The organism is Citromicrobium sp. JLT1363 (assembly GCF_000186705.1).
Taxonomy (GTDB): domain Bacteria; phylum Pseudomonadota; class Alphaproteobacteria; order Sphingomonadales; family Sphingomonadaceae; genus Alteriqipengyuania.
In genome coordinates, this window is record NZ_AEUE01000001.1 from 167373 (window position 1) to 279458 (window position 112086).

Annotated in this window: 107 protein-coding genes and 1 tRNA gene (2 of these 108 running past the window's edge); 53 read left to right on the forward strand and 55 right to left on the reverse strand. The window is 65.9% G+C overall.

Going from position 1 to position 112086, the window contains the following annotated elements; all coding sequences use genetic code 11:
• The 3 genes from ADAD_RS0100835 to ADAD_RS0100845 form a co-directional block, all read right to left on the reverse strand.
• Window positions 1–502 carry the start of an acetyl-CoA C-acetyltransferase gene (locus tag ADAD_RS0100835; protein WP_010408180.1) on the reverse strand. 719 nt of this gene lie to the left of the window's left edge, so only the first 502 of its 1221 coding nucleotides appear in the window; it begins with the start codon at window positions 500–502; its stop codon lies off the left edge, out of view.
• Window positions 502–1668, reverse strand: coding sequence for an acyl-CoA dehydrogenase family protein (locus ADAD_RS0100840; RefSeq protein ID WP_010408182.1), 1167 nt, complete (start codon window positions 1666–1668; stop codon window positions 502–504). The genes ADAD_RS0100835 and ADAD_RS0100840 overlap by 1 nt, the downstream gene beginning before the upstream one ends.
• Before the next feature lie 90 nt (window positions 1669–1758).
• The gene (locus ADAD_RS0100845; RefSeq protein ID WP_033193104.1) at window positions 1759–2088 is read right to left on the reverse strand and encodes a hypothetical protein; all 330 of its coding nucleotides are present in this window, start codon (window positions 2086–2088) and stop codon (window positions 1759–1761) included.
• Window positions 2089–2255: 167 nt separating this feature from the next.
• Here ADAD_RS0100845 and ADAD_RS0100850 point away from each other — a divergent pair, with 167 nt between their 5' ends.
• The gene (locus ADAD_RS0100850; RefSeq protein WP_010408191.1) at window positions 2256–3266 is read left to right on the forward strand and encodes a hypothetical protein; all 1011 of its coding nucleotides are present in this window, start codon (window positions 2256–2258) and stop codon (window positions 3264–3266) included.
• Window positions 3267–3285: 19 nt separating this feature from the next.
• On the opposite strand, the gene ADAD_RS16250 is transcribed toward ADAD_RS0100850, so the two are convergent.
• The 4 genes from ADAD_RS16250 to xth all read right to left on the reverse strand — a co-directional run bounded on the left by ADAD_RS16250 (window position 3286) and on the right by xth (window position 6457).
• A complete protein-coding gene (locus ADAD_RS16250; RefSeq protein ID WP_010408193.1) occupies window positions 3286–4002 on the reverse strand; it encodes a tetratricopeptide repeat protein in 717 nt (238 codons plus the stop codon).
• A 57-nt stretch (window positions 4003–4059) separates the two neighbouring features.
• Entirely contained in the window at window positions 4060–4581 is a 522-nt protein-coding gene (locus ADAD_RS0100860) for a GNAT family N-acetyltransferase (RefSeq protein ID WP_010408195.1), read from the reverse strand.
• Window positions 4578–5570 (reverse strand): GTP cyclohydrolase II, encoded by a 993-nt coding sequence (gene ribA, locus ADAD_RS0100865; protein WP_010408199.1) that lies wholly within the window; start codon window positions 5568–5570, stop codon window positions 4578–4580. The genes ADAD_RS0100860 and ribA overlap by 4 nt, the downstream gene beginning before the upstream one ends.
• 89 nt (window positions 5571–5659) lie before the next feature.
• Window positions 5660–6457 (reverse strand): exodeoxyribonuclease III, encoded by a 798-nt coding sequence (gene xth, locus ADAD_RS0100870; protein ID WP_029139805.1) that lies wholly within the window; start codon window positions 6455–6457, stop codon window positions 5660–5662.
• 134 nt (window positions 6458–6591) lie between these two features.
• On the opposite strand from xth, the gene ADAD_RS0100875 reads away from it, so the two are divergent.
• Window positions 6592–8055, forward strand: coding sequence for an alkaline phosphatase (locus tag ADAD_RS0100875; RefSeq protein WP_010408206.1), 1464 nt, complete (start codon window positions 6592–6594; stop codon window positions 8053–8055).
• 332 nt (window positions 8056–8387) lie between these two features.
• On the opposite strand, the gene ADAD_RS0100880 is transcribed toward ADAD_RS0100875, so the two are convergent.
• From ADAD_RS0100880 to pabB, 5 genes are all read right to left on the reverse strand, one after another.
• Window positions 8388–9053, reverse strand: coding sequence for a LolA family protein (locus ADAD_RS0100880; protein WP_010408208.1), 666 nt, complete (start codon window positions 9051–9053; stop codon window positions 8388–8390).
• Between the two features lie 109 nt (window positions 9054–9162).
• Complete coding sequence (gene rpmG / locus ADAD_RS0100885; protein ID WP_010233410.1) at window positions 9163–9330, reverse strand: 50S ribosomal protein L33; 168 nt, start codon at window positions 9328–9330, stop codon at window positions 9163–9165.
• Window positions 9331–9479: 149 nt separating this feature from the next.
• Window positions 9480–9896: an alternative ribosome rescue aminoacyl-tRNA hydrolase ArfB gene (gene arfB / locus ADAD_RS0100890; RefSeq protein ID WP_010408210.1), complete on the reverse strand. Its 417-nt coding sequence runs from the start codon at window positions 9894–9896 to the stop codon at window positions 9480–9482.
• Window positions 9893–10546 carry an RluA family pseudouridine synthase gene (locus ADAD_RS0100895; protein ID WP_010408213.1) on the reverse strand — a complete coding sequence of 218 codons (654 nt, stop codon included), beginning with the start codon at window positions 10544–10546 and terminating at the stop codon, window positions 9893–9895. Before ADAD_RS0100895 ends, arfB begins: the two co-directional genes overlap by 4 nt.
• Window positions 10543–12363: an aminodeoxychorismate synthase component I gene (gene pabB, locus ADAD_RS0100900; protein WP_010408215.1), complete on the reverse strand. Its 1821-nt coding sequence runs from the start codon at window positions 12361–12363 to the stop codon at window positions 10543–10545. The genes ADAD_RS0100895 and pabB overlap by 4 nt, the downstream gene beginning before the upstream one ends.
• 103 nt (window positions 12364–12466) lie before the next feature.
• Between pabB and ADAD_RS0100905 the strand changes: the two genes are divergently transcribed.
• Window positions 12467–14041, forward strand: coding sequence for a helicase HerA-like domain-containing protein (locus tag ADAD_RS0100905; RefSeq protein ID WP_010408218.1), 1575 nt, complete (start codon window positions 12467–12469; stop codon window positions 14039–14041).
• A 25-nt stretch (window positions 14042–14066) separates the two neighbouring features.
• Here ADAD_RS0100905 and ADAD_RS0100910 read toward each other — a convergent pair whose 3' ends face one another.
• From ADAD_RS0100910 to ADAD_RS0100935, 6 genes are all read right to left on the reverse strand, one after another.
• Complete coding sequence (locus ADAD_RS0100910; RefSeq protein ID WP_010408220.1) at window positions 14067–15506, reverse strand: sensor histidine kinase; 1440 nt, start codon at window positions 15504–15506, stop codon at window positions 14067–14069.
• An 8-nt stretch (window positions 15507–15514) separates the two neighbouring features.
• Window positions 15515–16255, reverse strand: coding sequence for a response regulator (locus ADAD_RS0100915; RefSeq protein WP_010408223.1), 741 nt, complete (start codon window positions 16253–16255; stop codon window positions 15515–15517).
• A 10-nt stretch (window positions 16256–16265) separates the two neighbouring features.
• Entirely contained in the window at window positions 16266–16856 is a 591-nt protein-coding gene (locus tag ADAD_RS0100920; RefSeq protein WP_010408227.1) for a hypothetical protein, read from the reverse strand.
• 193 nt (window positions 16857–17049) lie between these two features.
• Window positions 17050–17448 (reverse strand): cupin domain-containing protein, encoded by a 399-nt coding sequence (locus tag ADAD_RS0100925; RefSeq protein ID WP_010408229.1) that lies wholly within the window; start codon window positions 17446–17448, stop codon window positions 17050–17052.
• A gap of 8 nt (window positions 17449–17456) precedes the next feature.
• Window positions 17457–17852, reverse strand: coding sequence for a VOC family protein (locus tag ADAD_RS0100930; RefSeq protein ID WP_010408231.1), 396 nt, complete (start codon window positions 17850–17852; stop codon window positions 17457–17459).
• An 88-nt stretch (window positions 17853–17940) separates the two neighbouring features.
• Window positions 17941–19785: an aminopeptidase P family protein gene (locus ADAD_RS0100935; RefSeq protein ID WP_010408233.1), complete on the reverse strand. Its 1845-nt coding sequence runs from the start codon at window positions 19783–19785 to the stop codon at window positions 17941–17943.
• 110 nt (window positions 19786–19895) lie between these two features.
• On the opposite strand from ADAD_RS0100935, the gene ADAD_RS0100940 reads away from it, so the two are divergent.
• From ADAD_RS0100940 to ADAD_RS0100955, 4 genes are all read left to right on the forward strand, one after another.
• Window positions 19896–22049 carry a S9 family peptidase gene (locus ADAD_RS0100940; RefSeq protein WP_010408235.1) on the forward strand — a complete coding sequence of 718 codons (2154 nt, stop codon included), beginning with the start codon at window positions 19896–19898 and terminating at the stop codon, window positions 22047–22049.
• Between the two features lies 1 nt (window position 22050).
• Window positions 22051–23448 carry a M1 family aminopeptidase gene (locus ADAD_RS0100945; RefSeq protein WP_010408236.1) on the forward strand — a complete coding sequence of 466 codons (1398 nt, stop codon included), beginning with the start codon at window positions 22051–22053 and terminating at the stop codon, window positions 23446–23448.
• A 72-nt stretch (window positions 23449–23520) separates the two neighbouring features.
• Window positions 23521–24165 (forward strand): HAD family hydrolase, encoded by a 645-nt coding sequence (locus ADAD_RS0100950; RefSeq protein WP_010408238.1) that lies wholly within the window; start codon window positions 23521–23523, stop codon window positions 24163–24165.
• Window positions 24162–24593 (forward strand): acyl-CoA thioesterase, encoded by a 432-nt coding sequence (locus tag ADAD_RS0100955; protein WP_010408241.1) that lies wholly within the window; start codon window positions 24162–24164, stop codon window positions 24591–24593. The genes ADAD_RS0100950 and ADAD_RS0100955 overlap by 4 nt, the downstream gene beginning before the upstream one ends.
• A 27-nt stretch (window positions 24594–24620) precedes the next feature.
• Here the strand turns inward: ADAD_RS0100955 and ADAD_RS0100960 are convergent, their stop codons facing one another.
• The 5 genes from ADAD_RS0100960 to ald form a co-directional block, all read right to left on the reverse strand.
• On the reverse strand, window positions 24621–24920 hold the full coding sequence (locus ADAD_RS0100960; RefSeq protein ID WP_010408243.1) for a GIY-YIG nuclease family protein: 300 nt from the start codon (window positions 24918–24920) through the stop codon (window positions 24621–24623).
• A gap of 31 nt (window positions 24921–24951) precedes the next feature.
• The gene (locus ADAD_RS0100965) at window positions 24952–25374 is read right to left on the reverse strand and encodes a hypothetical protein (RefSeq protein ID WP_010408245.1); all 423 of its coding nucleotides are present in this window, start codon (window positions 25372–25374) and stop codon (window positions 24952–24954) included.
• A gap of 30 nt (window positions 25375–25404) precedes the next feature.
• The gene (locus ADAD_RS0100970) at window positions 25405–26388 is read right to left on the reverse strand and encodes an oxidoreductase (RefSeq protein ID WP_010408247.1); all 984 of its coding nucleotides are present in this window, start codon (window positions 26386–26388) and stop codon (window positions 25405–25407) included.
• A 131-nt stretch (window positions 26389–26519) separates the two neighbouring features.
• Window positions 26520–28208 carry a sensor domain-containing diguanylate cyclase gene (locus tag ADAD_RS15310; RefSeq protein WP_010408251.1) on the reverse strand — a complete coding sequence of 563 codons (1689 nt, stop codon included), beginning with the start codon at window positions 28206–28208 and terminating at the stop codon, window positions 26520–26522.
• Window positions 28209–28275: 67 nt separating this feature from the next.
• A complete protein-coding gene (gene ald / locus ADAD_RS0100980; protein WP_010408253.1) occupies window positions 28276–29391 on the reverse strand; it encodes an alanine dehydrogenase in 1116 nt (371 codons plus the stop codon).
• 174 nt (window positions 29392–29565) lie between these two features.
• On the opposite strand from ald, the gene ADAD_RS15315 reads away from it, so the two are divergent.
• Window positions 29566–30675, forward strand: a complete 1110-nt coding sequence (locus tag ADAD_RS15315) for a substrate-binding domain-containing protein (protein ID WP_010408256.1) — start codon at window positions 29566–29568, stop codon at window positions 30673–30675.
• A gap of 101 nt (window positions 30676–30776) precedes the next feature.
• Here ADAD_RS15315 and ADAD_RS0100990 read toward each other — a convergent pair whose 3' ends face one another.
• Window positions 30777–31211 (reverse strand): DUF983 domain-containing protein, encoded by a 435-nt coding sequence (locus ADAD_RS0100990; RefSeq protein ID WP_010408257.1) that lies wholly within the window; start codon window positions 31209–31211, stop codon window positions 30777–30779.
• A 226-nt stretch (window positions 31212–31437) separates the two neighbouring features.
• Here ADAD_RS0100990 and ADAD_RS15320 point away from each other — a divergent pair, with 226 nt between their 5' ends.
• From ADAD_RS15320 to ADAD_RS0101005, 3 genes are all read left to right on the forward strand, one after another.
• Complete coding sequence (locus tag ADAD_RS15320) at window positions 31438–31740, forward strand: PadR family transcriptional regulator (protein ID WP_237700703.1); 303 nt, start codon at window positions 31438–31440, stop codon at window positions 31738–31740.
• Window positions 31737–32369: a hypothetical protein gene (locus ADAD_RS0101000; RefSeq protein ID WP_010408262.1), complete on the forward strand. Its 633-nt coding sequence runs from the start codon at window positions 31737–31739 to the stop codon at window positions 32367–32369. The genes ADAD_RS15320 and ADAD_RS0101000 overlap by 4 nt, the downstream gene beginning before the upstream one ends.
• A gap of 72 nt (window positions 32370–32441) precedes the next feature.
• A complete protein-coding gene (locus tag ADAD_RS0101005; protein WP_010408266.1) occupies window positions 32442–33719 on the forward strand; it encodes a DUF418 domain-containing protein in 1278 nt (425 codons plus the stop codon).
• Between the two features lie 230 nt (window positions 33720–33949).
• Here ADAD_RS0101005 and ADAD_RS0101010 read toward each other — a convergent pair whose 3' ends face one another.
• Window positions 33950–36313 (reverse strand): FtsK/SpoIIIE family DNA translocase, encoded by a 2364-nt coding sequence (locus ADAD_RS0101010; RefSeq protein WP_029139806.1) that lies wholly within the window; start codon window positions 36311–36313, stop codon window positions 33950–33952.
• 79 nt (window positions 36314–36392) lie between these two features.
• Window positions 36393–36923, reverse strand: a complete 531-nt coding sequence (locus ADAD_RS0101015) for a thiamine phosphate synthase (RefSeq protein ID WP_010408271.1) — start codon at window positions 36921–36923, stop codon at window positions 36393–36395.
• A gap of 25 nt (window positions 36924–36948) precedes the next feature.
• Between ADAD_RS0101015 and ADAD_RS0101020 the strand changes: the two genes are divergently transcribed.
• Window positions 36949–37620, forward strand: a complete 672-nt coding sequence (locus ADAD_RS0101020; RefSeq protein WP_010408274.1) for a YggS family pyridoxal phosphate-dependent enzyme — start codon at window positions 36949–36951, stop codon at window positions 37618–37620.
• A gap of 21 nt (window positions 37621–37641) precedes the next feature.
• Here ADAD_RS0101020 and ADAD_RS0101025 read toward each other — a convergent pair whose 3' ends face one another.
• Genes ADAD_RS0101025 through ADAD_RS0101035 form a run of 3 tightly spaced genes read right to left on the reverse strand, consistent with a single transcriptional unit; the run spans window position 37642 to window position 42709 of the window.
• A complete protein-coding gene (locus ADAD_RS0101025; protein ID WP_029139807.1) occupies window positions 37642–38205 on the reverse strand; it encodes a chorismate--pyruvate lyase family protein in 564 nt (187 codons plus the stop codon).
• Window positions 38206–38264: 59 nt separating this feature from the next.
• Window positions 38265–41021, reverse strand: coding sequence for a [protein-PII] uridylyltransferase (locus ADAD_RS0101030; RefSeq protein WP_010408280.1), 2757 nt, complete (start codon window positions 41019–41021; stop codon window positions 38265–38267).
• Window positions 41018–42709, reverse strand: coding sequence for a class I adenylate-forming enzyme family protein (locus ADAD_RS0101035; RefSeq protein WP_010408283.1), 1692 nt, complete (start codon window positions 42707–42709; stop codon window positions 41018–41020). Before ADAD_RS0101035 ends, ADAD_RS0101030 begins: the two co-directional genes overlap by 4 nt.
• A 141-nt stretch (window positions 42710–42850) precedes the next feature.
• Between ADAD_RS0101035 and lgt the strand changes: the two genes are divergently transcribed.
• The 3 genes from lgt to ADAD_RS0101050 all read left to right on the forward strand — a co-directional run bounded on the left by lgt (window position 42851) and on the right by ADAD_RS0101050 (window position 45314).
• Window positions 42851–43738 (forward strand): prolipoprotein diacylglyceryl transferase, encoded by an 888-nt coding sequence (lgt, locus tag ADAD_RS0101040; RefSeq protein ID WP_010408285.1) that lies wholly within the window; start codon window positions 42851–42853, stop codon window positions 43736–43738.
• 83 nt (window positions 43739–43821) lie between these two features.
• A complete protein-coding gene (locus tag ADAD_RS0101045) occupies window positions 43822–44841 on the forward strand; it encodes a class I SAM-dependent methyltransferase (RefSeq protein ID WP_010408288.1) in 1020 nt (339 codons plus the stop codon).
• Window positions 44842–44888: 47 nt separating this feature from the next.
• Window positions 44889–45314, forward strand: coding sequence for a DUF2147 domain-containing protein (locus ADAD_RS0101050; RefSeq protein ID WP_010408290.1), 426 nt, complete (start codon window positions 44889–44891; stop codon window positions 45312–45314).
• Between the two features lie 21 nt (window positions 45315–45335).
• Here the strand turns inward: ADAD_RS0101050 and ADAD_RS0101055 are convergent, their stop codons facing one another.
• Genes ADAD_RS0101055 through ADAD_RS0101065 form a run of 3 tightly spaced genes read right to left on the reverse strand, consistent with a single transcriptional unit; the run spans window position 45336 to window position 49159 of the window.
• Window positions 45336–46886, reverse strand: a complete 1551-nt coding sequence (locus ADAD_RS0101055; RefSeq protein ID WP_010408293.1) for a glycine betaine ABC transporter substrate-binding protein — start codon at window positions 46884–46886, stop codon at window positions 45336–45338.
• Complete coding sequence (locus ADAD_RS0101060; protein WP_010408297.1) at window positions 46883–47638, reverse strand: ATP-binding cassette domain-containing protein; 756 nt, start codon at window positions 47636–47638, stop codon at window positions 46883–46885. The genes ADAD_RS0101055 and ADAD_RS0101060 overlap by 4 nt, the downstream gene beginning before the upstream one ends.
• A gap of 9 nt (window positions 47639–47647) precedes the next feature.
• On the reverse strand, window positions 47648–49159 hold the full coding sequence (locus tag ADAD_RS0101065) for an HWE histidine kinase domain-containing protein (RefSeq protein ID WP_010408301.1): 1512 nt from the start codon (window positions 49157–49159) through the stop codon (window positions 47648–47650).
• A gap of 195 nt (window positions 49160–49354) precedes the next feature.
• Between ADAD_RS0101065 and ADAD_RS0101070 the strand changes: the two genes are divergently transcribed.
• Both ADAD_RS0101070 and ADAD_RS0101075 read left to right on the forward strand, forming a co-directional pair.
• Window positions 49355–50524: an acyl-CoA dehydrogenase family protein gene (locus ADAD_RS0101070; protein ID WP_029139810.1), complete on the forward strand. Its 1170-nt coding sequence runs from the start codon at window positions 49355–49357 to the stop codon at window positions 50522–50524.
• A 56-nt stretch (window positions 50525–50580) separates the two neighbouring features.
• Window positions 50581–50838: an alkylphosphonate utilization protein gene (locus ADAD_RS0101075; RefSeq protein ID WP_050803679.1), complete on the forward strand. Its 258-nt coding sequence runs from the start codon at window positions 50581–50583 to the stop codon at window positions 50836–50838.
• Between the two features lie 41 nt (window positions 50839–50879).
• Here the strand turns inward: ADAD_RS0101075 and ADAD_RS0101080 are convergent, their stop codons facing one another.
• Entirely contained in the window at window positions 50880–51629 is a 750-nt protein-coding gene (locus tag ADAD_RS0101080) for a hypothetical protein (RefSeq protein WP_139020288.1), read from the reverse strand.
• Window positions 51630–51692: 63 nt separating this feature from the next.
• Here ADAD_RS0101080 and ADAD_RS0101085 point away from each other — a divergent pair, with 63 nt between their 5' ends.
• Window positions 51693–53300: a carboxyl transferase domain-containing protein gene (locus ADAD_RS0101085; RefSeq protein ID WP_010408312.1), complete on the forward strand. Its 1608-nt coding sequence runs from the start codon at window positions 51693–51695 to the stop codon at window positions 53298–53300.
• Window positions 53301–53548: 248 nt separating this feature from the next.
• Here the strand turns inward: ADAD_RS0101085 and ADAD_RS0101090 are convergent, their stop codons facing one another.
• The 3 genes from ADAD_RS0101090 to ADAD_RS0101100 all read right to left on the reverse strand — a co-directional run bounded on the left by ADAD_RS0101090 (window position 53549) and on the right by ADAD_RS0101100 (window position 57258).
• Window positions 53549–55288, reverse strand: coding sequence for a bifunctional metallophosphatase/5'-nucleotidase (locus ADAD_RS0101090; RefSeq protein ID WP_010408315.1), 1740 nt, complete (start codon window positions 55286–55288; stop codon window positions 53549–53551).
• Between the two features lie 64 nt (window positions 55289–55352).
• Entirely contained in the window at window positions 55353–56015 is a 663-nt protein-coding gene (locus ADAD_RS16255) for a hypothetical protein (RefSeq protein ID WP_139020289.1), read from the reverse strand.
• Between the two features lie 61 nt (window positions 56016–56076).
• Window positions 56077–57258: an NAD(P)/FAD-dependent oxidoreductase gene (locus ADAD_RS0101100; protein ID WP_010408318.1), complete on the reverse strand. Its 1182-nt coding sequence runs from the start codon at window positions 57256–57258 to the stop codon at window positions 56077–56079.
• 133 nt (window positions 57259–57391) lie between these two features.
• Here ADAD_RS0101100 and ADAD_RS0101105 point away from each other — a divergent pair, with 133 nt between their 5' ends.
• A complete protein-coding gene (locus ADAD_RS0101105) occupies window positions 57392–58516 on the forward strand; it encodes an acyltransferase family protein (RefSeq protein ID WP_010408320.1) in 1125 nt (374 codons plus the stop codon).
• A gap of 53 nt (window positions 58517–58569) precedes the next feature.
• Here the strand turns inward: ADAD_RS0101105 and gyrB are convergent, their stop codons facing one another.
• Window positions 58570–61095 carry a DNA topoisomerase (ATP-hydrolyzing) subunit B gene (gene gyrB / locus ADAD_RS0101110; protein WP_010408323.1) on the reverse strand — a complete coding sequence of 842 codons (2526 nt, stop codon included), beginning with the start codon at window positions 61093–61095 and terminating at the stop codon, window positions 58570–58572.
• 121 nt (window positions 61096–61216) lie between these two features.
• Between gyrB and ADAD_RS0101115 the strand changes: the two genes are divergently transcribed.
• The gene (locus tag ADAD_RS0101115; RefSeq protein ID WP_010408329.1) at window positions 61217–61927 is read left to right on the forward strand and encodes a ZIP family metal transporter; all 711 of its coding nucleotides are present in this window, start codon (window positions 61217–61219) and stop codon (window positions 61925–61927) included.
• A gap of 74 nt (window positions 61928–62001) precedes the next feature.
• Window positions 62002–63387, forward strand: a complete 1386-nt coding sequence (locus ADAD_RS0101120; protein ID WP_010408330.1) for an L-serine ammonia-lyase — start codon at window positions 62002–62004, stop codon at window positions 63385–63387.
• 10 nt (window positions 63388–63397) lie between these two features.
• Here the strand turns inward: ADAD_RS0101120 and ADAD_RS16260 are convergent, their stop codons facing one another.
• Both ADAD_RS16260 and ADAD_RS15335 read right to left on the reverse strand, forming a co-directional pair.
• A complete protein-coding gene (locus ADAD_RS16260; protein ID WP_158005179.1) occupies window positions 63398–64183 on the reverse strand; it encodes a PIG-L deacetylase family protein in 786 nt (261 codons plus the stop codon).
• A gap of 411 nt (window positions 64184–64594) precedes the next feature.
• Window positions 64595–65044: a response regulator transcription factor gene (locus tag ADAD_RS15335; RefSeq protein WP_010408333.1), complete on the reverse strand. Its 450-nt coding sequence runs from the start codon at window positions 65042–65044 to the stop codon at window positions 64595–64597.
• 131 nt (window positions 65045–65175) lie between these two features.
• On the opposite strand from ADAD_RS15335, the gene guaA reads away from it, so the two are divergent.
• The 7 genes from guaA to ADAD_RS0101170 all read left to right on the forward strand — a co-directional run bounded on the left by guaA (window position 65176) and on the right by ADAD_RS0101170 (window position 72024).
• Window positions 65176–66750, forward strand: a complete 1575-nt coding sequence (gene guaA / locus ADAD_RS0101140; RefSeq protein WP_010408335.1) for a glutamine-hydrolyzing GMP synthase — start codon at window positions 65176–65178, stop codon at window positions 66748–66750.
• A 24-nt stretch (window positions 66751–66774) separates the two neighbouring features.
• Window positions 66775–68241 carry a M61 family metallopeptidase gene (locus ADAD_RS0101145; protein WP_010408337.1) on the forward strand — a complete coding sequence of 489 codons (1467 nt, stop codon included), beginning with the start codon at window positions 66775–66777 and terminating at the stop codon, window positions 68239–68241.
• Between the two features lie 186 nt (window positions 68242–68427).
• Window positions 68428–69534 (forward strand): hypothetical protein, encoded by a 1107-nt coding sequence (locus ADAD_RS0101150; RefSeq protein WP_010408339.1) that lies wholly within the window; start codon window positions 68428–68430, stop codon window positions 69532–69534.
• A 128-nt stretch (window positions 69535–69662) separates the two neighbouring features.
• Window positions 69663–70667 carry a zinc-dependent alcohol dehydrogenase family protein gene (locus tag ADAD_RS0101155; RefSeq protein ID WP_010408341.1) on the forward strand — a complete coding sequence of 335 codons (1005 nt, stop codon included), beginning with the start codon at window positions 69663–69665 and terminating at the stop codon, window positions 70665–70667.
• 98 nt (window positions 70668–70765) lie between these two features.
• Window positions 70766–70966 (forward strand): hypothetical protein, encoded by a 201-nt coding sequence (locus ADAD_RS0101160; RefSeq protein WP_010408344.1) that lies wholly within the window; start codon window positions 70766–70768, stop codon window positions 70964–70966.
• 55 nt (window positions 70967–71021) lie between these two features.
• Complete coding sequence (locus ADAD_RS0101165) at window positions 71022–71729, forward strand: endonuclease III domain-containing protein (protein ID WP_010408345.1); 708 nt, start codon at window positions 71022–71024, stop codon at window positions 71727–71729.
• Window positions 71730–71802: 73 nt separating this feature from the next.
• Window positions 71803–72024 carry a YrhK family protein gene (locus ADAD_RS0101170; protein ID WP_010408347.1) on the forward strand — a complete coding sequence of 74 codons (222 nt, stop codon included), beginning with the start codon at window positions 71803–71805 and terminating at the stop codon, window positions 72022–72024.
• 15 nt (window positions 72025–72039) lie between these two features.
• Here ADAD_RS0101170 and ADAD_RS0101175 read toward each other — a convergent pair whose 3' ends face one another.
• The 3 genes from ADAD_RS0101175 to ADAD_RS0101185 all read right to left on the reverse strand — a co-directional run bounded on the left by ADAD_RS0101175 (window position 72040) and on the right by ADAD_RS0101185 (window position 73357).
• Complete coding sequence (locus tag ADAD_RS0101175) at window positions 72040–72564, reverse strand: DUF924 family protein (protein ID WP_010408349.1); 525 nt, start codon at window positions 72562–72564, stop codon at window positions 72040–72042.
• A 28-nt stretch (window positions 72565–72592) separates the two neighbouring features.
• Entirely contained in the window at window positions 72593–73015 is a 423-nt protein-coding gene (locus tag ADAD_RS0101180) for a hypothetical protein (RefSeq protein ID WP_029139812.1), read from the reverse strand.
• An 87-nt stretch (window positions 73016–73102) separates the two neighbouring features.
• Window positions 73103–73357: a zinc-finger domain-containing protein gene (locus ADAD_RS0101185; protein ID WP_033193114.1), complete on the reverse strand. Its 255-nt coding sequence runs from the start codon at window positions 73355–73357 to the stop codon at window positions 73103–73105.
• A 124-nt stretch (window positions 73358–73481) separates the two neighbouring features.
• Between ADAD_RS0101185 and ADAD_RS0101190 the strand changes: the two genes are divergently transcribed.
• From ADAD_RS0101190 to ADAD_RS16940, 6 genes are all read left to right on the forward strand, one after another.
• Entirely contained in the window at window positions 73482–74414 is a 933-nt protein-coding gene (locus ADAD_RS0101190; protein ID WP_010408354.1) for an ABC transporter ATP-binding protein, read from the forward strand.
• Between the two features lie 202 nt (window positions 74415–74616).
• The gene (locus ADAD_RS0101195; protein ID WP_237700704.1) at window positions 74617–76500 is read left to right on the forward strand and encodes a GGDEF domain-containing protein; all 1884 of its coding nucleotides are present in this window, start codon (window positions 74617–74619) and stop codon (window positions 76498–76500) included.
• Window positions 76501–76569: 69 nt separating this feature from the next.
• On the forward strand, window positions 76570–78156 hold the full coding sequence (gene nadB / locus ADAD_RS0101200; protein ID WP_010408358.1) for an L-aspartate oxidase: 1587 nt from the start codon (window positions 76570–76572) through the stop codon (window positions 78154–78156).
• A 106-nt stretch (window positions 78157–78262) separates the two neighbouring features.
• Window positions 78263–78544: a hypothetical protein gene (locus ADAD_RS0101205; protein ID WP_010408359.1), complete on the forward strand. Its 282-nt coding sequence runs from the start codon at window positions 78263–78265 to the stop codon at window positions 78542–78544.
• Between the two features lie 485 nt (window positions 78545–79029).
• Window positions 79030–81072, forward strand: a complete 2043-nt coding sequence (locus ADAD_RS0101210; RefSeq protein WP_010408361.1) for a ribonucleoside-diphosphate reductase subunit alpha — start codon at window positions 79030–79032, stop codon at window positions 81070–81072.
• Window positions 81073–81120: 48 nt separating this feature from the next.
• Window positions 81121–81288: a hypothetical protein gene (locus ADAD_RS16940; RefSeq protein WP_010408363.1), complete on the forward strand. Its 168-nt coding sequence runs from the start codon at window positions 81121–81123 to the stop codon at window positions 81286–81288.
• Between the two features lie 87 nt (window positions 81289–81375).
• On the opposite strand, the gene ADAD_RS0101220 is transcribed toward ADAD_RS16940, so the two are convergent.
• Window positions 81376–81615, reverse strand: a complete 240-nt coding sequence (locus tag ADAD_RS0101220; RefSeq protein ID WP_010408364.1) for a DUF2171 domain-containing protein — start codon at window positions 81613–81615, stop codon at window positions 81376–81378.
• A 157-nt stretch (window positions 81616–81772) separates the two neighbouring features.
• Between ADAD_RS0101220 and ADAD_RS0101225 the strand changes: the two genes are divergently transcribed.
• The 4 genes from ADAD_RS0101225 to ADAD_RS0101235 all read left to right on the forward strand — a co-directional run bounded on the left by ADAD_RS0101225 (window position 81773) and on the right by ADAD_RS0101235 (window position 84872).
• Window positions 81773–82348, forward strand: a complete 576-nt coding sequence (locus tag ADAD_RS0101225; protein WP_010408366.1) for a hypothetical protein — start codon at window positions 81773–81775, stop codon at window positions 82346–82348.
• Window positions 82349–82503: 155 nt separating this feature from the next.
• Window positions 82504–83565, forward strand: coding sequence for a ribonucleotide-diphosphate reductase subunit beta (locus ADAD_RS0101230; protein WP_010408368.1), 1062 nt, complete (start codon window positions 82504–82506; stop codon window positions 83563–83565).
• A 6-nt stretch (window positions 83566–83571) separates the two neighbouring features.
• A complete protein-coding gene (locus ADAD_RS16480; RefSeq protein WP_083825528.1) occupies window positions 83572–84450 on the forward strand; it encodes a type II toxin-antitoxin system death-on-curing family toxin in 879 nt (292 codons plus the stop codon).
• Window positions 84451–84605: 155 nt separating this feature from the next.
• Window positions 84606–84872, forward strand: a complete 267-nt coding sequence (locus ADAD_RS0101235) for a hypothetical protein (protein ID WP_010408372.1) — start codon at window positions 84606–84608, stop codon at window positions 84870–84872.
• Window positions 84873–84876: 4 nt separating this feature from the next.
• Here the strand turns inward: ADAD_RS0101235 and ADAD_RS0101240 are convergent, their stop codons facing one another.
• Together ADAD_RS0101240 and ADAD_RS0101245 are read right to left on the reverse strand one after the other, a co-directional pair.
• Window positions 84877–85476 carry a thermonuclease family protein gene (locus tag ADAD_RS0101240; protein ID WP_010408374.1) on the reverse strand — a complete coding sequence of 200 codons (600 nt, stop codon included), beginning with the start codon at window positions 85474–85476 and terminating at the stop codon, window positions 84877–84879.
• An 84-nt stretch (window positions 85477–85560) separates the two neighbouring features.
• Window positions 85561–86046, reverse strand: coding sequence for a DUF4870 family protein (locus ADAD_RS0101245; protein WP_010408376.1), 486 nt, complete (start codon window positions 86044–86046; stop codon window positions 85561–85563).
• Between the two features lie 147 nt (window positions 86047–86193).
• On the opposite strand from ADAD_RS0101245, the gene ADAD_RS0101250 reads away from it, so the two are divergent.
• The 7 genes from ADAD_RS0101250 (at window position 86194) to ADAD_RS0101280 (ending at window position 90812) form a co-directional block, all read left to right on the forward strand.
• On the forward strand, window positions 86194–86442 hold the full coding sequence (locus tag ADAD_RS0101250) for a hypothetical protein (RefSeq protein WP_010408381.1): 249 nt from the start codon (window positions 86194–86196) through the stop codon (window positions 86440–86442).
• A 346-nt stretch (window positions 86443–86788) separates the two neighbouring features.
• Window positions 86789–87100, forward strand: coding sequence for a hypothetical protein (locus tag ADAD_RS0101255; RefSeq protein ID WP_010408384.1), 312 nt, complete (start codon window positions 86789–86791; stop codon window positions 87098–87100).
• A 65-nt stretch (window positions 87101–87165) separates the two neighbouring features.
• Complete coding sequence (argB, locus tag ADAD_RS0101260; RefSeq protein WP_010408388.1) at window positions 87166–88122, forward strand: acetylglutamate kinase; 957 nt, start codon at window positions 87166–87168, stop codon at window positions 88120–88122.
• Window positions 88123–88212: 90 nt separating this feature from the next.
• Window positions 88213–88509 carry a YggT family protein gene (locus ADAD_RS0101265; protein WP_010408392.1) on the forward strand — a complete coding sequence of 99 codons (297 nt, stop codon included), beginning with the start codon at window positions 88213–88215 and terminating at the stop codon, window positions 88507–88509.
• A complete protein-coding gene (gene folD, locus ADAD_RS0101270) occupies window positions 88506–89399 on the forward strand; it encodes a bifunctional methylenetetrahydrofolate dehydrogenase/methenyltetrahydrofolate cyclohydrolase FolD (RefSeq protein WP_010408395.1) in 894 nt (297 codons plus the stop codon). The genes ADAD_RS0101265 and folD overlap by 4 nt, the downstream gene beginning before the upstream one ends.
• Window positions 89396–90160 carry a hypothetical protein gene (locus ADAD_RS0101275; protein ID WP_139020290.1) on the forward strand — a complete coding sequence of 255 codons (765 nt, stop codon included), beginning with the start codon at window positions 89396–89398 and terminating at the stop codon, window positions 90158–90160. The genes folD and ADAD_RS0101275 overlap by 4 nt, the downstream gene beginning before the upstream one ends.
• Window positions 90161–90188: 28 nt before the next feature.
• Window positions 90189–90812, forward strand: coding sequence for a MarC family protein (locus ADAD_RS0101280; protein ID WP_010408399.1), 624 nt, complete (start codon window positions 90189–90191; stop codon window positions 90810–90812).
• 18 nt (window positions 90813–90830) lie between these two features.
• Here the strand turns inward: ADAD_RS0101280 and ADAD_RS0101285 are convergent, their stop codons facing one another.
• Window positions 90831–91436: an LON peptidase substrate-binding domain-containing protein gene (locus ADAD_RS0101285; RefSeq protein WP_010408400.1), complete on the reverse strand. Its 606-nt coding sequence runs from the start codon at window positions 91434–91436 to the stop codon at window positions 90831–90833.
• A 5-nt stretch (window positions 91437–91441) separates the two neighbouring features.
• Window positions 91442–92371, reverse strand: a complete 930-nt coding sequence (locus ADAD_RS0101290; protein WP_010408403.1) for a tetratricopeptide repeat protein — start codon at window positions 92369–92371, stop codon at window positions 91442–91444.
• Window positions 92372–92554: 183 nt separating this feature from the next.
• On the opposite strand from ADAD_RS0101290, the gene ADAD_RS0101295 reads away from it, so the two are divergent.
• Window positions 92555–92629, forward strand: a tRNA-Gly gene (locus ADAD_RS0101295).
• Window positions 92630–92752: 123 nt separating this feature from the next.
• Complete coding sequence (locus tag ADAD_RS0101300; protein ID WP_010408405.1) at window positions 92753–94951, forward strand: TonB-dependent receptor; 2199 nt, start codon at window positions 92753–92755, stop codon at window positions 94949–94951.
• A 1-nt stretch (window position 94952) separates the two neighbouring features.
• On the opposite strand, the gene ADAD_RS0101305 is transcribed toward ADAD_RS0101300, so the two are convergent.
• Together ADAD_RS0101305 and ADAD_RS0101310 are read right to left on the reverse strand one after the other, a co-directional pair.
• Window positions 94953–95432 carry a DoxX family protein gene (locus tag ADAD_RS0101305; protein WP_010408409.1) on the reverse strand — a complete coding sequence of 160 codons (480 nt, stop codon included), beginning with the start codon at window positions 95430–95432 and terminating at the stop codon, window positions 94953–94955.
• Between the two features lie 67 nt (window positions 95433–95499).
• Window positions 95500–96675, reverse strand: a complete 1176-nt coding sequence (locus ADAD_RS0101310) for a saccharopine dehydrogenase family protein (RefSeq protein ID WP_010408412.1) — start codon at window positions 96673–96675, stop codon at window positions 95500–95502.
• Between the two features lie 262 nt (window positions 96676–96937).
• Here ADAD_RS0101310 and ADAD_RS0101315 point away from each other — a divergent pair, with 262 nt between their 5' ends.
• Window positions 96938–97762, forward strand: coding sequence for a hypothetical protein (locus ADAD_RS0101315; RefSeq protein ID WP_010408415.1), 825 nt, complete (start codon window positions 96938–96940; stop codon window positions 97760–97762).
• Window positions 97763–97807: 45 nt separating this feature from the next.
• Here the strand turns inward: ADAD_RS0101315 and ADAD_RS0101320 are convergent, their stop codons facing one another.
• Together ADAD_RS0101320 and ADAD_RS0101325 are read right to left on the reverse strand one after the other, a co-directional pair.
• Window positions 97808–100132 (reverse strand): TonB-dependent receptor, encoded by a 2325-nt coding sequence (locus tag ADAD_RS0101320; protein WP_010408416.1) that lies wholly within the window; start codon window positions 100130–100132, stop codon window positions 97808–97810.
• Between the two features lie 31 nt (window positions 100133–100163).
• On the reverse strand, window positions 100164–101054 hold the full coding sequence (locus ADAD_RS0101325; RefSeq protein WP_337442404.1) for an alpha/beta fold hydrolase: 891 nt from the start codon (window positions 101052–101054) through the stop codon (window positions 100164–100166).
• Between the two features lie 228 nt (window positions 101055–101282).
• On the opposite strand from ADAD_RS0101325, the gene ADAD_RS0101330 reads away from it, so the two are divergent.
• Window positions 101283–101849 carry a TetR/AcrR family transcriptional regulator gene (locus tag ADAD_RS0101330; protein WP_237700705.1) on the forward strand — a complete coding sequence of 189 codons (567 nt, stop codon included), beginning with the start codon at window positions 101283–101285 and terminating at the stop codon, window positions 101847–101849.
• An 83-nt stretch (window positions 101850–101932) separates the two neighbouring features.
• Here ADAD_RS0101330 and ADAD_RS0101335 read toward each other — a convergent pair whose 3' ends face one another.
• Window positions 101933–103516: a carboxylesterase/lipase family protein gene (locus tag ADAD_RS0101335; RefSeq protein ID WP_010408422.1), complete on the reverse strand. Its 1584-nt coding sequence runs from the start codon at window positions 103514–103516 to the stop codon at window positions 101933–101935.
• Window positions 103517–103744: 228 nt separating this feature from the next.
• Here ADAD_RS0101335 and ADAD_RS0101340 point away from each other — a divergent pair, with 228 nt between their 5' ends.
• Genes ADAD_RS0101340 through ADAD_RS0101350 form a run of 3 tightly spaced genes read left to right on the forward strand, consistent with a single transcriptional unit; the run spans window position 103745 to window position 107957 of the window.
• Window positions 103745–104893: a dihydrodipicolinate synthase family protein gene (locus ADAD_RS0101340; RefSeq protein ID WP_237700706.1), complete on the forward strand. Its 1149-nt coding sequence runs from the start codon at window positions 103745–103747 to the stop codon at window positions 104891–104893.
• A gap of 20 nt (window positions 104894–104913) precedes the next feature.
• Complete coding sequence (locus tag ADAD_RS0101345; protein WP_010408427.1) at window positions 104914–106539, forward strand: carboxylesterase/lipase family protein; 1626 nt, start codon at window positions 104914–104916, stop codon at window positions 106537–106539.
• Window positions 106536–107957, forward strand: a complete 1422-nt coding sequence (locus tag ADAD_RS0101350) for a carboxylesterase/lipase family protein (protein ID WP_139020291.1) — start codon at window positions 106536–106538, stop codon at window positions 107955–107957. The genes ADAD_RS0101345 and ADAD_RS0101350 overlap by 4 nt, the downstream gene beginning before the upstream one ends.
• A gap of 12 nt (window positions 107958–107969) precedes the next feature.
• On the opposite strand, the gene ADAD_RS0101355 is transcribed toward ADAD_RS0101350, so the two are convergent.
• A complete protein-coding gene (locus tag ADAD_RS0101355; protein ID WP_010408433.1) occupies window positions 107970–108371 on the reverse strand; it encodes a VOC family protein in 402 nt (133 codons plus the stop codon).
• A gap of 52 nt (window positions 108372–108423) precedes the next feature.
• Complete coding sequence (locus ADAD_RS0101360) at window positions 108424–109272, reverse strand: acyl-CoA thioesterase (RefSeq protein WP_010408436.1); 849 nt, start codon at window positions 109270–109272, stop codon at window positions 108424–108426.
• 202 nt (window positions 109273–109474) lie between these two features.
• Between ADAD_RS0101360 and ADAD_RS0101365 the strand changes: the two genes are divergently transcribed.
• Entirely contained in the window at window positions 109475–110653 is a 1179-nt protein-coding gene (locus ADAD_RS0101365; protein ID WP_033193117.1) for an amidohydrolase family protein, read from the forward strand.
• A gap of 64 nt (window positions 110654–110717) precedes the next feature.
• On the opposite strand, the gene ADAD_RS0101370 is transcribed toward ADAD_RS0101365, so the two are convergent.
• Window positions 110718–112086 carry the 3' portion of an MmgE/PrpD family protein gene (locus ADAD_RS0101370; RefSeq protein ID WP_010408446.1) on the reverse strand. 125 nt of this gene lie beyond the right edge of the window, so the window shows 1369 of its 1494 coding nt (coding positions 126–1494); its start codon lies off the right edge, out of view — the gene reads right to left on this strand; the stop codon is at window positions 110718–110720.

Consider the following 112086-nt stretch of genomic DNA (forward strand, 5'->3'; position numbering starts at 1 on the left):
TCTCGATCATGCCCGAGATCACGCCGAAGCGTTCGATCGGCTGGCTCATCAGCCGTCCGCGCGTCAGCCGGTCCCACAGCGCGACATCGCCCATCTTGGTGCCGTGGCGTGCGCCGGTGGTGTAATGCTCCACGTTGGACATCGATTCGACGCCGCCCGCCAGCACGCAATCCGCCGCGCCGGTCTGCACCATCATCGCGGCCTCGATTACCGATTGCAGGCCGGAGCCGCAGCGCCGGTCCAGCTGGAAGCCCGGGACCTCGATCGGCATGCCCGCCGCTAGCCACGCCCAGCGCCCGATGGCCGGCGCCTCGCCGCTGCCATATCCTTGCGCGAACACGACATCGTCGACGCGCGCGGGATCGACGCCCGTTCGCTCGACCAGCGCCTTGATGATGTGTGCGGCCAGCGGGCCGGCCTCCAGCGGGGTCAGCGTGCCGAGGAAGCGGCCCACGGGCGTGCGGATGGGCGATACGATCGCAGCGCGGCGGAGCTCGGCCATCAGCTCTGCACCCCGGCGGCGAATTCGCGCAGCATGTGCTTGGCGACCTGCAATTGCAGGATCTGCGTGGTCCCTTCGTATATGCGGTAGAGCCGCGCATCGCGGAAGAATCGCTCCGCATCGTACTCGGTCAGGTATCCGGCACCACCGTAGATCTGCACCACCCGGTCGACCACGCGGCCGCACATTTCGGAGGCGAAGACCTTGAACGCGGCGGCATGCTTGATCGTGTTCTCGCCGCGATCGACCCGTGCCGTCACATCGGCCATCATCGCCTCGGCAGCGTAGATCTCGGTCCAGCTTTCGGCGAGCATCTGCTGGATCAGCTGGAAATTGGCGATGGGTTCGCCAAAGGCCTGGCGTTCGTTGGCGTAGCGCAGCGCGCTGTCGAGCGCGCGCTTGGCATAGCCGGTGCTGGCCGCGCCGACCGAGATTCGGCCATTGTCGAGGCTCTGCATGGCAAAGCGGAAACCCTGGCCGGTCTCGCCGCCGAGCAGCGCATCGGCAGGCACCTTCACATCTTCGAGGTAGACGTCGGACACCAGGCTGCCCGCCTGGCCCATCTTGTGATCGGGGCTTCCGGTCGACATGCCGGGCGTATCCATCGGCACGATGAAGGCGCTGACATGCGCGTTCTTGGGCAATGCCTCTTTTTCGGTCCGGGCCATGATCAGCGCGACGTCGGCATGCGGCGCGTTGGTGATGTAGCGCTTGGAGCCGTTGAGGATCCAGCCATCGCCATCGGGATCGGGCTTCGCGGTGGTCTGCATGGCCGCACTGTCCGATCCGCTGCCCGGCTCGGTCAGGCCGAAACAGGCGATTTCGCCGCCCGCGATCCGGGGCCACCATTCGGCCTTCTGCGCTTCGGTGCCGCCGTTCTTGATCGCCGAATTGAACATGCCGACATTGATCGAGAAGATGGAGCGGAAGGCGGGGGCCGCATAAGCCATTGTCTTCACCGTGCGCGCATATTGCGTGACGGAGAGGCCCGCGCCACCGTATTCCTCGGGCACGGTCAGGCCGAACAGGCCCATTTCCTTCATTTCATCGACGATGTCGGCGGGAATCGCGTCATTCGCGATCACGTCCTTTTCGGCCGGGATCAGCCGCTCGCGGACATAGCGCTCCAATTGTTCGTGAAACTGCTCGAAGGTGTCCGCGTCCATTCCCGACATAGTGCTACTCAACTCCGGTATTCACATAACATCATGGGCGGCCCGCCCTGCAGGCCGCCCACGCCCAACTTGCCGACAAACTCAGTTTTCGGCGCTCATCTTGTCGAGTTCGGCCTGGATTTCGGCTGCCGTCGCTTCGGCTGCCGCGGCTTCATCCTCGACCGAGCGGCGCACGGCTTCCTGGCGTTCCTCGTCGGTCTGCGTTTCGACCGGTTCGGGGGCAGGGGCGGGCTCGGGCGCGGCGACCTCGTCGTCCATCATCGGTTCGTCCGTCACGTCGCTCATCGCGTCGTCGGCCGGGATTTCGACATTGTCGGCAATCACTTCATCGCTGGCATCATCGGAATCGCCGCAGGCAACGAGGGCCAGTGCGCTCGCGCCGATCAGGCCCGCACGGATTGTGAATTTCATCTGCCCATCCTCCATCTGAAATAGGTGCACCAAATTGCGGGCTGCGCCCGAACGTGCCGGCACAAGCTAAGCAGACCGCATGCGTGGGATCAAAGGGAAATATGGGGCGTGAACACCGGGCCGCGCCTTAGCGGGTGGTTAACCATTATGCCTTAGCAATTCCCCGCATGACCGAGGCACGCGACCAGACCCAGCCCCCTTTTGCCCAGCGCACCACGCTGGCGCGTCCAACGATGATTGCTGCCGGCGTTGTCGCCGCCGTGGCGGTAGCGCTGATTCCGCTCGCCGCATTGATGGCGCAGCCTGCGCCCGCGCCTTTCACCGTGGTCGAGACCAATCGCGGATTCTCGACGCTGCAGGGCGCGGTCGATGCAATCGGATCGGGCGAGGGCAGCATTGCCATTGCGCCGGGCACCTATCGCCAGTGCGCGGTGCAGAGCGAAGGGCGCGTTGCCTTTCTCGCGACCGAGCCGGGCCAGGTCGAATTCACCGCCACCGCATGCGAAGGCAAGGCCGCGCTGGTGCTGCGCGGGGCCGAGGCGAGCGTTTCGGGCATTATCTTCAGCCGCATTGCGGTTGCCGACGGCAATGGCGCGGGCATTCGCCAGGAAGCGGGCAATCTGACCGTGGCGAACAGCTGGTTCCGCGACAGCCAGCAGGGCATCCTGACCGCGCATGACGAGATGATGCGGCTGGTGGTGGACCGTTCCACCTTCACCCGCCTCGGCACCTGCGAGAATTCGGGCGGGTGCGCCCATTCGATCTACACCGGCGATATCGGCCACCTGCGCGTGACCCGCAGCCGGTTCGAGGAAGGCACCGGCGGCCATTACCTGAAGGCGCGTGCCGCCGTGGTCGAAGTCGCGGCCTCCAGCTTCGACGATTCCAACGGGCGCGCGACCAATTACATGATCGACCTGCCGCAGGGCGCGCGCGGGCAGATCACGAACAACTGGTTCGTGCAGGGCCGCGACAAGGAAAACTATTCCGCCTTCATCGCGGTCGGCGCCGAAGAGCAGACGCACAGTTCCGAAGGGCTGACGATCGCGGGCAACGATGCGCGCTTCGTGCCCTCGCTGGCGCGCAAGTCGGCCTTCGTGGCAGACTGGACCGGCGCGAACCTGCGTATCGCCGACAACCGCCTGGGCAATGGGCTGACCCCGTTCGAGCGGCGCTGAGCGCGCGCTCTTCTGCGGCTCACGCCCCTGCGTCCGGGGTTTCTTCGAGTTCGACCAGAATATCGAGGCCGAGCGTATCGGCTATCTCCGAAGCGCGGCGCGCGATCGCCCGCTCGTCGGCGGCATCGCCCAATGCGCCCAGGGCTGCATCGAGCGCACCGCCACCTTCCCCATTGCCCATCGCAGCGGACAGGAGGAACCAGGCGGCAGCCTCTTCCCGGTCCGGTTCCACACCCTCGCCGTTCCAGATCATCACGCCCACGCCGCGTGCCGCGTGATCGCTCCCCAGAGCGGCCGCGGCCATGTAGTTCCGAAGAGCTGCGGCGTAATCCTGCGCGGTGCCACGGCCCGTCGCCTGCATCACCGCGAGGCTGACCACCGCCTGAAGATAGTTCTCCGCGGCTGCCTGCCGGAACAGCGCGACCGCCTCTTCCGGCTCTCCGGGGGTTTCGCCCTGGTCGATCATGACCCCAAGCCGCCAGCGCGCGTGGTTTTCGCCCTGCGCGGCAGCCGCCCGGTAATAGCGAGCGGCCATCGCCGGATCGCGTTCCACGCCATTGCCGAGTTCGTAGAACCAGCCCAGCCAGTCGAGCGCTTCGGGGTCGCCAGCCTCGGCGGCTTCGCGCGCGATCGAGAATGCGGCCGCGTATTCGCCCCTGTCCGCCAGGGCTTCGATTTCGTCGCCGGTATTGCCCAGGCAGGCCAGCGCAGCGATTGCCAGCAGGATCTTGCGCATGTCATTCCCCCATTGCGCGGGTTCTGAAGACAGCCTGCCGTAAAGTGCTGTCGCTGCCTAGTCTTTCGGACGGAGGCCGAAGGCGGGCGCGTAGATTACGGTGCCCTTGGGGCGCGGACCTTCGCCGAACATGCGGATCTGAAAATACTCGGGCGGGAAGCCGGGCAGGATGAGGTCGGGATCGGGGTGGAAGCCGTAGCGCGCGTAATACCCCGGATCGCCCAGCAGGACGACGCCCTGCGCCCCGAACGCGCGGATCCGCGCGATGCTCTCTTCCGCGAGCTGCGAACCGATCCCGGTGCGCTGGCGCATGGGCATCACCGAAATCGGCCCGGCTGCGTACCAGCCGGGGGTGCCGTCCGAGATTTCGACCGGGGAGAAGGCGATATGGCCGATGACCGCCTCGTCCATATTGGTCGCCACCAGAGAGAGCGTGAGGTCGCCATCGGCGCGCAGCGCATCGATGATATCCTGCTCGTTCCCGTCGGATTGCTTCGCCTTGGCAAAGGCGGCGCGGGTCAGGGCGTGGATGGATGCGATATCGCCGGGCTGTTCTTCCCGGATAGTCAGCTTCCTCATGGAAGGAGGTGGCCGGAACGATCGCGTTTGGTCGCCAGATAGCGGGTGTTGTGAGGATTGGTGCCCGTGTCCAAGGGAAGCCTTTCGACGATTTCGACGTTCTGTTCTTCCATCGCGGTAAGCTTCGCGGGGTTGTTCGTCAGCAGGCGGATACGTGAAATCCCCAGTAGTAAAAGCATCCGTCCCGCAATGGGAAAGTCTCGCGCCTCGTCGGGCAGGCCGAGCCGCTGGTTCGCCTCCACCGTGTCGTAGCCCTGCTCCTGAAGCTGGTACGCGCGCAGCTTGTTCACGAGGCCGATCCCGCGCCCTTCCTGCCGCAGGTACAGGACCACCCCGTAGCCGCCTTTTTCCGCCTCCTGCGCGAAGGCGTGCAGCGCGCTGTCGAGCTGCGGCCCGCAATCGCACTTCAGGCTGCCGAAGACATCGCCGGTCAGGCATTCGGAGTGAATCCGCACGAGCGGAACCTTGTCCGCGCTCTGGCGCCCGATGATGAGCGCGGCATGTTCGCGCAGATCGGCGGGGGAACGGAAGATCGCGATTTCCGCCTGCTCCGCCGCCGCGGTGGGCAGGCGGGTGCGCGCAGCGATGCGCAGGCTCTCGGGGGCGGCGAATGCGGCAAGGTCCGCCGTGGCCACGGCCACCGGCTGGTCCGCCGGTGCCGGATCGAGCATGAAGGCCGGCAGGATGCCCGCGTGGCGCGCGATTTCGAGCGCGGTCGCGGGCCACTCCGTCCCCGGCAGCGCGAGCGCGCGAAACGGACCTTTCATCGGGCTTGCCAGATCGAGCGCGGGATCGCCCACGCTTCGTGCCAGATCGAGCGTGAAGGGCTCGCCACCCTCGATCAGGACGGGTGCGTGGGGCACCGCGGCTTCCCGCTGGTTGGCCAGCTTAAGCGTCTGCGCACGCGCCGCGGAAATCAGCATCGTGTCTGAATGTATATCGGGGCTGGGCGCGGTTTCGACCGGCAGCAGCACCGGGCCATCGTCCACCGCGATCGGCCAGCCGTGGCGCAGCGCGTCTATCGCCTGCGCCAGCGCCCGCGCGTTGCCAGGCGCGGCGCCGCCCGTATCCCTCCCGCTCAGAGGTCGAACTCCGTGGTCAGCGGAACATGGTCGGACGGACGCTCCCAGTTGCGCGCCTCTTCCAGGATGGAATGCTTGGTGGCCTGCTTCGCGAGTTCGGGGCTGGCCCACATGTGGTCGAGTCGGCGGCCCTTGTCGTTGGTCTGCCAGTTGGGATTGCGATAGCTCCACCAGCTGTAATAGCGCTCCGGCGCGGGCACATGCTCGCGGCCGATATCCCTCCAGCCGTGCGCATCCATGAAGCGCTGCAGCGCCTCGACCTCTACCGGCGTATGGCTCACCACCTTCAGCAGCTGCTTGTGGCTCCACACGTCGCTTTCCAGCGGGGCGATGTTGAAATCGCCCACGATCAGCGTCGGCTGGTCGACCGTGTCGGCCCAGCGCGCCATCCGCTCCAGAAAATCGAGCTTCTGGCCGAACTTGGCGTTCACCTCGCGGTCGGGCACGTCGCCGCCTGCGGGCACGTACACGTTCTCAACCACCATGCCCTGGTGCGCGGGATCGGTCAGGCGCACGCCGACATGGCGGGCCTCGCCATTATCCTGCCAGTCGTGGCGGGAGATTTCCTCGAACGGGACGCGGCTGACCGTGGCCACCCCGTGGTATCCCTTCTGCCCGTGGATCGCGATATGATCGTAGCCCAGTTCGCGGAAGGCCTTGGCGGGGAACTGCTCCTCCACGCACTTGATCTCCTGCAGGCACAGGATGTCGGGCGCGTGGGCCGTGAGAAACTGCTCCACCAGCGGCATGCGCAGGCGGACCGAATTGATGTTCCAGGTAGTGACAGAAACCATGCGCGCGGACTTAGGGCGCGTATCGGCACGCGGCAAGCCGGAGCGGCAGGCGCGGCGCGTGCGACACGCAGTTGTCTCATTGATGCGCAATGGGCATAGGCGCTTAGCTAAATTGCCGCGCCAGGGAGCCTGCCATGATCCGCACCGATAGCCATCACGCCAAGCGCTGGGCGACCGCGCTGGCAGCACTCGTTTCGCTGCCGCTCGCGGCGTGTACCACCACGACCAACTATTACGGCGAGGAAGCACAGGCCCGGGCCGCCCCCGCACCGATTGCTGCGGAGCGCAAGGCGAAGAACGTGATCCTGTTCGTCGGCGACGGCATGGGCATTTCCACGATCACCGCCGCGCGCATCCTGGCCGGGCAGCAGCAGGGCCAGCCGGGCGAGGACTACCAGCTGAGCTTCGAGAAGTTCGACAATGTGGCGCTGGTGAAAACCTACAACACCGATGCGCAGGTGGCGGACAGCGCGGGCACGGCTTCCGCCCTCAATACCGGCACGAAGACGCGGATCGGCGTCATCAACACCGCCCCCGACGTTCCCCGTGGCGATTGTGCCGCTGCGCAGGGCCACCTGCTGCAGCCGATCGCGGTCGAGGCGCAGGAGCGGGGCAAGGCGGTCGGCATCGTCAGCACCGCAAGGCTTACCCATGCGACCCCGGCGGCGGTCTACGGCCATAACCCGGATCGCAACTGGGAAGCCGATTCGGACATTCCCGAAAGCCAGCGCGCGCTGGGCTGCACCGATTTCGCGCAGCAGCTGGTCGAATTTCCCTTCGACCTCGCCCTGGGGGGCGGTGCGCGCAAGTTCTACGGCAGCGCCAGGGGGGGCAGCCGCGCGGACGCGAATGCCGATCTCCCCGCGCAGTGGGCAGCCCGGACGGGCGGCACCGTCGCCACCAGTACCGCCTCGATGCGGCAGGCTCCGCTCGGTACGCCGGTGCTGGGCCTGTTCTCGGCCAGCCACATGACCTATCAGCTGGACCGGACCGCGCAGACCGAAGAACCGACACTGACGGAAATGACCGCCGAATCGATCCGGCGCCTCTCCGACGATCCCGACGGCTATTACCTGATGGTCGAAAGCGGACGGATCGACCACGGGCATCATGCCGGGCAGGCCGGCTACGCGCTGGAGGAAACGGTCGAGTTCGCCCGCGCGATCCAGTACGCGGTCGACAACACCGATCCCGAAGAGACGCTGATCCTGGTCACTGCGGACCACAGCCACGTCTTCACCATTGCGGGCTATCCCAAGCGGGGCAATCCGATCCTGGGCCTGGTCCATCCGCCCGAAAGCGGTGACGAGGACCATCCCGGCGCCGCGAACGACGAACCGATCCTTGCCGCCGACGGCAAGCCCTACACCACTCTGGGCTACGCCAACGGCCCCGGTGCGGTGCAGGGCGAGCGACCGGTGCCGGAGACGCGCCCCGATGCCCGCCAGCAGGCGCTGGTGCCGCTGGGCGCGGAAACCCACGGGGGCGAGGACGTCGCGCTGTTCGGCACCGGTCCGGGAGCGCAGCGCGTCCGCGGGGTGATCGAGCAGAACCGCGTCTACGACATCATGCGCGCCGCGTTCGGCTGGGACGAATAGGGCGAGGCTCTATCGCTGCCACTCCGGTCCGCATCCCGGACCGGCAAAAGCGCGCGAGCGCATGGATAGCCGGCACGCGAATGCGCGCACTGGCGCCTGAGGCACATCGAAAAGGAAAAACCCCCGCGCCGGGGGCTGTGGCACGGGGGTTCCCTACGAGCGTTCGTCACGCTTGCGACAAGGCCCTGGTATGAGGGAACTGCGGGGCAACAGGGGGGAAACCCGCAGATTCGTCAGGCCTTGTGATTTGGAAATTAGGCCGCCGTGCCTTGCCTACGCATGAACATGGCGGGCATTTTACCGCTCACACCGGGCATCGCTCGACGAACGGTTTAGCGCGGTCGACGGGATGCGCGGCGCGGGTCCTTGTAGGTGAACGTCGAGTTGCTCACCGACACGCCATAGCGCTGGTTGGCCAGCCGCACCGTGGTGCGGTTGTTCTGCGCATCCAGCGCCACCCAGTTGGTCAGCTCCCAGCCGCCCGGCGCCTTGCCGTTGCGCACGAAGATCAGCGTGATCATGCCGTATTCGGGCTTGTTCGGGTCGCGCACCTCGACCGAAAGCACGTCCGGATTGCCAGTGTTGCGCAGCTTGCCGTACTTCTTCACGTCACGATTGGGATCGAGCAGAGCGCCCAGCGGCGAATTGCTGATCGGCCAGCGCTGGACCTGATTGACCTCGTAATCGATCATGGTCAGCGACTTGCCGTTGGAGACGATCAGCAGCGGCACATCGTCGGCATATTCGAAGCGAATCTTGCCCGGACGCTTCAGCGTCATCTTGCCGCGCACGGTCTGCCCGCTGCGGTCGGTCTGGGTGAAGTCGGCGCGCATCGTCTCGATCCCGCGCAATGCGGCCACCGCATTATCGAGCGTGCCCGATGCGGCAAAAGCGGGAGCAGGCAGCGCGATGGCGCCCGCGACGGGCACGGCGCCGATCAGGGCGAGACTGGCAAGCCCGGCGAACGGGCGGCGAAGCGTGGATTTCATGGTCGTCATGGCGGACTCCGTAAAGGTCTCGGAGTGAACCGCGTGTGAGCGAGCCGGTTCCGCCCGAGCAAGGCGGGAAAACTCGCCAGCAGCGCGCGATGCACGCGCCACCGGGGGCTTACTTGATCTTGGCTTCCTTGAACTCGACGTGCTTGCGCACGACGGGATCGTATTTGCGGAAGGTCATCTTCTCGGTGATGTTCCGCGGGTTCTTCTTCGTCACGTAATAGAAGCCGGTGTCCGCGGTCGACACGAGCTTGATCTTGACGGTTGCGGGCTTCGCCATAACTCAATCCTGCCAGTTCAAGGGCCCGGCCATCGGTGACTTGCTCCGTCGGAGTTCCACGATGTGCAGCGGGTGAAAAAACAACAGGCGGCGCACACGGCACCGCCCGATCGCACGCGCTAATGTGCGCGAGGCGTGGAAAAGTCAAGCTACCAGTCGCTGCGCGTCGGCTTGGAGCGTTTGGCCTTCACATCGCCCCGGGCCTTCTTCGCTTTCAGCCGCTTGGTCTTACCCACCCGGTTGAGCCGCGTCTTCGCGCGCTTCTTGGGTCTGCGGTGCGCTTCGCGCAGCAGGTCTTCCAGTTTCTCCCGCGCAAGCCCCCGATTCGCTTCCTGCGTGCGGTGCTCGCGCGCGACGATCAGGATATCGCCCGAATCGGTCAGCCGGTTGCCCGCGACCTCACCCAGCCGGCGGAAGGCGAAGGGCGACAGGCGCAGCTTGTAGGCGTTGACGCGCAGCTGGACTTCGGTGGCCACCTTGTTGGCGTTCTGCCCGCCGGGGCCGGAGCCTGCGACGAAGCGCTCCTCCGCCAGCGAATGCGCGCGGGCGATGATCTCGTCGATCATCCGTCGGCAAAGCCCAGCGCTGCAAAATCGGCGGGCAATGGGCTGGTCGCGGCGATATCGGGCTTGCCTTCGCGCGCCACGGTGATCGCGCTGGCGTGCAGCATCGTACGCGCGGCACCGCTGCGCGAGCCGTAGACCGGGTCCCCCAGCAGCGCGATGCCGATCCCGCTGGCGGCATGCACGCGGATCTGGTGCGTGCGCCCGGTCGCGGGGCGAAACTCCACCAGCGTGCGGCCCTCATGCTCGGCGACGACGCGCCACTCGGTGAGCGAGGGCTTGCCCTTCCTGGCCGGAATCATCCGCCAGCCCTTTTCCGCGCTGCTGATCTTCGCCAGCGCCAGCTCGATGCGCCCTTCGCTATCCTGTGGCACGCCCGCGAGTACGCCATGATAGACTTTGGTGACCGCCTGCGCCTCGAACGCGGCGGCGAAGCGCTTGTGCGCCTTGGGATTGCGGGCGAGCAGCAGGCAGCCGCTGGTATCCGTGTCCAGCCGGTGGACCGGCGTGGGCGCGCGCTGGAAGCCCAGCTTCAGCGAATCGAGATGGTCTTCCAGGCACTCGCCACCCTTGCGCGGGCGGTCGATCGGCAGGCCGGCGGGCTTGTCGATCACCAGCGCCTCGCCGTCTTCGTAGAGAATGGGAATGTTCATATGAGTCTCGCGCGCATCAGCCCGCGCACGGCATTGCCGATCAGGAAACCTCCCGAGAGGTCGTCCAGCGTCACCTCGCCTTCCACCGCGCGACCTTCGGCGATCAGCGATTCGCGGAAGACTCCCGGCAGCAACCCGTGCGCGAGCGGCGGGGTGACGAGCGTGCCGTCACGCTCCACGAACACGCTGGTCCAGCTGCCTTCGGTCACGCAGCCATCATCGCGCACCAGCAAGGCCTCGTGTGCGTCCATTTCGTGCGCTGCGGCGAGCGCGTCTGCATAGAAGCCGCGATCCGTCGTCTTGTGGCGCAGCCGCCAGTCGCCCCGATCGACGGGCAGGGGCAGGGCGATACAGTCGAGCGGCTCGGTCGGCGTCGCGGGCAGTGGGCCGACCTGAATCGCGCTCGTCCCCGAACGCGCGCAGGTGAGGCGCACGCGCGCCGCATGGTCGAGATCGAAGCACAGCGTCTGGATCTGGTTGCGCGCCGCGTGCCGGTCGAACGCGAAGCCCAGTTCGTTCGCGCTGGCGGAAATCCGCGCGAGGTGCCCTTCGAGCAGCGGAATGCCTTCCTCCGGATCGAAGCGCATGGTCTCGATCAGGTCGAAGGCGGGGGCGCGATTTTCCGGCCCGCTCTTGCGGATGAAGCCCGCCTTGATCTGCGCCTCGCGCCATTCGGCATGCGCGTCGCTGTCCGCCACGATTCCCGCGCCCACGCCCAGCACCGCGCTGCCGTGGCCGTTCTCAATCGGGGTCAGCCGCAGCGTGCGGATCGCCACGTTGAAGCTGGCCCGGCGATCAGCGCCATAGGCGCCGATCGCGCCGCAGTAGGGGCCGCGCGCATCGCGTTCCAGCCGGTCGATCAGCTCCATCGCACGGATCTTGGGCGCCCCGGTGATCGATCCGCAGGGGAACAGCGCCTGCACGATGTCGGCCAATCCCGCGTCCGGCTTCAGATCGCCCCGCACCGTGCTGACCATCTGGTGCACGGTGGGGAAGCTCTCCACCGCGAAGGGCTCTTCCACACGCACCGACCCTGCTTCGGCCACGCGCGACAGATCGTTGCGCATCAGATCGACGATCATCAGGTTTTCGGCGCGGTCCTTTTCGGACGCCGCGAGTTCTTCCGCCGCCGCCTGATCCGCCGCTGCGTCCGCGTGGCGTGGCCGCGTGCCCTTCATGGGCCGCGCGCTCAGCGTTCCGCCATCGGTTTCGAAAAACAGTTCGGGCGACAGGCTGACCAGCGCATGGCTGCCATCCCATACCACGCCGCCGTGGCCTGCGTGCGACGCCCCGCGCAGCGCGGCGTAGAGCGCCAGCGGATCGCCGCGATAGGAACCCGTCAGCCGCAGGGTCAGGTTGGCCTGGTAGATATCTCCCGCAGCGATGTGCCGCTGCAGCTCGGCGAAGCGTTCCTGCCATTGCGCGAGAGAGATGGCCGGTTCGAGGGGGCCAAGGCTGGCCGCGCCCGTCGCGTGCTGCGCCAGCCACGCATCGACCTCGTCCGCTGAAATCGTCTGCTCACGCTCGAACAGGCCCAGCCATACCAGCGGGCCCGCCGCGCCGGTGCGCGCGTCGGCCAGCGGGCGCAGCTTCGGCTCCAGCGCAAGCCCTGCCTCGTAGCCGATGAAGCCCGCCAGCGTTCCGCCCCGCTCGGCCTGCGCGGCCTCGGCTGCGGCGAGCGTCTCCACCACTTCCTCGGGCCGAAGCGCGCGGAACACCTCCAGCGGCGATTCGAACAGGCGCGCGCCGGTCGAGCCGCCGCCGGACGCGGAAGCGCGCGCATCGTCGAGCAGGATGAAAGGGTCGGCCATCGGCATCGTGTCCGCTCTATCGCACGGGCCGCGAATTGGAACCATCTTGACGCCCAAGTGGCCACGCGCCCAAACCGCAAAGCTGCATCGAGGCGGGGAGACACGGCGGGTGAGCACGATTTTTCTGGGGCGCGATTCGCAAGGCGAAGCGCAGGAACTGCTGCTGTCGCGCGCCAACCGCCACGGGCTGATCGCGGGCGCGACCGGCACGGGCAAGACGGTGACGTTGCAGGGTCTTGCCGAAAGCTTCTCCGCGCAGGGCGTGCCGGTGTTCGTGGCGGACGTGAAGGGTGATCTTGCCGGGCTCGCCGTGCCCGGTTCCTCGACGTTCAAGCATGCCGACAAGCTGGAGGCGCGCGCGGCCGAGCTTGGGATGGAGGATTATGCCTATGCCGATTTTCCGGTGATCTTCTGGGACCTGTTCGGGCAGCAGGGCCATCCGGTGCGCACCACGATTTCGGAGATGGGTCCGCTGCTGCTGGCCCGTCTGCTGGACCTCAACGATACGCAGGAAGGCGTGCTGCAGATCGTATTCCGCTACGCCGACGATAACGGCCTGCTGCTGCTCGACTTCGCGGACCTGCGCAGTCTGCTCGCCCATGCTGCCGACAACACCGATGCGGTGGGCGGCGAGTACGGGCGCATTTCGAAGGCCTCGATCGGCGCGATCCAGCGCCGCCTGCTGAGTTTCGAAAGCGAGGGGGCGGATCGCTTCTTCGGCGAACCCGCGCTGGAAGTGGACGATCTGTTCCGCATCGATTCGGGCGGGCGCGGTTTCATCAATATCCTCGCCGCCGACCGGCTGATGCGCAGCCCCAAGCTGTATGCGACCTACCTGTTCTGGCTGCTCGCCGAGCTGTTCGAGACGCTTCCCGAGGTGGGCGACCAGGACAAGCCGAAGCTGGTGTTCTTCTTCGACGAGGCGCACCTGCTGTTCGACGATACGCCGAAGGCCTTCCAGGACACGATCGAGACGGTGGTGCGCCTGATCCGGTCCAAGGGCGTGGGCGTGTTCTTCGTGACGCAGAATCCGATCGACATTCCGGACGAGGTCGCGGGCCAGATCGGCAACCGCGTGCAGCACGCGCTGCGCGCCTTTACCCCGCGCGACCAGAAGGCAATCAAGGCCGCCGCGCAGACCTTTCGCATCAATCCCGATCTCGATGTGGCGCAGGCGATCACCGAGCTGAAGGTAGGCGAGGCGCTGGTCTCTACCCTGGGCGATGACGGTGCGCCCTCGGTGGTGCAGCGCACGCTCATCAAGCCGCCCCGGAGTCGCCTGGGGCCGCTATCGCCGGGCGAACGGGCGGTGATCCTCGGCGCGAGCCCGCTGGCAGGCAAGTACGACGAGGCGGTGGACCGCGAAAGCGCGGCAGAGGTGATCGCGCAGAAGATGGTCGATGCTGCCGAGACCGCCGAGGAGGTGGAGGAACAGGGCGAAGCCGAGGTTCGCAAGCGCCCGCGCAAGAGCAGGAGCATCTGGGAAAAGGCGATGTCGCGCGGGGCGAAGGTTGCCGCCGGGTCGGCTGCCGGGATGGCGGCGCGCAAGGTGCTGGGCAAGAAATCGCGCGCCAACCCGATGGCCTCTGGTGTTACCTCTGCCGCGGGCTCCATCGCGACGGACCTCGCCGGGCCCATCGCGGGGCGCTTCGTGCGCAATCTCGTGGGCGGGCTGATGCGCTAGTTCGCGGGATCGGCGCCGTCCGGGATCAGCGCGCCAGTGGCAGGCGCATCTCGGCCCGCAAACCGCCTTCGGCGCGGTTGGAGAGGAGCAATTCCCCGCCATGTTCGCGCATGATCGCGCGCGTGATCGTGAGGCCGAGGCCCGCGCCGCCCGTGTCGCGATTGCGGCTCGCCTCGCCCCGGCGGAAAGGTTCGAGCATCGCGGCCATTTCTTCGGCCGGGATGCCGGGGCCTTCGTCCTCGACCGCGATCACCGCCATGTCGCCCTCCCTCGCAAGCGACACTTGCGCCGCTTCGCCATAGCGCAGCGCGTTGCCGATCAGGTTGCGCAGCGCGCGCCGCAGCCACGTGACCTGTGCGGGCGCCACCAGCCGCTCGCTGTGCGCGATGGCGACGGGCTTGCCCATATCCTCGAACTCCTCGACCACGCTGGCGACCAGCGCCGATAGCTGGACGGCCTCGGGCGGGTCCTTCGCGCGGCCGATCCGGGCCAGCGACAGGATATCGTCGAGCGATCGGCGCAGGTCCTCGATGGTTTCGGCCATGCGCGCGCGCTGGGTTTCGTCCGACACCGATTCGATCCGCACCCTCAGCGCAGAAAGCGGCGTCTTGAGATCGTGCCCGATCGCGCCGAGCATCACGTCCTTCTCGTCCAGCAGGCTGGCGATGCGCGATTCGAGCATGTTGTGCGCCGCGATCAGGCGGCTGACGTCTTCCGGCCCTTCGGGGGGCAGAGGCTCGCCCGCGTGCTGCGTGCGGGCGAAGCTTTCGACCCGCCGGGTGAGCCGCGCGAGGGGCCGCGTGATCCGCCGCAGCACCAGATAGGTGCCGCCCAGCAGAACCAGGAACAGCAGCACCGTCTGCCCCGCGATCAGCAGGAGCGCGCCGGCCTCCACCGGGGGGCGGACCGTGCGCGCGACGATCCAGCGCTCCTCGCCCGGCTGGCGCATCGCGGCCACCAGCAGATCGCCCTGCGTGTCGGCCATGCGCGCGCGGAAGCGCGGCCGGACCTGCGCGATCTCGGCAAGCAGCGGGTCGCTCTCTATCGGGCGCAGCGTGACCTGCAGTTCATCCGCCACGATGCCCTGCCGCGCCAGGATCTCCCGCAAGCGGCCTTCGGCGGCGGAGTCGCGCTCTTCTCCAGGGAGCAGGGGCGAGGCATCGGCAAGGGTGCCCGACACCGGCGGCGGCAGATGACGCCCCGATCCGCGGCTCTGCCGGCCGAGACCGAAGGGCGAGTCCGCCTCGCGGCGGCGCAGGGCGCGGCGAATGGCGCGGACCGAGCCTTCGTCTCGGCTGGCGGTGCGCAGCAGGTGGAAGGCCGCGGCATTGGCGCTGGCCGTATCGCGCCGTTCCTCCACCGCCCGGTAGAGCAGCAGGCCAGAGACCGCCTGGCCGATCAGCAGCGTCACCGCGATGGCGAGCAGGCTTTGGCCCAGAAGGCTTTTGGGGAGCAGGCGCGGCATGGAACCCGTCAGCCAGAGGTCGTGCGGGTGACGTCGGCGGCGAAGCGATAGCCCCCGCCGCGCACGGTCTGGATGAACTGCGGGTGGCGGCTGTCTTCCTCGATCTTGCGGCGCAGGCGGCTGACCTGGTTGTCCACCGCCCGATCGAACAGATGCGCCTCGCGCCCCTGCACCATGTCCAGCAGCCGATCCCGGTCGAGCACGGCGCGCGGATGATCGAGAAAGGCGCGCAGCATGCGAAATTCAGCGGTGGAGATGGGGATCACTGCCCCCTCGGGATCGGTCAGCCGCTGCTTGAGCGGATCGAGCAGCCAGCCTTCGAACAGATAGGGCGCGTCCTCGTCCCCCCGCTCGGGCGAATGGCGGCCCGCGCGCCTGAGGACGGAGCGGATGCGCGCAACCAGTTCGCGCGGTTCGAACGGCTTGGTCACGTAATCGTCCGCACCGATTTCCAGCCCCACGATCCGGTCGGTCGCTTCGCCCATGGCGGTGAGCAGGATGGTCGGCAGTTTTTGCGCCTCGATCAGGTGGCGGGTGAGCGACAGACCGTCCTCGCCCGGCATCATGATGTCGACCAGTGCCAGATCCGCGCGGTGTTCGCGCAGCAGGCTGCGCGCGGCAGCCGCGCTCTCCGCTTCCAGCACGACGAACCCCTGGCCGACCAGATAGTCGACCAGGGGTTCGCGAAGGCTGCGTTCGTCATCGACGAGCAGCAGGGTGGTGGCCGTAGTGTCTTCGGGCGTGGCCATGGGCGCTACGTTACTGGCTCGCGCGCTCGGCGCGGCGCTGCTCACGGCGTTCCTGCCGTTCGGCACGCATCGCGGCGCGGGCGGCCCGGCGTTCATCTGCCGTGACCGTGCCATCGCTGTTGGTATCGATGCGGTCGAAGCGGGCGAGGGCGTGGGCCTGCATTTCCTGCAGCGTGATGCGGCCGTCGCCGTTGGCGTCGGCGCGCACCATCATGCGGCCGCCCATCATGCCGCGATGTCCGCGCATGCCCCGCTTCCAGCGTTTGCCATGCCCGCGCCGGTCACTGTCGACACCGCGCGCTTCGCGGCGTTCGGCGCGGCGTGCCTGGCGCGCTTCGCGGGCGGCTTCGCGCTCGGCAGCGCTGATCGCCCCGTTGCCGTCGGTATCGATCCGGGCGATGCGCTGCTGGCGGCGCAGTTCACGATCGGCCAGATCGAGCACGCCGTCATCGTTGAGGTCCATCTTCTGGAAGCGTTCTGCGGCCTTCTGGCTCATGTCGGCGCGGGTCATTGGTGTCGCGCCACGCTCGGCAGGCTGGGCGATGGCGGCGGTGCCTGCCAGCAGCGAGAGACCGGCTGCGGCGAGAATGGGAGCTTTCATCGGGTGGTTCTCCTGAGGTTACGATGGGAAGAGCTGCACGACGGGGAGGGGTAGGGGGGAGATCGAAACCCGCCGCGCAGCTCATGACACCCTTTCTAGCCGGCCTTTGTCGCATGGATTTGCCACGATCGGGCTCGATTGTAACGCTTTGTCGCGCGATCGGGCCCACGTTCACACCACCGCAATCCGCGTCTCAGCGGGAACGGTGCTGTGTTCCCTCGCCAGCCGTGATGAACAGCGCGGTTGCCTGCCCGGCGACATCCGCCGTGTGCCACACACCGGGATCGTTGACCGCATAGTCACCCGGGCCCAGCGTCAGCTTTTCGATCTGCCCATCCGGATATTCCTGGATCAGCGTGATCTCGCCCGCCGTACACACGACCACCTCTTGCCCGCTGGGGTGCATTTCCCAGCTGTCCCAGCTTTCCGAAAAGCTGTGCATCGAGACGAGCCGGCCCTCCGCGCCATCGGCAGCGTTGCGTTGGCCATATTCCTCGTACCAGTCCATCCCGGTGAAGGGCGGCTGCGCTTCGGCAGTCGCCCCCAGGCCGAGATGGATCGGGTTTTCGGAGAGCTTGCGCGGTTCAGCCATCCGCCCCGCTACCCATGGGGTGCCATGCAGAAGGCGTTGAGCTTGTTGCCGTCGCGGTCGCGGAAATAGGAGGCGTAGAATACCAGTCCATTCTCGTCCGCCTCCCCGCGCGGGCCGGGCTCGCCCTCGTCGGTGCCGCCGTTGGCGAGCGCGATTTCGTGAAGGCGGTGGACCTGTTCCTTGTCCTTCGCCTGCAGCGCCACCATCGTGCCGTTGCCCACGGTGGCGGTCTTGCCGTCATAGGGCCTGGTCAGGGCAACGCCCGCCGCGCCGTCAGGCTCTCCCCAGGCGATGAAACTGTCGAACTCCATCATCCGGCCAGTGCCCATTTCCCTGGCGATGGCATCGTAGAAGGGCGCGTTGCCCTGCAGATCGTTGGTGCCCAGCGTAACGTAACCGATCATGATCTCATTCTCCCGAGTCGCGACCCTCGCAAGAACGGAACATTACGCGAACACGGGCTGGCAGACAAGCGCCCTTAGAGCGGCTGGCTTAGAGCGGCTGGGTGTGCCGCTCCAGCCAGTCGGTCGCCTGCGTGTCTCCGGTTTGGGCAAGGCGCGCGCCCAGGATTTCGCGGCAGCAGGCGTGATAGTGGTCGACCCAGTCGCGTTCCTCGGGCGTCAGCAGATCGACATCGATCAGCGTGCGGTCGATCGGCACCCAGGTCAGGTTCTCGAACCCGAACCACGTGCCTTCATCCGCGCCCTCGATCTGGCGCTCCTCGATCAGGACGAGATTCTCGATCCGGATGCCGAATTCACCCGCCTTGTAGTAGCCGGGCTCGTTCGAGCAGATCATGCCCGCCGCCAGCGGCTCTGTCGTGCCGCCCTGCGATCCGGTGGTCTTGGCGATCCGCTGCGGGCCCTCGTGTACGCCCAGCGCGCTGCCCACGCCGTGGCCGGTGCCATGTGCGTAGTCGCAGCCCACCTGCCACAGCGCATGCCGTGCCAGCGTATCGAGCTGGCCGCCCGTGGTGCCTTCGGGGAAGATCGCCTGCGCAATGGCGATATGGCCCTTCAGAACGCGGGTGAAGCGGTCCTTCATCTCCGCCGTCGGCTGCGCCTTGCCGTCCTTGCTGCCGACCCACACGGTGCGGGTAATGTCGGTCGTGCCAGCGCCGGTCTCGCCGATGTACTGGCCGCCCGAATCGCACAGGAAGATGCTGCCCGGCGGGATCGTGATATTGCTGTCCTCGTCCACCTTGTAGTGCGGCAGCGCGGCGTGGCCCGCCGCGGCCGAAATGGTGTCGAAGGAGGTATCCTTCAGGTCGCCATCGACCGACCGGAATTCCAGCAGCTTGGCCGCTGCGGTCAGCTCGTCGATCTCGCCCGAGGGCGCTTCGGCCTCGACCCAGGCGAGGAAGCGGGAGACCGCGGCCCCGTCGCGCGCCTGTGCATCGCGGTGGCCGTCGATCTCGGCTTCGTTCTTGATCGCGCGCGGCAGAATCGTGGGGTCGCGCGTCTCGACCACCTTCGCGCCGCCCGCTTCCAGCGCCTGCGCAATGGCAGCAACGCCGTATTCCGGGTCGAGCGCGATGCGCTTGTCGCCCACTTCGCCCAGCGCAGTCTCGAATTCGGCGCGGGGGCGGATGCTCACCGCATTGCCCAGATGCTGCTTCAGCTCGGGCGAGACCTTGTTCTCGTCGATGAACAGCTGCGCCGTGCCGTCCTGCGAAACCAGCGCGAAGGCCATGGCAACGGGCGTATGCGCGATGTCGGCCCCGCGAATGTTGAAGGCCCAGCCGACCGAATCGAGCGCGCTCAGCACGACCGCGTCGAGCTTTTCCTCGGTCAGCCAGTCGGCGATGGCCTGCCGTTTGTCCTGCGCATTGCGGCCTGCATGTTCGTCTGCATGGACCCGCGCGGCCGCATCGCTTTGCGCGGGCTGGTCCTGCCACACCGCGTCGATCGGGTTGCCCTCGACCGCGACCAGTTTCGCGCCGACCTTTTCCAGCGCGGCCGTGGTGGAGCGGACCCAGCCGGGGGTGGCGAGCCACGCGTCGTAGCCGATCTTTGCGCCTTCCTGCGCATTGCGGGCCAACCAGGCCGCCGGGCTGTCTTTCGGAACGCCGCGGTATTCGAACAGGCGTTCTTCCACCTGGTCGCGCACCTGCACGGTGTAGCGCCCGTCGACGAAGATCGCCGCCTTGTCGAGCAGCACCGCCGCGCTGCCGGCAGAGCCACCGAAACCGGTCAGCCAGCGCAGACGCTGCGCATCCTCGCCCACATATTCGCTCATGTGGGCATCGGCGATGGGCACGCAGAACCCGTCCAGCCCGCGCTTTTTCAGTTCCTCGCGCAGGGCGGAAAGGCGGGCTTCGTGGGTCTGCATCAGCATTTGGTCGATCCTGTCATTCGAAAGTCTGGCTATGGGGATGATCTGGGGTCATACCCCGGCAAAGCAAGGCTTTCAAAGCCGCGTCGCATCGCCCAGAGGGGGAGCCGAACATGAGCAAGCTTTTCACCGCAGCCATCGCAATCACCGCATTGACCATGCCGGCAATGGCAGCGGCCCAATCCAGCGGAGCCGATACCAGCGTGAGCGAGACAGCGCCTACTTCCCCCCCCGTGGCAGAGCGCCGCGACTATTCCTTCACCACCCACGGGATCACGCTGAGCGATCCGTATCACTGGCTGAAAGACCAGTCCTACCCGGTCGTCGATGACGAGGATGTGCTCGAATATCTGAAGCAGGAGAACGCCTGGTTCGAGGCGCAGATGGCGCCGCATCAGGCGCTGGTCGACACGCTGTTCGAGGAGATGAAGGGCCGGATCAAGGAAGACGATTCCACGGTGCCGCAGAAGGATGGCGACTGGCTCTACTGGTCCGAATTCGAAGAGGGCAAGGAATACCGCCTGCACTACCGCAAGCCCGTGGCGGGCGGCGATCCGCAGCTGCTGCTGGACGAGAACCAGCTGGCGCAGGGCAAGGACTATTTCCGCCTCGGCGCGTTCTCGATCAGCAAGGGCGGGCGCTACCTCGCCTATTCCGCCGACGACAATGGGTCCGAACGCTACACCGCGCGGATCAAGGATCTCGAGACGGGCGAACTGCTGCCCGACGAGCTGACCAATCTGCGCGGCGGCCTCACCTGGGTCGCGAACGACAGCGCGCTGGTCTACGGCCCCTCGACCGAGGAGTGGCGCACGCTCGAAGCCAAGCTGCACGTGATCGGCACGCCGGTCGCCAGCGATGTGACGCTCTACAAGGAAGCGGACGAAAGCTTCGGTGTCGGCACCGGGCTGACCGCGCAGGAAGACTGGCTGGTCATCGCTACCGGCGACAACGAGACGAGCGAGATCCGCCTGGTCAGCGCCGACAATCCGACCGGCGAACAGATCCTGGTCAAGCCGCGCCAGAAGGGCGTGGAATATGATGTCGACGTGCGCGACGGCACCCTGTTCGTCCACACCAACGACGACCACATCAATTTCCGCCTCGCCACAGCGCCTCTGGCCAATCCGGGAGAATGGACCACGCTGCTCGAAGGGTCGGACGATTTCTACCTGACCGATTTCGAGCTGTTCAAGGACTTCTACGTCACCGAGGGGCGGCTCGCCGGGCTCGATCAGGTGCAGCTGCGCGCCTACGACGATGTCACGGATGTCACGCCGATCCGTTTCCCCGAGGCAAGCTTTACCGCCGGGCTTTCCAACAATCCCGAATACGACATGCAGAAGCTGCGCCTGTCCTACCAGAGCATGGTCACGCCGGGATCGGTCTACGACTACGACGTGAAGACGGGCGCGCTCGAACTCCTGAAGCAGCAGGAAATCCCGAGCGGCTACGACGCGACGCAGTACAAGACGGAGCGGGTGACGATCACCGCGCGCGACGGCACGCAGGTGCCGGTCAGCATCGTGATGCGCAAGGATCGTCCGATGGGCGGCCCGCTGCACCTCTATGCCTATGGCGCCTATGGCTACGCGGTGCCGCCCGGCTTTTCGACCAGCCGCCTCAGTCTCGTCGATCGCGGCATGGCCTACGCCATCGCGCATATCCGTGGCGGCGACGATCTGGGCCGCCGCTGGTATCTTCAGGGCAAGCTGAACGAGCGGACCAACACGTTCGAGGATTTCGTCGATGTGGCCAAGGGCCTGATCGACGCGGGCTATACGAGCAAGGGCCAGATCAGCGCCAGCGGCGGCAGCGCCGGGGGCGAGCTGATGGGCGTGGTGGTCAACACCGATCCCGACCTGTGGGGCGCGGTCGCGGCGCATGTGCCCTTCGTCGACGTGCTCAACACCATGCTCGACAAGGATCTGCCGCTCACGCCCGGCGAATGGCCCGAATGGGGCAACCCGATCGAGAGCAAGCAGGCCTTCGCCTACATGCTCAGCTACAGCCCTTACGATCAGGTCGTGGCGCAGGATTACCCGCCGTTGCTGGTCACGGCAGGGCTCAACGATCCGCGCGTGACCTATTGGGAGCCTGCCAAGTGGGTTGCCAAGCTGCGCGCGACCAAGACCGATAACAACACGCTGCTGCTCAAGACCAACATGGGCGCAGGCCACGGCGGCAAGTCCGGGCGCTTCGCCTCGCTGTATGAAACGGCGGAGGAATTCGCCTTCATTCTGACGCAGCTGGGCGTGGTCGACTGACATGGCGCGCATCGTGGTGATGGTCGCCGCGCTGTTCGCGCTTGTGTTCCCGGCCATCGCCACGGCGCAGGATGCGCCGGACGAACCGCCGGTGCGGGTCGAGGTGGTGCACGGTGCGGGCGGCTGGAGCGCGACGTTCCATTTCCCGAGCGATGCGCAAGGCTGGGCCTTTCCCCGCTCCAACCGCGCGCGGCGGCAGGATTCAGGCTGGCGCGAATTGAGCTGGACGGTCGAGACCGATGGCGTCTCGCTGCAACGGATCGACGAGACCGATGTGCTGCTGGCCGATGACGGAACCGTCCCGCGCAAGGTGACCGTGCGGTTCGTCCCGTTTGCCGACGACCTGATGGCTGACTACGACCCTGCCCTGCGCTTCACCGACGGCACTCTGGCCCTGTTCACCGGCCACTTCGCGGTGATGCCCTGGCTCCGCGAGTCGCAGGAGATGGCGGAGGAAGGGCCGGAGACGGAGATGGTCTTCCGCGATGCGGCAGGGCCTCTGCTCTACAAGGGGCAGCGCCACCAGGCCGTGACCACGGTTGACGATGCCACCTACGTCGTCTTCGGCGATCCGCAGCCCGTCTCGACCGGCCATCTCACCGCGATCATCGATCCGCAGACGCCTGCGTGGCTGCGCCGCGAGCTGCTCGATTTCCTGCCGCAGACCTTCGCGATCTATGCCGACCGGCTGGGCGAACGGGCGGGCAGCGGCAAGCCGATGGTGCTCTCCAGCTGGGCGGGGCCGACGCCGAACCTGTACAGCCAGGGCGGCAGCGTGCTGCCGGGCCTGCTGAGCGTGCGGCTGGAAGGCGAGGGGCTGGTCGCCGAGGATGCGAGCGCATTGCAGGGCGTGCGCTGGTTCATCGCCCACGAAGGCGCGCATTTCTGGCTCGGGCAGACGGTCGAATACGAAACCGATGCCGATGCCTGGATCATGGAGGGTGGGGCGAATCTGCTCGCCTTCCGGCTGATCGAGCAGGTCGATCCCGAATATGATGCCGGCGCGCAACTGGCGAATATCTGGCAGACCTGCTTCGCCATGTCGGTCGGCAACCCGCTTTCCGGCGCGAGCGAGCGGCGCGATTATGACGCCAATTACGCCTGCGGCACGGTGCTCGGCATGATCGCGGAGGGTGCGGCGCAGACAAACGGCGGGCGCGATTTCTTCGATTTCGTCGCCGCACTGGTCGCCGACAACCGCAAGGATGCGGGCGGAGACGGGACCGTCTCGGTCTACGACTGGCTGGGGCAGCTGGTCGCCGAGAGCGGGGATGAAGAACTGGCCGCGCAACTGAAGCACTTCGTCTATCGGGGCACCGACGATCCGCAGCGCGACCTGTGCGCCATGATCGCCCGGGTCGGTCGTTCCGCCCCCGGGTGCGCTGTGGTGGGTGACTGAGCGGTGGATCGGCGTGCGCTGCGCTTCTATGGGACCGGCTGAGACCCGAACCCTTCAGCTTAGCGAGACCGCATGACCGAGCGCGCCACCCCCATCCGAAACGTCGTCTTCGATGTCGGCAATGTCATCGTCCGGTGGGAGCCGGAATCGATCGTCGAGCTCGCCTTCGGCAAGGACCTGCCCGACGGGATCACCAGCCAGGACCTGTTCGGCGGCGACATCTTCCGTGCGCTCAATCGCGGCGCGATGAGCCTCACCGAAACGCAGCGCATGTTCGGCGAACGCCACGGCTTCGACCGCAAGACCTGCGACCGGCTGGTCTCCGCGCTGTTCGAGAGCCTCCACCTGATCGAGGAAACGCCCCCGCTGATGCGCCGCCTCAAGGCGAGCGGCTACGGCATCTACGCGATTACGGACAACGTGCACGAAATCGTCGCCTACCTGCGCGGGCGCTACGACTTCTGGCCGCTGTTCGATGGCGCGTGCGTCTCCGCCGATCACTCCACGCTCAAACCCGATCCGCGCATGTATACCTGGCTGACCGAGACCTATGATCTGGTGCCGGAGGAATGCGTGTTCTTCGACGATCTGCAGAAGAATGTCGACGGCGCGAAGGCGGTGGGGATGGAAGCCTTTGTCTTCACCACCACCGCGCAGGCCGAGGCGGACCTCAAGAGCATCGGCGTCGACCCGGATCGCGCACTCGAACCGGCATGAGCGACGGCACCTCGGAATACGATTGGGCCTTTACCCGCGACTTCACCGCCGAGCCCGGCGACATCGACGAGCTGGGCCATGTGAACAACGCGCGCTGGGTGAGCTGGATTCAGGACATCGCGGTCGCCCACTGGCACGCGGTCGCGCCCGAAGAGCATCAGGCAAGATACATCTGGGTCGTGAGCCGACACGAGATCGACTATCGCGGCAACATCAAGGCCGGCGAGACCGCCCACGGCCGCACCCGCGTATCGGGGAGCCCGCGCGGCGCGCGCTTCGACCGCGAGGTGCAGTTCGTCGATGGCGAGGGCAAGGTGCTGGTCTCCGCGCTGACCCGCTGGGCAATGCTCGACCGCGAGACCATGCGCCCGCAGCGCATCACGAGCGAGATCGCGGCGCCTTTCCTTCGCCCGTCACCCCGGGCTTGACCCGGGGTCCCGCTGCTTTCGCGACCCTCAGACCAAAGAATCGAACAGATCATTCCACTTCACGTTGGCCTTCTCGACCAGCTCGATCTTCCAGCCCCGGTGCCAGCGCTTGAGCCGTTTCTCGTTCGCGATGGCATCGACAATGCTGTCGAACCGTTCCGCCCAGACGAGCCGTTTCAATCCGTAGCGCGCGCAAAAGTCCGATCCGGCCCCTTCGCGGTGCTGCGACACCCTGAGCGCGAGATCCGCGGTCACGCCAACATACATCGTGCCGCGATAGCGGTCGGCCATGATGTAGACCCAGCCACCGGATGTTTCGTGATCCATGCAAGGAAAGGAAGAGAAGCGGGACCCCGGGTCAAGCCCGGGGTGACGTAGAGGGTAAAGCCCGTTTGCCCGGGGGTTCTGGTTCGAACGTCCACATTCGCCAGATCAAAAAACCGGATGCCGCGATCCAGCAGGCGAGCACCCCCCCGCTCAGGACAGTGGGAACGAGGATGTCGGCATGCAGCGCCCACACCAAGGCGACCGATGCGACCAGCACGAGCAAGCAAGGCAATGCCATCCCTCTGAACCAAGGGAGTTTGCCGCCACGCACCGCAATATAGATTAGCGCGTTCGGGAGGATAGCGGCGGCAAGCCACGGGCTGGCAAGATCGGAAACTCCGGTCGCCTCCAAGACGAAACAGCCGATTCCGAAAGTGGCGAACAACACCGCGACCTTGAGGCCATTGGTCCGGTTCAGAGCCAGCGCGTGTTGCGAGCGCTCGACGATGCTCATGCCCAATCCGTCCTTCGCCCGGTTAGCCTCCTATTCCCCCGCCACCATCTCCTCGCTCATCGCCCACAGCCGTTCGGCGCTGTCCTCGTCCACCGCGTAGGGTTGTACCTTGCCATAGCGGCTCGGGTTCTCTGCATCGGCCAGCTCCGCCACGTCGCAATCCTCGCAATATTCGCCGCCGCGATCCTTGAGCGCCGGGCTGGTCGCGGCCCACAGCGTGGTCGAGGCGCCTTGCGTGGGCGTCTTGAACATCTTCGCCGCCTGTTCGGACAGTTCGCCGTTTTCGTCCAGCCAGCCCAGCGCGGCCATTTCCTCGGTATCGAGGTGGCGCTGCAGCGGGGTCATGATCCCGCCGGGATGGACCGAGAATGCGCGCCCGCCATGCGGGGCCAGCCGCGCATTCATGCCCACGGCGAACAGCGCGTCGGCGGTCTTCGCCTGCCCGTAGGCCTGCCACTTGTCATACGCGCCATCGTTCCAGTGCGGATCGTCCCAGCGGATGTCGCTCAGCTTGTGGCCGGTGGAAGACAGCGCGACCACGCGTACGTCGCTACCCGGCTCCTTCGCGGTCTTTTCCAGCAGCGGCATCAGCGCCTGCGCCAGCGCGAAGTGGCCGAGGTGGTTGACGCCGAACTGCTGTTCCCAGCCCGGGCCCACGCGGGTCAGGGGGCAGGCCATGATCCCGGCATTGCAGATCAGCAGGTCAAGCCGGTCGTGCTCCTTGGTGAAGGCATCCGCAAAAGCGCGCACCGACGCAAGATCGGCGAGATCCATCTCCATGATCGCGACATCGCCGGCAACGTCGGAAAGATTGCCTACTGCCTTCGCATGGTTGCGCGCGGGCACGATCACCTTCGCGCCCGCTCCGGCGAGACCGCGCACGGTCTCCACCCCGATGCCCGAATAGCCGCCGGTGACGATGGCGACCTTGCCGGAAAGATCGATGCCTTCCAGCACCTCCTGCGGTTCGGTGGTCCGGCCGAAGCCCGAATTGGTCGGTTGCTGCGTGCTCATCGTCGTCTCTCCCGGCTGGCGCCGTACCGGAGAACCGATACGGCGCAGGTGGCATTCCGGGGAGTGTAATCGGTGAAGCGGGGCGATGCCACCATGGGCGGCTCGCCCCGGCAACCGCGCCGCTTGCGAGGTCAGGCAGCGACGGCCTGGTGGTCGTCTCTTGGCGGCTCGCCGAAGACCAGCGTTTCCCGCAGATAGCGGTTACGCCCCTCGTTCTTCGCCCGATAGAGCAACTTGTCCGCGCGCAGATAGAGCACTTCGAAGGGCAGCCCCGCGGCGCTTTCGCCCGGTGCCTCGACCACGCCCATGCTGGCGGTGACAGGCCGATCCATCTGCGGAACGGTCTCCGCAATCCGCGCGGTAATCGCGCGGCGGCGCCGCTCTGCGCGCAAGGTCCCATCGGCTCCGCGCAACACCAGCATGAACTCCTCGCCGCCCAGCCGCACGGCCAGCGTGTCCTCGTCGGGCGCAAGCGCACTGGCGGTGGCGATCAGCGCCGCGTCGCCGACATGGTGGCCGAACCGGTCGTTGATCGACTTGAAATGATCGAGGTCGATCAGGGCGAAGGTGGTGAAGCCGCGCCGCATCAGGCTGTCGTACTGATTGGCAATGCCGCGCCGGTTCAGCAGGCCGGTGAGCGGATCGCGCTCGGCGAGGTTTTCCATCTCGGCAGCCAGCTGGCGCGCCCGGTCGCGGTCCGACCGCAGCATCAGCGCCCGGTCGGTCACGCCGATCGCGACGATGATGATCTCCCAGACCATGGCGTAGTAGACGGTCAGGAAATCGGTTTCGAGAAATCCCCCCAGCCCCACGCCTTTCATGGCCATATCCGTCACCAGAACCATCGCGAAGCACCAGCCGAGCAACTGGTAGCGGACCCAGCGGCTCCCGCGCCGTACGGCTTGGCCGAAAGCGACGATCAAAGCCGTCAGCACGACGAGCTGGGCCAGGCCGAACAGCATCGGGCTTTGTATGATCCCTGCGTTCAGTCCGCCCACGATGAGAATGCCGATGCCGCTCCAGCGCAGCACCCTGCGCATGGCGGGCGACAGCGCCTCGCGTTCGATGAAGTCGCGGGCGAACTGGCACGATGCGAACATGATCAGGACGTAGCCCAGGCGCTCGAACACCAGAAACACGACCAGATTCCAGGAAAACCAGCTGGCGGCCAGGCCGCTTGTCATGGCGATCGTCAGGGCCATGCCGGCGCACATCACCGCATACCACGCCACGAAGGTCTGCCGCAGCGCAAAGGCCAGCATTGCCGCGAGGATGCAGGGGGCCAGGATCAGACCTATCAGCAGGGCTGCAAAGATGAGGTCGTCCACCAGTCCTGCCGGCCTGTCGGCACTCTCCAGAAGGCGGATTTTCGGTGCGTCACGGAATTTTGCGTAATTGTCGATCCGGACGATGACCGCGGCTTGCGGATCGCCGACATCCGGCAGCGGCAGCATCATGTCGTTGACGTTGCTGAGGTGCACCTCGTCCGGGACAAGCCGGTTGCTGGCGATCCGGCCGTCGCTCGCGATCCGGTATACGGTGATGCTGTCGAACCAGCGTGCCTCCATCGCGTAATAGCGATAACCGGCGCTGCCCGCGTCTTCGAAGCGCAGCCAGTTGAAACGCGGAGCCTCCAGGGTCTTCACTTCGTCGCAGACCCATCGCGGATCGGCGCGAACGCTTTCGATGGAGAGGTCTTCGGAGGTCGCGAAGATGCAATCGGGAGCGAGCGGGGCGGCGGACGCGGGCGCCGCCAGGCACGCGCATGCCAGAGACAACAGAATCCCGATCCGACTCAGCAGCGACCCCATGCGTTCCATCTAGCGTCATGGGGTTAACGAAGCGGGAAGGCGACGCCCCTGGTGGCAGCCTTCCTGCCTGGTCGCGTCAGGCGAGCGCTTTCTCGACCGGCACGTATTCGTAGCCCAGGTCTTCGGCCACCGCCTTGTAGGTCACCTTGCCGTCCCACACGTTGAGCCCTTCGGCGAGGTGCGGGTTGGCGCGCATCGCGGCCTTCCAGCCGTGGTCGGCGATCTGGAGCGCATGGGGCAGGGTCACGTTGTTGAGCGCATAGGTGCTGGTGCGCGCGACCGCGCCGGGCATGTTGGCGACGCAGTAGTGCACGATATCGTCGACCACGTAGGTCGGGTTGTCGTGCGTGGTGGGCTTGCTGGTTTCGAAGCAGCCGCCCTGGTCGATGGCCACATCCACCAGCACCGCGCCGGTCTGCATGTCGGACAGCATTTCACGCGTGACCAGCTTGGGGGCCGCGGCGCCGGGAATCAGCACCGCGCCGATCACCAGGTCCGCCTGGCACACCGCATCGTGCAGGTTTGCCGCGTTGGAAAAGCGCGTCTTGGCGCGCGATTCGAAATGCGTGCCCACGCGTTCGAGCACTTCGGGATCGCGGTCGAGGATCGTCACATCCGCGCCCAGCCCGGCGGCCATCTGCGCGGCGTTGAAGCCGACCACGCCGCCGCCGATCACCACGACCTTGCCCGGCATCACGCCCGGCACGCCGCCCAGCAGCACGCCGCGCCCGCCGTGCGCCTTTTCCAGCGCGGTGGCCCCGGCCTGCACGCTCATGCGGCCGGCCACCTGGCTCATCGGCTTGAGCAGCGGGAGCTGGCCCATCGGGCCCGTGACGGTTTCGTAGGCGATCGCGGTGACGCCGGCGTTCACCAGGTCGACCGTCTGTTCCCGGTCGGGCGCAAGATGCAGGTAGGTATAGAGAATCTGGCCCTCGCGCAGTTTCTTGCGCTCGTCCGCCTGCGGCTCCTTCACCTTCACCACCATCTCGCATTCCGCGAAGATCGGGTCCTGCCCGTCGACGATCCGTGCGCCTGCCGCCTCGTATTCCTCGTCCGTCGCATCGATGCCAAGCCCGGCGCCGCTCTGAATCCAGACCTCGTGCCCGCCACGCGCCAGTTCGCGCGCGCTTTCGGGCGTCAGGCCGACGCGGTATTCATGGTTCTTGATTTCCTTGGGGCAGCCGATGCGCATGGGTTGGGGGACCTTCCTTACGTTACGGCGGGACCGTTAGGTGGGAGGGCGGAAGACAGCAAGGCCGGGCGGGGTTTACCTGCCGTCGCCGTACGGTAACGCAGTTGTCACAGGAGAGTGGTTAGGGGCTGCGATCATGCACCACCATGCCTTGATCTGATGGAGAGGCGATCAATGAAATTCACCAATGTTCTTGCTCTGGCGGCGGCTGCCGGGCTGATGCTGACCGGCTGCGACAACGGCGGCGGCTCGCGCGAATCGATTCGCGCGGTCGGTTCCTCGACCGTCTATCCCTTCGCCAAGCAGGTGGCCGAGAGCTTTTCGCGCACCAACCCTGACATGCGTTCCCCGCTGATCGAATCGACCGGTTCGGGCGGCGGCATCGCGCTGTTCTGCCAGGGCGTGGGGGCGGATACGCCCGACATCGTCAACGCCTCGCGCCGGATGAAGGTGAGCGAGTTCGAAACCTGCCGCTCCAACGGCGTGACCGAGATTACCGAAATCCAGGTCGGCCTGGACGGGATCGCCTTCGCCAGCACGCAAGGCGGCATCATGATGGAGCTGACGCCGGAGATCGTCTACCGCGCGCTCGCCGCCAATCCCTATGGCGAAGAGCAGACGAACGAGACCTGGGCCGATATCGACCCCTCGCTGCCCGACGCGCCGATCCTGGTCTACGGCCCGCCCTCGACCAGCGGCACGCGCGATGCGCTGAAGGAACTGGTGCTCACCCCCGGGTGCGAAGCCAATCCCGAGATGGCCGCGCTGAAGGAAAGCGACGAGGACGCGTTCGAGCGCACCTGCACCGAAGTCCGCTCCGACGGTGCCTATGTCGACCAGGGCGAGCAGGACAACCTGATCGTCCAGAAGATCCAGGGCAACCGCAACGCCGTGGGCGTCTTCGGCTATTCCTATCTGGAAGAGAACGAAGGCCGTGTGCAGGGCCTGCCGATGAACGGCGTCGAGCCGACCTACGACAATATCGCCAGCTTCCAGTACCCCGGCGCGCGTCCGCTTTATCTCTACGTGAAGCAGGCGCACCTGCAGGCGATCCCCGGGCTGCAGAAGTTCCTGGAACAGTGGATGGCGATGTGGGAACGCGGCGGCCCGCTGGCCAAGATCGGTCTCGTGGCGCTGCCCGCGGGCACGATGGAAACCATGACCCAGCGGATCGCGCAGCACCCCGCGCTGACCGCCGCCGATCTGGAGAGCGATTCCGAACTCGAGGCCGAGCGCGCCGAAGCGGAAGCGGCGGCTGCCGAGAGTGCCGAAGCCGCCGAATAGGCGCGTCTCCTCCCGGCTATTGAAAAGGCCGCCCGCTTCCCCGGAGCGCGGCGGCTTTTTCGTTTTGTCAGCCAGCTTTCTGTCCGCTGCGGCGGCTGCAATTAGGCGTCGCCTTCGCTGCGCTTCTTTTCGTCCTCGCGCGCGTGCATTTCGGCCCACAGCTTCTCGGTGCCCGCCTCGACGGAGCGGTTCACATATTGCGATGCGACCAGCCATCCCTTGATCGGGCGCAGCGGCAGCAGGCAGCCGATCGTCATCACCGGCACCGCGAGAACCAGCAGCAGCCAGAGCGGCGGTTCCAGCGCCACCTGCACCCAGACCATCAGGAACAGCAGCGGAAACGCGACGAAGCACAGCGAGAAGAAGGCGGGGCCATCGTCGGGGGAGGCGAAGCGGTAATCCAGCCCGCACACCTCGCACCGATCGCTCACCTTGAGCCAGGATTTGAACATGTCGCCCTTGCCGCACCGGGGGCAGAACCCTTTCCAGCCGGACTTGAAGATCCATGCAGCGTGTTCGTTGATCTCGATTTTCATCTCTCGCCTCCGGGCGTGTTCGCGAGCAGCGGTTCGGGAGCGGGCCGCGATGTGGGGGTGAGCGATGCAGGTTCCGTGCGAAGAACGCAATTGCGATGGGTTTCATCGAGATTGCGTGAGACACACGAGCGAGGACGCGTGCAGCCATGTGCGGATGGGGCTCGGGGTTGGACGACCTCCACAAAGAGGATTGCGCCGATAACTCTACATATATAAGATTGACCCCATGGTTCGATCTCGACGCCCCTCTCCGCAGATGCTCGCCGTGCTGGCCGCGCTGTACGATCGGGCCCCCCAACGCATCCACGGGTATGAGCTCATGAAACAGACCGGGCTGAAATCGGGCTCGCTCTACCCGCTCCTGATGCGGATGAGCGAGCGGGGCCTTGTCTCCTCGGAATGGTGCGAGCCGACTGCGCCCGGCCGGCCTCCGCGCCATGCCTATCGGTTGACGGCAACCGGGCTGGCCCTCGCGCGCGAAGCCAGGAGCGATCCGGGCTCGTTCGGCCTCTCGGACGCAAAGGCATGAGCGTGTGGATCGCGCGCCCCGTCATGAAGCTCGCTCTGGCGGGGATGGGCTCCGATCGATGCGAATGGGCTGCGGCAATGCACGCCGAGTTCGCTGTGGCGCAAGAGGCTGGCGATGGACTTTCCTTCGCGTTCGGTTGCCTCACGACCGCGTGGCAGGAATTGCCGAGGCACGCCGAGGGCCGCCTTGCTCTGGCGCGCTACATCTGCGCGCTTGGGCTGATCCTGCCGGTGGCGGCACTGCTGCTGGCTGGCTTGTGGTGTGGCTACCCCTGGGTCGAGCCGCCCTACGCCGGGGAAATCGCAAGTTTCGCAAGGATGCCTACAGGCATGGTGCCGACGATCTACGCAGGCAACGCCGCCGCCATGACTGGTCTGGCGACCTTGTTGCTGCTGCGGATTGCAGGACTGATCGTGCTCGCCTGGTTCGTGGTCGACGCCGATTGGGACAGGGCCGGGGCGATGCAGCGTGCAGGCGCGGCGGCCACGATCACGCTCACACTATTTTCCGCCGTCGCATTCGCGGACCTCACCTGCGTGGTGCTGCCCCTTCTGGCCGTCGGCGCCGAGCTCCTCTCGATCCCCATGCTGCAACGCTGGCACGAAGACGGTGTCGTCGCAGAGGCATAGGCCGGTTCAAACCCATCACGCCCGGCGACCCGCGCGGCGCGACTGCAAGTAACAGCAAGGAAGGACTGGGTGATGATCGAGGACCAGATCGAATCGCGCGTCGGGCCTGCCCCGGCAACGGGGCAGCAACGGCTGGCCAGCCTTGATTTCACGCGCGGTATCGCGGTGATGGGCATCCTTGCCGCGAATATCGTCGCATTCGGCCAGCCCTCGGCCGCCTACATCTGGCCGGGCGGCTTCCTGACCGAACACGGGCCCGTGTCGGACTGGCTATGGGTCGCGCAATTCACCCTGATCGACGGCAAGATGCGCGGCCTGTTCACGCTGCTGTTTGGCGCAGGCATGATCCTTTTCCTCGACCGGGCCTGGGCGCGGGGTAGCGGCCGCTGGCTGCAGGTGCGGCGCCTCTTCTGGCTGTTCGCGTTCGGCTACGCCCACTACCTGTTTATCTCGAAAACCGACATCCTGGCGACCTACGCGACCTGCGGCCTCATCGCCCTCCTGTTCGTCAAACGGCGACCGAAGACGCAGCTTTGGGTGGGGATCGTGGTCTACCTGCTGGCTGCGGTGAAGGATATCGTCGTCTGGGGCAGGATGTATGCGACTGCGGCCGGGGAGATGGCCGCGTCTTCTGGCGGTATGGCGGACATGGCTGCGGCAATGCGCGATGCCGGCGCGGCCGATGACCGGATCGAGACCGCGCTGATCACGGCGGGCGATTACGGCGGCTGGGTCACCCACAACATCGCCGAACATTGGTCGCAGCCGCTGCTGTCTTGGTTTCAGAACGGGCTGGAAGCGGTGCCACTGATGCTGATCGGCATGGCACTATACCGTCTCGGGCTGTTCGACCGGCGGATCGATCCGCGTCGGCAGACGCTGTGGGGGTGGATCGCAGTGCTCGCCGGTCTTGCCGGAACGCTCGCCATCGGGCTGTGGAATCACGCCGGGGGCCTCGGCTATATGGGCGCGCTCTGGTCGTTCGACGGCCTCTCGAGGGTCCCGAACCTGCTGATGATCCTGGGGCTTGCGGCGCTGCTGGCGCTGTGGGGGCCGCGCGCAACGGGTTGGCTCGGCTCGCGGGTTTCGGCGGCGGGCCGGATGGCGTTCTCGAACTATCTGGGCACCTCGATCCTGATGCTGTTCGTCTTCCACGGCTGGGCGCTCGGCCTGTTCGGCGAACTCACCCGGCCAGCCCTGTATGGCGTGGTGCTCGCGACCTGGGCGATCATGCTGGTCTGGTCGCCTGCCTGGCTCGCGCGCTACAAGTTCGGCCCGCTCGAATGGCTGTGGCGCTGCCTCACCTATGCGCACCTCTTCCCGATCCGGCGCGAGTCGGCACCCGCCTAGCGGTTCTCCAGCTTGCCGGGGCCCATCAGTTCGCGCCCGTCGCCGATCACAGCGTCAGCCCGCTGTCCTACACTCGTCACGCACGCTAGAGGTCAACGCGCTCTTTCACACCGTCGATACCCGCCGAAATCGCCCCGCGAGGGGCGCGGCGTTTTTTGCCCCCTGGACACTGTGTCAGGTGTGTCAGGGCGCCCCCGATCCTGGCCCCGGCGCCGCTCGACAAGCGCCCGCTAAAGCGGGTTGCCGTCCTTGTCGCGGTAGACGTCGCGGCGGCCCACGTGGTTGGCGGGGCCGACCAGGCCTTCGCTCTCCATCCGCTCGATCCACTTGGCGGCGGTGTTGTAGCCCACGCCCATCTGGCGCTGGAGCCAGCTGCCGGACGCCTTCTGGTTCTCGAACACGACCTGGCAGGCCTGGCGGTACTTGCGCTCGTCCGGATTGTCGCTCGCGGTGAGTTCGTCCTCGAAGGCGAAGCCGCCGCCGCCGTCCATCGGCTCTTCGGTCACGGCATCGACATAGGCGGGCGAACCCTGCTTGCGCCAGTGCTCGGCCACGGCCTCCACTTCCTCGTCGCTCACGAAGGGGCCGTGGACGCGGGTGAGGTTGCCGATATTGGGCTTGAACAGCATGTCGCCCTTGCCCAGCAGCGTTTCCGCGCCCTGTTCGCCAAGGATCGTGCGGCTGTCGATCCGGCTGGTCACCTTGAAGCTGATCCGGGTGGGCAGGTTGGCCTTGATGACGCCGGTGATGACGTCGACCGACGGGCGCTGCGTGGCCATGATCAGGTGGATGCCCGCGGCGCGGCTCTTCTGCGTCAGGCGGCGGATCAGGATCTCGATGTCCTTGCCGACCACGGCCATCAGGTCCGCCAGCTCGTCGACGATCACCACGATCAGCGGCAGCTCTTCGTAGTCGAGCTCGGTCTCCTCGACGATTTCCTCGCCCGTTTCGGGGTCGTAGCCGGTCTGCACGCGGCGGCCCAGCGGCTCACCCTTGGCCTTGGCGGTCCGCACGCGTTCGTTGAACCCGGCGATGTTGCGCGCGCCCACCTCGCTCATCTTGCGATAGCGCTGCTCCATCTCCTCGATCGTCCACTTGAGCGCGCGGATGGTCTTCTCCGGCTCGGTGACGACGGGCGAGAGGAGGTGCGGAATATCCTCGTAGCTCTTGAGCTCCAGCACCTTGGGATCGACCATGATCAGGCGGCACTCGGCGGGCGTGAAGCGGTAGAGCAGCGACAGGATGATTGTGTTGAGGCCGACCGACTTACCGCTGCCGGTGGTCCCTGCGACCAGCAGGTGAGGCATGGCCGCGAGGTCCGCGATGATCGGTTCGCCCGCAATGTCCTTGCCCAGGATGATCGGCAGGTCGCCCGGCGCATCGACGAAGTCGGAGCACGCGGCGAGTTCCTTGAAGCCGACCATCTGGCGTTCGGCATTGGGCAGTTCGATGCCCATCACGGTCTTGCCCGGCACCGTGCTGACGCGGGCGGAAACCGCGCTCATGTTGCGGGCGATGTCTTCGGACAGGCCGATCACGCGGGCGGCCTTCGTGCCCGGAGCAGGTTCGAGCTCGTACATGGTGACAACGGGCCCGGTCCGCACGGCGGTGACTTCGCCCTTCACGTTGAAATCGTCGAGCACCGATTCGAGCAGCCGCGCATTGCGCTCGAGCGCCTGCCGGTCGAGCGGGGCGACATTCGCTTCGCTCCGGTCGGACAGCAGCTCGAGCGAAGGCAGGTCGAAATCGGCGAACATGTCCTTCTGGCGGGTGAGCGCGTCACCGTCCGCCTTGCGCGGCGCGACCTTGGGATCGACGATCTGCGGGACGCGGCGTGGCTTCTCGGGTTCGCTCGCCGGCGGCTCGGGAGCCTCGATCGCTGTCTCACGGCTCGGCTTGCGGCGGGGCGTCTTCGGCTTCTCCGGCGCTTCCGGTGCCCGTTCCCGCACGAGGCGCTGCGGCAGGCTCGGCAGGGTCATCAGCCCGCGCCAGTCGATCGTGAACACCCGCGCGACCAGCATCGCTCCGACCGCCAGCATGGCCAGCGCAATGGCAAGGATCACCCATCCGGCAGCCCCGCCTGCCAGCCGGCCGGCGATTGCCTCGGTCGCGGTCGCGCCGATCAGGCCGGCAAGGCCGCCCGCACCGGCGGGGAGCGCCATGGCCATGTCCGCGAAGGTGAGCGACAGGACCGTCGCCAGCAACGCCATCGCCATGAGCAGCAGGGCGAGCGGACGCCACCAGCGCGTGTGTGCGGGCGTGTCCGCTTCCTCGTTCGCGGCGCGCCACAGGCTTCGCGCACCGATGTAGAGCAGCGGCAGCACCAGCACGCTGACCCAGCCGAAGGAGAACAGCGCGCGTTCCGCCGCCCAAGCCCCTGCGTTGCCCATCCAGTTGGCAACGGGCCCCGAGGCAGCAGCAGCGGTCGATGGGCTGGGATCGGCCTGCGTATAGCTGATCAGCGATAGCGCCAGGAACAGCATCGCCCCGAACAGGATCAGCGCACCCGCCATCTGCAGCGCACGCTTGAGCGATGCGCGAAAGGCCTCACGCCAGTCGAGCGTCTCGGTCGGGACGAGGGCCTTGCTTGCCATTTCCATCACTCCGCGGGGGTTTGGAACGCATCATGAATCCGAAGGGAGTCCCGGGTCAAGTGCGCAGGGCCATAATCGGTCAGGACAGCCCGTCGATCGCCGCCCAGCGCGAAACGCCCAGCGTCCGCGCGCGCTCCGGGGTCATCCCGCCCAGCGCAATCACCGGCAGGCGGGTGGATCCGGCAAGGGCACGAAACCGGTCCGGCCCCAGAGCTTCGCCGTCGGGATGGCTTCGGGTGGCGTATACCGGGGAGAGCATCACGGCATCCGCACCGGTGCGTTCGGCCGCCGCTATCTCCGCTTCGTCATGGGCCGTGGCGATGCGCAGCATGTCTGCAGCATCGTCCAGCGCGGTGGGCGCGCCGTAGACACCGTCCGCCCCCCAATGCCGCGCCGTTTCAGCTGGGCCGGACAGGATCGTGCAGTGGTTCATGCTGCGGCATATGCTGCGCAGCATTTCAAAGCGTGCCCGCCGCTCTTCCTGCGGCAGATGATAGTGCCGGAACACGAAACCGGAGCCGTCAGGCAGGCGTGCCAGCGCATCCTCGAGCAGCGCATCGTTGCGCGCATCGGATAGCAGCCAAAGGTGGGGGAGGGGCTGGATCGGCATCGTCCAGCCGCTATAGCGGCGCGCGATGGATAGCGCAGCAGCCCTGATCGAAGTCGAAGAGCGGATCGTCCGCACCTGCAAGATCGCCAAGCGCGACCCGGACGAGGTGACGCTGATCGCGGTCAGCAAGACGCATCCGGTCGAGAAGATCGAGCCGTTGCTGGAGGCGGGGCAGCGCGTGTTCGGCGAAAACCGCGTGCAGGAAGCGCAGTCCAAATGGCCCGAGCTGCGCGAGCGCTACGAGGACGTAGAGCTGCATCTGATCGGGCAATTGCAATCGAACAAGGCGGAGGATGCGGCGGCGACCTTCGATGTGATCCATTCGCTCGACCGGACTTCGCTCCTGAAGGCGCTCGCGAAGGCATACGACAAGCTGGGCAAACGCGTGCCGTGCTTCATTCAGGTCGATGTCGGAGAGGAAGACCAGAAGGGGGGATGTGCGATATCCGATCTCCCGGACTTCATCGCCGCCGCGCGCGAGGCGGATATCCCGCTGAAGGGGTTGATGTGCATTCCGCCGCTGAACAAGGAACCGGCCCCCTTCTTCGCGCTGCTCGACAAGCTGGCGCGCGAGCATGAGCCGGAGCCGGGCACATGGGGCCTGAGCATGGGCATGAGCGCGGACTACGAAACTGCGATCATGCTCGGGGCGACTCACGTACGCGTGGGCTCCGCCCTGTTCGGCGAGCGGGGATAGTTTCGCGGCGTCGCTGCTGCCTTAAGGGCCAGCGGTGCGCAGATTGGCGGGCGTATAGCATTCGATCACGGTGCTGATCGGCTTTGCATCGCGGCGGCGCAGGATCGCGCGATGCGTGAGTATCGTGTCCGCCGGGCAGTCCGCAGTCGGCCCCTCGACCGATTCCAGCCGCTCCCGCGTGAAGTCGAGATCGGCGACGGCCCGCCCGAACGGGGTATTGGTGGTTTGCAGGACTTCGTTCATGTCCGCCGTCAGGCGACCGGGCACGTACCAGTTGTGGGCGACCGAAAGGGTGGTCGATCCGCACACCAGCGCGACGTGCCGGTAGCCGAGCGGCTCCTCGGCATCGACTTCGAGCATTCGCCGGATATCGGCAGAGGCTGTCGCTCCATCGGTCGGAAGATGATCCACCGTGATAAGGGCAGGGGTCGCAATATCCTGCCGCGTGCACCATTGCTTCAGAGCTGCCGTGGCGCTTTCGTCCGCCGCCAGCGTCGCTTCGAAACGGCTGCGAAGCCGATCATCAGTGACCGCGCAAGCGCAGAGCGCCACAAGGCAGGCCGCTGCCATCATTAGCCTGGTCATTCTCTGAACACCCCCCTCAATGCCGTACGCGGCCACCATGCGAACCGCCGCGATGGGCTCTAGGCAGGCTCCAGTTCGGCCTGCATCTCGTCGCTCGCCGCATCGACCAGCGCGGCCCGGATCGTTTCCAGCCGCGACGGGTCGGTGATCTTGTCGCCTGTCAGATCTGTGACGTAGAACGTATCCGCCGCGCGCTCACCGTAGTGGGTGATATGGGCGGAGCGGATCATGGCGTGGTGTTCGAACAGCGCGCGCGCCAGCCGGTTGAGCAGGGCCGGGCGATCGCGCGCGGAAACCTCGATCACCGTGAAGCGATGCGAGGCATCATTGTCGAACGCGACGCTGGGACGCACGTCGAAGGCGCCTGCACCCCGGCGCGGCAAGGGGCGCTGGGCGAGCTTGGGCACCAGCTGGGCGCCTCGTTCCAGGGCATCGGCGATGCTGCGCTCTATCCGTTCGAGCTGGTTGTCTTCCCCGAAGCGCTGGCCGAGCGGGTCCTGCACCAGGAAATTGTCGACCGCGTAGCCGGTACGGGTCGTGTGGATGCGCGCATCGATGATGTTCCCGCCCACCAGGTGGATTGCACCCGCGATGCGCATGAAAATGCCCGGATGGTCGGCGGCGATCACGGTGACGAGCGTGGCTCCGCGCTCCTCGTCGGGCTCGCAATGGACCGACAGCGCCTCCCCCAGTTCGCGTGCCACCGAATATTGCACGACGTTGCGCGCGGCGATGTCCGGCGGTTCCGCGATCCAGTAGGGCGCGGGCAGAAGATCGTCGTACTGATCCATCAGCGCGGCCTTGTCGCCCAGCGCTTCGCGCACCGCGGCCTTTTGCGCATCGACGCGATGTTTGCGGCCACTGGTCACGTGGCCCAGCCGCAGCCGCTCGTGCGATCGATCGTAAAGCTCGCCCAGCAGCTGGCCCTTCCAGCTGTTCCAGGTGCCCGGGCCTACCGCGCGGATGTCGACCGAGGTCAGGATGGCGAGCTGCCGCAACCGCTCCAGCGTCTGCACCTCGGCCACGAAATCCTCGACCGTCTTGGGGTCGGCAATGTCGCGCTTGAAGGCAGTGTGGCTCATCAGCAGATGCTGGCGCACCAGCCATGCGACCAGCGTGGTCTCCTCGTCGCTCAGGCCGAAACGCGGGCACAGCTTCTCGGCAATCTCGGCGCCCAGCACCGAATGGTCGCCCCCGCGGCCCTTGGCGATATCGTGCAGCAGCGCCGCGACATAGGCGGCGCGCCTGCTCTTGAGACGGTGAATCTCGCGCGTGGCGCGCGGATGCTCCTCTGCCAGTTCGCCTTTCTCGATCTTCGTCAGGAAGCCGATCGCGCGGATGGTATGCTCGTCCACCGTGTAGTGGTGGTACATGTTGAACTGCATCTGCGCGTTGACCCGCCCGAAATCGGGCACGAAGCGGCCGAAAACACCCGCCTCGTTCATCCAGCGCAGCACGGTTTCGGGATCGTTGCGTCCGGCAAGCAGGTCCAGGAACGCGGCATTCGCACGCGGGTCCTCGCGCACCTCGTCGTTGATGAGCCCGCTGTCACGATCCGCCTGGCGCATCGTGCGCGGGTCGATCTCCAGCTGTTCGCTTTCCGCGATTCTGAAAATTTCGATCAGCCGGACCGGGTCCTTGCGAAACCATTCGTCTCCGGGCGCGGCCAGCTTGCCTGCGAAGACGGTGTAGCCGTGCAGCGTCCGGGGCCGTGAATTGAAGCCTGCCAGCAGCCCGCGCCGGGCGCGCTTCTTGGCGAACTGTTCTTCCAGCTGGCTGAGGAACACCCCGGTGAGCGAACCAACCCGTTTCGCCTGCAGGAAATAGAACTGCATGAAGCGTTCGACCGCGCTCTTCCCGCGCCGGTCGGCAAACCGCATCCGCCGCGCGACTTCCTTCTGCAGATCGAAGGTGAGGCGGTCTTCGGCGCGCCCGGTGATATCGTGCAGGTGGCAGCGCACCGCCAGCAGGAAGCCCTCCGCCCGGCGGAAGCTCTTGTATTCGCTGCGCGTGAACAGGCCCGCGTCAACCAGTTCGGCAGCCTCGCCCACGCGGTGGATATACTTGCCGATCCAGTAGAGCGCCTGCAGATCGCGCAGGCCGCCCTTGCCTTCCTTCACATTGGGTTCGACCACGTAGCGCGTATCGCCCATGCGCTTGTGCCGCTCGTCCCGCTCGCGCAGCTTTTCGGTGACGAACTGGCGCTCGGTGCCCTCCACCACTTCGAGGAAGAAGCGCCGCTTGCTTTCTTCGTAGAGCGCCTCGTCCCCCCACAGATAGCGGCCTTCGAGCAGCGAGGTCAGGATCGTGCCGTCGGCTTTCGCCATCTTCACGATGTCATCGACGTTACGGACCGAATGGCCCACCGTGAGGCCCAGATCCCACAGCAGATAGAGGATCGCCTCGATCAGGGCGACCGTGCGCTCGTCATCGGTGCGTTCGCACAGGAAGACGATGTCGACGTCCGAATGCGGCGCCATCTCCTCGCGCCCGTACCCGCCGACCGCCAGGATCGAGAGCGCGCGCGCGGCCTTGCCTTCGGGCGCCGGGGCCAGCCGCTCTGCCGCGTGATCGTGGGTCAGCCGGATCAGCTGATCGAGCAGGAAGCTGTGCCCACCGCAAAGCGCGTGTCCGGCGGAAGGGTTTTCGACCAGCCGGCGGGACATTTCCTCCCGGCCGGCCTTCAGCGCTTCCTGCAGGATGGCGAGCAACGCTTCGCGCCAGGTGCTTTCATCCCCCTCGATCTCGCCGATTTTTGCAGCGAGTGCGCGCCGGTCGATGATGGCGCGTTGATTGGCGAGGGGCGGTGCGCTCATGTCTCCGCAGTTTCTGCCGTGTACTGGTCGCGCAGTGCGCGCCGGTCGATCTTCTGGGTGCCGAGCCGCGGCAGGGGGCTGTTCACCTGCCAGATGCGCGCCGGTCGCTTGAAGGGCGGAAGTTTCTTCTCGAGATAGTCGGCGAGTTGCTGTTCGGACAGTGTCGCGCCGCTCCTCGCGAGATAGACCGCGCCCACGATCTCGCCGTAGCGATCATCCGGCAGGCCGAAGACCGAGCATTCGGAGACATCGTCATGCGCGTAGATCGCATCTTCCACCTCAAGGCAGCTGATGTTCTCTCCGCCCCGGATGATGATGTCCTTCTTGCGGTCGACGATGAACAGATAGCCGTCCTCGTCCAGCCGGCCGAGGTCTCCGGTCCGGAAAAACAGGTCGTCGGTGATGGCGGAGCGGGTGGCTTCCTTGTTGTCCCAGTAGCACAGGAAGTTGGCCACGGTGCGGATCGCGATCTCGCCCACTTCGCCCGTGGGCAGCTTGTTGCCCTGCTCGTCGAGAATGGCGAGGTCGACCAGCGGCCGGCTGGCCTTGCCCGTGCTGGAAGGCTTGGCGAGATAGTTTTCGTTGAAATTGCCGCAGCCGATGGCGTTGGTTTCGGTGAGGCCATAGCCCAGCAGAGGGAAGCCGCCGGGGAACGCCTCCTTGATCGCGCCGACATGGTCGACGGGGCGCGGTGCGCCGCCCGCTGCGAAGGAGGTGCAGGTTGAGGTATCGTACTTTTCGCGGTCGGGATGGGTGGCCATCTCGTAGCTCATCAGCGGCACGCCGGTGAAGTAGGTCACTTTTTCGCGGTCGATCAGGCGCAGCGCCTCGCCCGCGTCCCATTTCTTCATCAGCACCAGTTTGCGCCCCAGCGCGAAGCTCTGCAGGAAGACCGGAACCTCGCCGGTGACGTGGAACAGCGGCACGGCGACCAGTGCGCAGGGTTGCAGGGCCGATGCCTCGCCCTGGCTGGAAAGGTAGGTGAGCGCCATCAGGCTCTGGATGACGTAGCTCATGGTGCCGTGGACCACCGCGCGGTGATCGGACAGAGCACCCTTGGAACGCCCGGTGGAGCCCGATGTGTACAGCAGCGTCGCGTAATCGTCCGGCCCCAGCGTGGGCAGCGACGTGGCGGCGGGGTCGCCCCAGACCGCGCTCAGCCCCTCGGCCGGGTTGCAGTCATGCTTGAGCGGCAGGATCGTGGCGCCGTGATCGGTCCCTTCGAGACGCTCGGCCCGCTTGCGGTCGGCCAGCACGATGCGGCAGCCGACCATGCTTATCGCGTCCGCCATTTCCTCTCCGCTGGAGAAACCGTTGATCAGCGCGGCGCACCCGCCCGCCATCGTGATCCCCATGTAGGCGACGATCCAGTTGGCCGAGTTGCGCGCGGCAATACCGACGCGGTCGCCCTTTATCAGGCGGTGCTGCGAGAGGAGCCCCGCCGCGACATGGCGCGCGGCATCGTAGGTTTCGCGGAAGGTCAGGCGGCAGCCGTCGTCCACCAGGAATTCCGCATCGCCGTGCTGTTCCACATACTGTTCGAAGTAGTGGGAGAGGCTGGGCGGCGCGTTCTTCAGGCTGGGCATGGTCACGCCGTGACGGGTGAACGGCACGGTCTCCGCCGGGGCGCCGGGGGCGACCAGCTGGTCCATGATCGTGTCCAAAGTAATGTCGAGCTGCGTCGGCATGCGTATCCTCTCTCATGGTGCCGCGCGGGCCCCGGGGCCGCGCGTGCATTGTCCCTTTTGTCCTGGCCCCGCCTGTGCCAATGCACGCCGCACTGACGCAAGACCGGGCCGTTCAGGCGTTATCTCTAAGGGGTCGATGGAATGCTGTCACTACTCGCGCAAGCCGCAAGTGAACCGATCTACTGGGAACAGCTGGGGCTGACGCCGGGAATCGACCTGGGGTTCTTCACCCTGCGCTGGTATTCGCTCGCCTATATCGTTGGCATCATCCTCGCCTACTGGCACCTCACCCGGATGATAAAGGCGCCCGGCGCCCCCATGACGCAGACCCATGCGGACGACCTGCTGTTCTACTGCACGCTGGGCGTCATCTTCGGCGGAAGGCTTGGCTATGCGCTGTTCTACAAGCCGGACCTTTTCCTGGATTTCAGCCACGAAGGCCTGATGCCATGGGGGCTGCTGCGCCTGTGGGACGGTGGCATGTCGTTCCACGGCGGGGTGATCGGCGTGGTCCTCGCGCTGCTGTGGGTCAGCATGCGCAACAACCTCAACTGGCTGCGGGTGGCGGATTATATCGCGGTCAACGTGCCCTTCGGCATGTTCTTCGGCCGGCTGGCGAATTTCGTGAACGGAGAGCTTTACGGCCGCCCCGCCGATGTGCCCTGGGCGATGGTGTTCCCCTCCGATCCGAGCGGCCTCGCCCGCCATCCCAGCCAGCTTTATCAGGCGGGGCTGGAAGGGCTGGCGATGATGATCATCATGCTGGCGCTGTTCTGGCTGACGAAGGCGCGGTGGAAGCCGGGCGTGCTGGTGGGCGTGTTCACCATCGGGATCGCGACCGCGCGTTTCATCAACGAATTCTTCCGCCAGCCCGACGCGCACCTGACCGAGTTTGCCGCCTCGACCGGCCTTTCGATGGGACAGTGGCTGAGCATCCCCATGATCCTCGTGGGGGTCGCGGTGGTGATCTACGCGCTCAGGAACCCGTCGGCTTCGAAGGGCGCGCCGCTCTCGGCGAGCGAATCCTGAGCACGCAGCCGCAGCCCGCCAGCCTGGCCGAACGGTTCCGGCGTCTGATCGCCATGCACGGGCCGATACCGGTCTCGCGCTACATGGGCGAAAGCAACGCGCACTATTATGCGGCGCGCGATCCGCTGGGCGCACCGCGGGAAGCGGACGGCGGCGATTTCGTGACCGCGCCCGAAATCAGCCAGATGTTCGGCGAGCTGGTCGGCCTGTGGCTGGCGGATATCTGGAGCCGCGCGGGCGCGCCGCCCGATCCGATCTACTGCGAGCTGGGCCCGGGACGCGGCACGCTGGCGAAGGACGCGTTGCGCAGCATGGCGCGTTTCGGCCTCTCGCCGCAGGTGCATTTCGTCGAAGGCTCGCCCGTTCTTCGCGCGCTGCAAGCCGAAGCCGTGCCGGGCGCGCAATTCCACGAGGATGTCGCCAGCCTGCCGGAAGATCGGCCGCTGCTGCTGGTCGCCAACGAGTTCTTCGATGCGCTTCCCGTTCGCCAGCTGGTGCGCACCGACGCGGGCTGGCGCGAACGCATGATCGGGCTGGACGATGGCGCGCTGGACGATGGTGGGCAGGGTGAGGGCGCCTTCCGCTTCGTCGCCGGGGACCAGCCGATGGACAGCGCCGTGCCCGAAGGCTGGGCCGATCGGCCCGCAGGCACGATCATCGAAACCTGCCCGGCGGCGACGGCGGTTATGGGGGAGATCGCCCGGCGGCTCGCCGAACAGGGCGGTGTGGCGCTGATCGTCGATTATGGCCACCTGCGGCACCGCACCGGATCGAGCTTGCAGGCGGTGGCGCAGCACAAGAAAGTCGATCCGCTGGTACGGCCCGGCATGGCGGACCTGACCGCCCATGTCGATTTTGCCGCGCTCGCAACCGCTGCCCGCATCGACGGGGTGCGTGTGCTGGGCACGGCGACGCAAGGGGAATTCCTCGAATCGCTCGGCATAGGCGCGCGCGCCGCTGCGCTCGCCAGGGCGGCACCCGAGCGGGCGCTGGAGGTGGAAGAGGCGCGCGAACGGCTCGTTTCGGCCGAGCAAATGGGCGAGCTGTTCAAGGTAATGGCCTTCGCCGCAGCCGACTGGCCCGCCGGCGCGGGCTTGCACTGAGGGCTGCGGCTTGCGGAACGGGGCCGGGTGTGGCTTGTTCGCAAATCATGAAGAAACTTCTCACCGCCACGCTGGCTGGTACGGCCGCCATTGCCGCGCTCGCCGTTCCCGCTCTCGCCGCCGATCCGATCTCTGGTCGCTGGGTGACGCAGGAAAAGAATGCCATCGTCACAATCGGCAATTGCGGCTCTTCGGTCTGCGGCAAGATCTCGAAGTTTCTGGAAACGCCGCCCGACGGGGCGAACCAGCGCGACGTCAACAATCCGGACAAGAGCCTGCGCAGCCGCAAGCTGATGGGCCTGCCGGTGCTGACCGGTCTGCGCGAGGATGGCGATCTGTGGCGCGGCGACATCTACGATCCCGAAGCGGGCAAGACCTACCGTTCCGTCATCCGCCGCAAGGGTGCCAACCGGCTCGAGGTGAAGGGCTGTATCGGCCCCTTCTGCCAGACGCAGATCTGGACGCGTCCCTAAGACCCGGCACGCGCCGGAACTCTATTCCAGCCCGACTTCCTCGGCGAGCCAGCGTGCGGCCTCGCGCGGGGTCTTCTTGTTACCGTCGGTCCGGTCGACGGAGAAGTTCGCTTCTCGCATTGCCTTCACATCGATGCTGCCCAGCAGCGGGCGCAGCGCGGCGATGAGCCGCTCGTCATTCGCGCGCTCGGGCGAGAGGATGATGAGCGTGTCGTAGCTCGGCAGCGCCTCGCGCGGGTCTTCGAGGATGACGAGATTATCCGCCGCGATCCGCCCGTCGGATGTGTAGGCGCTGATCACGTCGGCGTCGCCGGACCTAAGCGCATTGTACATGAAGGTGGGCGAGAAGTTGCGCTCGTTCGAGAAGTTCAGGCCATAGGCGTCGCGCACCGCGAACCACTCGGGCCGCTCGAACCATTCCGGATCGCCGCCTGCCACCAGCCTTGGCGCGGCGCGCGCCAGATCCTCGATGCTGCGAATGCCCAGCTCGCGCGCCCGGTCCTCGCGCATGGCGAAGGCATAGGCGTTCTCGAATCCCAGCTTGCCGAGCACGCGGGTGCCCTGCACCTCGCGCTCCCACTTCACGATAGCCTCGTACATCGCATCGCGGCCGGGATTGTCGGTCCGCTTCATCTGGTTCGCCCAGATCGTGCCGGTGTAGTCGAAATAGATGTCGATCGACCCGTTGGCGACCGCCTGCGCGACCACCGCCGAGCCCAGGCCTTCACGATATTCGACGTCGTAGCCTGCATCCTCCAGCTGTTCGCCGACCAGCCGGCCAAGGATCAGCTGCTCGGAAAACTGCTTGGTACCGATCACAATGGTCTCGCGCCCGTCGTCGCGGCTCCAGTCCACCTGGCTCACGAAGGCGGCGGCCACGCCCGCGGCGACCGCGATGGCGCCGCCCAGCCAAAGCCGCCGGTCGCGCCGCCGAAAGCCCGCCTCGATCGTGCCGAGCAGCGCGTCGGCCACGATGGCGAGCCCCGCACTGGCAATGCAGCCTGCGAGCACCAGCGACCAGTTCTGCGTCTGCAGCCCCGCAAAAATCGGATCGCCCAGACTGGGCTGCCCGATGGTGGTGGACAGCGTGGCGGCACCGATGGTCCAGACCGCTGCGGTGCGAATGCCCGCCATGACGTACGGCGCGGCGAGCGGCGCCTCGACCAGCCGCAGGCGCTGCCAGAAGCTCATCCCCACGCCGTTCGCCGCCTCGATCACGCCGGGATCGAGATTGGCCTGCGCGGTTACCGCGTTGCGCAGGATCGGCAGCAGCGCGTAGAGCGAGAGCGCCAGCAGCGCAGGCAGGAAGCCGAGCGTCGGCAGCCCTTCCCCGAACACCGCGCGCAAGGATAGCAGGATCGGGAAGAACAGCGCCAGCAGCGCCAGCGCAGGGATCGTCTGCACCAGGCTCGCGAAGCCGAGCGCGCCGCGCGACACCGCCTGGCTGCGGCTGGCCCACACCGCCAGCGGCAGGGCGACAGCGATGCCCAGCCCGATGGCGCATGCGGCCAGGATGACATGCTGGGCAAGCACGTCCCCCAGACCCGTCAGGGCATCCCACACGCCGCTCATCCCTCAAGGCCTTTCAGCTTTTCGGCCTGATGGCGCGGTACCGCGACCAGTTCCTGCGCAACCTCGCCACCCTTGCCGCGGCTGAGCGCCTGCGGGGTCTCGTCGGCAACGATCCGCCCGCCGTCCATCACCAGCACCCGGTCCGCCAGGATCAGCGCTTCGGCCATGTCGTGCGTGACCATGATCGTGGTGAGGTCCAGCTTCTCGTGCAGGTCGCGCACCCGCGTGCCCAGCGCATCGCGGGTCACGGGATCGAGCGCGCCGAAAGGTTCGTCCATCAGCAGCAGCGAGGGATTGCCAGCGAGCGCCCGCGCCACGCCGACGCGTTGCTGCTGACCGCCCGAGAGCTCTTCGGGCAGGCGGCCTGCCATCGCGGGATCGAGATCGACCAGCGAGAGCAATTCGCCGATCCGATCCTCGCCCAGTTTCTCGCCCACCAGACGCGGGCCGATCGCGATGTTTTCCGCCACGCTCATGTGCGGGAACAGGCCGATCCGCTGGAACACGTAGCCGGTGGTGCGGCGCATCGCGGTCGGATCGCTGGCGGCGACATCCTGCCCGTCGAGCAGGACGCGGCCCTCGGTCGGCTCCACCAGGCGGTTGATCGTCTTGAGCAGGGTCGACTTGCCCGAACCCGATGCGCCGACCAGGGCGACGAAGCTGCCCGGCTCGATCGCCAAGTCTATCCCGGCGAGAGCGCGGGTGCTGTCGTAACGCTTGGTGACGCCTTCGAAAGCGAGCGATGCGGCCATCCGCCGGTGCTAGCCCGCGACCACGGGCAGCGAAAGGTCCAGCCGGACCGCGAGCCCCTGGTCGGTCCATTCGCGTTCGATCTTCCCCTGAAGCTGGCCTTCCACGCTCATCCGCAGCAGGCGCGAGCCGAAGCCTTCGCCGTTCTCTGCCTTCGTCGCGACGCCCGGCTCGAGCCAGACGATGCTCAGCCTCTCGTCATCCCCGGTAGAGATCGCGACATCCACCTTGCCTTCGTCCTGCGAGAGTACGCCGTACTTGGCCGAATTGGTCGCCAGTTCGTGGAACACCAGCGCAAGCGGCGTGGCGGTGCGCGCCTGGATGGCAAGGTCTTCGCCGGACACGGCGATCCGCGGGTCGCCCTCGTTCGAATAGGGCGCGAAGATCTGTTTCAGAAGGCCGTGCAAGGAATTCTCCTGCACAACCCCGGCAGGGGCCACGAATTCGTGCGCACGGCCCAGCGCGGCGATCTTGTCGGTCATTTCCTGCGCGAAGAATCGCAGATCCGGATCACGCCGGGCGGACAGGGTGATGAGGCTGGCGACGACCGCGAAGATGTTCTTGATGCGGTGCGAGAGTTCCCGCGCCAGCAGGTCACGCGCTTCGGACAGGCGATGGGCATCGTCTATATCGATGATCGTGCCCACCCAGCGCCAGGACCCGTCGGCCAGTTCGATCGGGACCGCCCGGCTCAGCGCCCAGCGGTAGGAGCCGTCCGCCAGCCGCAGGCGCCATTCGTCCGCGAAGACGCGCTTCTGCTTCGTCGCTGCCGAGAACTTGGCGACGGTGGCCCCGTAATCCTCCGGATGGATATGCGAGCCCCAGTCATCGACCGTACGCGGCGGTTGCGCCTGGGTGATTTCCGCCCAGCGGGCATTGAAGAAATCGAAGTTCAGGTCCTCGTCGGCGGACCAGGCAATGCCGGGGACAGAATCGAGCACCAGGGAAAGCATGCGAGCCCGATCCTTCTCGCCCTCGCGCGAACGCTTTGCCTCGCGTTCGTTGACGAAGCGCCGTAGCGCCGAGCGTGCGAGGACGCGCAAGCCATCCTGCTGCAATTGCGTGAGCCCCTCGGGCCGCGGCTCGGTATCGATCACGCATAATGCGCCCAGTTCGGTTCCGTCCTCGGTAACCAGCGGCGCCCCTGCGTAGAACCGCAGATGCATCGGCCCGGTGACGAGCTCGTTCTCCGCAAAGCGGGGGTCCTTCGTGGCGTCCGGCACCACGAACAGCCCTTCGCCCTGCATCGCCTGCGCGCAGAAACTGACCGAACGCGGAGTTTCGCGGCTATCGATCCCATGCTTGGCGAGAAAGCGCTGTCGGCGTTCCTCCACGATGGTGACGCTGGCGGTGGGCGTATCGCACAGGCTGGCCGCGAAATGCGCGATCGCGTTCAGCTCTGCATCGTCCTCGAGCGAATCGATCCCGTATGCGGCAAGCTTGCGCGAGCGCTCCTCCGGCCCGGAAACCGGTGCGTCCGGGCGATTCGCGCCCGTGCTATCGATATCGCTGAGAGATTCCATTCGCCCCCTGTCCTTCCGCAGATATAGGGTGCTGCCCCGGCTTGACCAGAAAAGCTTGCTGCCGCGCGATATCGGCCCCCCGTCTCCCACCCGGTTCGCATGCGCCGGGTAGCCCTTCGGGCAGGCGCTGTTTGCCAGCGCCCGCGCGCTTGCTATGCGCGGGCACGAACAAGAGGATACCCCCCAATGTCCAGCATGCGCGCAACCCCCGATTTCGATTTCCAGCTTGGCGAGAGTGCGGAGATGATCCGCGAGAGTGTCGGCCGTTTCGCCGACGAGCAGATCGCCCCGCTGGCGGAGAAGATCGACCGCGAGGACTGGTTCCCCAAGGACGCGCTGTGGGCGCAGATGGGCGAACTCGGCCTGCACGGCATCACCGTGGACGAAGCCGATGGCGGGCTGGGCCTCGGCTATCTCGAACATGTCATCGCGGTCGAGGAAGTCAGCCGCGCCTCTGCCTCGCTCGGCCTCAGCTACGGCGCGCATTCCAACCTGTGCATCAACCAGATCCGCCGCTGGGGCAATGAAGAGCAGAAGGCGAAGTACCTGCCCGGCCTCATCAGCGGTGAGCATGTCGGCTCGCTGGCGATGAGCGAGGCGAGCGCCGGGTCGGACGTCGTCTCGATGAAGCTCAAGGCCGAAGCTGTCGATGGCGGCTACAAGCTCAACGGCACCAAGTTCTGGATCACCAACGCGCCCTATGCCGATACGCTGGTCGTCTACGCCAAGACCGACAGCGAGGCCGGATCGCGCGGCATCACCGCCTTCCTGATCGAGAAGGGCGACGAAGGCTTCTCCATCGGCCAGAAGATCGAGAAGGTCGGCATGCGCGGCTCGCCCACCAGCGAGCTGGTGTTCGACGACTGCTTCGTGCCCGAGGACCGCGTGATGGGCCCCGTCGGCGGCGGCGTGGGCGTCCTGATGAGCGGGCTCGATTACGAGCGCGTGGTGCTCGCCGGGCTGCAGCTGGGCATCATGCAGGCCTGCCTCGACACGGTGATCCCCTATCTTCGCGAGCGCACGCAGTTCGGCAAGCCGATCGGTTCGTTCCAGCTGATGCAGGCCAAGGTGGCGGACATGTATGTCGCGCTGCAATCGGCGCGGGCCTACACCTATGCGGTCGCCAAGAGCTGCGACGCGAACAAGACCACGCGCTTCGATGCGGCAGGCGCGATCCTGCTGGCGAGCGAGAATGCCTTCCGAGTGGCGGCGGAAAGCGTGCAGGCGCTGGGCGGTGCGGGCTACACGCTGGACTGGCCGGTGGAACGCTACATGCGCGATGCCAAGCTGCTCGACATTGGTGCGGGCACGAATGAAATCCGGCGGATGCTGATCGGCCGCGAACTGATAGGAGCCGCAGGGTGAGCGCTGCCGAAGATTCTGGCGAAGACTACGTTTACGACGAGGAAAGCGGCGAATGGATGCCCGCCTCGGAGCTGGCGGCCAAGCAGGCTGCGGCGGACACGGTCGAAGTGCGCGACGCGGTCGGCAACCTCCTTCAGGACGGCGACCAGGTAACGCTGGTCAAGGACCTGGAGGTCAAGGGCGCGGGCCAGACGCTCAAGCAGGGCACCCTGATCAAGTCGATCCGCCTGACCGGCGACGCGCAGGAGATCGACTGCAAGTACCCCGGCATCAAGGGCCTCGTCCTGCGGGCCGAGTTCGTGAAGAAGCGGTGATCTCAAGCCTGCCGCCCCCGATTGGAGGCGCGGCAGTATAACTAATCCTCCCGAGGGGGGAGGGTTGGTGGGGCGTCCACGTTCGGCGAGAATTGTGCGCGGATCTGTTCGATCGTCATCGGTTCCGCAGGGAGCGAAAAGCGCTCTGCCGGAATGGGATCGAGAGACACATCGGTCAGCTCGATGGACATCATGCGCAGGGGCGCCCCCTTGCGCATCACAGCAACCATCTCGTCGTTCATCATCCGGAGCACGGTACCCATCGCACCCCACCCGCTCATCGAATTGGCCATTGCCTCATTTGAATTGGCCAGTGCCTGCCCGAGCGGGGCCAGCTGCGGATCGTCGCTGATAACTAGCAAGGCGTACTGCGGTTCGGGGTTGTCCTCATTCACGATGCCGTAGCCCGTCCCGACGCGGCCCCCGACGGTTTGCTTGTCCATCGCTGCGAAGGTCTCGGTCGGTTCTTCCCATGCCTCGGGCCGGTCGGCGAAGAACTTCTCGGCGAGCTCCTGCTGAACGGCCATCAAGTCGGCCAGGCGGATGACTAGGGGGCCATCTTTGCCCGCCATTACTTGGTAGAACTCGCCGTTGGTGAGAAGGTAATACGACCCAAGTCGCGCCATTTGCGTGCGGACGTTGCCGTGTTCGTCCGCCTCTACGGTCAATTCCATTTCCATGATCGCATCGTCGTCGACCGTCTCGTACCGCCCGGCGATATCGGCATAAGCGGGCGTAGAACCCACGCTTGCCATAACAAGACCGGCGCAAATGGTTGCCGCAATCCGCATTATGAGCCCCTCCTAACTTGGCGCGAAGATGCAGTGGCGTTAGGGCGCACACAAGGAGTTTTCATGACCGCACCCACCCTCACCTCGATGCTCGACCGTGAAGCGCCCGATGCCAAGGCGCGCTTCGATCATAACAAGGCGCTGGCAAGCGAGCTGCGCGAAAAGGTGGCAGAAGCTGCGCTGGGCGGAAGCGAGAAGCATCGCGAGCGGCACGTGTCGCGCGGCAAGCTGCTGCCTCGCGAAAGGGTCGAGCGGTTGCTCGATCCCGGTAGCCCCTTCCTCGAAATCGGCCAGCTCGCCGCCAACGGCATGTATGAGGGCGACGTCAACGGCGCGTCGATGATCTGCGGCGTCGGGCGCGTCAGCGGGCGGCAGGTGATGATCGTGTGCAACGATCCGACCGTGAAGGGTGGCTCCTACTACCCGATGACGGTCAAGAAGCACCTGCGCGCGCAGGAAATCGCGCAGGAGAACCGCCTGCCGTGCATCTATCTGGTCGACAGCGGCGGGGCGAACCTGCCCTACCAGGCCGAGGTTTTTCCGGACAAGGAGCACTTCGGGCGCATCTTCTTCAACCAGGCGCAGATGAGCAGCCTCGGCATTCCACAGATCGCCTGCGTCATGGGCAGCTGCACCGCGGGCGGGGCCTACGTGCCCGCGATGAGCGACGAGAGCGTGATCGTGCGCAACCAGGGCACGATCTTCCTCGCCGGGCCGCCGCTGGTGAAGGCCGCGACGGGCGAGGAAATCAGCGCCGAGGATCTGGGCGGCGGCGACCTGCACGCCAAGAAATCGGGTGTGGTCGACCATCTGGCCGAGAACGACGAGCACGCGCTGACCATCGTGCGCGACATCGTCAGCCATCTGGGCGCGAATACCGATGCGGCGACCAATATCGACCTTCAGGAACCGGTGCCGCCGAAGTTCGACGCGGAAGACCTCTACGCGCTGATCCCCGAGGATGTGCGCGCGCCCTACGACGTGCACGAGGTGATCGCGCGGCTGACCGACGGCAGCGAATTTCACGAGTTCAAGAAGGACTACGGCAGCTCGCTGGTGTGCGGGTTCGCGCATATCTGGGGCATGCCGGTCGCCATTCTGGCAAATAACGGCGTGTTGTTCAGTGAAAGCGCGGTGAAGGGTGCGCACTTCATCGAGCTGGCGTGCCAGCGGCGCATCCCGCTGCTGTTCCTGCAGAACATCTCCGGCTTCATGGTCGGCGGGAAATACGAGGCGGAAGGGATCGCCAAGCATGGTGCGAAGCTGGTGACGGCGGTCGCCACGGCGAGCGTGCCCAAGGTCACCATCCTGATCGGCGGCAGCTTCGGCGCGGGCAATTACGGCATGGCGGGCCGTGCCTATTCTCCGCGCTTCCTGTTCAGCTGGCCCAACAGTCGCATCTCGGTGATGGGCGGCGAACAGGCGGCCAGCGTGCTGGCGACCGTCCACCGCGACGCGGACTCGTGGACCGAGGAACAGGCCGAGGAGTTCAAGGCCCCCATCCGCCAGAAATACGAGGACGAGGGCAATCCCTACTACGCCACCGCGCGGATGTGGGACGATGGCGTGATCGACCCGGTCCAGACCCGCGACGTGCTGGGCCTCGCCTTCGCCGCCTGCCTCGAAGCCCCGATTCCGGATCGTCCGCGCTTCGGCGTGTTCCGGATGTAGCCTCTCTGCGAGGGGCGCAGGGTGACGCGGGTCGCCCATGTGCCACCCTTTGAAACAGCTTGTTTCTCAAGAGCTTGCCTTCGGCCCGGTGACAGTCGGCGCGTTTCGGGGCGCGAGAGGTCCTTGCGTGGAACGTGCCGGCTATGGGCAAACGACGATGGGTAAGAGCCGCCCCGTGCTAGCGCCCGGCAGGCGAGTACGAAAACCGGATCGAGCCCACCCGCGACACCCGGCAGGCGGTGCTTCGCCTAGTCGATCACCGTAATCCGGTCGATCGCAGGCAGCGCGCGGACGCCTTCCCCGTCGAGAAAAGCTTCCATCGCATCGAGGTCGACCGGCCCCGTCACCGCATCGGTCCCCTCGGCGAAGGTCCCGAAGCCGTCGCCTCCCGTGGCGAGGAAGCTGTTCATGGTGACGCGATAGGTCGCCGCCGGATCGATAGGTTGCCCTTCGAAGGTAGCGGAAACGAAGCGATAGCCGCCATCGGCGTCGTCCGGATCGCGCTCGAAGACCTGCGCGAAGCCGCGCGATCCGGCGAATACGGTGGAGCCGCCCGCGCTCAGCCCCGCATCGGCGTGCTGGTTGCGCAGGATTTCGAGCAGCTGCGCGCCGGTAAAGGTCTTGGTGATCAGCGTGTTGCCGAAAGGCTGGACGGTATAGATCTGTCCGAAGGTCAGCGTGCCGTCATCGGCGGGGATCAGATCGCCGCGAATGCCGCCCGGGTTCATCAGTGCAATCTGCGCATCCGCGCTGCGCGTCGCATCGAGCTGCGCATCGGCGATCAGATTGCCCAGCGCATTCTCGATCCCGATTTCGCGCGCCGGGCCGGCAAGCTTCCCGACGGGCCGTGTCTCGGCTTCTTTCGCGGCGGCGGCATAGCGGGCGACATAGGCCGCGATGTCCGCGCGCGCGGCGGGGCGCAGCACGCCTTCGCGGGCATCGTCAGCCTCGTTTGCGACTACGAGGTTACGCGCGGTCTTCTCGATCACCCGGTCGCTCGCCGGGTCGATGGTCAGCGCGATGTCGGTCAGCATCTGCCCGCCCCACGCCGCGCTGGTCACCAGCATCGGACGCGCAGCGTCGACGGTGGAATAGTCGCACACGTAGGGGCGGTGAGTGTGACCCGAAATCACGACGTCGATACCGGGATTCAGCCGGTCGAGAATCTCGCGCAGGGGCCCGGAGATCGCCGCGCAGCCGAACACGTCGGGCTGCTCGTCCGGGACGAGGCCCTGGTGGATGGCGACCACCACCGCGTCTACGCCGTTCGCATCAAGGTCGGCCGCGGCGGCGTTGATCGCCTCCGCCTCGTCGATGAAGGTCAGCCCGGCAATGCCCTCGGGCGTGACCAGATCGGGCGTGCCTTCCAGCGTCAGCCCGATGATACCCACCGCCACCTGGCGCTCGCCCGCGCCGAAGCGGCGGATGGCGGTCCCGGGGAACAGGGTGCCGCCCTCCGCGATCTCTGGGGCGGCGAGTACGTTGGCAGCGAGGAAGCCGAATTCGGCTCCGGAGTAATTGGGCTCCACCGCGCAAGGTTCGCGCATGGTCAGCTTCTCGCACCCGCCTTCGGCCAGCCGCTTCAGTTCGCGCCAGCCACGGTCGAATTCGTGGTTGCCCACCGCGTTGAAATCGAGCCCGATCCGATTCATCGCGCCCACGGTCGGCTCGTCGAGGAACAGCGAGGAGACCAGCGGGCTCGCGCTGATGAGATCTCCGGCAGAAATCACCAGCGTGTTTTCCTGGCGTGCGCGCAGGGTATCGATGGCGGTGGCGAGGTGCGCCGCGCCGCCTGCCCGAACCTCCATCGTGTCATCGACCCGCAGCGGCCGGGCGACCGGCTGCAGGTTCCCGTGAAAATCGTTGAGGCCGATGATGCCAACGGTCACAGGCTCGGTGGCGCGTTGGTCGGGGGTGGTTGCACACGCGCCCAGAGACACGGGGAGTGTCAGGGCAAGCAGTGCGGAGAGAATGGTTTTGCCGGTCATGCGGCGGGGCATGCGCGCGTGCTGTTGCAACTTCAAGAACCCATGTCGCTCAGGTCCCTGTCGATCAGGGCACGCGCCGGTAGACCCCGCTGAAGGTCACGTTCACGCCGCCGCACTTGTTGTTGTCAGCGATCAGCAGAAAGTCGGGCAGCAGCGTCAGCTCCAGCTCGCACAGGTTGTCGTCGGCATAGGTTGCGCGGTGGCCGGAGATCGCCAGTGGCCCGTCGACCTCGCCGATATGGATCGTGGGCCAGGTGTTCTCTTCGGGCCGCGCAGGCCAGAAGGCTGTACCCATGATTGTGGCGCGCCCGTCCCTGGTCAGGATCGTGACGTCTGCGCTCGCGCCATCGCTCCAGTCGCCCAGCCACCGGCGCAGCGGCGGTGCCGCGTCGAGCGGGGGAACGGAGAGCGCGCCGCTATCGAGCCAGCCCGCGGTGCCGCCGTCATCACTGGGATAGAAGGCGCACACGTAATCGCCAAGACGCCGCCCGATCACCAGCGCATCGCCGTCGATCACGTAGGCGTTGCTGCGGCAGTCCTCGCCGGCGGGACAGCCTCCGGTATCCTTCCGGAAAAACGCCTTCGAGGCGGTAACTTCGGCCTGCGCGAAGGCCGCCTGCCGGGTGAACGGGCCGCTACGGCAGGTGCTATCCTGCGCGAGCGCGGCAGCCGGTACGCCCGCCATCAGTCCGAGCGCGATTGCCCAGCGAAACATGGAGCGCAGCATTTAGGATCCTCCTCCCGAGGCGCGACCCGCGCTGGAGAATGCCGCGATGCGCGTTGAATTGCTAGAGCGCCTCGCCGCAGGCCTGCCCGCTCGCCCAGGCCCACTGGAAATTGTAGCCGCCCAGCCAGCCGGTGACGTCGACGGCCTCGCCGATCGCGAACAGGCCGGGCAGCTTCTTCGCCTCCATCGTCTGCGAGGAGAGTTCGGCGGTCGAGATGCCGCCTGCGGTCACCTCGGCCTTGGCGAAACCCTCGGTCCCGTTGGGGTGGAACTGCCAGCCATGCAGGCGTTCCTCGGCCGCGGTGAGCGCCTTGTCCGAAAGCGACTGGAGCGGCCCGGTCAGCCCCAGCCGTCCGGCGAGCGTGTCGGCAAGTCTCTCGGGCAGCAGCGTGCGAAGGACCTGGGCGAGCGTTGCCTGCGGTGTCGCGGATTTTCGCTTCACCAGCCAGCCGCGCGGCGTGTCGGGAAGGAAGTCGATCCGCAGAACCTCGCCGTGCCGCCAGTAGGAACTCGCCTGCAGGATCGCCGGGCCGGACAGGCCCTTGTGCGTCAGCAGCGCCGCCTCGCGGAAACGCCCGGTGTTCTTGCCCTTGCCCGCATGTGCTTCGACCGGGGCGGAGACGCCCGAGAGCTCGCGGAACAGCACATCCTCGCCGCCCAGCGTCAGAGGGACGAGCGCGGGGCGCGGTTCGACCACCTTGAGGCCGAACTGGCGCGCGAGGTCGTAGGCGATGCCGGTCGCGCCCATTTTCGGGATCGACGGGCCTCCGGTCGCGATCACCAGCGCGGGCGCGCGATGCGTCTCGCCGTTCGCCTCGACGGCGAAGCTCTCGCCGTCATGCGCGACGCTGCCGATCTCCTGCCCGGTGCGGATCTCGGCCGCGCCCTTCTCGCATTCGGCGAGCAGCATGGCGACGATCTGTTTCGCCGAACCATCGCAGAACAGCTGGCCGAGCGTCTTTTCATGCCAGGCGATCCCGTAGCGCTCCACCAGATCGAGGAAATCGCGCGCCGTGTAGCGGGCGAGCGCGGACTTGGCGAAATGCGGGTTGGCGGAGAGGTAGTTGGCCGGGCCCGCACCCAGGTTGGTGAAATTGCACCGCCCGCCGCCCGAGATGAGGATCTTCTTCCCCACCGCCTCGGCCTTTTCGAGCACCAGCACGCGGCGCCCGCGCTGGCCCCCGACAGCGGCGCAGAACAGCCCGGCGGCCCCGCCACCCAGAATGATTGCGTCATGATCCATGGACAAGCGCCGTGAACCTTGGACGACGGCATGTCGAGCGAACGCGGTAAGGATCGGGCGGCGAATTGTCCTGCCGAGAGACGCCACGCTTCGCGCGCGCGACAAGCCGGGGGAAGCGGCGCAATAGCGGTCCATGCAGCCCGCATCGCCGCCCCTCACGCAACGCTTCCACCATCTCGACGCAGCGCGCGCGGCGTTCATGCTGCTGGGTATCCCCTTCCATGCCAGTCTCGCCTTCGCCGGAGGCCACTGGCTGGTGATGAGCGGTACGCGCGACCCCGTCCTTTCCCTCATCCCGCCGATCCTCAGCGATTTTCGCATGCCCGGGTTCTTCCTGATTGCAGGCTTCTTCGCCGCAATGCTGCTGGAACGGCGCACACGGGGGGAGTGGCTGGCGGGCAGGGCGGAACGGCTGGGCCTGCCGCTGGCCTTCGGGGTCGCCGTCATCGTCCCGCTTCAGGCGGCAATCCTGAATGCCGCGCCCGCCGGGATCGTGGACCGCGCTGCGGCTGGAGACGCGCTATCGCACCTGTGGTTCTTGCCGACCCTGTTGCTGCTATGCTGCCTGCTGGCGGCGGTCTGGCCGTTTCTCGGGCGTTTTGGCTCGCATCCGGCTCCGCGGATCGTGACCCTCGGACTGGCGATTGCCGGATACGAACTGGCGCTGTTCGTCGCCGAACATGTCCTTGCGTTCAATCTGCGCCTTGCGGGGGGCTTTCTCGATCTCGATGCGCTGGCGAAGTTCCTGCCGTTCTTCGCCATCGGTGTCGCCCTGCGCCGGTCGCCCATCCTGTGGGACCGGTTTGCCCGGTTTGATCCGGTGGTCGCCGGGATCGGGCTGGTCGCGCTGGCTCTGCACGTGTGGCTGTGGGACGATCAGTCGCGGATCGGCATCGCGTGCGACCTCATCTTCGACGGGCTCTCGTCGCTCTGCCTCACCCAGACCATCCTTGCGGTTCTGATGCGACTGGTGCGTGAGCGTTCGGAGAGCATCAACCGGCTGGTGGATGCCTCTTTCACGATTTACCTGCTGCATCACCCGGTGGTGGTCGGGCTGGCGATCCTCTGTATCTCGGCTGCGCTGCCGCCGCTGGTCTCATGGCTGGCGATCTGCCTGGGCGCTTTCGCGGTGCCCTACGCCGCGCACCGCCTGCTGCGGCATAGCCCGCTGGCGCTGTGGCTGCTCAACGGCGTGCGTCCGAAGGAGCAGGGATGGGGGCTGCTGGTCGGGCGCCGGGCGACCGACGCGGCAGCCTAGATATCGAGGTTGGCGACGTTCAGGGCCCAAGCAAATCCGATCTCTAGCGTAAGCTAGATATCGAGATTTGCGACATTGAGAGCATTGTCCTGGATGAACTCGCGCCGCGTCTCGACCACGTCGCCCATCAGGCGGCTGAAGATCTCGTCGGTCACGTCCGCATCCTCGATCTTCACCTGCAATAATGCACGATTGTCCGGGTCGAGCGTGGTCTCCCACAGCTGTTCGGCATTCATTTCGCCCAGGCCCTTGTAGCGCTGCACCGACAGGCCCTTGCGGCCCGCCGCGATCACCGCGTCGAACAGCTGGGTCGGGCGGATGATCGTGCCCTGTCCCGTGGCGGGCGAGCGGTCGGGCGTCGCGCCTTCCTCTTCCTCGGCGTCCTGTTCGGCAGCTTCGGCTTCGGCCACGCTCGGCTTCACCAGCCGCGCTGCGCTTTCATAGGCATCGAGGTTCTCGGCAGCGACCTTGTGCAGCTTGCGCGCTTCGGCACTGTCGAGGAACTTCTCGTCGATCAGGTGGCTGTCGGTCACGCCGCGCCACAGCCGGTCGAGCCGGACGCCGCCGTCCACGCTGCGTGAACCGCTCCACTGGGCTTCGGTGTCGCCCATCTGGAGCCGCGCGGCGGCGCGATCCAGCGCGTCTTCCGAAGCGAGGTTCTCCGGGTCGAACGCGCCCGCCATCGCCAGCGCTTCGATGATCGCGCTATCGTACTTGCGCGGCGCGTAGGCGAGCAGGTTGCGCATCCGCAGGGCATGATCGACCAGTGCGGACAGGTCCGCCCCGGCGCGCACGCCGGTCGCGCTGTCGAGCACGCGGTCCTGCAGCCCTTCGGCGACGAGGTAGCGGTCGAGCGCGCGCTCGTCCTTCAGGTATACCTCGCTGCGGCCGCGCGCGACCTTGTAGAGCGGGGGCTGCGCGATGAAGAGATGGCCGTTCTTGACGATCTCGGGCAGCTGGCGGTGGAAGAAGGTCAGCAGCAGCGTGCGGATATGCGCGCCGTCCACGTCGGCGTCGGTCATGATGACGATCTTGTGGTAGCGCAGCTTCTCGAGGTTGAAATCGTCGCGGATGCCGGTGCCCATCGCCTGGATCAGCGTGCCGACTTCCTTCGACGAAATGATCCGGTCGAACCGCGCGCGTTCCACATTCAGGATCTTGCCCTTCAGTGGCAAAATCGCCTGCGTCTTGCGGTCGCGCCCTTGCTTGGCGGAACCGCCGGCGGAGTCACCCTCGACCAGGAAGAGTTCGCACTTGCTGGGATCGCGTTCCTGGCAGTCGGCCAGCTTGCCGGGCAGGCTGGCGACGCTCATCGCGCCCTTGCGGCTCATTTCGCGCGCGCGGCGTGCGGCTTCGCGGGCGGCGGCGGCGTCGACGATCTTCTGGACGATGGCCTTGGCGTGGTTGGGGTTTTCCTCCAGCCACTCGGTCATCTTGTCGCCCATCAGGCTTTCGAGCGGGGAGCGGACTTCGGACGAAACCAGCTTGTCCTTCGTCTGCGAGGAGAACTTGGGATCGGGCAGCTTGACCGAAACGATCGCCGTCAGCCCTTCGCGCATGTCTTCACCCGAGAGCGAGACCTTCTCTTTCTTGAGCAGGCCCGACGCGGCGGCATAGTTGTTGAGCGTGCGGGTCAGCGCGGTGCGGAAGGCGGCGAGATGCGTGCCGCCGTCGCGCTGCGGGATGTTGTTGGTGAAGGCGAGCACGTTCTCGTAATAGGAATCGTTCCATTCGAGCGCGACGTCGATGCCGATCCCGTCCTTTTCCGCCGAGACCGCGATGGGTTCGGGGATCAGCGCGTCCTTGTTGCGGTCGAGATAGTTCACGAAGGCCGCGATCCCGCCCTCGTAGAACAGGTCGTGTTCCTCCACGTCCTCGCTCCGCCGGTCGCGCAGTTTGATGTGCACGCCCGAGTTGAGGAAGGCGAGTTCGCGGTAGCGGTGCTCCAGCTTTTCGAAATCGAACTCGGTGACGTTCTTGAACGTCTCCTCGCTCGCCTTGAAGGTGACGCGCGTGCCCTTCTTCAGGCCGTTCTCGTCGCCGTTCGAATCGACGGGGGGCGCATCGCCGGTCACACGCAGCGGCTCCACCGCATTGCCGAGCTCGAAGCGCATCCAGTGCTCCTTGCCGTCGCGCCAGATGACCAGCTCCAGCCATTCGGACAGCGCGTTGACCACCGAGACACCCACGCCGTGGAGGCCGCCCGAGACCTTGTAGGCATTGTCGTCGCTGGTGTTCTCGAACTTACCGCCCGCGTGCAGCTGGGTCATGATGACCTCTGCCGCGGAGACGCCTTCGCCCTTGTGCATGTCCACCGGAATGCCGCGGCCATTATCTTCCACCGAGACGCTGCCATCGGGATTGAGTTCGATCAGGACGAGATCGCAATGGCCCGCCAGCGCTTCGTCGATGGCATTGTCCGACACCTCGAACACCATGTGGTGCAGGCCCGAACCATCGTCGGTATCGCCGATATACATGCCGGGGCGCTTGCGGACCGCATCGAGGCCCTTGAGCACCTTGATCGAATCCGCACCGTATTCGCCGGTATTCCGGCCGTTTTTCGTGTTCTCGTCCATCGGGCGAATATAGGCGCGCGGGGGCCGAAACCCAAACGAAACATGGCGAAAATGCGGGGTTTTTCCACGGGGTGTCGCTGGCCGTCGGGCACAAGCCGCAGGGAGGCGCATTGAAGGGGCAATGATGATGACCCTTATCGTGGTTGCCGTGGTCTCCGGCGCGTTGCTTTTGGGTGCGGCGTGGGGCCTCTACGCGCCGCTCAGCAAGAAAACCGAAGGCTTTCTCGTCGCGCTGGCGGGCGGCGCACTGCTTCTGTCGGTAACGAGCGAGCTGATCCAGCCGTCGATAGAACGCGGATCGCTGACCATTGCCGCGCTGGCGGTGCTGGCGGGTGCGGGCGTGTTCACGCTGGCCGACTGGCTGGTGAAGGAGAAATGGGGTGGCGGCTCGGGCGGCGGTCTGCTGGCTGCCATCACGCTCGACGGGGTGCCGGAAAACCTTGCGCTGGGCGTCGCGCTGATCGGCGCCGGGCCGATGGAGGTCGCCGCGCTGGCCGGATCGATCCTGCTCTCCAACCTGCCCGAAGCGGCGGGCGGCGCGAAGGAAATGCGCGGCGATGGCCGTTCGAAAGCGAAGATTTTCGCGCTGTGGGCCGGTACGGCGGCGCTGCTGTCTGCCGCCGCCATCGCGGGCAACCTGCTGCTGGAGGGCGCGAGCGAGAGCCAGCTTGGCGCGATTCGCTGCTTTGCCGCGGGCGCGGTGATCGCCAGCCTTGCGAACGAGGTGTTCCCGCAGGCCTTCAAGGAAGACGACTACTGGGCCGGCATCGCAACCGCGATCGGCGCGGTGCTGGCCTTCCTGCTCGGCTCGCTGGGCGGTGGCGGAGGTTGAGCGGGCGGGGCCGAGCGGAGCGGGCGCACCGATAGCGATTGACGTTACGGCAGTGCTTCACCATCGCCGCTCCGATGCTCTCTGTTCTCGACATTTTCCGGATCGGTATCGGTCCTTCGTCCTCGCACACGGTCGGCCCGATGCGGATCGCCCGGCGCTTCGTGCGCGTGCTCGAGAAATCCGGCGAGCTCGACAAGCTCGCGCGGGTGGCGGTCGAACTGCAGGGCTCGCTCGCGCTGACGGGTGTCGGCCACGGCACGGTTGATGCGAGCATCCTGGGGCTTGCCGGGTTCAGGCCGGAGCGCACCGATCCGGACGACGCCGCGCGCGTGCTTGCGTCCATCCATGCGGACAGCCGCCTCTCGCTAGGCGGCAAGCGCGACATCGCCTTCGATCCGCAGGCCGATATCGACCTCGCAGGGCAGATCATCCCCAGCCTGCATCCCAACGGCATGGTCCTGCGCGCGTTCGATGCGGCGGGCGAACTGCTGCGCGAAGGCACCTATTTCTCGACCGGCGGGGGGTTCGTCGCCTCCGAGGCGCAGTTGAAGAAGCCGCCGAAGGACGATCAGGTGAAAGCGGGCGCCACGGTGCCTTATCCCTTCGGTTCGGCGGAAGAGATGCTGGCGCAGTGTGCGGCGCAAGGCCTTTCCGTGTCCGACCTGATGCTCGCCAACGAGGACGCGATGCGCCCGCGCGAGGAAACGCTCGCCGGGCTGGACGCGATCGCGCAGGCGATGGACGGCTGCATCGATCGCGGGCTGAGCCAGCGCGGCGTGCTGCCCGGCGGGCTCAAGGTCCAGCGCCGTGCGCCCGACCTGTGGGACAAGCTGTCCGCCAATCCGCAATCGAACGAGCGCGAACAGCTGTTCGACTGGCTCAACTGCTACGCGATGGCGGTGAACGAGGAGAACGCGGCAGGCGGCCGCGTCGTCACCGCGCCCACCAACGGCGCGGCGGGCATCATTCCGGCGGTGATCCGCTTCTACTGCAAGACGTCCGACGACAGCGACTGCGCGGAGAAGCGGCGGCACTTTCTGCTGACCGCTGGTGCGATCGGCCTGCTCTACAAGCAGCGCGCGAGCATCTCGGGCGCCGAAATGGGCTGCCAGGGAGAGGTCGGCGTGGCGTGCTCGATGGCCGCCGGTGGCCTTGCGGCGCTGTGGGGCGCCAGCCCGGTCCAGGTCGCCTGCGCGGCGGAAATCGGGATGGAGCACAATCTCGGCCTCACCTGCGATCCGGTCGGCGGGCTGGTGCAGGTGCCCTGCATTGAACGCAACGCGATCGGCGCCGTGAAAGCGGTCAACGCCGCGCGCCTCGCGCTGCATCGCACCGGTGCGGAAAGCCGCGTGAGCCTGGATCAGGTGATCGAGACCATGCGCCAGACCGGGCTCGACATGTCATCCAAGTACAAGGAAACCAGCCAGGGCGGCCTTGCGGTCAACGTCGTCGAATGCTGACGGTTCGCGTCTAGTCCTTGCGCCCGAACGCGCGGCGGAAATGGACCGCGCCCTGCCAGATCGACTGGTCGAACACGCTGGCGAGCTGCGCGCGCGATGCTGCATCGAACTGGGTGACATGGCACTGCACGGCCCTGGCCGCCCGCGCCAGTTCCGCATCGTCGTACTTCGCGTTCACGCTGAGCAATTCGGGCGCGGTGGTCGCCCAGCGCTGCAGTTCGGGCACCGGGGGAAGCGAGCCATCGGGAATGCCGGGATAGAGCAGCTGCGGCGCGCCCTCGTCCAGCGTCATCCCCTGCACGATCTCCGCGACCAGCGCGTGCACCATCCGGTGATCGGCGTGGCCATAGCCGCCATCGGGGCCCCAGGTGATGATCGTCACCGGATCATGTTCGGCAATCAGCGCGCGCAGTTCGGCTTCGAGAGGGCTTTGCGCGCCCTCCAGCGATTGCGCCTGCTGCCACAGGGTGCCGTCACCGTAATCGAGGAAGATCGGATCATCGAGGCCGAGTGCGCCCGACGCGCAGCGCGCCTCCTGCTCGCGCGCGGCGGCGAGCTCTGCACCTTTTTCGAAATCGGAAACGCCCGGCCCGGCATCGCCGCGCGTCGCGTAGACCACCTTCACCCGCACGTCGTCGCCTGCGGCATCCGCGAGCGCGGGCGCGACAACCAGTTCGTCGTCCGGGTGGGCGAAGATCGCCAGTATGGTCGGCTTCGCGGTGCGAGCCTCGGTTTGCGTCTGCGCAGCCGCAGGCCCGGCCATCAGCAGGCTGGCGGCGAGAATGGCTCTGATCATCGGCATGGTCCCCCGTTAGACATATCTGCGTGGCTTATGGCGGCCTGAGCCGCGAGGGTCGAGAAGGGGTGCGCAAAGAAAAGGCCCGCTTGCCGGAGAGAGGGCAAGCGGGCCTGGGGATCAACCTTCGGGGGAAGGGATCAGAAAGTCACCGCGCTGACGAGAACGACGGAGCTGATAGACACCGCCGCCAGCAGCGCGAAGACGTTGGTCGTCATCGTGCGCATGGTATTTCCTTGATTTTGTTGTGTTGGCCGGGGGCAGGCTCAAGGGGGGAGGGAGGACAGCCCGCCGCCCGGCTCGAGAGGTGAAATAATCTTACGCCCCTCTTTATGAAAGTGAGAAAATGCGCAGGTATGTTCAGTTTTTTGCACCATACTTGATGCATGGCGCGCAAAGGTGCGAGATTGATTACAATCTGGCGACCCTGCGGCCCGGGGTCTCGTCACTTTGTGTCGTGCCGTCGCTCGATGTCGGCAGCGGCGCAATCCTGGTGCCGTGTTCGAGCATCGCGTTGACGCGCAGTACCAGCTGCTCGCGGTCGAAGGGCTTGCCGACATATTCGTCCACGCCCGAATAATACGCGATTTCCTCGTCCGAGCGCGAACTGCGCGCCGTCAACATCAGCACCGGGATCCGCCGGCAAAGCTCCGATCCGCGGATCTCGCGCAGCACCTCGATGCCGCTTTTTCCCGGCATCATGCAGTCCAGAATGAGCAGGTCCGGCTGCTTCGTTTCGAGCACCTGGGTCACGCGGGCGCCGTCCTCCAGCGCGCCGACAATATGGCCTTCCCTGCTCAGCGCCTCGCGGACCAGTTCGACGATAATCGGGTCATCGTCGGCGATGATGATGCGTGCCATGGCGCGTTCCTTCGTCGATCGTGAGATTGGCGTGCAATTTCGCTCGTAAATTCCTCAGGTTAACATGCGCCTAGCCGGATGGGCCGGTACGCCCGCTTGCCATGGCGAGTGCCCCCCGCCTAACGGAACGCATGATCGAACATGCCCTCCCCGATTCCATCCTGATCGTCGATTTCGGCAGCCAGGTGACCCAGCTGATCGCGCGCCGCGTACGCGAGGCCGGCGTCTATTCCGAAATCGCGCCCTTCAGCGCCGCCGAGGAGGCCTTCGAACGCCTCAAGCCGAAGGGCATCATCCTCTCTGGCTCGCCCGCCAGCGTGTGCGACGAAGGCAGCCCCCGCGCGCCGCAGGTGCTGTTCGATTCGGGCCTGCCGATTCTGGGCATCTGTTACGGCCAGCAGGTGATGACCACCCAGCTGGGCGGCGAGGTGAAGCCGGGGCATGAAACGGGCGAGGGCGGCGAGTTCGGCCGCGCGTTCCTGACCGTGACCGAACCTTGCGTGCTGTTCGAAGGTCTGTGGGAAGTCGGCGAGCGGCATCAGGTGTGGATGAGCCACGGTGACAAGGTGACGCAGTTCGCGGACGGATTCCGCATCGTCGCCACGAGCGATGGCGCGCCCTTCGCGCTGATCGCGGATGACGAGCGGCGGTACTACGGCACGCAGTTCCACCCCGAGGTGTTTCACACGCCCGACGGCGCCAAGCTGCTCGCCAATTTCGCGCGCCATGTCTGCGGCCTTTCGGGCGACTGGACCATGGCCGAATACCGCGCGACCAAGATCGCCGAGATTCGCGAGCAGGTGGGCGATGCGAAGGTCATCTGCGGCCTCTCCGGCGGAGTCGATTCCTCCGTCGCCGCGATCCTGATCCACGAGGCGATCGGCGAACAGCTGACCTGCGTCTTCGTGGACCACGGCCTGCTGCGGCAGGGCGAGCGCGAACAGGTCGAGACCATGTTCCGCGACCACTACAACATCCCGCTGGTGGTGGTGGACGCCGAGGAGCGCTTCATGGCGGGCCTCGCGGGCGAGACCGACCCCGAGAAGAAGCGCAAGTTCATCGGGGGCGAGTTCATCAACGTCTTCGAGGAAGAGGCGAACAAGATCGGCGGCGCGGATTTCCTGGCGCAGGGCACGCTCTACCCCGACGTGATCGAGAGCGTTTCCTTCACCGGCGGACCGAGCGTGACGATCAAGAGCCACCACAATGTCGGCGGCCTTCCCGAGCGGATGAACATGAAGCTGGTCGAGCCGCTTCGCGAGCTGTTCAAGGACGAGGTCCGCGATCTGGGCCGCGAGCTCGGCCTGCCCGACATGTTCGTCGGCCGCCACCCGTTCCCCGGACCCGGCCTCGCGATCCGCATTCCGGGCGAAGTGACCAAGGAACGCTGCGATATCCTGCGCAAGGCGGATGCGATCTATCTCGAGGAAATCCGCAACGCGGGCCTCTACGACGCGATCTGGCAGGCCTTCGCGGTGCTGCTGCCGGTAAAGACGGTCGGCGTGATGGGCGACGGGCGAACCTACGACAGCGTGTGCGCCCTGCGCGCCGTGACCAGCACCGACGGGATGACCGCCGACGTCTACCCCTTCGATGGGGCGTTCATCGGACGCGTGGCGACGCGCATCGTAAACGAGGTGCGTGGGATCAACCGCGTGGTCTACGACTATACCAGCAAACCGCCCGGCACGATCGAATGGGAATAGCCGGGCGTATCGGGGGGTACGACGATGGTTCGCAAGATGGTGGCAGCTCTTGGCATTCTGGCGCTTGCCGGATGCGCACCTCTTCCTCCCCAGCCCGATGCTGATGGTCGCACCGCCGCGCAGGCCGGCATTCTCTCGCTCGGCACCCAGCAGCCGGACCGGTTAGAGGCGATCACGGTAAGGCTCGATCTGCCCGCAGCAGCTGCGGGATCGGTGCTGTCCTTTCCCGAGAACTGGGGGCCGGAAGAGAGACTGTCGCAATTGCGCAGAGATACCGCGACTCGCGGGCTGGAGCGGCTCCCCGGTGACGAGGAGGCCTATCGTGTCGCGCCCGGCGGCGGCTGGATCGCCTATACGGTGGCGCAGGATTACGACGGGGAGCCGGACTGGGAGACCCATCGCCTGCCCGGCACGCGCGTCCGGACGGCTGAGAGCCATGCCTTCCTCCTCGGCCAGACCTTCCTCCCGCAATGGTCGCAAGGCGGCGTGCCGCTGACGCTCGACCTGCAATCGCTGCCGCAGCGCGCGGCATTCAGCTTCGCAGCCAGCGATTGCGCGACGGGCTGTGCGCTCGACGATCTGGCGAATTCCGTGCTCGCGCTTGGCGACTTCGCCTTCGATACAAGCCAGGCCGGGGACACCACGGTCCGCAGCGCAATTCGCGGCAGCTTCGCGATGGACGCGGAGGCGATGTCCGGCGTGCTGGCCGGAATGCTCGACCAAGGGGCGCAGCGGTTCGACGATGCGCCCTTCGCGTCCTATCTCTTCGCAGTGAACCCGATCCCTGCGCCGCCGCAGGGCTCGGCGGTCGTGGGCACCGGCCTGCATCGCAGCTTCCTGCTGCTGGCGAGCGAGAATGCCGATGAAGAGCGGCTGCGCCACACGATCGCGCACGAGATCGTGCACGAATGGATCACCCGCCGGATGGGGCCCACCGACGAAGCGACCGACGCGCAGCGCATGTGGTTCACCGAAGGGGCGACCGAGTATTTCGCATGGAAGCTGCAACTCGCCGCCGGGCTGATCGACACGCAGGACTTTCTCGCCGGCATGTCCGATCTGGCGAACGCGTATCTTGCATCGCCCGTGCGGGAGCTGCCTGCGGGCGAGCTGGCAGAGCGCATTTTCGAAAGCGAGGAGGCGCAGCGCCTGCCCTATCAGCGCGGCGCGCTGCTGGCCTGGCACTGGGACATGCTGGCGCGCGCGCGCGGTGCCGCGCTCGACGCGGTCATTGCCGATCTGATCGACGAGAATGCGGGGCAGGAGCTGACCGATGCGCAGATCCGCGCGGCGATGGCGCGGCGGATCGGCGGGCAATTCGACAGCGATCTGGCGCGCCATGTCGTCCGCGGAAAGGCGCTCGATCCGGAGGCGCTGACCTTGCCGGCCTGCGTGATGGCGACGCGGCAGCCCTCCGGCACGGTCCGATTCGCGGTTCGGGATGGCATCCCTGCAGACACCTGCCGGATGGAGATTCTCGGGCCCGCCTGAGGCGATCGGATCGGCCTGGAATGAGCCCTGGGCGGCTGCCGGGCGTCAGCTCGTTCCCCATGCTGGCCGGCGCGCCGCGAGAACCGCGCGCGAAAATCCTCGACAGCGGGCAATAGCATGTGGGTCGATCGGGCTTCCTCCTGTAGAACAGGGGTGTAATCCGCACGGTTCGGGGAGGGACACCACATGCGCTGGATGATCTTGCTGCTTGCCGCAGCCCTGGGGAATGGCACTGCATTCGCGCAGGACGCGGATGGGGCCGGTGTTAGTGATGTCTTCGCGCGCGGTTGCGGCGACGATAATGGCGTCGACCGCTGCGATGCCGAAGTGCAGCAACAGATGCGCGACCTCTACGGCGTCGAGCGTGCCGAAGCTCTGGTCGCCTCCGGCATCACGGCCTACCGCGCCATGTTCGTCGACGGGTATGGACGCGACATTGCCATCGTGAGTTTCGTGCGCGAACCCGGCGTCTCCCCTTTCGTCGAAGTGCGGACGCCGAAAGCGCAGGATGGCACCGCGCAGGCCGAACCGCTGCGGGCGCCGGTCGGCGGCGAGATGTGGAACGATGTGATCGCAAGTGCTGCGCATTTCGATGAGAAACTCGCGCGCGAGGTGCGCCCTCGTGATGAAGACGGGACGCTTCGGTTGTGCCTGCATGGCTGGTTCATCGTTGCCGAAGCCGCCGTCGCGCCTCGCGTGAACCAATCCGTTATTGCCGGGACGGGCAGCATGGACGCCGAGAGAGACAGCAGCCTGCCGGTCGAAGCCGTGATCCGCGACAGTTCGATCCGCAGCGATGCGGAAGGTTCGTGCGCGAACGGCCTGGCGGTCGGTTTCGCGTTCGGATTGGCCGATTTTGCGGTGAAGGCCCTGCCGCAATGCGCGACATTCGACATCGAGGATTTCCGTAACTCTCCCATGATGCTGTCGGCATGCGCCCGATCGTCGGGAGACCGGATGGCCGCAGGCACCGCCAGCCGCTTCGTGTCCAAGCTCCAGCGGACGCTGAGGCTGGAACAGGACGACGACCTGAAGTGGCTTTTCGTCGGCTTCGGCGACGAACGCGCCCGGCGCTTCATGGCCGCGATCGACGGCGGGAAGGTCTATCTGGGGCAGCCGGTGGGCCTCGACGCCGATCGCGCGCGGGTCGAGGGGCAAATCCTCTTCCGGGGAGGAGATTCCGGGGAAAGTCGGCAGGTCGCGGACATCACGCTCCATCTGTTGCGGCAGACGAACGATTTCGTGATCGATACGTTCGAAGTCGGCAGCCGACGACCCTTCGGGGCGGACTAGACCGGCAGCATTACCGGCTCCACCGCGCCAGAACGCGCAGCGCGCGCGACCTGCCGGACCGTAACCCCAGAACAAATCCGCGCCTTGCTGCGTTGCCCGGACAAACCCCGAAGCAACGGAGCATTTCCATGAAAGCCGTCAAAGTCCGCAATCCTGCCAGCCTCGATTCGCTGGACGTCGTCGAAATCGACGCTCCGGGCGAACCCGGCCCGGGGGAGGTGCGGGTGAAACTGCATGCCTCCTCGCTCAACTTCCACGACTATGCGGTCGTCGCGGGGGTGATCCCCACGGACGACGGACGCATTCCGCTGTCCGATGGCGCGGGCGAGGTCGAGGCCGTGGGCGAAGGTGTCGAGGAGTTCGCGATCGGCGACCGGGTGATGTCGGTCTTCTTCCCCGAGTGGCAGGATGGCCGCCCGCCGATGGGCAGCTTCGAAACAACGCCCGGCGACGGGATCGACGGTTTCGCCTGCGAAAAGGTGGTGAAGCCCGCGCACGCCTTCACCCGGATGCCCGCCAATCTCGATTTCGCGCAGGCCGCGTGCCTGCCCTGCGCCGGGCTGACCGCGTGGCGCGCGCTGATGGAGGATGGCAACCTGCAGGCAGGCCAGACCGTGCTGCTGGAGGGCACCGGCGGCGTCTCGATCTTCGCGCTCAGGATCGCCAAGGCGGTGGGCGCGCGGGTGATCATCACCTCCAGTTCGGACGAGAAGCTGGCCAGGGCGCGCGAGCTGGGTGCCGACCATACGATCAACTACAAGGCCACCGACGACTGGGGCGACGAGGCGTTCGACTGGTCCGGCGGCGGAGTCGATCATGTGGTCGAGGTCGGCGGGCCGGGCACGGTCAACCAGGCGATTTCCGCCATTCGACCGGGCGGCCATATCCATCTGATCGGGGTGCTCACCGGGCAGAAGGGCGAGGTCGAGACCGCAGCGCTCATGCGCAAGATGGGGCGCCTGCAGGGCCTGACCGTGGGAAGCCGCGCGATGCAACTGCGGATGATCGCCGCGATCGAGGCGACCGGCATGGAGCCCGTCATCTCGGACCGGTTCGCGCTGGCCGATCTGGCCGATGCCTTCCGCCACGAGCAGGACCAGAAGCACTTCGGCAAGATCGCGGTCGATATCTGAGCCGGCTCGAAGCTCGGCGCGGATTTGATCCGCGTCAATGATCTTGCGGCCGACCTGCTGTATCGAGGCACCAATGCCATCAATGCGGGAGCCGTTTGATGTTTCGAATAACGCTCATCCTGTTGCCGATCGTGGCGACCACTGTGATGGGGATGGCCGTGATTGCGGTCCTTTCCATGGATATGCAGGCCGGATGGCAGCCCATCGCGATCGCGTCGGCCGCGGGTCTGGTCCTCGCCATTCCGATCTCGTGGCTCGTCGCCCGACAGATCGTCGCCAAGACGGGCCTGGGCCGCTGACCATCGCACGCGAGGATGCTTGCCGTCTTCGCGCAGCCCGGCCTATGCCGGACCGATGCAGCTTCCCCTCGGCGAAGACCCGCGCACCGAAACGCTCAGGCGGCTTCAGCCGCTGCTGGTCCAGCGCTTCGGGCGCATAGAGCGCGCGCCGAGGGAGCGCCGCGCGCCGGAATGGGTGCTGGTGCAGGGCGTGATCGGCGCGCGCACGAAGTCGGAAATCTCCAACGAGGCGACCGACAGCCTGCTGGGGAAATATGGTAGCGGGGAGGCGGTGGCCGAAGCTCCGCTCGAAAATCTTCAGGCAGACCTGAGCACGCAAACCTATCCCAACATGGCGGCCGAGCGACTGAAAGCCTGCCTCACGGATCTGGTCGCCCGCCGTGGCGCGGTGGACCTGTCGCACCTCGAAGCGATGGACACGCAAGCCGCGATGGACTGGCTGGAGCAGCTGCCCGGCATCGGCCGCAAGATCGCGGCGGGGGTGATGAATGCCTCCACGTTCGACCGGGCGGTACTGGTTCTCGATTCGCACCATCGCCGCATCCTCCAGCGCATGGGGCTGGTGCCGCCGAAGGCCGACACCGCGCGCGCCTACGCCGCGATCATGCCCGCCATGCCGCCCGAATGGAGCGCGGCGGATTACGACGAGCATCACCTGCTGATGAAGAAGGTCGGGCAGACCTGGTGCCGCCCGGGCAGCCTCGATTGCGCAAACTGCGTGGCGCAGGCGCTGTGCGAAACGGGTCGTGCCTCGACGGGCTGATCTTCGCGGCCTTTCATGGAACCACGCCGCGCCGCCATGTTTTGCGATTGGCAGAGCAGCAGACGGAGGCCCTATGTCAGATCCCATTCGCCTGATCGTCGAAGACTATGGCTGGATCCACCGCGGGATCGGCCTGTTCGGCAATCTCGCCTTTCTGGTCGGCTCGGTGCTTTTCCTGCCCGCGTTCGAGGCATGGAAGACGATCGGGGTATGGCTGTTCATCGTCGGCGCTGCGGCCATGTTCGTCGGTGCGCTGGGGCAGTTCTTCGTGAACCTTGGCGACGGGGACGACTGAGAGCGCCCGGCCTGCCTACCAGGCGTGGCCCCTTTCGATCGCCCGCGCTTCGGCCGCGCTCGTTTCGCGGCCGAGAACATCGTTGCGATGGGGGAAGCGCCCGAACTGCGCGATCATCGCGTAATGGTCGCGCGCGAAAGACAGGGCCCCGCCCAGCCGCGCGAAGAGCATGAGGCTCAGCCGCTGGTCGGCGATATCCTCGCTATGCATGAAGGGCATGAAGAGAAACTGGCGTTCGTCCCTCGTGAGGGAGCGATGCCAGCCACGGCGCAGCACCTGCGTGGCGATTGCGCGTGCGAGCGGATCGCTCGCATAGCTTTGGGCCGAGCCGCGAAACAGGTTGCGTGGCACCTGATCGAACAGAAGCACGGCGGCCAGCGCCCCGCGCGGCGAATCCAGGAAGCTGGCGGCGGGGAGATGGCGCAGGGCGTGCCATTCGCGCGCGAAGCGGCGTCTCAGTTCGGAATCGACGCTGGAGTCGGAAGCGTACCAGTCGGAAGGGCCGAGCGTGCGGAACCAGAAATGGTGCAGCTCGGCCATCCATGGGCGCGCGAGCGCGGCTATCGGATCAGCCCTCTTCGCGGACGCGTTCGTAGGGGATGAAGTCCGTGAGGAAGATCACGCCGCTGAAGGTGTTGGACCCGCGGTCGCGCGTGGTGATCTGCGTCGTGCGGCAGATGTTGGGCGTCGGATTCCTGAGCACGAGGTAATCGTGATCGTCCAGGCTTTCCGGATCGCTCGTGTAATTCACGTAGATCGTGCTGCCCGCGTCATAGACTAGCGCGGTCTCGTCGATCACGTACAGGCGTGCGTTGGGGCGGTGCATCACGCAGTTGGTGGGTTCACCTGCAACGCGGCCTTCGAGAAGCTTGGCTAGCTTTTGCTCGCCGCGATCCATCTTGGCGGTTTCGGCCTGGGTGTCGTTTTGGGCCGCGGCTGGCACTGCGAGTGCAAGGGCGGCCAGGGCGGGGAGTGCTGAGCGCAGTTTCATGGTGTCGTCCTTTCAGGAGGTGCGGATACCGCATCCGTCCTGAACAACGCCTGATCGCGGCGTAAGGCTCCGCAGACGCCGCGCGCCTCAGTGCCCCGGGTCGGCGCCTTCGCTGATGTCGGGCAGCGCGGCCTGGTCCACGCCGTCGGCAGGGCCGCCTTCCAGCACGAATCGCCGGTCGCAATAGCCGCAATCGACATAGCCGTGCTCGTCGATCTCGAGATAGACCTTCGGATGGCCCAGCGCGGCGGGCTTGTAATTCTTGCCCGAGCGGATGTCGGTCGCCCCGTCGCACCATACACGGCGGGTGAGGACCTTGGAGATTTCGGGTGGCGGCGGCATCGGCATGGCTGTGTCGCATATCTTCGCGCTCGCCCCCGGGCAAGAGGGTCGCGCACGACCATGCGCAACATCGAGGCAATTCAAACGGCTGGAAATGCTTTCGCGCGCGCACTAGGGCGGGGGCATGCAGGATCGCCCAGCCATCTCGATCAAGAACCTGACCAAGCGCTACGCCCCCAACAAGGGCGAGGGGGAGGGCAAGCTTGCCCTGAAAGGCGTCAGTTTCGATGTGCCGCAAGGCGGCGTGTTCGGGCTGCTCGGCCCCAATGGCGCGGGCAAGTCCACCCTCATCAACATTCTGGCGGGCCTCGTCAGCCGCACCGGCGGCAGCGCGGAAATCTGGGGCTTCGACACAGCGAAGAACCCGCGCAACGCCAAGCGCGCAATCGGCATCGTGCCGCAGGAGATCGTGTTCGATCCCTTCTTCACCCCGTTCGAAGTGCTGGAGAACCAGGCGGGCTTTTACGGCGTGCCGAAATCCGAGCGGCGGAGCGAGGAGCTGCTGAAGGCGGTGCGCCTGTGGGACAAACGCGATGCCTATGCCCGCACGCTATCGGGCGGGATGAAGCGCCGCCTGCTGATCGCCAAGGCCATGGTGCACTCCCCGCCGATCCTCGTTCTGGACGAGCCGACGGCGGGCGTCGATGTCGAGCTGCGGCGGCAGTTGTGGGAACTGGTGACGGAACTGAACGATCAGGGCGTCACCGTGGTGCTGACCACGCATTACCTCGAGGAAGCCGAGGAATTGTGCGACCGGATCGCCATCATCAACCATGGCGAACTGATCGCGGACAAGCCGACCCGCGATCTGGTGGGCATGGCGCGCGAGAAGATCATCCGGCTGGAGGTCGACAAGGATCTGGCCGGCCCCCCGATGGACGATGCGTTCACCCGCGCCGAAGTGACCGCGCCGCGGACGCTCGAGGAGACTTACGACCGCGACACGATGACGGCGGGCCAGGTGCTGACCATCGTGCAGGGCCACGGCTACGCGATCGAGGATGTCTCGACGCTGGAGCCCGATCTGGAAGACGTGTTCGTTCAGCTGACCAGCTGACCGGTCCGGGGAACGCAAGACCGGTCAACCGATCGCCACCTCCGGCCTGCCGCATTGGGGCCGGCGGAAAGCGGGCCTTTTCGTTAATATTTTCCGCTCGCGCGATAACCTTTGGTCAATGCATCCTCGTTAATGCGGCGGAGTGAGAAGATTCTCATCTCTTTCAAGGGTTTCGGCCCGCTCTGCCGGCGCCGTGTGGGGCGTGGCTGCCGTATTGCTCACGTTTGTCGCGACCCCGGCCTCGGCGCGTTGCACGGGCAGCATCGATCCGGTCGTCGCCCAATTGGAACTGGAGGCGGGGCGCAATCCCGCTGCTGCAGCCGAACAGATCGCGCGACGGATCGCCAGGACCGACAAGGCCAATACGCGCCGGCTGGCAGAGCTGCATCTGGTCCAGTCGATCGCGTTGAGCATGGGCGGGATGGACCCGGCGCCGGCGTCGAAAAAGGCGGGTCGCGTCGCCAGCGCCCTGCCCGATGGCGATCCCGTGAACCTGATGGTGCGGATGGATGATTACTTCCGAACGCAAGCCGGTCCGGAAAAGCAGAGCAAACTGGCCTCTATCGAGCGCGACTACCGGGCGCTGCCGGATGGCAGCGATGCGAAGGCCTGCCTGGCGATCGATCTGGCCTACGACCTCGCCGTGCAGGAAAATCCGCGCCGGGCCTTCATCTTTGCAAGCCAGGCCTATCGCAACAGCGCGGGCAAGGGCCAATCCATCGCGCATGCGCAAGCAGCCACGATGCTCGCCTTCCTCGTCTCCTCCGGGCATGACTTCGATTATGCGAAGAGCCTGAATTCCGAAGCGCTCAAGACATATCTTGCGCTCGACCTGAGCGATCTGGCGGCAAACGAGCTGGTCCTGCGCGGCTATACCCACCTCGCCGATGGCGACTGGCAGCGTGCCATCCGTGACTTCGAGGCTTCGGCGCAACAGGCGCATAGTTACGGCAACGAATATGCCGTCGATTATGCACAGCTGGGCGTGTGCCGGGCCGCGCTCGAGGGGGGTGCGCTGGGCAAGGCAGCACCTGCGTGCGAGCGCGCCTATCAGGGGCTGGCGAGGCCGAACGAGCGCATGTCGTTCCCGGCGACTGCGCAGATGGCCCAGCTTCGCGTTGCGCAAGGCGATGAGAGGCAGGCCCTCTCGCTGATTGATCCGCTGATCGCCGAAGGACGGGGCGATACCCCGGCCGAAGACTGGGCCGAAGCGCTCAAGACCCGCGCGCAGGCGCTTTCCGCGCTTGGCCGCAATGCGCAGGCCTATGCCGACATGCACCAGGCCAACGAAGTGCTGGAAGAATATCGCAGGGACGAACTTCAGAGCGGGGTGGCTGCCTTGCAGGCCCGCTTCCAGACCGAGGTATTGCAGAAACGCCTCTCCGCCGAAGAGCGGGCGAGCGAGGCGCGTCTGCGGCTCGCCATCGCGGTGATCGTCGGCTCGATTACCGCGCTGCTGCTGCTCGGCACGCTGATCTTCTTCCTGTTGCGCCACCGCCGCCGCTTCCGCCGCCTGGCGATGACCGATCCGCTGACCGGGCTTTCCAACCGGCGCGCGGCGCTGGAAAAGGCAGCGGAGGCGCTGCGCATCGTGGGATCGGCAAGGCCACGCGCTTCGGTGGCGCTGTTCGATATCGACCACTTCAAATCCTGCAACGACCGGTTCGGGCACGATGCGGGCGACCGGGTGCTCAGCGAATTTGCGCGGATCGTGGAAGACAGTGTCCGCCCGACCGATATCGTGGGGCGCTGGGGCGGGGAAGAGTTCCTGGTGATCTTCCCTGCGACGAATGCGGCGCAGGCCGCGCGCATCATCGATCGGGTCCGTATCCGGGCCGAGCGCGAGGCGTTCGACTTCGCGCCCGATTACCGCCTGCGCTTCAGCGCCGGGGTCGCCATGCTCCACGAGACGGACGACAGCATGGACGATTGCGTCAAGCTGGCGGACAAGCGCCTCTATGCGGCCAAGGCGCAAGGCCGGGACCGGACCTGCGCGAGCGGCCATGCGGAGGATCCCGGATTGCCGCCGGCACAATTGCCCGAGCCCGTCGAGCCCGCGCAATCGAGGCCCGTCAAGGCGGCCTGACCTTCGCGGCGCGGCCCGGCAATCACGCAAAACGTTGCAGCCGGGCAATGCTGAGGCCATGACGCGGGGATGACCGAAACCCACGACGTGCTCGTCATCGGGTCGGGCGCCGCAGGTCTGACCGCGGCGCTGGCCCTCGCGGAAGAAAAGAAGGTGCTGGTGCTCGCCAAGGGCTCGCTCACGGGCGGCAGCACGGCGTGGGCGCAGGGCGGCATCGCCGCCGTGCTCGACGCGGGCGATACGTTCGAGAATCACGTTCACGACACGATGGTGGCGGGCGCCGGGCTGAACGACCGCGACACGGTGGAATTCGTGATCGAACGCGCGCCGCATGCGATCGACCGGCTGATCGAACTGGGCGTGCCGTTCAACAAGGAAAGCGGGGCGCTGCACCTCACGCGCGAGGGCGGCCATTCGCATCGCCGGATCGTGCATGTGAACGATGCGACCGGCTGGGCGGTGCAGGAGGCGCTGCTCAGGGCGGCGGAGGCCAACCCCAACATCACCATGCTGCCCGGGCGCAGCTGCATCGATCTGATCACCGGGCGGCACGAGACGCGCTATTCGGGCGCGGGGCAGATTTGGGGCGCCTACGCGCTGAACGAGAAGACGGGCAAGGTGGAAGCGCATGTCGCGCGGGCCACCGTGCTGGCAGCGGGGGGCGCAGGCCGCTGCTACCTGTTCTCCACCGCGCCGCGCGGCGCGACCGGCGATGGCATCGCGATGGCATGGCGGGCGGGCGCGCGCGTTTCCAACATGGAAATGATGCAGTTCCACCCCACCTGCCTGTACAACCTGGAGGTCAAGAACTTCCTCGTCACCGAGGCGGTGCGCGGCGAAGGCGGGCGGCTGTTCAACCCGCGCACCGGCGTGCGCTTCATGGAGCAGTACGATCCCGAAAGGATGGAACTGGCCCCGCGCGACATCGTCGCCCGTGCGATCGATGCGGAGATCAAGCGCTTCGGGCTCGACTACGTCCATCTCGACATCAGTCACCGCGAACCCGAGTTCGTGAAGGAGCATTTCCCCACGATCCACGAAAAGCTGCTGGGCCTGGGCATCGACATGACGACGCAGCCGATCCCCGTGGTGCCCGCACAGCACTATACCTGCGGGGGCGTGCTGGTGGACCTGTATGCGCGCACCGACCTGCCGGGCCTTTGGGCCGCGGGCGAATGTACCGAGAGCGGGCTGCACGGGGCCAACCGCCTCGCGTCCAACTCCCTGCTCGAATGCTTCGTCTTCGGTGAGGCGGCGGCGCGCGATATCCTGTCGATGTGGGACGAACTGGACGCCCCGCCCGAAATTCGCCCGTGGGACGCCAGCCGCGTCACCGATTCGGACGAAGAGGTGGTCATCAAGCAGAACTGGACCGAGATTCGCCGCTTCATGTGGAACTATGTCGGCATCGTGCGCACCACCAAGCGGCTGGAGCGCGCAGCCAACCGCATCCGCCTGCTGCAGTCCGAGGTGGAGGATTACTACGGCCAGTTCCGTGTGACGACGGACCTGATCGAGCTGCGCAACCTGCTGCAGGCGGCCGATCTGATCGTGCAATGCGCGCTCAAGCGGCAGGAGAGCCGGGGCCTGCACTTCACGCTCGACCATCCCGAAACCGATCCGGTGGCGCGCGATACGGTGCTGCTGCCGCGCTGACGGAGCAGCGCGACTTGATAATGGTTAGTTTGTGGCCGGATCGTGGCGGGCGCCCATTAGTGGGGTGAACCGCCCGTCGTGGTGGAGGCAACAGCAAGGAATTATCATGAAGAAGCTCGCAATTTTCGCCGCCCTTCCCGCCGCCGCCCTCGCGCTCAGCGCGTGTGGCGAAGACAGCGCCGTCGAAGAGCAGGGCGACATGCTTGAAGAGCGCGCCGACGAAGTCGAGGATTATGGCGACGATACCGCCGCTGCCCTCGAAGAGCAGGCCGACGAAGCCAGCACCGATGCCCGCGAAGACGCACTGAACGAGCGTGCAGAGGAAATCGACGACATCGGCGACGAGCGTGCCGACGAGATCAACGAAGTCGCCGACGAAATGGAATAAGCATCTGCGTTCGCTGTCACGCGAACGAATCCGGATGTCATATCGAGAGGGCCTTCGCGCATCCGCGCGGAGGCCTTTTTCGTTGGAACCGGCGCCTGTGCCGCGAACCCAAGGAAGCGACGATAGGCAAGCGGAAGTTTTTCACAGATTGATCGCCGCCCGGTCCGCGCGGCGAATCGCCGGGGGGCTTGGCTTTGGCCTTTCGTCCAGACTCTTCGCAGCGTCGCTTTGCCGATTTTGCCCGCCGCTCCCCTTGCGCCATCCGGCCACCTGATTCATGTTCGCAACCCTTCGCGATGCGGATGAAGACCGGAGCCAAGGTTCGGCAAATCGGCACGCAGAGGCACCAGGGTGACGCTCGCAACAGGCGGGGCGCGTCACACGTGTCTTTGCGCGACGAACCGGGATTCCCCGCAGAAGACATTCAAGCGAAGGTGGGGCGCGCGGATCGCGGTTTCACCGGGAAATGCTTTAGGGGCGAATCCATGGAATTCAGCACTGGCGAAACCGATATGACCGATACGGACGAAGGCACGGTGCGGCCCGCGAGCAAGGCCGCTTCGAAAGCCAAGGCGAAGGGCCAAGCGAAGGCAATTGCGATGGACAAGAACGATTCAGGTTCGGAACAGCTGGTGGAAACCGCCGCAGCGGACGCGATGGCCAAGGCCGTCGCCGCCAGCGGCGCGGGCGATGCCGTGCCCGACAGCAAGAAGGTCAATCCGCGCCGGTTCGAGATCGTGACCGATTCCTCGCGCGATGCCAACCTGACCGAATTCGGCAAGGAAACGCTCAAGGATCGCTACCTGCTGCCGGGAGAGGAATTCCAGGATCTGTTCGCGCGCGTGGCCGACGCCTACGCCGACGATCAGGAGCACGCGCAGCGCCTGTACGACTATATCTCGAACCTGTGGTTCATGCCCGCCACCCCGGTGCTGTCGAACGGCGGCACCGCGCGCGGCCTGCCGATTTCCTGCTACCTCAACTCGGTCGAGGACAGCCTCGACGGGATCGTGAACACCTGGAACGAGAACGTGTGGCTCGCTTCCAAGGGCGGCGGGATCGGCACCTACTGGGGCAATGTGCGCGGGATCGGCGAGCCGGTCGGCCTCAACGGCAAGACCAGCGGCATCATCCCCTTCGTGCGCGTGATGGATTCGCTGACGCTGGCGATTTCGCAGGGTTCTCTGCGGCGCGGTTCTGCAGCATGCTATATCGATATTAACCATCCGGAGATCGAGGAATTCCTCGAAATCCGCAAACCCAGCGGCGATTTCAACCGCAAGGCGCTCAACCTGCATCACGGCGTTCTCGTCACCGACGAGTTCATGGAAAAGGTGCGCGCAGGCGAGGAATTCGACCTCGTCTCGCCGCGCGACGGCTCGGTGCGCAAGACGGTCGACGCGCGCAGCCTGTTCCAGAAGCTGGTCGAGACGCGGCTGGCCACGGGCGAGCCCTACATCGTGTTCTCCGACACGGTGAACCGCATGATGCCCAAGCATCACCGCGATCTGGGGCTGAAGGTTTCGACCTCCAACCTGTGCAGCGAAATCACGCTGCCGACGGGCCGCGACCACCTGGGCAATGATCGCACGGCGGTGTGCTGCCTGTCCTCGCTCAACCTGGAAAAGTGGGACGAGTGGAACACCGACAAGCAGTTCATCGAGGATGTCATGCGCATGCTCGACAACGTGCTGCAGGACTATATCGACCGCGCCCCGCCAGAAATGGCGCGCGCCAAGTATTCCGCCGCGCGCGAACGCAGCGTCGGCATGGGCGTGATGGGCTTCCACTCGTTCCTGCAATCGAAGAACCTGCCGCTTGAAGGGCCGATGGCGAAGGCGTGGAACATCAAGATGTTCCAGCACATCTCGACCGCGGCCAACGAAGCCTCGATGGTGCTGGCGCACGAGCGTGGGCCGTGCCCCGATGCCGAGGAAATGGGCGCGATGGAGCGCTTCAGCTGCAAGATGGCAATCGCGCCGACCGCGTCGATCTCCATCATCTGCGGCGGGACCTCGGCCTGCATCGAGCCGATCCCGGCAAACATCTATACGCACAAGACCCTGTCGGGCAGCTTCATCGTGAAGAACCCGTATCTGCAGGAACTGCTGGCTAAAAAGAGCAAGGATTCGACCAATGTGTGGAATTCGATCCTCGAACGCGGCGGCAGCGTTGCGCATCTCGACTTCCTGACGCCGGAGGAGAAGGCGGTCTACAAGACCAGCTTCGAGATCGACCAGCGCTGGCTGCTCGAATTCGCGGCCGACCGTTCGCCGATGATCGACCAGGCGCAGAGCCTCAACCTCTTCATCCCCGCCGATGTCGACAAGTGGGACCTGATGATGCTCCACTTCCACGCGTGGGAGAAGAAGATCAAATCGCTCTACTACCTGCGCTCCAAGAGCATCCAGCGCGCGGGCTTCGCGGGCGGCGTGGAGGCGGACAACACCTCCGAAGCTGCGAAGTACGAGCTGGCCGCAGGCACGGGCGAGCAGACCGACTACGAGGAATGCCTCGCCTGCCAGTAAGTCCGGCAGGGGAAGCGCGGATCTGAAGGGCGACGCGAAGGGGCGGCCATGGACATTCTTCCGGTCGCTACGATCATCGTTGCCGTGCTCGTCATCGCCGTGGCGATCTACACGATCCGGGTGCCGCAGGAGCGACGCTCGAAGATCATGCTGCTGCTTGCAGCGCTGCTCATGCTCATGGCGGTGATGCTGCTGTTCGTCTCCCAGGGCTATTGACCCCGCATATGAAAAACCCCGGCGCGCCGCGATGGCGTGCCGGGGTTTTGTTTCGGAGCCGGTTATCCGGCTCGCCTCTCCAGCTGCTTATACAGTGGTTGCCTTGTTGCCGAGGCCGACGGGCAGCGGCGTGCCTTCCTTCAGGACGACGCGGTTGTCTTCCAGCGAATCCACCGCGTCCAGCGCGATGAAGTGGTGCTGATCGTCCATCGCGTCGGACTTGGTCAGCTTGATGCGCTCGTCTTCGACTTCGTCCACCGTGCCGACGTGCTGCTTGGTGGCATCGACGACTTCCATGTGTTCCTTGATACGAATCTTCTCGAACATAAAATGCTCCAATCTTGTCTTTATTTTCAAGGGCCTGCTTGGGCCCGCCTTACATGAACACAATGGATGGAGCGGGGGATTCGTTCCGGCCCGGGGCCAAAGGCGGTAGTCGGGCCCCGGCTTGCGGAGGTGCGGAGCGTGGGGCATGTTTTGCGCCATGGGGGAAGATGCGGCTTTTCATATAGGCGCAGCGGAGATCACGCAGGGCGATCTGTGGCTGCTTGCCATTGTCACACTGGTGGTACCTGTCGCCCTGCTGTTCCCGTGGGCGATGTGGCACCTGCGGGGCTGGCGCATCCGCAAGGCGCGCGCGGGAGGCAAGCACGACATTGCCGACGTGCTCGCGCTCGATCACGATGAGGACGCCCCACCGAAATCGCCGGCAACCCTTGTTCCCCGGGCAGCGCTGATGATGATCGGGGCGCCCCTGCTGATCGTCTTTCAGGAAAACCTCATGGACGAGCTGGAGCATATGATGGGCAAGGGCTGGGGCTTCACCGCGATGGCCCTCACCAGCGGCTTCTTCCTCGCGTGCGGGTGGATGTGGGCCAAGGTGAAGCGCAATGCGATGTCGCCCGAAGAACTCGCCGCGATCGAGGAAGACGAAGAGCACCAGAGCTGGATGCGCGCCTTCTTCAACGAACCGGCCGCGGGTCTCGGCGCGGCGATAGGTATCGGCATCGTGATTGTGGTCGTAGTGCTGTCTTTGTTGATCGGCGGATTGCCCGGCTAGGCGTGATCTGGGTCAAAGACCGTAGCACCGCGTACTGCTTATCCCCGATCCATTCGCCCCGCTTGCTATCGAATCACCGCTGTGATTCCTTATGTTGGTACATCCAGTCAGACCGTAAACACCGAAGAAGGCCCACGCGCCCCGGAGAACCACCAATGTCGCTGCTCGAAGCCCGCAAGACCTACAAGCCCTTCGAATATCCCTGGGCGTACGACTTCTGGAAGCGCCAGCAGCAGGTCCACTGGATGCCCGAGGAAGTGCCGCTGGGCGAGGATTGCCGCGACTGGGCGCAGAAGCTTTCGGATCACGAGCGTAACCTGCTCACCCAGATCTTCCGCTTCTTCACCCAGGCCGATGTCGAGGTGCAGGACTGCTATCACGAAAAATACGGCCGGGTCTTCAAGCCGACCGAGATCAAGATGATGCTCGCCTCGTTCTCCAACATGGAGACGATCCACATCGCGGCCTACAGCCACCTGCTTGACACGATCGGCATGCCCGAAAGCGAATACGGCATGTTCCTCGAATACGAGGAGATGAAGGACAAGCACGACTACCTGCAGCAGTTCGGCGTCGACACGGACGAGGATATCGCCCGCACGCTCGCCGCGTTCGGCGGCTTCACCGAAGGCATGCAGCTGTTCGCCAGCTTCGCGATGCTGATGAACTTCCCGCGCTACAACAAGATGAAGGGCATGGGGCAGATCGTCAGCTGGTCGGTGCGCGACGAAAGCCTGCACTGCGAAGGCATCATCCGCCTGTTCCACGAATTCGTGCGCGAGCGGGACTGCTACACCAAGGCGGTGAAGGAAGACATCATCGACATCTGCCAGAAGTCGGTGCGGCTGGAAGACAACTTCATCGACCTCGCCTTCGAGATGGGCCCGGTTTCCGGCATGACCGCGAAGGAAATCAAGAAGTACATCCGCTACATCGCGGACTGGCGGCTGGGCCAGCTGGGCCTGCAGCCGATCTACATGATCGACGAGCACCCGCTGCCCTGGCTGACCCCGCTGCTGAACGGCGTGGAGCACGCCAACTTCTTCGAACAGCGCGCGACCGAATATTCCAAGGGCGCCACCAAGGGCGACTGGAACACGGTGTGGAGCACCTTCGACAAGCGCCAGGGCGCCGGCAAGGCCGCGAACGAGGAAGAGGCCGACGACGGCCCGGGCCTGTTCGGGGATGATGCTGGGGGCGTGCAAGCGGCGGAGTAGTGGCGTTTGCTTGAGCTAGAAGTTGAGGTCCAAGAACAGTATGACCGAAATTTAACTAAGCTAGAGCCGATCCAAGAATTTGGTCGGCCTATACTCTCTGTGGGCGACGTGCTGCGATCGCATTTTTTAATTGCTAATCACTTCTATTTAGAAGGTACAGGGATTGGTGGTATCGGTGTGAAGTCGCCAAACCTTCTGGAATCAGCTGTATATCGTCAAGTCGCTTCCTTCGGCGGCGAAAAGAAATGGGATACGGTATTTGATGCAACCGCGACGCTGATGTTTGGCATAATCAAAAATCATCCATTCTACGACGCCAATAAGCGCACGGCCTTTCTGACATCTTTATATCAGCTTTACGACGCCGGATACTGTCCGTCAGTCCATGAAACTAAGTTTGAGGATTTGACGGTTCAAATAGCAGAGAACGCTCTGACGAAGTTTCGCCGGTATAGAGATTTTCTCAAGCAAGGTGTGGATGATCCTGAGATAAGATTTGTTTCTAAATGGCTCAGAGACAATACTAGAAAGCTAGATTCCCGAACTTATCAAATCACCTATCGCGAGCTCAAGGGGATACTTTCGGGCTTCGGCGTGGAATTAGAAGATCCCCACGGCAACAGAATTGATGTTGTCCGATACGTTCAAAAGCAAAGAGGTTTTGGGCTCCTCAAGCCATCAACCCAGCGCGTTCGGCTGGGCACGATAGGTTTTCCTCGTTGGGGCGCTAAGGTTGCTCACGGAGAAGTTAAAAAGGTAAGAGCGCTTACCGGTCTTTCATATAGCGATGGCGTGGATTCGGCCGCCTTTTTTAAGGGAGTTGATCCGATGCAATCACTCATCGCAACTTACAATGAGCCTCTAATCAGATTGGCCGATCGTTAAAAAGTTCTCAATTGATACTGGTTCGGCGTACCAGCAACCGCGCAAGGTGATCGGCCTGCGAAATCGCGTCGCGACTCATTCCGCCGAACTCGCCGAGAATTGGAGGCGCGCCGAGGCGCTGCTACCTCTGGAGCAGATACCCGGAGCCGATCAGAATGATTAAGCTAACCCACGTCGAACGAAGCGGGCCGCGGTGCCTGTCTCTTGCCTTCTCCGACTGCAGCCATGGCGAGTGGTCGGCGAAAGACCTGCTCACCACGCAAACCGTCCTGACCAAACCTCTTTCGGACAGAGCGTTCTTCGAACGTGCCTTTATCAGCTTCGGCGCGCTGGGATGCCCCAATGGGCTCGAACTCTCGGCAGAGTCGCTCCATCGGAAGCTGGTCGACGCAGACAGGCTCTCCTCCGCAGAAGCAACCTGATACCTCAACACCACGCCTTCCCGGCGCCGCCCCACCGCGCAGCAACACCCTCCGCCACCAGCGCATCCACCGCGCTCGATCCGCCGCGCGCCAGCACGCGTAGCTTGCGGCCGTAGCGGTCTGCGTCGCGCCCGTCGGGGTTGGGGTGCACTTCGAATGCGCCTGCGTTGAGCCACACGGTCAGTCGCTCGGTCGCGCGCTGTCCGGCGATCCGCTCTGCCTCGCAGTCGGGATCGAACACCTCGGGCGCATCGATATCGGCGATGCGGATTTTCACATCGTTCAGCCAGATCGTGTCGCCATCGACCACGCAGGTATGGCGTTCGCCGCCGATGCAGGGGCCGAACCGCTTCTCGACCCGCTGCACCTCCGCCGCCGCCTGCGAGTTCTGTGGCGTCGCGCTCAGGCTGGGCAAGCCGTCGTGCAGCAGGATGGCGGTGAACACCGCCAGCGGCGCGGCCACCAGCACCAGGCCCAGCCCGCGTGCGGCGTCCCACCAGGCTGCGCGCTTCGTCTTGCGCGAAGGCGCAGCCGGGCGCGCGCCCGGGTCGCCGTGTGACGCGGAGCGGAAGGAGGGGCGGCGAAAGGAGACGGGATCGCCCATGCCCCGCTATCGGGGGCAAGGTCTCAAGGGCCGATTAAGCCTGATCCTTAATGCGCCCCTACCGGGGTGAAAGGCGTCTAACTCTCAGAAAAGCCACGTCTTCGGACGGGGCATGGACCGCCGGTTGGCCGCATTGGCGAGCGAGAGGATGCTGCGCACGCAGTACCACACGAACATCAGGAAGCCGATGCCGACGCCGCCGAAGATCGCGGCGATAATTCCGGCGGGCGGCTCGTGCGGGGCCGCGTCGATCGCCGTCTGGTCGGCAAAGGCGGGCCCGGCGGTGGTCGCCACGGCCAGCGCGATGACCGCGCCGAACACCAGCAGGCACACCCAGAAGCCGATCCAGAAGGTGCGGATGAGGTAGGTGAAGTGCGTCTCCTCCCACTCGGTCACGTCCGCGTCGTTGCGCCATACGTAGGCGAGGATCAGGCCGATCAGCACGCTGAAGCCCGTGAACAGGTTGGCGAGGTAGAGGATCGCCACGATGATCGGGCGGTAGAGCGTTACGCCCGTATCGGGCTCCGCCCCGGCCGCACCCTCGCCATTGCCCGCGTAGTCATCGCTCATCTGCGCTCTCCCCCCTTCGCCCGGCCTCGTACCGGCCACCGCCGGACCTTATAGCCCAGGCAGGCCCTGCGGGAAACTGCGCGGCTTGCCATCGCTGCGGCGCGGTGCAAGATTTGCCGCCAGCCTTGTCCTCACAGGAGAATCGCCATGGCCGTTCGTTTCGCCCCTGCCGCACTCACGCTTACCGCCGCGCTTTGTCTTGCCGCCTGCGGCGAGCCCGAGGAAACCACCTACGAGGTCGACGCCGTCGACAAGAGCGGCGGCGAGCTGATCGTGGCCGACGAGGATGCCCAGGGCGTCCCGGTGAATGTGCCCGAAACCGAGATGACCAACGTGCCGCCCGAAGAAATGGCGGAAGACGAAACGGCGCAGGAAAGCGATACCACCGAAGAATAGGCCGCAGCGCGCGGCGTCTTTCGCCCGTCGCGCCTGCGTGCCCGCCGCCCGCGCCTGCCGTTCTGGCGCTGTCCTACAGGCACCGCGCTGCGCTATGTCTGCGGCCATGACGGTCGCCCCCCCCGCACGTGCTGCCCCGACGCGCGCCTTCGCGCCGGGAGCGGCGGTTTGCTCCCGGGGCGTTTTTCGCCTCCTAGACACTGTGTCAGGTGTGTCAGGTGTGTCAGGTGTGTCAGGCGCGCGGCAGGCCGCTCGCCGGGGAGCGCGCGGAACCTCGGCCCGCTGCCGCTTGTTGGAAGGGCAAGCCGCCTTGCGCGGACATCCCTCAGCAACAGGAGCAAGCACCATGGCCGACGACGATGTGATCGAGAAGAAGAGTTCGAGCAAATGGCTCTGGATCGCGGTGATCGCGGTTCTCGCACTGGTGGCGATCATGGTCTTCGTGAACGCCGATGGCGATGATCCGGACCTGCCCGATAGCGCGGTTACCACGACCGAAGAACGGCTCGACACCGATCTGAGCGACGAATCCGAACTCACCACCGAAGCGATCGACGATGTGAACGGCATCGATCCCGTCGCGACCGTGGCCCCCGAAGGCGCCGAGGCGGAGGGCGATGCGCCCGAAACCGCGATCGATACCCCGCAGGACGAGTAGGACGGCGAGGCGGGGCGTGTGGTCCCGCCTTCCCAAACCGCGCGAGCCCCGCTAGCGCGCGGGGCATGAGCGAGAGTCCACCGGTGAACGGCGGGGGCGCGGCCCCCCGCAATGCAGGCCCGAATGCGGGCCTCGATGCAGGCGCAAAGGCCAGCGTGCTGATAGAGGCGCTGCCCTTCCTGCGCCGCTATGCCGGGCGCACCTTCGTGGTGAAGTACGGCGGGCACGCAATGGGCGACAACGCCGCTGCGGCCAGCTTCGCGCAGGACATCGTTCTGCTGAAGGCGGTCGGCATCAATCCCGTGGTCGTCCATGGCGGCGGCCCGCAGATCGGCGCGATGCTGGAACGCGTGGGCGTGGAAAGCCGCTTCGTCGATGGTCTGCGGGTGACCGACGAGGCCACGGTGGAGATCGCCGAAATGGTCCTGTCCGGCGCGATCAACAAGCAGATCGTCGCCGCAATTCACGCCGCGGGCGGTCGTGCGCTGGGCCTGTCGGGCAAGGACGCAGGGCTGGTGAAGGCGCGCAAGGTCAGCCGCGATACGCGGGTGGAGGACAGCGCGATCGAACAGCTGGTCGATCTGGGCTTCGTGGGCGAGCCTGCAGAGATCGACCCGCAGGTGATCGAAATGGCCACCGCCAGCGGCCTCATCCCGGTCATCGCCCCCATCGGTGCGGGCGATAATGGCGAAACCTACAACATCAATGCAGACACGATGGCCGGCGCGCTCGCCGGGGCGCTGGGCGCGGCGCGGCTGCTGCTGCTGACCGATGTGGCGGGCGTGCTCGACGGCGACGGGCAACTGGTGAGCGAACTGGACGAGGCCAGCATCGAAAAGCTGCGGGCCGAAGGCGTCATCACCGGCGGCATGATCCCGAAGCTGGAAACATGCCTCGCCGCCACGCGCGAAGGGTGCGAGGCAGCGGTCATCCTCGATGGGCGGGTGGAACATGCCATGCTGCTGGAGTTCTTCACCGCAAGCGGCGCGGGCACGCTCGTAAGAGCCGTCCAAAACGGCTAGGCCTGCGGGCGAACCGCACCCTTGCCTTCGCATATTGGCGTATTACTCTTGTAAGACGCTACCGAAAAACGCTCAGGAGACCGGGCCGCCATGCAAGCCCTTTTCGCCATCTACAACATCGTCGAATTGCTCACGAACGTCTTCGTGATGCTGATCATCGTGCAGTTCGTGATCGGCCTGCTGCTCGCCTTCAACGTGGTCAGCCAGGGGAACGACTTCGTGGTTGCGATCTACCGTTCGATCAATTCGCTGCTCGATCCGGTGCTCAGGCCGATCCGCAACCTGCTCCCGCAGACCGGCGCGATCGACTTCTCGCCGCTGGTGCTGATCATCGTGCTGCAGATCTTCCTGATCATCCTCGGTTCGGTGATCGGAGGCCTGGCGTGAGCGCACAGATCATCGACGGAAAGGCCTTCGCGGCCAGTCTGCGCGAGCGCGTCGGCGCGCATGCGGCCACCTTTGCCGAGAAGGCGGGCCGCAAGCCTGGCCTCGCCGTGGTGCTGGTGGGAGAAGACCCGGCCAGCCAGGTCTATGTCGGTGCGAAGGGCAAGGCGACGCTGGCCGCCAACATGGAGAGCTTCGAGCACCGCCTGCCTGCCGACACATCGCAGGACGATCTGATCGCGCTGGTCGAGCAGCTGAATGCCGATCCGGCGGTCGACGGCATCCTCGTCCAGCTGCCACTGCCGGGCGATCTCGACGAACAGGCGGTGATCGCGGCGATCGATCCGGGCAAGGATGTCGACGGTTTCCATGTCGAGAGTGCGGGGCGGCTGATGGTCGGGCGCGAAGGGTTCGTGCCGTGTACGCCGCTTGGCTGCATCATGCTGCTGCAGGACCGGCTGGGCGATCTTTCGGGCCTGAACGCGGTTGTCATCGGGCGCTCCAACATCGTGGGCAAGCCCATGGCGCAGCTGCTGCTGGACGCAAACGCCACCGTCACCATCGCGCATAGCCGAACGAAGGACCTGCCCGAGGTCGTCCGCCGTGCGGATATCGTGGTCGCCGCGGTGGGTCGTGCCGAGATGGTCAAGGCGGACTGGATCAAGCCCGGAGCCACGGTGATCGATGTCGGCATTAATCGCCTTGCGCCTGCCGAGGGCGAAAAAAGAGGGCGTCTGGTGGGCGATGTCGAGTTCGCGGGCGTCAAGGATGTGGCGGGCGCGATCACGCCCGTCCCCGGCGGGGTCGGCCCCATGACCATCGCGGTGCTGCTGCGTAACACGCTTGTCGCGGCGCACGCGCATGAGGGGCTCGAACCGCCGGAGGGCCTGTGAAGCCAGCGCACACTTTCGCCGCGACGATCCTCGCCGGTTGCATGCTGGCCGCTTGTGCGGGCCCATCGGGTCCGCGCACCCCACGCGACGTAATCGACCGCGCGCTGGGCAGCGCGCCCTATGCAGCCCAGCCCGGCGAGATCGTCGCGCGCGAAGTGGAATACCAGCTCGCTGCGCGCGAACGGGGCCAGTATACCGCGATGCTGGACTTCGCCGCAGGCGATGCGGTGGTGCATGGGCGAAACGGGCCCGTGCCTGCGCGCCCGGTCTTCTCCAGCCTCCAGGACCCCGAAACCACCATCGAGTGGAGCCCGCGCACGGTCATCATGAGCTGCGATGGCAATCTGGCCGTCAGTTCCGGCCGTTACCGGGAGCCCGAAGGCTTCGTCGGCACCTTCGTGACCGTGTGGGAGCGTGACGACAGGAACGACGATTACGAGTGGAGCTACGATGTTGCCGGGCGCGACGATCCGCAGCCGCCGCCCGAGGTCATCGACGAGGATGCGATCGTCGTCACCGCGATCGATACGATCCGCGGGCTGGTGGCGGACTGTCCGCGCGCGGGAACGACGGTGCCCGCGCCGCCGGTGATCGAACCTGCCGCAGGTGCCAGCCACGGCCAGGAGGTTTCGCCCGACGGAACCCTGCGCTGGTACTGGGAGCACCGGGCCGATGGAACAAGATACGCCCGCGGCGACTTCTACACGTCCGGCGCGTGGGATACGGTGATCGAGCGATCCTTCGCCTCGCCGCCGGAATGACCGAAGCCGAACCCTAGGCCCGCAGCCCATGCTCGAACTCTTCTTCTCCGCCTTCGTGACCTTCTTCGTGGTGGTCGACCCGCCCGGTTGCGCGCCGATCTATGCCGGGCTGACGCGCGAGGCGAGCCGGGCGCAGACCGTATCGATGGCAATCCGCGCCACGGTGATCTCGGGGCTGATCCTGCTGGTCTTCGGCCTGTTCGGTGAACAACTGCTCGGCGCGCTGGGCATCGAACTGGACAGCTTCCGCATCGCGGGCGGCATCATGCTGTTCATGATCGCGATCGACATGGTGTTCGAGAAACGCACCGAGCGGCGCGAGGAACGCGCGGAGAAGATCAACGCCAATCCCGAGATAGAGGATGTCTCCGTCTTCCCCATGGCCATGCCCATGATGGCCGGGCCCGGCGCCATCGCGGCTATCATGCTGCTGATGAACCAGGCGACCGGGATCGAAGAGAGCGTCGTCGTATTCGCGGCAGCCGGGCTGGTGCTGCTGATCACCATGGCATCGCTGATTGCAGCGCGCCCGTTGATGAACCTTGTCGGCACGCGGATAGAGGCAGCGATCACACGGCTGCTGGGCGTCCTGCTGGCCGCACTCGCCTCGCAATTCGTGATCGACGGCCTGCGCGGCACCTTGCTGGCCTGACCGGGCGCGCGGCCCCGGCTACTGCAGGGTAACCCTGTCGTCGGTGCCGTTCTGGCGGCCGAAGAAATACATCAGCTGGATCAGCAGTTCGCACCGCGCGGCAAGGTCCGGCGATTCGAGCAGGGCCTGCTTGGATGCCGCGTCGAACGGTGCGATCTGGCTGACCCCGTTGATCAGCGACTGGTCGTCGAGCTGGGCGACCGCGTCCCAGTCCACCGAATAGCCCTGCGCATCGGCGAAGCGGCGGGCCTCGCGTTCGAACCCGGCGCGCTCGATCCCGCTCAGCACTTCGTCGCCGTCCTCGGCGATAAGTTCGCCCTCCACCTGACGGAAGGGGGTTGAGACGTCGAGTTCGCGGATCATGCGAAAGCGGCTCTCTCCGTCGAGCACCAGGTTGTAGCGCCCGTCGTCCAGCGCCTCGACCTCGGCGATCTTGCCCACACAGCCGACTTCGTAGAGGTCCGAGCCCTCGCGCGCCTGCTTGGGCTGGATCATCGCGATTCGCCTGTCCCGCGCGAGGGCATCGCCCACCAGCGCGCGATAGCGCGGCTCGAACATGTGCAGCGGCAGTTGCAGGCCGGGAAACAGCACGGCACCGGAAAGCGGGAAGATCGACAGGCGCATGGGGGCTATCCGAAGAGGATCTTCGACAGGCGCCGACGCGTGGCGACCACCCATGGATCTTCCAGCCCGACGGCTTCGAAAATCTGCAGCAGCTTGGTGCGCGCCGCGCCCTCGTTCCATTCACGGTCTTCCTCGACCATGGAGAGCAGCTCGTCGGCGGCCGCATCACGCTGGCGCGCCGCAAAGGCCGCTTCGGCATAGGCATAGCGCGCGTCCATATCGCCGCCTTGGGCCTTTTCGCGCAGGGCGGTCAGTTCGCTGTCGTCCACCTTCTCGCCCGCGAGTTCAAGCTGCGCACCGGCCTGTGCCACGGCGGGGTCGGCCTTCTGTTCGTCGGTCAGCGCGTCGAAGGTCGCCTGCGCCTGCTCCTGCTGCCCGTTGGCCAGCAACGCGCGAATCAGGCCGGACTGGATTTCGGGACGGCTTGCGATCTCGGGCGGGGCGGCGCCTGCGATCTCGCTATAGAGCTGAACCGCTTTCTCGTTCTCGCCTGCCTCCAGCAACTGTTCGCCCATGGCGATCAGCTGTTCGACATCGGGCATGCCGTCGTTCGGTCCGCCTTCGGCACCATCCGCATTCGGATCGAGCGGTATCTGGGCAAGAATCTGGTCGAGCGCCTGCTTCAGCTGGCTTTCGCTGCGCGCGCTGGTGAGATCGGCAACGGGGCGGCCCTGGAACATCGCGTAGACCGTCGGGATCGACTGGACCTGGAACTGGCTGGCGATGAACTGTTCCTCATCGACATTCACCTTCTTCAGGATCACGCCCTTGTCGGCATATTCGGCGGCGACCTTTTCCAGCATCGGCGCCAGCGCCTTGCACGGCCCGCACCACTCGGCCCAGAAATCGAGCACCACCAGCTTCGACATCGAAGGTTCCACGACCTCCTGCCGGAAGCGATCGACTGCTTTTTGTTCCTCGATATTGAGCCCCATGCTGGCCAAGTGCGGTCCCCTTTCTATGCGGTTGCGAGAAGCCCCAATGTGGGCTTTTCGCCGAAGATGTGAAGGGCGGGAATGCGCGTGCAATTTTGCGCTTGCGATAGCCTCTCCTCATTGCTAGGTGCCCGCTTCCCATTCCGGCGAAGAGCTTCGCGCCTTGCCGGAAACGCCATGTGAGCGGGCGTAGCTCAGGGGTAGAGCACAACCTTGCCAAGGTTGGGGTCGGGCGTTCGAATCGCCTCGCCCGCTCCATTGTCCTTTTTCCGACAAACAGCATTCGCAGGCCGGTCAGCATCGCGACCGGGTCTTGCATGATACTATATCACCCGCTAGCGGAGCGGATGATATAAAGTCACTCAACTCGGAAGGTCTCCCATGAAAAAGTTCTCCACGAGCGGTCTGCCACTGCTTGCTCTTGCCCTTGGCCTGGTGCCGCGGGTCGCGATGGCGCAACAGGCAGAGCCTGCGCCGCAGGCCGGAGACGAGGCCGACTTCGACGACGACTTCCACAACCGGAGCAACGAGGCGGGCGAGATCGTCGTCACCGCCAGCCGCAGCATCCGTGAGCTGGACATCCTGGCGGGCACCTCCGTGGTCGAGGGGCTGGAACTGCAGCGCAGCATGGACGGTCAGGTCGGCGAAATCCTCGAAGAGCAGCCCGGCGTATCGGGAACGGGCTTCACACCCGGCGCGTCCCGCCCGATCCTGCGCGGTTTCGGTGGCGAGCGGATCCGGGTGCTGACCGACGGCGTCGGGACGCTCGACGCCTCGAATACGTCGGACGATCATGCGGTCAGCATCAATCCGCTGACCGTGGAGCGGATCGAAGTGCTGCGCGGTCCCGCCGTGCTGCTTTACGGGAGCCAGGCGATCGGCGGTGCCGTGAACGTGATCGACAAGCGGATCCCGCTCCGCCTCACGGAAGAGCCGATCCACATCGATACTCTGGCGAGCTACGACACCGTTAATGACGAATATCGGGTCGGCGGATCGGTCGACGTGCCGTTCGCCAACGGTTTCGTCTTTCACCTCGACGGAAGTTATCTCGACGCGGGCGATCTCGACATTCCCGGCTTTGCGCTGACCGACGATCTGCGCGCGGACCTGCTGGCCGACGCGCTGGAAGAGGAAGGCGAGGGCGAGTTCGACGAAGCCGCGGAACTGCGCGAGCAGGCCAATGCGCGCGGCACCGTGCCCAATACTTTCGTCGAGACGACATCGGTCAACGGCGGGCTCGCCTTCTTCAGCAACGGCAGCTCCTTCGGTTTCGGCGCAGGCTATTACGACTCCACCTATGGTGTGCCCGAGAATCCGGCCGGCGGACATCACCACCACGAGGAAGGTGGCGCCGGAGGCGGCGAAGAGGAGGAGGAAGGCGTCTCCATCGGGCTGGAACAGTTCCGCGCCGATTTTCGTGCCGACCTCGACCTTGGCTCGGGCTTCCTCGATCGCATGCTGACGCGCGTGGGCTACAGCGATTACACGCATACCGAATTCGAAGGCTCCGAAGTGGGCACGGTGTTCGACGTCACGGGTTTCGAAGGCCGTGCGGAATTCGTGCAGAACCCCGTTGGCGATCTGCGCGGTTCCTTCGGCGGACAGTTCTACATCCGCGATTTCGCAGCGGTCGGCGAAGAAGCCTTCGTCGCGCCCAACCAGACGGAGCAGTACGGCTTCTTCACCCTGCAGGAGCTGAGCCTCGGCAATTTCCAGATCGAAGGCTCCGCCCGGTACGAGACGACCGATGCGCGATCCAACGCGCTGGGTGTGGACCGCCACTTCGATGTGCTCTCGGGCGCTCTGGGCCTGTCCTACGATCTGGGCGGCCTGCGGATCGGCGTGAACGGTTCACGGGTGGGCCGTGCGCCAGCCGGTGAAGAGCTGTTCGCCGACGGCCCCCACGTGGCGACCGGGCAATACGAGGTCGGCGACGTCAATCTCGATGTCGAGCGCGCATGGGGCCTCGAAGGCTTCGTTCGCGGCCAGGTCGGCCCGGCCACGGTGAACCTGACCGTGTTCAAGAGCTGGTTCGACGATTACATCTTCCTCGACAACACCGGCACCTTCGTCGACGAGGAAGGCACTGCGGTGCCTGCCGACGACGAGGAAGCCATCCCGCTGTTCACCTACCTCCAGCAGGATGCGAACTACTTCGGCGTCGAGGCCGAAGTCAGCGTGCCCCTCATCGAGAATGACGGGTTCGCGGTGATCGGCGAAGCCAGTGCCGAATATGTCGAGGCGGAGCTGGACGATGGTTCGCCCGTCCCGCGCATCCCGCCGCTGGGCCTTTCGGGCGCGCTGACCGCAACCACGGGCGCATTCGACGTGCGCGGCGAGGTCGAATGGTTCGGCGAGCAGGACGATGTGCCCGCTTTCGAGAGCACCACCGACAGCTTCACTTTCGTCAACGCTTCGGTCGCCTGGCGCCCGATCCGCGGGGACAAGAACGTCACGCTGCTGGCCAAGGTGGAGAACATCTTCGACCAGCAGGGCCGCCGTGCGACCAGCTTCACGCGCGACTATGTGCCGCTGCCGGGCCGCAACTTCTCGCTGAGCCTGCGGACCAGCTTCTAGCTCAGACCGCGGTGCCGTCGGGGGCCTTTTGCCGGGCCTCCTCGGCGCCGTTTTCTGTCCCCCCGGCCCGCGCGGCGCGCAGTTCTGCGCGTCGCGCGCGGTCGCGTTCGCGCCACACGTCGACCGATCCGCGCGCCTGCCCGTAGGCGAAGACCATCAGCAGGCCGCCCGCAATGGCGAGGTTCTTCAGCGCGACCTGCAACTGCGCATGGTCGGCCAGCGCATTGTGGAAGAAGAAGATGGTCGCCAGCGTGAAGCCGCACAGCAGGATGCTGCTGACCCGGGTCATGAACCCGATGGCGAGGAACATGCCGAACACCACTTCGAAGATCCCTACCGGCAAGGCGATGCCGGTGGGCAGGGTGGTCGTCTGTTCGAGGAAGGTCTGCGTCGCACCCAGGTTCACCAGCTTGGTGATCCCGGCGACGATGAAGATCAGGGCCAGGAGTATCCGGCCGAGAACGGAAGCAAGAAACGCCATGTCGTAAGTCTCCCCGTTGCTACCCCAATCCAATGGTCCGGGAGCGCAGAACGCTCCCGGCGCGCAATCATTCCTCCACCTCGAAGGTCAGCGCGGCATGATCGCGCAACCGCGCGACCAGCGCTTCGCCCAGGATCGATCCCGGGGTGCCGATGCCGCCCGGCGCATCGCTTTCCAGAAGCGCGATACCCGTTTCGGAAATCATCCGGCTGGTGGAGCCATAGCCCGGATCGTACTTGCCCTTCACTGCGTAGCGCAGCGTTTCGCCATTCGCGGTCTCGCCGATCAGCAGCACGTCGTAATAGCCGTTCTCGCGCTCTTCGGGCGTGGGGCCTTCGCCCGGCTTGGGCGGCTTCGAGCCGAACGGGTTCTTCATCATCTCGGCGGCCGCATTGGCCGCTGCCTTGCCCGCTTCGCCGGGGCTGGTCAGCACCATCTCGTCGTAGCGGAAATCCTCGCCCCACGGGTGCCCCAGCAGGAAGTTGGTGCGGTGGACGTTCTTGGTGTTGATCGGCGCCATCACGAAGGGCGCGGCCCATTTGCCCAGATCGCTTTCGTACTTCGGGATCATGCCGTTAGGCTGGTCGGGCCCGTCGAACCCGGGGGTGAGGCCGAAGGGGCTGCGCATGATCTTGATGAGCGAGGGGTCGCGCGCCATCGCCTTCATGCTTTCGGTGAGGCTGGCGGCGGTGCCGCCGCTGAAGGTGCCCTTCATCGCGCGGACCCGCCCGCGCACGGTCTTGCACGGTGCGCCGAACCGCTCGCGCGCTTCCTTCTGCAGCATCAGCACGCCCAGATCGAAGGGGATCGAATCGAACCCGGAGGAAAAGCTGATCCGCGCTCCGCTGGCCTTTGCGTCTTCGTGGTACTTGTCGATCATCTGCCGCATCCACGCAGGCTCTCCGCAAAGGTCGGCATAATGCGTGCCGCTCTTCGCGCAGGCAGCGAGCAGCGGTTCGCCATAGAGCTGGTACGGGCCGACCGTGGTGATGATGACCTTCGCCTGCTCGCACATTTGCTCGAGACTGACTGTGTCGGCGGCGTCGGCAACGATCGTGGGCGTCGAATCGGGTGCGCCGATCTCGCGCTTCACCGCCGCCAGCTTGTCCGGATCGCGGCCCGCCATCGCCCATGTCGGCGCATCGGGCCGGTCGCCGTATTCGCGCAGGAAATGCTCGGCAACAAGGCGCCCGGTATAGCCGGTTGCACCATAGATCACGATGTCGAATTGCCTGTCGGTCACAAGTCTTCTCCCGGGTTGATCGTTTCGCCTGACACACCTGACACAGTGTCCAGGAGAGAAAAAGCCGCCCCCGTCGAAACCGGCGGCCGAAGGTGCGCAGGGCAGTACGGATGGCAGGCATGGCGCATGGCCGCACTATCGCAGGTTCTGCCGCAGTAGGAAAATGCGAGCACAAGCTGCTGGGAACGCGCGGGGGGCTTTGCTAACCGGGGATCGTCCGACTGGCGCCCGTTTCTGCGCAAGATCGGGGGGAGACGGTAGCATGAAGAGCTGGACGATATTTGCCGCAAGCCTGGCCGCGTGCACGGGCATGGTCTCGCCCGCGCAGGCCCAGCCCGGCGCGCTCGACGGCGAAGAGCCCGAAATGTTCGAGGATGCCTATACCTTCGTGTGTCCCGATGGCGCGTATCAGGGCGGCTGCACGAGCGAGGATGTGGAACTGGCCGTCATGCTGGACGATGCGCCGCAGGACATGCTGGCGACGCAGTGCCTTTACCGAACGCGCGCGGAATGCGCCGTTACCGCAAGCGGGCAGATTGCCGCGCAGACACTGGGCACGACGCTGTACTGGCAGCTTCTGGCGCTGCAGCCGTCGGATGGACCGGCAACCGAAATGATGGTCCTGTTCGAACAGGACGGTGCGGTGCCCAGCCTGCTCGTCTCGCATCAGACCGAAGGCTGGTTCGATCCGCCCGTGGCAGTGCGCGACGGGGACGGCACGTTCCTGCTGCATGTGCCCGCGCGCAACCGGGGGCTGGGCAGTGCCGACATCCTTCTGAAGAACAGCGGCGCGGGCTGGAACTGGACCACCGCCGATCGGCTGATGGACGATGCGAACCGCCTGCTGCCTGCCGGCTTCACCCTTGCCAGCCCGCTGGTTTTCAATCCGAGGGAAAATTCGGCCTTCGCGCTGGTGCGCCGCGAGAGCGACGCGGGCTGTTGTGCCACCGGTGGCGTAGCGACCGTGGATTTCGATTTTTCGCAGCCCCACACGATGGAGGTCGCCTCCGTCGGCTTCCAGGAGACGACGCCCGGCAAGGCGCACCGCATGTCGAGCGGCGACAGGGCGACGGAGTCCGGCGACTAGGATCGGGAGCGGCGCGCGCAGCGCGTGCCGCCCCCGCCCGTCGCATCAGAAGCTAGCCGTGAGGCGAAGGTACACGGTGCGCGGCGCACCGAAATAGACCGTGCGGATATTCCCGATCGAGGAGAATTCCTGCCCGTCGGTCTTGTAGAGCTCGTCGAACAGGTTCTGGCCGTAAACGCCGATCGTGTAGTTCTCGCCCGGGGCGGTCCATTCCACGCGCGCATCGACGAGGCTGTAGCCGTCTTCGAACAGGCCTTCGATGCGGGTCGTGGAATCGATCAGCGTGTTGTCGACCGACAGCGCATATTCGGACCGGTACTTGTACTGCGCGCCGATCACCAGATCGCTGCCGTCACCGAATTCGAACGTGTACTGGCTGCCGACGCGGATGGTCCAGTCCGGCGCGAAGGCAGGCGTCTGGAAGGCCCGGCTGCCATTCGTGCTGGTGAACCGGTCATCCGCGAACTCGTCGTACTTGGCGTCGAGATAGCCGATCTGGGCATCCAGCAGGAACGCCCGCGTCGGGGTCCACGCAACCTCCAGCTCTGCGCCGGAGATTTCCAGCTTGCCCGCGTTGAGCACACCCAGCGTTGGCGTGGGCACGTTGGTGATGGGATCCACCTCGATGCCCGACACGCGTGCCTGGAAATCCTCGTAGTCGTTGTAGAACACCGCACCGGCGAGCCGGATCTGGCCGTCGATCGAGGCCTTGAAACCGGCTTCGTAGGACAGCACGGTTTCCGGCTCGTACGCGCTCGTCTCGGTCGCCGAGTTCGCGCGGCCGTTGAAGCCGCCCGACTTGAAGCCCTTGGCGATGCGCAGATAGGCGCTCGCATCCGGGCTGAACTCGTAGCGCAGCGATGCCATGGGCGAGACGTCGTCCCACGAATCGCTCGGCGCGAACTCGAACGGGGCCGCGCTGTTGAGGAACGGCGCGGAGGAGAAGGTGGAGGTGGTGCGGAAGTAGTCCTTCTGCTCGTAGGTATACCGGATGCCCGCCGCGAGGGTGAGCGCATCGGTCAGTTCGACATCGACATTGGCGTAAGCGGCATAGCTGTCGGTCTGGAGATCGTCGGCGATGGTCCGCAGGAAGGTCGGGAAGTCATCCGGGCCAAGCAGGGCGGGGGGCAGCGCATTCACTGCGCGGAAGCCCCTCAGATCGACCAGATCGTCGGCAAAGGCCCGCTGGTCGGAGGTGATGTTCTCCTGCAGGTAATACAGGCCGGCCACCGCCTGGAAGCCGACGCCATCGTAGACGAACTGGAATTCCTGGCTGAACTGGTTCTGGTCCACCCCGACGAACACGTCGCCCACTTCCAGCTCGGTCGCGTCGATATCGATGTAATCGTCGGTCACGAGTTCGCGGTAGGCCGTGATCGAACGCAGCTGGATTTCCGGGCCGACATCCCATTCCATGCGCGCAGAGGCGCCCCAGTGGTCGAGCTTGGTCGAATTGGGCAGGCCTGGGGTCGTGCGGGCGGTGTAATCGTAATCCTCCGGATCGACGGCGAGCGGCAGCAGCTCCAGACCGGTGAAGAGATAGCGCAGTTCGTTGATCGGCGCGCCCACGTTGAGCGAGGCATCGTCGCGGCTGTAGTCTGCGGAAATGTCGATCCGGAAATCGTCGGACGGGGTCAGCGCAAGGCTGCCGCGCAGCGCGAGCGTATCCTTGTCGTTATAGTCGCGGTCCAGCACCCGGTCCTCGACGAAGCCGTCGCGCCGCGAATACATCGCCGCGATCCCGGCCGATACGCCCTCGGCGAGCGGGCCGGAAACCGAGCCCTTGAGATCGAGCTGGTTGAACGTGCCGTAGTTGAGGCCGAAATTGGCCCGCAGATCGTTACCCGGGCGGCGGCTCACCAGTTTCAGCGCACCGCCGATGGTGTTCTTGCCGTAGAGCGTGCCCTGCGGCCCGCGCAGCACCTCGACCCGCTCGAGGTCGAGCAGGTCCAGCTGCGTCCCGCGAATACGGCTGAGATAGACATCGTCGACATAGACGCCGACCGCCGGATCGAAGGTCTGCAGGGCGTCGGGCTGGCCCACGCCGCGGATGAAGATGTTGGTCGCGTTGGAAGACCCGCGGCCCTGCACGATGTTGAGGTTCGGCACCGCGCCCTGCAGGCCGGTGGTGTCCTGCGCCTGGATGCGTTCCAGCGCTGCGGTATCGAAGGCGGAGACGGAGGCGGGGACGTCTTCCAGCGTTTCCTCGGTGCGCCGCGCGGTCACGACGATCGTGTTGGTGACGTCGGGCGTCTCGTCGATCTCGGTTTCGTCGGGCACCGGCTGGGCCATTGCGGGCACGGCGAGCATCAGCGCACCCAGCGCGGACCCCAGTTTCAGGGCGATGAGCGTAGTCTTGGTCTGGGCCATAAGTATCCTCCTCCTCACGTTGTTCTATTCGTCACGCATGGGCCGGGTGGGCCGACTGCGCATATTTCTTCAGGAAACCTGTGATCGCCCGCGTTGCGGCGGGCTCGTCCAGCATCGGGGCGTGGCCGCGCCCGGCAATCTCGGCCAGTTCGAACGGGCCGGAATGCTCGGCGCCCATGCGGCGGGCCGTTTCGGCCGACAATATGTCCGAACTCGCGCCGCGCACCGTCAGGATCGGCAGCGCGTCGAGGGCCGACCAGAGCGGCCAGAGGTCCGGCGCATCGGTGCTTTCGCCATTGGCGAGCGGCTTTGCGATGGCTGGATCATAAGCGAAGGCGATGGTGCCGTCGGGCCGCTGGGTGCACAGCCGCTGCGCGAACCGAAGCCATTGCGCGTCGGAATAATCGGGCAGCGCGACCGCGTTCTGGCGGCGGCAGGCATCCGCCGCTTCGGCCCAGCTGGCGAAGGGGCCGGTCTCGCCGACATAGGAGGAGATGCGCGACAGCCCTTCGGCGGAAACTTCCGGGCCCACATCGTTCAGCACCAGCGCCGAGAGCCGTTCGCGCTGCGTCGCCGCCATCAGCATGGCGATGATGCCGCCCATCGAGGTGCCGATGGCGGCTACCCGGTCGATCTGCAGCGAATCGAGCAGCGCCAGCATGTCCTGCGCGTAGATATCCGGGCGATAGCGCGCCGGGTCTGCATCCCACTGCGAGCGCCCGCGGCCCCGCTGGTCGGGCACGATCAGGCGGTACTGGCCGCCAAGCGCGCTTGCCAGACCTTCGAAGTCCGCCGAATTGCGGGTCAGCCCGTGCATCAGCAGCACGGCAGGCCCGCTCGACGCGTAATCGCGCGCATAAAGCGTCAGCTCGCCATCGCTGCTGCGATAGAAATGATCGCCGAACGGCATCGTCTTCCCCAAGTCCCGGGCCTTTGTGGCCCTGTCTTGCGACCGCTATACTGATAGTTGAACCGGATTTCAACTTGGATCGTTGTGCAAGCGGCCACGGGCGGTTACGCAAGGGGGATGAGCAGGCTGGACGCGCAATCATCGCAATCGCAGAATTCCGATCCGCACGTTTCGGATTCGCATGTTTCGGATTCGCACGAGGGGGAAAAGCAGCCCCGGACCGAGCGTGGACGGCGGACCATGCGCAAACTGATCGATGCGGCAGAGGTCGAGTTTGCGGAGAACGGGTTTCACCAGGCGTCCATCGTGGGCATCACCCGCCGCGCGGGCGTGGCGCTGGGCAGTTTCTACACCTACTTCGACACCAAGGAGGCGATCTTCCGCGCACTGGTGCGCGACCTTGGGCAGCAGGTGAAGACGACCGCACGCGAGGCGATCAGCACCGAGACCAAGGCGATGGAAATAGAGCGTGCCGCGCTCGCCGCGTTCCTGCGCTTCGCCCGCGAGAACAAGGAAATCTATCGCATCATCGATGAATCCGAATTCATCGACCCCGCCATCTATCGCGATCACTACGAAACGACGGCGAAGCGCATTTTCGAACGGCTGGAACGGGGCATGGCAAGCGGCGAGCTGCGCGACGACCTGTCGGAAGTGCACGCCTGGGCCATCATGGGAATGAACGTGTTCCTGGGCCTCAAGTTCTCCCTGTGGAGCGAGACCGACCGGAGCGACGAGGTGGCCGCCGCCGCCAACCTGCTGATGCGCGAAGGGATCGCGGGGCCCGCTTCGAAAGACCCGGAATGATGCGAGCGAGGGCCTGACACGCTCCTGCGCGTCAGGCCCGCTCCCCCGGTTCTATCGCGGGCCGCCCGGCAGGTTCGTGCCTGTCAGCCCCGCCAGTACCGGCGGAATTCGCTGCGCGGATCGCTTTCCACCCGCAGATCCTCGTCGAAGATCATCGTCGTGCGCTCGGGCGGGGAGTAGGGCTTCCACTCGGGCACATGTTCGTTGTTCGGGTCGCCGTTGGCCGCGAAGGCCGCCCAGCTCGATGCGATGGCCTTCGCCAGCCTGTTGGCCGCCGCGCTCGATCCGTTGAGCGCGCCGCGCGTGTTGTAGAGGCTGGGCGCGACATCGATCCCGTGCACCGCGCCGAAGCGGCCATCGGCTGCCGGGCTGGGTTCGGTCCACAGATAGGTCCATACGTTGGCGCCCGGCTGCTTCGCCTTGAGTTCGGCCTGCGCGAAGGCACCCTTGCGGAAGGTCTGATCGGAATCGAGCCGTGCGGCGAGGATGAAGGGCTTCGCGTCCGGGTCTTCCGCGCGATAGGCGGCGACGGCCTCCTCCGCCCTGTCGCCCACCCGCTCGCGCGCGAACTCCACCAGACCGGCCTCGTCCATCGAGAAATCGCCCATCCGGTACGACCGCTCGTCGAGGACGGAGGACACGATCATCGGCACGTGGGACGACACATCGGGCGCGTCCGGCGCCCAGGGGTGGCGGGGCAGGGCGATGCCGTCGACCACGGGGGCGAAGGACCGGGGCGCCTCGCCCCGCGCGCGGTCCGCCGCTTCCAGCTTGGCCTGCGTCTCGAGCAGCGTGGTCCAGGGCACCTCCTGCAGCTTGCGCACATCGCCCGGCGCGATCTCCAGCGCGTCCATCAGGCGTTTTGCCGTGGCGCTGGCCATTTCGGGCGGCATCATGCGCAGGGCCGATCCGCTCATCACGCCCGCGCGGTGGAACAGGCCCTTGCCGCCGGGCATCGCCATCAGCACGCTGGTCTTCGCGCCGCCGCCCGACTGGCCGTAGACCAGCACCCGGTCCGGATCGCCGCCGAATTGCGCCACATTCTCCCGCACCCAGCCCAGCGCCGCGACGATGTCCTGCATCCCCACCGTGCCCGATGTGGTGAAGTCTTCCCCGCCGAATTCCGCCAGATGGAGGAAGCCGAACGCGCCCAGCCGATGATTGATCGCAATCACCACGCTGTCGGAAAAGCGCGCCATCGCCTCGCCATCCATGCCCACCGAATTGCCAGAGCCGGAATAGAACCCGCCGCCGTGGAGCACGACGATCACCGGCTTCTTCGCGTTGGCGTCCACATCGGGCGACCACAGGTTGAGCGAGAGATTGTCCTCCCCCATCCCCGAAGGATTGCGATCGACCATGATCAGGTCGGCATAGGTATGGCGCCGGTCGCCGGGGATCTGCGGGGCCACATCGGTCCAGTGCAGCGCGTCGCGCACGCCCGCCCATGGCTCCACCGGCTGCGGCGGCATGAAGCGATTCGCGCCCGAGGTATCCGCCGCGTAGCTGATCCCGCGAAACACCGCGACGCCGCCCGAGTGCAAGCCGCGAAGCTTGCCCTGAGCGGTCTCGACCACCGGGAACATGGGGGAGGCCAGCGCAGGCCGCGCCATCGCCGCTGCGCCGAGCGCCAGCGCGCCGCCGAGTGTCTGCCGCCGTGTCATCATCCCGATTCTCCCTTGCCTGTTTGCACTGACACTAGAACCAATTGGAGTTGCGTGTTAAGTCCTTTTTCGTAAACAGGGTATGCCAGCGACGTCCCGCGTATGTGGGCGAAAGGTTTTGGTTCAAATGCCGGGTTCACCGCCAGAGTGTCGGCTGGGCCCGTGGGGAGAGGCGGACATTTGCATCCTGTGCGGATCTCGCGGCGGAGCGCGCTGGCAGGCGCGGCGGCAATGATGGCGGCGCCTGCCGTCCAGGCGCTGGCCGGTCCGGGCGGTCGCCTGGCGCCGGCGGCCAGCTCGCCTCAGCGCCAATGGGCGGCATCGCACCTGCGCGGTTTGATGAACCTCTTCCTCCCGAGCTTCCGCGAGGATGGCCGCACGCTGGACGAGGAGGCGATCCGCCACGACGTTCGCCATGCCATCGCGCAAGGCTTCTCCGGCACGATGCCGATGATCAACTGGACGCTGCCCGGCGATCCGCGCTGGGCGCAGTTCCACCGCATCGTGATCGACGAGGCGGGCGATGCGCTTCCCGTCCATGGCATCCTGGCGAGCGGCAAGGTCGAAACCGACCTAGCGATGCTACGTGCGCTGGAAGACATGGGCGTGCAGCTGGTGCTGCTCGCCTCGACCTATCCGGCAGAGAGCAGCGCGGAGCAGTTGCACGACCTGATGGCGGCGCGGATCGCGGCAACATCGCTGCCGGTGATGCTCTATGCGGCGACCGGGCGGCGCGCCTTTCCCGCGCTCGGCCCCGCAGGCCAGCCGCTGGACGTGTATGACCGGATCGCAGACATGGACAATGTCGTCGCGGTCAAGATCTCGCAGCCCGTCTCGCTCACCTCGACCATGCAGCTGTGCCAGGAGCTGGGCGATCGGCTGTCCATGGGCCCGGTCAATCTCGATTTCCTGCCGCTGCTCTCGCGCCATTTCCGCATCGACTGGAGCGGGCAATGGAATGCCGAGGCGGTACAGACGCCTGCACGGCAGATCGGCAACCGCCTGCTCGCCGCCAGCGCGGCGGGGGACACCGCGAAGCTCGATGCGCTGGCCCGCGACATAGAGCCGGTGCTGTCGCACTTCTTCGCCGTGCAGGCACCTGTGATCCGCGCGGGTGCGCACCCGTGGCAGCATAATCGCTATTACCAGTGGCTGGGCGGCGGCAACGGTGGCCTGCTGCCGTGCGACTCGCACGCTCCCGAGGGCGCAATCCCCGTGCTGGATGCCAAGGCGCGCGCCGCGATGCGCGCGGCCTTCCGTGCTTCGGGGCTGGAGCCGACCGACGCGCCCGAAGAGCAATTCGTGGTGGGCCGCGCAGCCTGGGCGCGCGGTGTGCGCGCAGGCGACCTGGCCGATCTGCCATATTATTCAGAAGACTAGAACGAGAGGGACGAGGGAAAATGACCATCCGCACATTCTGGGCCGGTCTGGCCACAGCCGCCGCGCTGGGGCTGACCGCTTGCACGACACCCGGGGCGCAGGCGCCGCTGGCGCAGGCCGATGGCGCTCCGGTCCTCGACACCCGCTACGGCCCCGTGTCCGGGACACGCGAAGGCGAATCGAACTCGGTCAACGTCTTCCGCGGCGTGCGCTATGCCGCCTCGACCGAAGGCCGCCGGTTCCAGCTGGCAGCCGATCCCCAAAGCTGGACCGAAACGCGCCCCGCGACCGAATTCGGCAGCGAATGTCCGCAGCGGCCCATGGGTGAGGTGCCGGTCTTCGAATCCTGGGCCAACACGGTCGGCACCAGCGAGGATTGCCTGTTCCTCAACGTCTGGACGCGTGGCCTTGGCGACGGGAAGAAGCGCCCGATCATGGTCTGGCTGCACGGCGGCGGCTATGTGACCGGCTCGGGATCGAGCAACGGGTATGACGGTTCGCGGCTGGCGGAACGCGGCGATGTGGTGGTCGTCACGCTCAACCACCGACTCAACGCGCTCGGTTATTCCTACCTCGCCGACCTGACCGACGATCCGAAATATGCCGACAGCGGCAACCTGGGCAGTCTCGATATCGTCAAGGCGCTCGAATGGGTGCGCGACCATGCGGAAGAAATCGGCGGCGATCCCGACAACGTGACCATCTTCGGCGAATCCGGCGGCGCGGCTAAGGTCTCCACGCTAATGGCGATGGAGGATGCGCGCGGCCTGTTCGACCGCGCCATCGCGCAGTCGGGCTCCATGTCGCTCGCAGGCTTCACCCCACGTGTGGCCACCCCGCTGGCGAAGAACCTGTTGGAAACCGCAGGCGTCTCCAGCGTGGAAGAGCTAGCCGCAATGCCGATCGACGATTTCGTCACCGCGATGATGAAATCGCGCACGAGGGGCGCCTTCTATCGCCCGGTCGTCGATGGCCGGTCGATCACGCGCCAGCCCTACACGCCCGACGCCAACCCGGTTTCCGCCGACATCCCTTTGCTGGTGGGGACCAACAACAACGAGATGCGGCTGCAGGGCGGGCTGGGGAGCCCGGAGAACTTTTCGCTGACATGGGATCAGCTGCCCGCGAAGCTGAAGGCGTTCACGGGCGATGCCGATGTGGCAGAAGTGATCGCGGGCATGCGCGCGGCGCATCCGGACTACGACGCCAGCGACGTGTTCTTCCAGGTGGCGACCTTTCGCAATTATCGCGGCACCGCGCTGCTGCAGGCCGAACGCAAGAGCGCGCAGAGTGCGCCGGTCTACATGTACCGGCTCGACTGGAAGACTCCTGTGGAGGGCGGTCGGCTGGAAACGCCGCACGCGCTCGATATCGCGTTCGTGTTCGACAATGTGGCCCGCTCGACCAGCTTTACCGGGCCCGAGACGGCGGAGACGCAGCGCATGGCCGACCTGATGGCCGATGCCTGGATCGCCTTTGCGCGCAGCGGCAACCCGAACACGCCCGCGCTGCCGCAATGGCCGACCTATGATCCGCAGAGCCGCGCGACGATGATCTTCGATATCGATCCGCAGGTGGTGAACGATCCCGACGGGGCGGAGCGCGCACTGCTGCAACGCCTGCTGCCCGAGGGCCGCGGATTGTGAGCCTGCGCAAGGGAGGGGGGCTCGCACTCGCCGGGGCGCTTGCGCTCTCCGCTTGCGCGAGCATGCCTGCGCCCGGCTCTTCGGGCCTCGTCGAAACCACCTCCGGGACCTTGCAGGGTTCGCCGGAAGGCAATGCGATCGTCTTCAGGGGCGTGCCCTACGCTCAGCCTCCGGTTGGCGAGCTGCGCTGGCGCGCGCCGGAGCCGACCCGTTGGGATGGTGTGAGGGCGGCGGACAGCTTCGGCCCCGCCTGTCTTCAGCCAGTGAACGAGGATGGCTCGCCCAATTTCGGCGGCTATGCCGGGCCGGTTTCCGAAGACTGCCTGACGCTCAACATCTGGGCTCCGCAAGGTGCGACCAATGCGCCGGTGATGGTCTGGCTGTTCGGCGGCGGCGGCGTTGTCGGCGCGGGCAGCCTGCCGACCTATCACGGCGATGCCTTTGCGCGCGACGGCGTGATGCTGGTGAGCATCAATTACCGGCTCGGCGGATTGGGCGGCTGGGCGCACCCCGCGCTCACTGCGGAGAAATCCGGCGGACCGAACGCCAACTATGCGCTGATGGACGCCATCGCGGCGCTACGCTGGGTGAAGGACAATGCGGCGCGGTTCGGCGGCGATCCCGACAACGTCACGCTGTTCGGCGAAAGTGCGGGGGCGACGATGACCGCCAATCTGGTGACGTCTCCGCTGGCGGAGGGTCTGTTCGAGAAGGCGATCTTCCAGTCGACCGGATCGCTCCCGACGCCGGGCACCCCGCTGGCGAAAGCCGAAGCGCGGGGCGAGGCTTCGGCCAGGGCGCTTGGCCTGCCGAACGCGACGGCGCAGCAGCTGCGCGCGCTGCCCGCGGAACGTTTCCTGTCCGACCGCGCTGCGGCTTTCGGCCTGCGCACCATCATCGATGGGGTCGTGAAGCCGGCCTCCATCATGGAGACCTTCGAGGCGGGGCAGGAGAATGATGTCCTGCTGATGCTCGGCACCAATTCGGACGAAGGGCGGCTGGTCGGCACGCAGCGCGTCGCCGATCTGGCAGAAGATGGCGCGCCGGTGTTCCAGTATTTCTTCGACTACGTTCCCGAAGCCCTGCGAGAGCGCGATCCCAACGGTGCGCCCCATGCGGGCGAGCTGCCCTTCGTGTTCGATACGCTGGGCACCTATCAGCTGCTGCCGCAGGGCCCGACCGGTGAGGACCAGCGCGTGGCATCGCTGGTGCATTCATGCTGGGTCGCTTTTGTAAAAGCTGACACCGGCGCCACGACCCTCGATTGCGGCGGCGATTTTACATGGCCCGCCCGCAGCGAGGCGAACGACCACGCGGTCGCATGGCTTGCGGCAGAACCGCGCATGGTGGCTGCCGAAACGCTACGCTCTCCGCCGAACGGGGCGGAGCCGGGGCGCACCTGGCGGGACGAAGACTAGGGCGGGGCGCCGCTAGGCTGCGGCGCTTCTTTCGCCCATCTGCATGATTTCGATTTCGTGCCCTTCGGGCGTGTGCACGAAGGCGATCCGCGCCGGTCCGAATTGCACGGTCTCGCCATTCTGCTTCGCCCCCGCCACCAGCGCGCGGGCAAGATCGGCGTCGAGATCGCGCGAGATCATGCCCACCGGGCCGTAGCCATTTCCGGTCTCGATCGTGCGGCCGTCCTTCCAGTGGAACAGCACGATCGTCGTCGATCCCTTGCTGCCGGTCATCATGTGTTCGCGGAAAGTCGGCGTGTCGACCGTATCGGCATGGGTCAGGCCGAAGCCTTTTTCGAAGAAGGTGGTGGCCGCGTCGATATCCGCGACGGTCAGTTTGACGAAGGTGAACAGGGCTGGGGTCGTCTCGTTCATGCTATGTCCTTTCGGGCGGCCGGACGGCTCGCGCTGTGATGTATGCGGGCCGTCACGAAGCCTTGTCCTGCAACAGTCTGTCCCGCGCCTCGCCTCGGGGACGCATCAGGCTCTCCTGTGCGACGCTGGCGACCATCCGGCCCTGCAGATCGTAGAAGTGGCCGCGATTGAGGCCGCGGGCATGGCCCGCCCAGGGGCTCTCGGTAGCGTAGAGATGCCAGGCATCGAAATCGGGCGTTTCGTGAAACCAGATGGCGTGGTCCAGCGATGCGGCCTGCACCTGGCTGCTCCCCGGCCGGACGCCATGCGGAAGCAGGGCATTGCGCAGGAACATCATGTCGGATGCGTAGGCGAGCAGCGCGCGCTGCATCAGCGGGTCCGCACCCGACGGCTCGCGCATCCGCATCCAGACCGCGGTCTGCGGCTTGCTGGCCCCCGCGCCGAACAGCGAATCGGGTTCCAGCGGCACGATTTCTATCGGGCGCTTCTGCAGGCGATCGACAAGCGGGGCGTCGTTCGCCCGCGCACTTTTCGATCGCCAGTCTTCCAGCGCCGATAGCGCCGCATCAATGTCCAGATCGAACGGGGATGGGGTCGCATGCTCGTGGCCTGCTTCCTCGATATGGAAGGATGCCGTCATCGAGAAGATCAGCGTGTCGCCCTGCATGCCGTCGATCCGGCGGACCGCGAAGCTGCGGCCTTCGGAAAGCGTCGTCACGGTGTAGCGCACCCGATCCGTACTGGCCCCGGCTTTCAGGAAATGCGCATGCAGCGAATTGGGCAGGCGGCCGCCGTCTTCCGCCGCGCAGCCTGCCATCAGCGCCTGCGCGATGGCCTGTCCGCCGAACAGGCGCGGGCCCATCGCCGGGCCGGCGGGGCCTTCGAAAACATGCTCCCCCATCGCTTCGACCGCGAGAATTTCCGGTAGCTGGACGATGTTCTCTCTCCCCCGTTTCCATACCCGATATTCAGCGTGAGCGAGCCTGACAAGCTCTCCGGTGTGGATTGCATCGCAATTTCCGCGAGAAAATGCGGATTTGTTTCGTATTGACACCCTAACCAATAGCGTGAGATAAAGCAGGGCGATAATTCAGGAGATGCCGATGACTTATACGAAGGGCCGGATCGTCAACGACGCCGATTCGCACACGATGGAAACGCAGGACTGGCTCGCCCCCTATCTGGAGGGCGAGTACAAGGAGATGTATTCGCAGGTATATTCCAAGCGCGACGGCGGCGACCGGATCGTGAAGATGATCGATGCCGCGAAGGCGCGTAAGAGCGATCCCGAAGCGCGCGCCAAGGCGCTGGAAAACCCCATCGAGGGGGCCAAGGGCTGGCTGGGCTACGGCGGGTTCGACAAGGACGAGCGGGTCGAGGCGCTCGACTGGCTGGGCTTCGAGCGGCAGCTGGTGTTCCCGACCTTCGGTCTGGGGGCGATCACCAAGGCGGAAAGCGATGACCAGCGCTATGCCGCCGCGACTGCGCTCAACAAGGCGCAGCAGGATTTCTGCGATGCTGACGGCCGCATGGACTGCGTGGCATTCACTCCGCTGGACGATCCCGAGCGCGGCCTGGCCGAGGCGAAGCGCGCCGTCGAAGCGGGCGCGAAGGCGGTGATGTTCAGCGCGGGCCCGGCAGGCGACAAGAGCCCCGGCCACCCCGATCTCGATCCGTTCTGGCAGTATCTGGAGGACAACAAGATCCCCTTCATGCTGCATATCGGCCCGGGCACGAAGACGCAGCCCGCCAAGTTCAAGAACAACGGGCGCGAGCGCGCGGCGGACCTGCACGGTGGCGGCGAGAACCTGCGGTTCCCCGACTTCCTGTGCCTGTGGTTCGCCCCCCAGGAATTCCTCACCGCGATGGTCTATGATGGCGTGTTCCAGCGCTTTCCCGATCTGCGCGGCGGCGTGATCGAAAGCGGGGCGGGCTGGGTTCCCGAATTCCTGCGCATGCTCGACCATGGCTGGTATTCGTTCAACAAGACCGACCAGTACCTGAAAGACATGGACAAGCTGCCGTCCGAATACATCAGGCGGGCGGTGCGCTTCACGCCGTTCCCGAACGAGGATGTGGGCCGCATGATCCGCGATTCCGCGCCGGAGCTGTACCTCTTCTCGAGCGATTATCCGCACCCCGAAGGGACCAAGGATCCCTACGGCAAGTTCGAGGCTTCGCTGGAAGGCTTCGACGAGGAGGTGAAGGACATGTTCTACCGCACCAACTACGATCACATGATGTACCGCAAAAGCGAAGCAATGGCCGAAGCGGCCGAGTAACGCTCCTCTCGAGCAGACTGGGGGAGGCATCCGTTGGGTGCCTCCCCCTTTTTTTCCTCTAAGGTCAGGCGTTTTCGAAACGCATCAGCGCCACGATCGGATCGACACTGCCCGCATCGTCCAGATCGTCGCACAGCGCGATCAGGCGGTTCGCCGCCGCAACCCCGAGTACGGGCTCGATCAGTTCGTGCGCCTTTTCCTCCACCTCGGCCTTCGCCAGCGGGTGCGTGGGATAGCCCGGCACATAGGGCACGTAGCGTTCTTCCTGCGTGCCGTCCTTGCGGGTGAGCGTGACGCGCGCGCTTTCGGTGCGGTCCTCGCCTTCGCCCATTTCCTGCGCCTCGTCCCGCACCACGGTGACCTTGCGCGCGAAGTCGCGGGCAGCCGCGTCGTTCTCCTGCCGGTCGAGCGATTGCGCGTCGACGAAGTCGAGCCTTCCGTCGAGCATGATGATCGCGGCCAGATAGGGGATGTTGAGCGCGGGCATGTTCGCCCGTTCGAAAGTGGCCGCCTCGCCCGGCATGGCGACCACGATCTTCGCCACCTCTTGAGGCGACACGGTTCTACGCAGGTCCAGCAGGGCGCGCACGGCCGGCTGCGTCGGGCCACCCACCGGGTAGCGCTTCATCGCTGCCAGCGAGAGTTCGTACTCTTCGTTCAGTCCTTCGACGAGCGAGGCGTGGTTGGCCCCTTCGCCCTGGAAGGCGCGCCAGCGGAACCAGCCATTCTCATTGTCGAAGCTGGCCGGAACGCCGGTGAAGCCGATCTTCGCCATGCGTGCCGCCTGCATTCCGTTGCGCGCGCCCATGCCACCGAAGACGAACGCCTTCTCCACGTGCCGCACGTCGAGCAGCCACTGCCACGATCCCGAGGCCTGCTGCGCGCAATAGGCCAGCATGTGATCGACCTCATCCGTCGTCAGGTCCATCAACGGCGCTGCCGCTGCCGCTGCTCCGAAAGTGGGAGCAATGCCGTGATTGGCGAGGCCGGCGAGGTAGAGATTGCGCGTGCCGATCGCCTTGGGGAGCCTGCCAGCGATTTCGTACCCTGCAACCACCGCGCCCACGAGGTCCGCCCCGCTGCGCTGGTTCAGGCGCGCAGTCTCGATGGCGGTGGGAACGATGGCAGGGCCGGGCTGGACATAGGCCGACGGGATGAAATCGTTGATCTCGGCTGCGTGCGCCGTCATCCCCGAGGCGAAGACCGCATCCACCGGCGAGGCTGTCTGCCGCGAACCCAGGATCGGGCTGGTGCCCTGCGGCGACATGGCCTGCGCATAGCGGCGGCCCAGCTGCGACGCCTCGAGCGAGTGGCACGCGACGATGGAGGCCAGCGTGTCGAGAATGTGGAGACGCGCGCGTTCCCTGATCTGCGCCGGTATGCCGTGGTCGCACGCGCCCGCAATATAGCCCGTCAATGCAGGCGTAATCTCG

Bases quoted from the DNA above. Each gene is read 5' to 3' on its own strand.
- ADAD_RS0100840 (WP_010408182.1), bottom strand. From the start codon at position 1,668: ATGGACGCGGACACCTTCGAGCAGTTTCACGAACAATTGGAGCGCTAT.
- ADAD_RS0101205 (WP_010408359.1), top strand. From the start codon at position 78,263: ATGAAGAAGCTCGCAATTTTCGCCGCCCTTCCCGCCGCCGCCCTCGCG.
- ADAD_RS16260 (WP_158005179.1), bottom strand. From the start codon at position 64,183: ATGATCAGAGCCATTCTCGCCGCCAGCCTGCTGATGGCCGGGCCTGCG.
- ADAD_RS0100895 (WP_010408213.1), bottom strand. From the start codon at position 10,546: ATGAACATTCCCATTCTCTACGAAGACGGCGAGGCGCTGGTGATCGAC.
- ADAD_RS0101280 (WP_010408399.1), top strand. From the start codon at position 90,189: ATGCTCGAACTCTTCTTCTCCGCCTTCGTGACCTTCTTCGTGGTGGTC.
- gyrB (WP_010408323.1), bottom strand. From the start codon at position 61,095: ATGGACGAGAACACGAAAAACGGCCGGAATACCGGCGAATACGGTGCG.
- ADAD_RS0101235 (WP_010408372.1), top strand. From the start codon at position 84,606: ATGATTAAGCTAACCCACGTCGAACGAAGCGGGCCGCGGTGCCTGTCT.
- ADAD_RS0101015 (WP_010408271.1), bottom strand. From the start codon at position 36,923: ATGCCGATCCAGCCCCTCCCCCACCTTTGGCTGCTATCCGATGCGCGC.
- ADAD_RS0100965 (WP_010408245.1), bottom strand. From the start codon at position 25,374: ATGAGCATCGTCGAGCGCTCGCAACACGCGCTGGCTCTGAACCGGACC.
- ADAD_RS0100930 (WP_010408231.1), bottom strand. From the start codon at position 17,852: ATGATCGGTTACGTTACGCTGGGCACCAACGATCTGCAGGGCAACGCG.
- ADAD_RS15310 (WP_010408251.1), bottom strand. From the start codon at position 28,208: ATGGAACGCATGGGGTCGCTGCTGAGTCGGATCGGGATTCTGTTGTCT.
- ADAD_RS0101115 (WP_010408329.1), top strand. From the start codon at position 61,217: ATGATGATGACCCTTATCGTGGTTGCCGTGGTCTCCGGCGCGTTGCTT.
- argB (WP_010408388.1), top strand. From the start codon at position 87,166: ATGAGCGAGAGTCCACCGGTGAACGGCGGGGGCGCGGCCCCCCGCAAT.
- ADAD_RS0101305 (WP_010408409.1), bottom strand. From the start codon at position 95,432: ATGGCGTTTCTTGCTTCCGTTCTCGGCCGGATACTCCTGGCCCTGATC.
- ADAD_RS0101360 (WP_010408436.1), bottom strand. From the start codon at position 109,272: ATGGGGGAGCATGTTTTCGAAGGCCCCGCCGGCCCGGCGATGGGCCCG.
- ADAD_RS0100990 (WP_010408257.1), bottom strand. From the start codon at position 31,211: ATGAAAATCGAGATCAACGAACACGCTGCATGGATCTTCAAGTCCGGC.
- lgt (WP_010408285.1), top strand. From the start codon at position 42,851: ATGCTGTCACTACTCGCGCAAGCCGCAAGTGAACCGATCTACTGGGAA.
- ADAD_RS0101080 (WP_139020288.1), bottom strand. From the start codon at position 51,629: ATGCGGATTGCGGCAACCATTTGCGCCGGTCTTGTTATGGCAAGCGTG.
- ADAD_RS0100945 (WP_010408236.1), top strand. From the start codon at position 22,051: ATGGCGCGCATCGTGGTGATGGTCGCCGCGCTGTTCGCGCTTGTGTTC.
- ADAD_RS0101160 (WP_010408344.1), top strand. From the start codon at position 70,766: ATGTTTCGAATAACGCTCATCCTGTTGCCGATCGTGGCGACCACTGTG.
- ADAD_RS0100950 (WP_010408238.1), top strand. From the start codon at position 23,521: ATGACCGAGCGCGCCACCCCCATCCGAAACGTCGTCTTCGATGTCGGC.
- ADAD_RS0100940 (WP_010408235.1), top strand. From the start codon at position 19,896: ATGAGCAAGCTTTTCACCGCAGCCATCGCAATCACCGCATTGACCATG.
- ADAD_RS0101020 (WP_010408274.1), top strand. From the start codon at position 36,949: ATGGATAGCGCAGCAGCCCTGATCGAAGTCGAAGAGCGGATCGTCCGC.
- ADAD_RS0100860 (WP_010408195.1), bottom strand. From the start codon at position 4,581: ATGAGGAAGCTGACTATCCGGGAAGAACAGCCCGGCGATATCGCATCC.
- ADAD_RS0101035 (WP_010408283.1), bottom strand. From the start codon at position 42,709: ATGCCGACGCAGCTCGACATTACTTTGGACACGATCATGGACCAGCTG.
- ADAD_RS16250 (WP_010408193.1), bottom strand. From the start codon at position 4,002: ATGCGCAAGATCCTGCTGGCAATCGCTGCGCTGGCCTGCCTGGGCAAT.
- ADAD_RS0101085 (WP_010408312.1), top strand. From the start codon at position 51,693: ATGACCGCACCCACCCTCACCTCGATGCTCGACCGTGAAGCGCCCGAT.
- ADAD_RS0101100 (WP_010408318.1), bottom strand. From the start codon at position 57,258: ATGGATCATGACGCAATCATTCTGGGTGGCGGGGCCGCCGGGCTGTTC.
- ADAD_RS0101055 (WP_010408293.1), bottom strand. From the start codon at position 46,886: ATGAGCGGCGTGTGGGATGCCCTGACGGGTCTGGGGGACGTGCTTGCC.
- ADAD_RS15320 (WP_237700703.1), top strand. From the start codon at position 31,438: ATGGTTCGATCTCGACGCCCCTCTCCGCAGATGCTCGCCGTGCTGGCC.
- ADAD_RS0101365 (WP_033193117.1), top strand. From the start codon at position 109,475: ATGACTTATACGAAGGGCCGGATCGTCAACGACGCCGATTCGCACACG.
- ADAD_RS0100935 (WP_010408233.1), bottom strand. From the start codon at position 19,785: ATGCTGATGCAGACCCACGAAGCCCGCCTTTCCGCCCTGCGCGAGGAA.
- ADAD_RS0101210 (WP_010408361.1), top strand. From the start codon at position 79,030: ATGGAATTCAGCACTGGCGAAACCGATATGACCGATACGGACGAAGGC.
- ADAD_RS0101075 (WP_050803679.1), top strand. From the start codon at position 50,581: ATGCCCGCCTCGGAGCTGGCGGCCAAGCAGGCTGCGGCGGACACGGTC.
- ADAD_RS0101250 (WP_010408381.1), top strand. From the start codon at position 86,194: ATGGCCGTTCGTTTCGCCCCTGCCGCACTCACGCTTACCGCCGCGCTT.
- ald (WP_010408253.1), bottom strand. From the start codon at position 29,391: ATGCGCATCGGCTGCCCCAAGGAAATCAAGAACCATGAATACCGCGTC.
- ADAD_RS0100875 (WP_010408206.1), top strand. From the start codon at position 6,592: ATGATCCGCACCGATAGCCATCACGCCAAGCGCTGGGCGACCGCGCTG.
- ADAD_RS0101240 (WP_010408374.1), bottom strand. From the start codon at position 85,476: ATGGGCGATCCCGTCTCCTTTCGCCGCCCCTCCTTCCGCTCCGCGTCA.
- ADAD_RS15335 (WP_010408333.1), bottom strand. From the start codon at position 65,044: ATGGCACGCATCATCATCGCCGACGATGACCCGATTATCGTCGAACTG.
- ADAD_RS0100920 (WP_010408227.1), bottom strand. From the start codon at position 16,856: ATGAAAGCTCCCATTCTCGCCGCAGCCGGTCTCTCGCTGCTGGCAGGC.
- ADAD_RS0101010 (WP_029139806.1), bottom strand. From the start codon at position 36,313: ATGGCAAGCAAGGCCCTCGTCCCGACCGAGACGCTCGACTGGCGTGAG.
- ADAD_RS0101155 (WP_010408341.1), top strand. From the start codon at position 69,663: ATGAAAGCCGTCAAAGTCCGCAATCCTGCCAGCCTCGATTCGCTGGAC.
- ADAD_RS0101105 (WP_010408320.1), top strand. From the start codon at position 57,392: ATGCAGCCCGCATCGCCGCCCCTCACGCAACGCTTCCACCATCTCGAC.
- ADAD_RS0101290 (WP_010408403.1), bottom strand. From the start codon at position 92,371: ATGGGGCTCAATATCGAGGAACAAAAAGCAGTCGATCGCTTCCGGCAG.
- ADAD_RS0101355 (WP_010408433.1), bottom strand. From the start codon at position 108,371: ATGAACGAGACGACCCCAGCCCTGTTCACCTTCGTCAAACTGACCGTC.
- ADAD_RS0100845 (WP_033193104.1), bottom strand. From the start codon at position 2,088: ATGAAATTCACAATCCGTGCGGGCCTGATCGGCGCGAGCGCACTGGCC.
- ADAD_RS0101220 (WP_010408364.1), bottom strand. From the start codon at position 81,615: ATGTTCGAGAAGATTCGTATCAAGGAACACATGGAAGTCGTCGATGCC.
- ADAD_RS0100910 (WP_010408220.1), bottom strand. From the start codon at position 15,506: ATGCCGCGCCTGCTCCCCAAAAGCCTTCTGGGCCAAAGCCTGCTCGCC.
- arfB (WP_010408210.1), bottom strand. From the start codon at position 9,896: ATGATCGACGAGATCATCGCCCGCGCGCATTCGCTGGCGGAGGAGCGC.
- ADAD_RS16255 (WP_139020289.1), bottom strand. From the start codon at position 56,015: ATGCTGCGCTCCATGTTTCGCTGGGCAATCGCGCTCGGACTGATGGCG.
- xth (WP_029139805.1), bottom strand. From the start codon at position 6,457: ATGGTTTCTGTCACTACCTGGAACATCAATTCGGTCCGCCTGCGCATG.
- ADAD_RS0101175 (WP_010408349.1), bottom strand. From the start codon at position 72,564: ATGGCCGAGCTGCACCATTTCTGGTTCCGCACGCTCGGCCCTTCCGAC.
- ADAD_RS0101265 (WP_010408392.1), top strand. From the start codon at position 88,213: ATGCAAGCCCTTTTCGCCATCTACAACATCGTCGAATTGCTCACGAAC.
- ADAD_RS0101060 (WP_010408297.1), bottom strand. From the start codon at position 47,638: ATGGCCGCATCGCTCGCTTTCGAAGGCGTCACCAAGCGTTACGACAGC.
- ADAD_RS0101185 (WP_033193114.1), bottom strand. From the start codon at position 73,357: ATGCCGCCGCCACCCGAAATCTCCAAGGTCCTCACCCGCCGTGTATGG.
- ADAD_RS0101335 (WP_010408422.1), bottom strand. From the start codon at position 103,516: ATGATGACACGGCGGCAGACACTCGGCGGCGCGCTGGCGCTCGGCGCA.
- ADAD_RS0100970 (WP_010408247.1), bottom strand. From the start codon at position 26,388: ATGAGCACGCAGCAACCGACCAATTCGGGCTTCGGCCGGACCACCGAA.
- ADAD_RS0101255 (WP_010408384.1), top strand. From the start codon at position 86,789: ATGGCCGACGACGATGTGATCGAGAAGAAGAGTTCGAGCAAATGGCTC.
- ADAD_RS0101225 (WP_010408366.1), top strand. From the start codon at position 81,773: ATGGGGGAAGATGCGGCTTTTCATATAGGCGCAGCGGAGATCACGCAG.
- pabB (WP_010408215.1), bottom strand. From the start codon at position 12,363: ATGCCGATGGCCGACCCTTTCATCCTGCTCGACGATGCGCGCGCTTCC.
- ADAD_RS15315 (WP_010408256.1), top strand. From the start codon at position 29,566: ATGAAATTCACCAATGTTCTTGCTCTGGCGGCGGCTGCCGGGCTGATG.
- ADAD_RS0101345 (WP_010408427.1), top strand. From the start codon at position 104,914: ATGACCATCCGCACATTCTGGGCCGGTCTGGCCACAGCCGCCGCGCTG.
- ADAD_RS0100850 (WP_010408191.1), top strand. From the start codon at position 2,256: ATGACCGAGGCACGCGACCAGACCCAGCCCCCTTTTGCCCAGCGCACC.
- ADAD_RS0101190 (WP_010408354.1), top strand. From the start codon at position 73,482: ATGCAGGATCGCCCAGCCATCTCGATCAAGAACCTGACCAAGCGCTAC.
- ADAD_RS0101120 (WP_010408330.1), top strand. From the start codon at position 62,002: ATGCTCTCTGTTCTCGACATTTTCCGGATCGGTATCGGTCCTTCGTCC.
- ADAD_RS0101090 (WP_010408315.1), bottom strand. From the start codon at position 55,288: ATGACCGGCAAAACCATTCTCTCCGCACTGCTTGCCCTGACACTCCCC.
- ADAD_RS0101050 (WP_010408290.1), top strand. From the start codon at position 44,889: ATGAAGAAACTTCTCACCGCCACGCTGGCTGGTACGGCCGCCATTGCC.
- ADAD_RS0101030 (WP_010408280.1), bottom strand. From the start codon at position 41,021: ATGAGCGCACCGCCCCTCGCCAATCAACGCGCCATCATCGACCGGCGC.
- ADAD_RS0101000 (WP_010408262.1), top strand. From the start codon at position 31,737: ATGAGCGTGTGGATCGCGCGCCCCGTCATGAAGCTCGCTCTGGCGGGG.
- ADAD_RS0101300 (WP_010408405.1), top strand. From the start codon at position 92,753: ATGAAAAAGTTCTCCACGAGCGGTCTGCCACTGCTTGCTCTTGCCCTT.
- ADAD_RS0101170 (WP_010408347.1), top strand. From the start codon at position 71,803: ATGTCAGATCCCATTCGCCTGATCGTCGAAGACTATGGCTGGATCCAC.
- ADAD_RS16940 (WP_010408363.1), top strand. From the start codon at position 81,121: ATGGACATTCTTCCGGTCGCTACGATCATCGTTGCCGTGCTCGTCATC.
- ADAD_RS0101320 (WP_010408416.1), bottom strand. From the start codon at position 100,132: ATGGCCCAGACCAAGACTACGCTCATCGCCCTGAAACTGGGGTCCGCG.
- ADAD_RS0101070 (WP_029139810.1), top strand. From the start codon at position 49,355: ATGCGCGCAACCCCCGATTTCGATTTCCAGCTTGGCGAGAGTGCGGAG.
- ADAD_RS0101005 (WP_010408266.1), top strand. From the start codon at position 32,442: ATGATCGAGGACCAGATCGAATCGCGCGTCGGGCCTGCCCCGGCAACG.
- guaA (WP_010408335.1), top strand. From the start codon at position 65,176: ATGATCGAACATGCCCTCCCCGATTCCATCCTGATCGTCGATTTCGGC.
- nadB (WP_010408358.1), top strand. From the start codon at position 76,570: ATGACCGAAACCCACGACGTGCTCGTCATCGGGTCGGGCGCCGCAGGT.
- ADAD_RS0101245 (WP_010408376.1), bottom strand. From the start codon at position 86,046: ATGAGCGATGACTACGCGGGCAATGGCGAGGGTGCGGCCGGGGCGGAG.
- ADAD_RS0101315 (WP_010408415.1), top strand. From the start codon at position 96,938: ATGAAGAGCTGGACGATATTTGCCGCAAGCCTGGCCGCGTGCACGGGC.
- ADAD_RS0100925 (WP_010408229.1), bottom strand. From the start codon at position 17,448: ATGGCTGAACCGCGCAAGCTCTCCGAAAACCCGATCCATCTCGGCCTG.
- ADAD_RS0101025 (WP_029139807.1), bottom strand. From the start codon at position 38,205: ATGACCAGGCTAATGATGGCAGCGGCCTGCCTTGTGGCGCTCTGCGCT.
- ADAD_RS0100960 (WP_010408243.1), bottom strand. From the start codon at position 24,920: ATGGATCACGAAACATCCGGTGGCTGGGTCTACATCATGGCCGACCGC.
- ADAD_RS0101230 (WP_010408368.1), top strand. From the start codon at position 82,504: ATGTCGCTGCTCGAAGCCCGCAAGACCTACAAGCCCTTCGAATATCCC.
- ADAD_RS0101180 (WP_029139812.1), bottom strand. From the start codon at position 73,015: ATGAAACTGCGCTCAGCACTCCCCGCCCTGGCCGCCCTTGCACTCGCA.
- rpmG (WP_010233410.1), bottom strand. From the start codon at position 9,330: ATGGCGAAGCCCGCAACCGTCAAGATCAAGCTCGTGTCGACCGCGGAC.
- ADAD_RS0101340 (WP_237700706.1), top strand. From the start codon at position 103,745: ATGATGGCGGCGCCTGCCGTCCAGGCGCTGGCCGGTCCGGGCGGTCGC.
- ADAD_RS0101065 (WP_010408301.1), bottom strand. From the start codon at position 49,159: ATGGAATCTCTCAGCGATATCGATAGCACGGGCGCGAATCGCCCGGAC.
- ADAD_RS0101330 (WP_237700705.1), top strand. From the start codon at position 101,283: ATGCGCAAACTGATCGATGCGGCAGAGGTCGAGTTTGCGGAGAACGGG.
- ADAD_RS0100880 (WP_010408208.1), bottom strand. From the start codon at position 9,053: ATGACGACCATGAAATCCACGCTTCGCCGCCCGTTCGCCGGGCTTGCC.
- ADAD_RS0101045 (WP_010408288.1), top strand. From the start codon at position 43,822: ATGGGCGAAAGCAACGCGCACTATTATGCGGCGCGCGATCCGCTGGGC.
- ADAD_RS0101145 (WP_010408337.1), top strand. From the start codon at position 66,775: ATGGTTCGCAAGATGGTGGCAGCTCTTGGCATTCTGGCGCTTGCCGGA.
- ADAD_RS0100955 (WP_010408241.1), top strand. From the start codon at position 24,162: ATGAGCGACGGCACCTCGGAATACGATTGGGCCTTTACCCGCGACTTC.
- ADAD_RS0101285 (WP_010408400.1), bottom strand. From the start codon at position 91,436: ATGCGCCTGTCGATCTTCCCGCTTTCCGGTGCCGTGCTGTTTCCCGGC.
- ADAD_RS0100915 (WP_010408223.1), bottom strand. From the start codon at position 16,255: ATGGCCACGCCCGAAGACACTACGGCCACCACCCTGCTGCTCGTCGAT.
- ADAD_RS0101150 (WP_010408339.1), top strand. From the start codon at position 68,428: ATGCGCTGGATGATCTTGCTGCTTGCCGCAGCCCTGGGGAATGGCACT.
- ADAD_RS0101165 (WP_010408345.1), top strand. From the start codon at position 71,022: ATGCAGCTTCCCCTCGGCGAAGACCCGCGCACCGAAACGCTCAGGCGG.